Genomic DNA, 102,650 nt, shown 5'->3' with positions numbered 1-102,650 from the left:
AGCAAGCTCGCTCCCACATTTGATCGCGCTCCCCTGTGGGAGCGAGCTTGCTCGCGATGAGGCCAGTGCAGGCACCCGATGACCTACAGTTCGCCCATTACCCGCCCGGCAAACCCGAACACCCGGCGATGCCCGGCCAAATCCACCAGCTCCACCTCGCGGCTCTGGCCCGGTTCGAAGCGCACGGCGGTGCCGGCCGGGATGTTCAGGCGCATGCCGCGGCTGGCGGCGCGGTCGAAGGTCAGGGCGTCGTTGGTTTCGAAGAAGTGATAGTGCGAGCCAACCTGGATCGGCCGGTCGCCGCTGTTGGCCACGTTCAGCGTGAGGGTGCGGCGGCCGACATTGAGTTCGATGTCGCCGGGCTGGACCTGGTATTGGCCTGGAATCATTGCGGTTGCCCCAAAGTCTTGTAGTAAATGGCGGTCGGGGTGTAGGTCCCGTCCGGGCTCTGGCAGTAGTCGGGCAGTTCACCGACGCGGATGTAACCCATGGCGCGGTAGAACGCTTCGGCTTCGGAGCCCGCCTCGGTATCGAGGTACAGCAGGCCGCGCTTGTGCTGGCGAGCGCCGAGTTCCAACGCGCTCATCAATTGCTGGCCCAGCCCCCGGCGGCGCGCGTCGCCGCGCACCAGCAGTTTTTGCACTTCGGCGCGGTTGAGTCCGTTGGGCTTCTGGCACAGGGCAAGCTGCACGCTGGCCTGCACTTGCTCATCCTTGACCACCACCCACAGCAACAGGTTGCCCTGGTTGAGACTGGCCTGGACCTCGTCGAAATAGGTACGGGCCTGGGCCGCATCGAGGTCGGCCATGAAGCCTACGCTGGCGCCGTAGCCCACGGCATCGAGCAACAGATCGATCAGGCCCTGGCGATAATGCGCAAAGCTTTCAGCGGGGACTCGACGCAACTGGGCGGCGTTCATCGGTTATCACTCCTTGTCGACGGCAGGCGGTAGCGCCCCTGGGTTGAGGATCAACTGCATGAAAGTCAAATCCAGCCAGCGGCCGAATTTGGTGCCCACCTGAGGCATCTGCCCGGTGGTGATGAAACCGGCCCGCTCATGCAGGCGAATCGAGGCCGCGTTGGCGCTTTCAATGGCCGCGACCATGACGTGTTTGCCGCATGCCCTGGCGCGCTCGATCAGGGCCGTCATCAACAGTGAGCCCAGGCCGTTGCCGCATTGGTCGTTACGTACGTACACCGAATGCTCCACGGTGTGCCGGAAACCGTCGAAGGGTCGCCAGTCGCCGAACGAGGCATAGCCGAGCACGTTATCTTCGTCATCGACCACCACCAACACCGGATAGCCTTGCGATTGTCGGGCGCTGAACCAGGCCTGGCGATTGCCCAGGTCCACGGTCTGTTCGTTCCAGATCGCCGTGGTGCGCAGCACCGCGTCGTTGTAGATGTCACGGATCGCGGGCAAGTCGGCGTGCCGGGCGTCACGAATGTCATAGGTCATGGCGCAATCTCACGCGATCGGCTGGTGGACGGTGACCAGTTTGGTGCCGTCGGGAAATGTCGCCTCGACCTGTATCTCCGGAATCATTTCCGGGATGCCCTCCATCACCTGTTCACGGGTCAGCAGCGTGGTGCCGTAGTGCATCAGCTCGGCCACGGTCTGGCCGTCGCGGGCACCTTCGAGCAGGGCGGCGGAGATATAGGCCATCGCCTCCGGGTAGTTGAGCTTCAAGCCGCGAGCCAACCGCCGCTCGGCGACGAGGCCGGCGGTGAAAATCAGCAGCTTGTCTTTTTCGCGTGGGGTCAGGTCCATGTGCAATCCATAAGGGCAGATAAAAATTCGGGCTCAAAACAGGTTCCTGCGGGAACGAACCTGTGGGAGCAAAGCTTGCTCGCGATAGCAGCGCCTCGGTCGATCGGAGGGGCTGCGTTATCGTTCATCGCGAGCAAGCTTTGCTCCCACAGAAAAGTCATTGCTTGCACTCCATTGCTCCCACAGAAAAGCCAATTCAGGTACTCCAGATTCTCGGTGGTAGGGCTTCTCTTCCAAGCAATGCCGGCCTGAGCAAACGCCACAATTCAATCAACCAACCCCGCGCCAGCAGCGCCTCGCTCGCCAGGCACCGGGCCACGACCAGGCCGGGCAACTGGGTCAGATCACCGCGCACGTCATGGCCCAGTGATCGACACCGCTCCAGCAACGGGCTGTCAATCTCACCAGTCACCAGCAGCGTGGCGAACACCGGATCGCCGCCCAGCCCAATGGGCGAGTCGAGCAATCCGTCACCGCCCACAATGCGCTGGCGTTCATGCCAGAGCAACTGCCCGTCGCGGCGAATGTCCAGCCGTGACTGGAAGTGCCCCAGGTCAAATCGCTCACCGCTGGCCGGCCGACCGAGGGCCACCATGTCCCAGTAAAACAGGCGCCCGTCACCCTGCAGGTCGATGCGGGTGCTGAGCTCGGCCTGGGCGGCGCTGAAGACGATGGTTTCCTGGGGCAGCCATTCCAGGATCGCCCCCGCGGCCACGCTCAGGTTCAGTTGCTGATAAGCCGGGCCGGCGGCGCGATACCATTTGGCCGCGCCGGGACTGGTCAACTGCGCCCAGGCACCGGGGCCGACGTGGGCCGTGATGTCCAGCCGGTCACCGCCGGCAATGCCGCCGGGCGGGTGGACGATGATGTGCTGGCACACTTCGGGGCCTTCGGCGTATAGGTGCTTTTGCACCCGCAGCGGACCTTTGTGGCGGCGCTGCACCGGGCGCGAGCAGTCACCGAACCGGGCGTAACCCAGCTCCAGCTCGGCATGCCAGCTGGGGGTGAACAGGGCCGAAGGGGGCAGTGAGGAGACAGGTAGGTTCATGATTTCTGATTATCGTTAGAGCGCTACAGACTAGATCGTAACCAGGCCGCGCACACCCTCGGCTTCCATATTTTCTCCGCGCCCCTGCTGCACGATCTCGCCCCGGGACATCACCAGGTATTGATCGGCCAGCTCAGCAGCGAAGTCGTAGAACTGCTCCACCAGCAAAATCGCCATGTCGCCCCGGGCCGCCAGTTTCTTGATGACCACGCCGATCTCCTTGATCACCGACGGTTGAATGCCTTCGGTGGGCTCGTCAAGAATCAACAGGCGCGGGCGGCTGGCCAGGGCCCGGCCAATGGCGAGCTGCTGTTGCTGACCACCGGACAGGTCACCGCCACGGCGTTGTTTCATTTGCAGCAGCACCGGGAACAAGTCGTAAATGAACGCCGGCACTTCCTTGGCCTCGGCAGCGGAAAAACGCGACAGACCCATCAGCAGGTTCTCTTCCACCGTCAGCCGGCCGAAAATCTCCCGACCCTGGGGCACGTAGGCAATGCCGGCGTGTACCCGTTGGTGCGGCTTGAAGGTGGTGATGGGCTTGCCTTCCCAGTTCACCGCGCCTTCCTTGGCCGGCAACAGGCCCATCAGGCATTTGAGCAGGGTGGTCTTGCCCACGCCGTTGCGGCCCAGCAGGCACGTCACCTCGCCGACCTTCACGTCGAACGACAGGCCGCGCAGGATATGGCTACCGCCGTAGTATTGGTGCAGCTTGTCGACTTGCAGCATGTCTTAAGTCCCTCTCAAGTCCCCTGTGGGCGCAATAGCTTTCTGTGGGAGCAAAGCTTGCTCGCGACAGCAGCACCTCGGTCCATCAGAAGGACCGCGTTATCGTTCATCGCGAGCAAGCTTTGCTCCCACGGGCCCGCTCCCACAGGGGGAATGTATTTGCAGGCTACCGACCGAGATACACCTCGATCACCCGCTCATTGTCCTGCACCTGCGCCAGCGACCCTTCGGCCAGCACGCTGCCCTGGTGCAACACCGTGACGTGGTCGGCAATCGCGCCGACGAAGCCCATGTCGTGCTCCACCACCATCAGCGAGTGCTTGCCTGCCAGGGATTTGAACAGCTCGGCGGTGAACTCGGTTTCGGCGTCGGTCATGCCCGCCACCGGTTCATCGAGTAGCAAGAGTTGTGGGTCCTGCACCAGCAGCATACCGATCTCCAGGAACTGCTTCTGTCCGTGGGACAGCAGGCCGGCGGCGCGATTGACCGAGGTCGTCAGGCGGATGGTCTCCAGCACTTCGCTGATGCGGTCATTCTGCTCGCCGGTCAGTTTCGCCCGCAGGCTGGCCCATACCGACTTGTCGGTTTTGAGCGCCAATTCGAGGTTTTCGAATACGCTCAGAGCTTCGAACACCGTGGGTTTCTGAAACTTGCGGCCGATGCCGGCCTGGGCGATCTGCACTTCGCTCATGCTCGTCAGGTCCAGGGTTTCACCGAACCAGGCCTTGCCGTGGCTGGGCCGGGTCTTGCCGGTGATCACGTCCATCAAGGTGGTCTTGCCCGCGCCGTTGGGGCCGATGATGCAGCGCAGTTCACCGACGCCGATGTACAGGTTCAGAGCATTCAGAGCCTTGAAACCGTCGAAGCTGACGCTGATGTCTTCCAGGGTCAGGATGGTGCCGTGACGGGTGTTCAGGCCCTTGCCGGCGGCCTGACCGAGGCCGATGGCGTCGCGGCTGCTGCCTTGATCTTTGTTGGGGTCCAGTATGGGTTCGAGCATGAAATCGGCAGTTGGAGTGATTCTCATGATTCGCCCCTTTTCTTCAGTAACCCGATCACGCCTTTAGGCAGATACAGCGTCACGACGATGAACAGCGCGCCAAGGAAGAACAGCCAATACTCGGGAAACGCCACGGTGAACCAGCTCTTCATGCCGTTGACCACGCCGGCGCCCAGCAGCGGCCCGATCAGCGTGCCGCGCCCGCCAAGGGCCACCCACACGGCGGCCTCGATGGAGTTGGTCGGCGACATTTCGCTGGGGTTGATGATGCCCACCTGCGGCACGTACAGCGCTCCGGCCAGGCCGCACAAGACTGCGCTCAACACCCAGACGAACAGCTTGAAGCCACGGGGATCGTAGCCGCAGAACATCAGGCGGTTTTCCGCATCGCGCAGGGCGGTCAGCACTCGGCCGAACTTGCTGCGGGCCAGGCGCCAGCCAATGAACAGGCTCGCCACCAAAAGCAGCACCGTGGCCAGGAACAACACCGCCCGGGTGCCCGGTTCGGTGATGCCAAAGCCCAGGATCGAGCGGAAATTGGTGAAGCCATTGTTGCCGCCGAACCCGGTTTCATTGCGGAAAAACAGCAGCATCCCGGCAAACGTCAGGGCCTGGGTCATGATCGAGAAATACACGCCCTTGATCCGCGAGCGGAAGGCGAAGAAGCCGAACACCAGCGCCAGCAAACCCGGCGCCAGCACCACCAGGCACATGGCCCAGAGGAAGCTGTCGGTGCCGCTCCAGTACCAGGGCAGCTCGGTCCACGACAAAAAGGTCATGAACGCCGGCAAGCCGTCACCGGCGGCCTGGCGCATCAGGTACATGCCCATGGCATAGCCGCCCAGGGCGAAGAACAGGCCGTGGCCCAGGGACAACAGGCCGGCGTAACCCCAGACCAAGTCCAGCGCCAGGGCAACGATGGCGTAGCAGAGGATCTTGCCCACCAGGGTCAGGGTATAAGCCGAGACGTGCAGCGGGTTATCCACCGCCAACAGTGATAGCAGCGGCAGGCTCAACAGCGCTGCCAGGATCACCACGCCGACGGCGACGGTGACTTTGGGGCCGGCCTTTTGCGCGGCCGTGAGCATCAGGGGCTGGTTCATCAGTCGATTACCCGTCCTTTGAGCGCGAAGAGGCCTTGCGGACGCTTCTGGATGAACAGAATGATCAGCGCGAGGATCAGGATCTTGCCGAGCACGGCGCCGATCTGCGGTTCAAGAATCTTGTTGGCGATGCCCAGCCCGAACGCGGCGAACACACTGCCGGCCAACTGGCCGACGCCGCCGAGCACCACCACCAGGAACGAGTCGATGATGTAGCTCTGGCCCAGGTCCGGGCCGACGTTGCCGATCTGACTCAAGGCCACGCCACCGAGCCCGGCGATGCCCGAGCCGAGGCCGAACGCGAGCATGTCCACGCGGCCGGTGGGCACGCCGCAGCAGGCGGCCATGTTGCGGTTCTGGGTCACGGCACGCACGTTCAGGCCCAGGCGGGTCTTGTTCAGCAGCAGCCAGGTCAGCACTACCACGAACAGCGCGAAAACAATGATCACGATGCGGTTGTAGGGCAGCACCAGGTTTGGCAACACCTGGATGCCGCCGGACAGCCAGGCCGGGTTGGCGACTTCAACGTTCTGCGCGCCGAACACCAGGCGCACCAGTTGGATCAGCATCAGGCTGATGCCCCAGGTGGCGAGCAGGGTCTCCAAAGGGCGCCCATAGAGGTGCCGGATCACCGTGCGCTCCAGGACCATGCCAATGGCGGCGGTGATGAAAAACGCCACCGGCAGCGCGATCAGCGGGTAGAACTCGATGGCGTTTGGCGCGAAGCGCTGGAACAGCATCTGCACCACGTACGTGGAGTAGGCGCCGAGCATCAGCATCTCACCGTGGGCCATGTTGATCACACCCAGCAAGCCGAACGTGATCGCCAGCCCGAGCGCAGCCAGCAGCAGGATCGAGCCCAGGGACATGCCGCTGAAGGCCTGGCCCAGCAGTTCGCCGACCAACAGCTTGCGCTTGACCTGGCCGAGGCTGGTTTCGGCGGCGGTGCGCACCGTGGCGTCAGTTTCAACGCCGGGTTCGAGCAGGCCTTCGAGGCGGGTGCGGGCCAACGGATCGCCGGTTTCCCCCAGCAGCCGCACGGCAGCCAGACGAACCGACGGGTTGGGGTCCACCAGTTGCAGGTTCGCCAACGCCAGGCTCAGGGCCGCATGCACGTCTTCGTCCTGCTCGCCGGCCAACTGCCTGTCGAGAAATGCCAGTTGGGCCGGGCGGGCGCTTTTTTGCAGTTGCTGGGCGGCGCTCAAGCGCACGCTGGCGTCAGCGGCCAATAGTTGATGGCTGGCCAGGGCGGTTTCAATCAACCCTCGCAAGCGGTTGTTCAGACGCAGAGTCTTGGGCTGGCCGTCGACGGTCAACCGGCCTTGTTGCAGGGCATTGATCAGTTCGACACGCTCAGGTTCCGGTTGCGCGGCCCAGGCTTCCAGTAACCTGGCTTGCTGGGGCGGCTTGGCAGCGACGAAATCTTCGGCGTCACCGGCGTGGGCCTCCAGTGGCAACAGCAGCACCAGGGCGAGGATCAGGCGGTAAAGGGCGGTGGGCATATGCTTGGCCTTGCGCAGTGCTTTTTGTGGGAGCGGGCTTGCTCGCGAAGGCGGTGTGTCAGACGACTCAAATGTTGAATGTGAATCCGCATTCGCGAGCAAGCCCGCTCCCACAAGGGAGTTGTGTCGGTCCTGGGATCCAGGACCGACACCCATGGGCTCAGTTGCTCTTCACCGCATAGTCAGGCTTCTTGTCGTTACCTTCGATGAACGGGCTCCACGGCTGGGCGCGGATCGGGCCTTCGGTCTGCCAGACCACGTTGAACTGACCGTCGTCCTGGATCTCGCCGATCATCACCGGCTTGTGCAGGTGGTGGTTGGTCTTGTCCATGGTCAAGGTGTAGCCCGACGGCGCATCGAACGTCTGGCCGGCCAGGGCTTCGCGGACTTTGTCGACGTCGGTGGACTTGGCTTTTTCAACAGCTTGGGCCCACATGTGAATGCCGACGTAGGTGGCTTCCATCGGGTCGTTGGTCACCGCTTTGTCAGCGCCCGGGAGGTTCTTGGCCTTGGCGTAGGCCTTCCAGGCGTCGACGAACTTCTTGTTGGTCGGATTATCCACGGACTCGAAGTAGTTCCATGCCGCCAGGTTGCCCACCAGCGGCTTGGTGTCGATACCGCGCAGCTCCTCTTCGCCCACCGAGAACGCCACCACCGGTACGTCGGTGGCTTTCAGGCCCTGGTTCGCCAGTTCTTTATAGAACGGCACGTTGGAGTCGCCGTTGACCGTGGAGATGACCGCGGTCTTGCCACCGGCCGAGAATTTTTTGATGTTGGCCACGATGGTCTGGTAGTCGCTGTGGCCGAACGGGGTGTAGACCTCTTCGATGTCCTTGTCTGCCACACCTTTGGAATGCAGGAACGCACGCAGGATCTTGTTGGTGGTGCGCGGGTAGACGTAGTCGGTGCCCAGCAGGAAGTAGCGCTTGGCACTGCCGCCTTCTTCGCTCATCAGGTATTCCACCGCCGGAATCGCCTGCTGGTTCGGTGCCGCGCCGGTGTAGAACACGTTCGGCGACATCTCTTCGCCTTCGTATTGCACCGGGTAGAACAGCAGGCCATTGAGTTCTTCGAACACCGGCAACACGGATTTGCGCGACACCGATGTCCAGCAGCCGAACACCACCGCGACCTTGTCCTGGGTCAGCAACTGGCGGCCTTTTTCCGCGAACAGCGGCCAGTTCGATGCCGGGTCCACGACCACCGCTTCGAGCTGCTTGCCGTTGACCCCACCCTTGGCGTTGATCTCGTCGATGGTCATCAGCGCCATGTCCTTGAGGGACGTCTCGGAGATCGCCATGGTGCCGGACAATGAATGCAGGATGCCGACCTTGATGGTTTCGGCAGCCTGGACGGTCCAGGCCATGCCCATCGCGGCAATGCTTGCCGAGAGTGTAAAAGCCTTGATCAAGCTACGACGCTTCATTGTGCGATCTCCGTGCAATTATGAGTTTTTTTCGATGGCAGATGCGGACGCTGAAGGGGCTTTTGCAAGGGGTGTGCCCGGTTGGAGAAAGGCTTGGGAATGCGGGGTTGGGGCGGCGGAGTAAAAGTGCAGACGCACCATCAATGAACGCAGCAAGGGTGCTGGTGCGATCAGATGCGCCACATTGGGGCGCAGATACCACTGTCACCCGATATCAAATGTGGGAGCGGGCTTGCTCGCGAAGGCGGTGGGTCAGTCACAGGGATGTTAAATGTGCTGCCGTCTTCGCGAGCAAGCCCGCTCCCACAAGGGCTTAGCGCCGCCGCATCAACCCGATGAAAAACAGGCCGCCAATGGCCGCCGTGGCGACGCCAATGGGCAGGTCTTCCGGGGCGATCAGGGTTCGGGCCGCCACATCCACCCACACCAGGAACAGGCTGCCCAGCAGCACGCAGGCCGGCAGCAGCCGACGGTGCTCGGCGCCCACCAGGCGCCTGGCGATGTGCGGCACCATCAGCCCGACAAAACCGATCGAGCCGCTGATGGACACCAGCACGCCGGTCATCAGCGAGGCGATCAGGAAAATCCACAACCTCACCTTCGCCGCGTTCAAACCCAGGGTCACGGCGGTCTGTTCGCCTGCCATCAGTGCATTGAGCGGTCGGGCCATGCCCAGCAGCAATCCCAGCCCCAGCAACACACTGGCCGCCGGCACCGCCAGCAGTTCCCAGCGCGCCAGGCCCAGGCCGCCGAGCATCCAGAACATCACCGCGGAACTGGCGCGATGGTCACCCAAAAACAGCAAGAGGTTGGCCGCCGCCATCATCACGAATGACACCGCCACGCCGCACAGCAACAAGCGATCGCTTTCCAGACGGCCTTGGCGGCTGGCGATGGCCAGTACCAGCAGCATGCTCAACAACGCGCCGATGAACGCGGCCAGCGGCAGGGTCAACAGGCCGATGATCTCACCGACATGCAGCACCACAATGACCGCACCCAAGGTCGCGCCGGACGTGACGCCCAGCAGGTGCGGGTCGGCCAGGGGGTTGCGCGTCACCGCTTGCAGGACTGCACCGATCAACGCCAACCCCGCGCCCACCAGGGCGCCGAGCAATAGGCGCGGTACGCGGATCAGCCAAACGATATGCTCCTGGCCGGGCGTCCAATACACATCACCCACACCGAAAGCCTTGTTCAGCAGGATGTCCCAGACCACCGCCACCGGCACCCGCGCCGGCCCGAATCCCAGGGACACCACGCACGACACCAGCATCAGTGCACCGAGGCACACCAGCAGCGCGCCATAGCGACGATTGCTCATGGGCGGTGAAAACCCTTTGCCAGGGTTTGCACCGCCAATACGTTATCGATGCCCGGCGTGGCCTGGACGTAGGGGATCACGATGAAGCGCCGGTGCTTGATCGCATCCACCGATTGCAGGGCCGGGTTGTTCAGCAAAAACTGCTGCTTCTGCTCGGCGCTGACTTCGCCGTAATCGACAATCACGATCACTTCGGGATTGCGCTCGACCACGTTCTCCCAGCTCACCCGGGTCCAACTGGTCTCAACGTCATCGAGAACGTTGCGTCCACCCGCGGCATCGATCAGCGCTTGAGGCATGCCGAGACGGCCGGAGGTCATGGCGCGGTCTTCGCCGCTGTCATACAGGAACACCCGGGGCTGGCCGGGCGGTAAATGCTCGCGCACTGCGGCCACCTGGGCCTGCATCGAGGCGATCAAGGTATTGGCGCGGTCTTGTACGTCGAAAATTTTCCCCAGGTTGCGCAGGTCGTTGTAGGTGTCTTCCAGCGTCGCCGGCGGACGCTTCATCACGAACGCGCAGGATTCGGTCAGCTCATACACGTTGATGCCCAGCGGTTGCAGGGTTTGCGGCGTCAAGTCACCGCCCACCCGCATGCCGTAGTCCCAGCCGGCGAAGAAGAAGTCCACGTTGGCATTGAGCAGGGTTTCCACCGACGGGTATTTGGCGGCCAGCTCCGGCAGGCCATCGAGGATTTTCTCCATCTGCGGCGTCACCGATTTCCAGCCGCTGATGCCGCTGTAACCCACCATGCGCGGCTTGAGCCCGAGGGCGAGCATCATCTGGGTCATGTTGATGTCATGGCTGACGGCGTGTTTCGGCGCCTGGTCGAAGGTGACCTCGCGGTTGCAACTGTGGATCGTCAACGGGTAGCGGGTGGCTTCGGCCAAAGCATGTGCACTGCCGAGCAGCAGCGGCAGGAGCAGCAGGGAACGCAAGATCATGGTTGGGTTATCCAAGTGATTCGGGGGTGGGCGGCCAAGGGGTGTTCGTCAATCAGCGCCTGGACACCGAATACGTCGCGCAATAGCGTGACCGTCAGCACTTCCTTGGGTGTGCCGCTGGCGACGATGTGTCCGTGGTCGATGACGTAGAGCCGATCGCAGAACGCGGCGGCCAGGTTCAGGTCGTGGATGCTGGCGAGGGTACCGATGCCCAGGCGTTTGATCAGTTGCAGCAGTTGGAGTTGATAGCGCGGGTCGAGGTGATTGGTCGGCTCATCGAGGATCAGCACCTGCGGCTGCTGGGCCAGGGCGCGGGCCAGGATCACCCGCTGCTTTTCCCCGCCCGAGAGTGTGGCGAAAGCATGCTCGCCGAAGCCTTGCAGCCCCACCGATTCCAGTGACTGGCTGACCAGGCGCAGGTCCTGCTGATTGTCACCATCGAACAGGCCTTTGTGCGGCGTGCGCCCCATGGCAACCACTTCCTGGACCGTCAGGCCGAAGGCGTCGGGAAACTCTTGCAGTACCACGGCGATGCGTTGGGCGCACCAGCGTGAGGACTGTTTCCAGACGTTGTGATGGTCCAGTTTCACCTCGCCGGCTTCCGGCTGACTGAACCGATAGGCGCAGCGCAACAGACTGGTCTTGCCGCTGCCATTGGGCCCGATCAACCCGACAAATTCCCCGGCACCCACCTGTAACGTGGCGTCACGCAGTTGGAACTGGTGATGACAGTGGCCATGGCCCAGGGGTGTCCAGGCGAGGTGGGAGAGGGTTAGTGCAGTCATGCATTCACTCAAGTTATTGGGCTGAAACACAATCCCATTGTGGGAGCGGGCTTGCTCGCGAAAGCGGTGTATCTGTCACATCAATGTTGGATGTACCGACCTCTTCGCGAGCAAGCCCGCTCCCACATCTGGACGGTGTTCACAGTTTGGAAAGCGGGCGCGATTGTAGAGGTTTCGCGCCGCCTGTCGTTAACGCGCTGTCTTCAGCTTGAAGATGAAACCCCCTCAGGCTGGCGATTGAAATGGGTGACGAGCCGATCCAGCAACCACACCACCAGCAGCGAAGCCCCCACCAGCGGAAACACCACTGCCAGGGCCAGCATGATGAACACCCCGGTCTTCCAGGTCGGCAAGTCGTGACGCAGCGCCGGTACGCCGAACTTGCCCTGGGGCCGACGCTTCCACCAGATCACCACGCCGCTGACAGCGCTGAGCAGGATCATCAGGCAAATCAGCAGCACGATGATCTGGTTCAGCGGGCCGAACATCTTGCCTTCGTGCAGCATCACGCCGGTTTCGGTGGCGCGGGCGACGATGCCGTAATGTTCCCAGCGCACATCCGCCAGGACCTTGCCGCTGTACTGGTCCACGTGCAGGGTCGCGTCGTTGCGCGGGTCATCGGCGAAGACCGCGATGGTGAATACGCCCGTGGCGGTGGTCGGCAGGGTGATGCTGTAGCCAGGTTCCACTTTGCGATCGGTGGCGATGTCCTGCACCGCTTGCAGGCTGACGGTCGGCGCGGCGGGGCCTTCATGGGCGCCGCCGTGGGCCATGTGTTCGGCATGGTCGCCGGACATCGGCATCGGGGTATTTTCCACGGCCCAGGGTACGGTCTGGCGGTGTGCCTTGTTGAGGCTGCCGGCCGCGACGTCGGACTTGGGCATGTCGTTCCACATCGCCGCCGGGAAACGGTTCCACAGGTCGGCGTATTGCTTGCCCCAGAAGCCGGTCCAGGTCATGCCGCTGAGCAGCATCACCAGCAGAAAGGCCGCGCCCCAGAAGCCGACGACCCCATGCAGGTCGCGCCAGAACACGCGACCGCGAGCGCTCCAGCGTGGCCACAGCACCCCGGCCGACGACTGCCCGCGAGGCCACCACAGGTACAGGCCCGACACCACCAGGACCACGCCCCAGCCAGCGGCCATTTCCACCAGTCGGTCACCCACGGTGCCGATCATCAATTCACCGTGGATGGCCCGGGCAATGGCTTGCAGGTTGTCCTTGGCGTCCTGCTCACCGAGGACATCGCCATGGTACGGGTCGATGAACACGTTCAGTTCGCGGCCCTTGTCGATCACCACGAACTGCGCGCTGCGCTGGGCATTGATCGGTGGCAGGTACTGTTTGACCTGGCCTTCGGGGTAGGCGTGGCGGACCTGTTTGAGCAGGTCGTCCGCCGCCAGGGTGTGATGGCCCGCCGGCACGTTCAGCAGGCTGCCGTACATCAGAGGGTCGAGTTGCGGCTTGAACAGGTAAATGATGCCGGTCAGGGCCAGCATCACCATGAACGGCGCCACGAACAGCCCGGCATAGAAATGCCAGCGCCAGGCCAGGTGGTAGAAGTTGGGTTTCGGTTGGCTCATTTTAGAAGCGCTCCGCAGGGCAATGTGATCGTTATGTTTTTTGCGGTTGCTGCGCAACCGATCGCGGGCAAGTCTGGCTCCCACAGCCATGCAATCCTGTGGGAGCCAGGCTTGCCCGCGATGCGTTTAGAAACTCATATCCACCTTGGTCCAGAGCGTGCGCCCCGGTTCGTTGATGGCTTGCGGGTCGCTGGCCGGGTAGCCGAACCCGGCGTTGCCGGCCAGGTTCAGGTGTTCGGCGTAGGCTTTGCCGAACAGGTTGTCGACGCCGCTGCTGACCTTCCAGTGTTTATTGAGGCGGTAGGCGCCGTTGAGAGAGAACACCCCGAACCCGGAGCTCTTGCCGTAGTCTTTGCCCACCACGTTGCCCTTGTTCTGGTCGACACGATTTTGCGCGGCCACCAAGCGCCACAGGGCACCAGCGCTCCAGCGGTCTTCGCTGTAGGTCAGGCCCAGGCGGGCATCGAGCGGCGGCATCTGCGCCAGGGCGCTGCCGTCGCTGCTGTTTTTGCCCCAGGCGTAGGCCAGGGTGGTATCGGCTTTCCAGCGCTCGGTCAGCTTGTAGGCCGCGCCCAGCTCGCCGCCCATGATCCGTGCATCAATGTTTTCGGCGCGGGAGGTGGTGCCCATCATGCCGGGGGTGTAATCGAACAGGATGTAGTCGCGCACCTGCCCGACGTACCCCGACGCCCAGGCTTCTAGGGTGTCGGTCTTGTACTGCAGGCCGAAGTCGAGTTGGGTGGTTTTCTCCGGTTTGATCGAGTCGAAAGCATTTAGCGAACCGGCGGGGCCGGCGTTGGCCGAAAACAGCTCCCAGTAATCCGGGAAGCGTTGCGCGTGGCCTACGCCCGCATAGAGGGTGGTCGGGCTATCGGCCAGGTCATGCTCGTAACGTACAAAGCCGCTGGGCAGGGTGTCGGCGCGGGTTTTGTCCGCTGTGGGATTGGGCCGGGCGGACATGCCGGAGCCGATGCTTTGCCGATAATCCTTGGCCGAGGCGCGGTCGAGGCGGGCGCCGGTGACCAGCCTGTCTTGGTCGGCGGCGTACCAGGTCAACTCACTGAACACGCCGTAGTTATGAAAGTCGGCGTCCTTGGTGCGCGGCCGTTCCTTGTAGGTGTCGATGCCCATGCTGCTGCGTTGGCGATGTTCGTTGGTCTGGGCGTCCAGGCCACTGATCAGTTGCACGTCGGCCCAGCGCCAAGTGGCCTTGATGCGTGCGCCGAGCGTGCGGCGGTCGACGTTGGACGCCATGGGGCCGGCCATCATCCCGGTGCCGGATGGCGTGCGCAGGGTGTAGTTGTCCATCACATGGTCGGCGTAGTTGTAGTAGACCTGCGCCTCGATGGTATCGAGCACATCGCCAATGTTCGAACGCTCGAAACGCAAGCCCAGGCTTTCACGCGTGAACTGCGAGCCATCCATGCCACGCCCGGCGTAGCGCGCTTCACCGTCGCCCTTGCCAGCGGTCAGTTCCAGCAGGGTATCGGCATCCGGCGTCCAGCCCAGCGCCACGTCGCCGTTCCACTTGTCATAGCGCGACGGCACTGTGTCATTGTTGCCGTCACGGTAATCGTCCGAATGAGCGGTGTTGCCGATCACTCGCACGTAACCCTGCGGCCCGCCGGCCGCCGCATCCACGACCTTGTCGAAGCGCCCGTTGGAACCGGCCAATACGCTGGCGTTAACCCGGGTGCCCAGTTCACCGAACTGCTCCGGCTCGCGCTCGAACAGGACGGTCCCGGCCGATGCGCCAGGGCCCCAGAGCACGGTTTGCGGGCCCTTGATCACGGTGAGCTTGTCGTAGGTTTCCGGCGAAATATAGGACGTCGGCGCGTCCATCCGACCCGGGCAGGCACCCAGCAGCATGCTGCCGTTGGTGAGGATGTTCAGCCGCGAGCCGAACATGCCCCGCAGTACCGGGTCGCCATTGGTGCCGCCGTTGCGCACCAGGGCGAAACCGGGAATGGTCTTGAGATAATCGCCGCCGTCGCTGGCCGGTACTGGTTGGCGCGGATCCTTGGGGTGGGTGACCACGGTCAGGGGTGAACTGGGGGCGACGGCGGTAATGACCGTCGGGCTCAGCTCTTCGAGCTTAGCTTCGTGGTGAGCATGCTCGTCGGCCAGCGCACAGGGCGTGAGCAGCAGGCCGCACAATGCGGTGGCGGTGTAGCGAAAACGAACCCGTGGCTCGTTCGGGGGGCAGCGAACCTGGGCTGCGCCCAATGCGATGCCGGCAGAAAACCTGGACATGATGATTCCATCGAACAGACGTAAACGACACGGTCGGGCAACCTGGGGGCTGTCTTTGCGACCGGGTGAGATTAAGTGTCGGGTCTATGCGACGAGGGGCGGTGCGCGGGTGCGAGCACCGGGGAAGAATGACGTCCGGGCATGGCCCAGGCGTGGGGAGGGGCTGGTGTAGGTGTGGGGTGGCGGTGTATCGAAGACGGCGAAGCCATGACCCCACGTCAGCGCAGGGCAGTTGAACAGCAGGCTGCAATAACCACACTTTTCCCACAGTACGTGATGCTCGCTCTGGGGCGGGCAATGTTCGGCTGTCGGTGCTTCATGCTCGGCGTGAACGCCCGCCGACATGTCCATTTCCATGTTCATGGTCATGGACGAAGACATGCGCTGATCCATCGGCATCGACTGAGAAATCAGTGGACCGATAAAGATCATCAGCATGGCGAACAGGCTGATCCAGCTGCCGCGTGTCAGGCTCATCAGCTGACGGCGGGGCATGACCGACCTGGCGCGGGGGCTACCCATGGGCAGGAGTGATCAGTGGGCGTGCATTTGGGCTTTGCCACTGTCGGGGGCTTTTTTCTGCACCGCGACATCGACCGTGACATCTCCCGCTTTTTCGAAATGCAGGGTCAGAGGGAAGCGTTTGCCGTCGCTGAGCAGGCTGCGATCCTCCAGCCCCAGCAGCATCACGTGATACGCCATGGGGGCGAAGGTGACGCTCGCGCCAGGAGCGATCTCCACGCCAGCCACTGGCTGCATTTTCATCAGGTCGCCTTGCATTACGTGTTCGTGGAGCTCGGCTTTGCCGGCAATCGGCGAGTCGACGCTGAGCAGTTTGTCGGCGGTTGTGCCCTTGTTGTGAATCACGAAATACGCGGCCACGGTCGGCGCATTGGGCGGCAATTCCTGGGACCACGGATGGGCGATTTCAAGCTCGCCCGCTTTGTACTGGTGGGCTTGGGCGAAGCCTGCGGGAAGCAGCAGGGCGGCCAGCAGGATAAGTCTGTTCAGCATGGGTCATTCTCCGGAACGATTCAGGACGCAGGGTCATGCGGGAAGAATCAGGCCAGAGGTGAGGCGCGGGGATTGAGGCTCGGCCATTGCTGGCGCGGTGTCGGGCTGTCGAGCAGTGGATGGGCAGGGCCGCGATGGGCCGGCTGAGCATCCAGATACAATTGCGGGACGTGGGCGGTGAGCGCCACCAAGGGCGGTGACCCCGCACAGCACCAGCAATGCTGCATTGTCGAGTGATCGTCGTTCTGCGGCGTGCTCTGCTCGAACTTGCCCAGGGAAATCGCCACCAGTTTCGTGCCGCTGGAAGAGCAGAAACTGCCCCACAGCAATTGCTCGGCGGGCGACTGGGCCTGTGCCATCGCGCCATTGCTGCCGGAAAGCGGCATGGCAAGCATGTTGAACAGCACTGCAAAGCAGGCGATCCAGGCAAATGCAAGCCGTTGTCGGGACATGGGGCAATCCGCTCGGTTGGACGATCAGGTGGCGGTATTTAGCCTGATCGGGGTTGATAAGTAAAAAGAGTGCGTGCGGTGTAGGGTCGCAGGGCTGGTATTAACAGTAGCAACAGATTTTGTAAGTGGAAGCTTTTGTGGCGAGGGCGCTTGCTCCCGCTCGGTTGTAGGCGCTGCCGAAGGCTCGGGCCGCGTTCGGACGATCTTTTGATCTTTTGATCTTTTGATCTTTCGCTTGAGACTCAAGCGTTTGGGGAAAGATCGCAGCCTCGTTGCACTCGACAGCTCCTACGGCCCAGCGGGAGCAAGTGCCCTCACCACGGAGATCGTTGTTGAACAGTCGATATCCGATCGTTCCCAGTCTAGCTTCGTGTAAGGGCGACTTTGTTACCTAAAATCTAAGGGTATGCGTAATTTTTTTGTGGCGAGGGGATTTATCCCCGCTGGGCGCGAAGCGGCCATGAGATTTGGCGTCGGGGTATATCAGGTGGATTGCTTTTACTTCTTTTGGGGCTGCTACGCAGCCCAGCGGGGATAAATCCCCTCGCCACAGGGTGGCGGCTGTGCGCAGGTTAGTCGACCGGGGAGTCCAGCATTACCGGCGCGCCCGAAGGCGCCCTGCGCACAACCACCATCAAGTGCAGGATGGATACCTGACTGGACGGAGCTCATGAACCTGCTGAAAACCAAGGGCGACTAAACCCGATCACTGATAGGCAGTGACGGGAATCAAGTTACCGATGGCCTCCAAGGCGCACAAGCCGGCGGATTCTGGCCCAGTTGTAGGCAGCGGCGCAAGGTGACGTAGCTTGCTGGCGTAGTTCCGACAGGACAGGCTTGTAGGACGGTGCAGGTTTCTGTCAGACCAAATGCCAAAGCCCCTGCAACACCTCATCCACCGTCCCAAACTCCCGATCCACCCCCGCCAACACCGGCCGCCGCAAAACCAACACCGGCACCCCACGCTCCCGCGCCACTTCCAGCTTCGGCTCGGTGGCCGTGCTGCCGCTGTTCTTGCTGACCAGCACATCGATCTGCCGCCGTTCGAACAGTTCGCGCTCAGCGTCAATATGAAACGGCCCACGGGCGCCAATGACTTCGCAGCGCTCATTACCGGGGTAAACGTCCAGGGCGCGCAGGGTCCAGAATTGCTCGGGCGGGATTTCGTGCAGGTGTTGCAGCGGCTCGCGGCCGAGGGTGAACAGGGGGCGGTGGAACGGTTGCAGGGCCTGGATCAGTTCGGCCCAGTCGGCCACTTCGCGCCAGTCATCCCCGACCTGGGGTTGCCATGCCGGACGGCGCAGGGCCCAGCAGGGAATGCCGCAAGCGCGGGCGGCGTGGGCGGCGTTATGGCTGATTTGCGCGGCGTAGGGGTGAGTCGCATCCAGCAGCAGGTCGATGCCTTGCTCGCGAATGAATTGCGTCAGCCCTTCGGCGCCGCCGTAACCGCCGACGCGCACCTGACAGGTCAGGTCGGAGGGAACGCGGCCGATGCCCGCCAGGCTGTAGAAGTGTGTTGGCCCCAGGGTCCGGGCGATGGCCAGGGCTTCGGTGACGCCGCCCAGCAGCAGGATGCGTTTCATTTGAACGCTCCGGCGTGACCGACCACTGCGCCCTGGCGGTCGATGGCGAAGACTTCGACCTGGACCTGGGCCGGTACGATGCTCCGGGCGAAGGCCAGGGCGTGTGCGCAAACTGCGTCGCCGAGCGCGATGCCGACGGCGCTGGCCATCGCCAGGGCTTGCTGGCTGGTGTTGGCCTCGCGAATGCCTTGCTGCAAGGTTTCATCGGCGCCGATGGCCGCTGCCCATTCGGCCAATTGTGGCAGGTCGATGCTCGAGTGACGGCTGTGCAGGTCCATGTGGCCCGCAGCGAGTTTGCTGATCTTGCCAAAGCCACCGCAGAGGCTGAGCTTTTCCACGGGCACCTTTCGCACATGCTTGAGCACCGCGCCGACGAAATCGCCCATTTCGATCAGGGCGATTTCCGGCAAGTTGTAGACCCGGCGCATGGTGTCTTCGCTGGCGTTGCCGGTGCAGGCCGCGATGTGCAGGTAACCGTTGGTTTTTGCCACGTCGATGCCTTGGTGGATCGAGGCAATGTAGGCCGCGCAGGAGAACGGTCGGACGATGCCGCTGGTGCCGAGAATCGATAGCCCGCCGAGAATCCCTAGCCGTGGATTCATGGTTTTCAGCGCCAGCGCTTCGCCGCCCTCCACGTTGACTGTGACCTCGAAGCCGCCGGCATAACCGACTTCCTCGGCCAGCCGTCCCAAGTGCTCGCCGATCATTTTGCGCGGCACCGGGTTGATCGCCGGCTCGCCGACGTCCAGCACCAGTCCCGGCCGTGTCACGGTACCCACGCCGCGTCCGGCAACGAAACGAACGCCTGGCCCGTCCGTCAGCCGCACCTGGGAAAATAGCAGCGCGCCGTGGGTCACGTCCGGGTCATCACCGGCATCCTTGATCGTTCCGGCTTCGGCGCCCTTCTCGGTCAGCCGGCAGAACTCCAGGCGCATCTGCACCTGCTTGCCCTTGGGCAGCACGATATCGACGGCATCGGCCTGGATGCCGCAAAGCAGCAACCGCGCAGCCGCCAGACTGGTGGCGGTGGCGCAGCTTCCGGTGGTCAGGCCACTGCGCAGGGGCGCGGGTTGTTCGGCGGTTTCGTCACGCATCGAAAGGTTTCGTCAGGTCCAGCAAGGTGATCGGCAATGCCTGGCGCCAGGTGTCGAAATCGCCCAATGGCTGGGCCTGGGCAATGTGGATACGGGTCAGTTCGCCGCCATGCAGTTCGCGCCAGTTCATCAGTGTCATCTCGCTTTGCAGCGTCACCGCATTGGCCACCAGCCGTCCGCCAGGCTTGAGCTGGGCCCAGCAAGCGTCGAGCACGCCCTCGCGGGTCACGCCGCCGCCGATGAATACCGCGTCCGGCGGCTCCAGTCCCTCCAGCGCTTGTGGTGCCCGCCCGCGAATCAGTTGCAGGCCGGGGACGCCGAGGGTGTCGCGGTTACGTTCGATCAACCCTTGGCGGCCTTCGTCGGCCTCGATGGCCAGGGCTCGGCAACTGGGGTGGGCGCGCATCCATTCGATACCGATGGAGCCGCTACCCGCCCCCACATCCCAGAGCAATTCACCGGGCATCGGAGCCAGGCGGGCGAGGGTAATGGCGCGCACGTCACGTTTGGTTAGTTGGCCGTCATGTTCAAACGCGGCGTCCGGCAAACCGGCCAGGCGCGACAGGCGCAACGCCGAGGGTTCGGCCCGGCATTCGACGGCGATCAGGTTCAGGTCCGCGACGGTGGGATCGGACCACTGTGCCGCACAGCTTTCGATCCGCCGTTCGGCCGTGCCGCCCAGGTGTTCGAGCACGGTCATGGGGCTGGGGCCGAAGCCGCGCTCGCGAAGCAGCGCCGCCACGGCGGCTGGACTGTGGCGGTCATTGCTCAGCAGCAACAACTGCACGCCTGTGGATAAATGCGCGCTGAGTGCTGCCAGAGGTCGCGCCACCAGCGACAGGGTGACCACGTCCTGTAACGGCCAACCCATGCGTGCCGCCGCCAGCGAACAGGACGAGGGTGCCGGGACGACCAGCATTTCATCGCCCCGCACATGTTTCGCCAGGCTGGCGCCCACGCCGTAGAACATCGGATCGCCGCTGGCCAGCACGCACACCGGTTCGCCGCGCCGCGTCAGCAGCGGTTCGAGGGAAAATGGACGGGGCCACAGCTCCCGTTCGCCGCGGATGCACAGCGGCAAGAGCGCCAGCTGGCGTTCGCTGCCCAGAATGCGCGACGCCCGCAGCAAAGCGTGGCGGGCCGTTCGGCCCAGGCCCTTGAAGCCGTCTTCACCGATGCCCACTACGGTCAGCCAGGGGGTCATCTCTGTTCCTCGAATGGATAGGGTTGATCGGCGGGCTGAAGGCACGCGCGAACCGGGCCGCCATCATACCGTGCGTCTTCGGTTATGGCGTGGGCCGTTGCGAGCCTGCCGGCGTGCGGCGCCGGCACATTCAACCCCACCCTCTCATGCAGGCAGCCGATCTATCGGTAAACGTATTTGAGGATATAGGCATACAGGTCGTTGTAGACCGATTCGGGTACGTGTTCAGCATGGGCCTGGGTCTTGAGCAGTGTCAGGTGGCACTCCTTCACCATTTCTTCGCGATCGCCAATGAGGTGGAGGCGGTTGTTGGTGATGATCTCGAAGGCATTTGCATAAACCACCTTCGGTCCCGCGATGAGCAAAGTCCCGTCCGGATCGAGGGTATAGGTGTTTTGAGTGCGCAGGATCCGTTCCTTCAAAGGGCCTAACCCGCGCTCGTACAAGAATATCTGCGATCCGCTGACTGCTTTGGCGGCCGTCTCGATAGCCAGCAGGGTCGGCTGGGCGTTGCCCAGGCTGGCATTGAGCGCCGATAGCGTGACGAACCTTTCCAGCTCCTGTTTTTCCAGGCTTCTGAGGGCTCTTTTGATACTCGATAGATGAGCGAACTCTTTCTTGCAGGCAATGATGTGGGTTTCGAGCTGATAGCCCGCTGCCGTGGCCATCGGCGGGAAGGCCGCGAAATCGATGCCGTCGAACGCGCATTCCATGATGATGTTGTATTTGTTCCTGAAGGCTTCTGCGAAGATTTTCGAGCAAACCTCTCGAACAAAGGCCTCGGTATGCTCATAAGCATGCAGCACACCGCGTTGGATCATCTGGGCGTAGTGAGGGTGTTTTCCCCGGTACTCGGGCAGGTACAGGCGAACATAGTTGTCGTAGCGCCCGGAGGGCAGGAGGCTTTTTTCCAGCAGATAGGTTTTACCCGATCCCTGCGATCCGGCGACGATCAGCATTTTGGGGACGGACTCGGCCGTGATGCCATTGAACAGCGTGTCGGTGATTTCGGTGAACGCGGTCGTGACCTGTTCCGGGGTGTAGGCGTAATTCGATGTGTGTGGCATATCCTGATGTCCTTATCAAAGATTCCCATGAGGTGAAGTGAGTGGTTGCTCTTATTAATAAAGCGGGGTTTTACGGCGTGTTCAAATGAGCGTGTGTTCCAAGGTATGTACCTGTTTTTTAAGGTAAAAATCCCTACAGGGAAGGCGCCGGCAACTTACGCCAGCGTGCCTGGCACAGAACCCCATTGGCGGGCTTGTTCGCGAAGGCCTTGGCACATTCAACATCACCCTTTCAGGTGGACCGCTATCGCGAAAGGTTCGGTCCTTCCGTTTTGTGGCTGTGATCGGCTTCCTGGCGCAGCGCAATGCTCGCAATCCGACCAGCAAGCTTTTCATGCCCCCCGGCAAAGCAGGCATAATGGCGGGCCTTCGCCATTGCGGCGTGCCTTATCTACCGGTTTGCCCTTGAACGAACGTCCATCATCCAGCGTCATACGCCCCTCGGGTTGTCCGGGGTTGCTGCGTGTCGCCCAGGCGCTGGACGGTGGGATCTGCCGGATCAAGCTTGACGGTGGTTCCATTCAGGCCGATCAGGCCGACGCCGTGGCGTGGGCGGCCGAGCGGTTTGCCGGTGGCGTGATCGAGGCGACCAACCGCGCCAACCTGCAAATCCGTGGGATTGGGCCCCGGCACGATGCGTTGATCGAGCCCTTGCTGAACGCCGGACTGGGCCCCCGCAAACCGGCCGGCGATGACGTGCGTAACCTGATGCTCAGTCCCACGGCCGGGATCGACCGGCAAATGCTGCTTGATACTCGCCCGCTGACCGCGCGGATTCTTCTCACCCTGCAAACCCATGAACGCTTCCATGAGCTGTCGGCCAAGTTCGCCGTGCAATTGGACGGCGGGGAAGGGTTGGCGATGCTTGAACATCACCATGACCTGTGGCTCTCGGCGCTGGTGCGCGACGGCGAGCTGTGGCTGGCCTTCGGGCTGGCGGGCTGCCCGCTGGATAAACCGGACGGCGCTGTGCCCCTGGCCCAGGGACATGATTTGGTGGTGGCGGTGCTGGAGTTGTTTCTCGACCTGGCCCGCCCTGACCAGACCCGCATGCGTCACTTGCTGGCCGAAATCCCGAGGGATGAGTGCCTCGTCCAGTTGGCCCGCCGCGTGGCGTTGCAGCCCTGTGCGGATTGGCGGCGGGACGAGTCCGTCGACGGATTGCACATCGGCATCCATTCCCAGCACGACGACCGGGTCTACGTTGGCGCGGCGGCACCTCTGGGCCGGCTCGACCCCGTCATGCTGCGCGCAGCGGCGCAACTGGCGCGGGACAAGGGCGACGCCAGCCTGCGTTTCACCCCCTGGCAAAGCCTGTTGCTGCCCAACGTGCGCCGCGAGGAGGCGGACGACGTGCTGGCGCGGCTCGACGCGCTGGGGCTGTTGTGCGCAGTCGATCAACCTTTGGCGCAACTCATCGCTTGCAGCGGCTCCAGTGGCTGCGGTAAAGCCCTGGCCGACACCAAGGCCGATGCTCGTCAGTTGGCCGAGCTGCTGCAACGACAGGGCTGCAGCCTGAAGGTCCATTTGTCGGGCTGCTCGCGTTCCTGCGCAGCGGCCCATGTCGCGCCTGCCACCTTGCTGGCGGTCGCCCCCGGTCGTTACGACCTGTATTTTCGCGATGCGACGCTGCCGGGTTTCGGCGCGTTGCAGGCGCATGATCTAACTATTGAAGCGCTCGGCCGCTGGCTCGACGCTCGCCCCCGGAGCCCCCTTGATGCTTGATTACATCCGCGACGGTCAGGAGATCTATCGCAACTCCTTCGCGATCATTCGCGCCGAAGCCAACCTGGCGCGCATTCCGGCCGACCTGGAAAAACTCGCGGTGCGGGTGATTCACGCCTGCGGCATGGTCGAGGCTGTCGATGGCCTGCAGTTTTCCGAGGGTGCCGGCACGGCGGGACGCCAGGCACTGGCCGCCGGTGCGCCGATCCTGTGCGATGCGCGGATGGTTTCCGAGGGCGTGACCCGGGCTCGCCTGCCCGCGAACAATCCGGTGATCTGTACCCTGCGCGACGAGAGCGTGCCGGCGTTGGCCCTTGAATTAGGCAATACCCGCTCGGCGGCCGCCCTGGAGCTTTGGCGTCCGCACCTGGAAGGCAGCGTCGTGGTGATCGGCAATGCGCCGACCGCCCTGTTCTACCTGTTGGAAATGCTCGATGCCGGCGCGCCGAAACCGGCGCTGATTCTCGGCTTTCCGGTAGGTTTCGTCGGCGCTGCTGAGTCCAAGGCGATGCTGGCGGCCAACAGCCGTGGCGTGCCGTTCGTGATCATGCAAGGCCGGCTCGGCGGCAGCGCCATGGCCGCCGCCGCCGTCAACGCCCTCGCTACGGAGATTGAATGATGCAGCAGCCTGGACGTCTGATTGGCCTCGGCGTTGGCCCCGGTGACCCGGAATTGATTACGGTCAAGGCCCTGCGCCTGCTGCGCGAATCGCCGGTGGTGGCGTACTTCGTCGCCAAGGGCAAGAAGGGCAACGCCTTCGGCATCATCGAGGCGCATCTGCAGGAGGCACAAACGTTGTTGCCACTGGTCTATCCGGTGACCACCGAAGCGTTGCCGGCACCGCTGTCCTATGAACAGGTCATCGCCGACTTCTACGACACCGCTGCCCAACAGTTGGCCGTGCATCTGGATGCCGGTCGCGACGTGGCGGTGATCTGCGAGGGCGATCCGTTCTTCTACGGCTCCTACATGTACTTGCACGATCGCCTGGCCGAGCGCTATGACGCCGAAGTGATTCCTGGCGTGTGCTCGATGCTCGGCGGCGCCTCGGTGCTGGGTGCGCCGCTGGTCTATCGCAACCAGAGTCTGTCGGTGCTCTCCGGCGTATTGCCCTTCGAGGAGCTCAAGCGCCGCCTGGCCGATGCCGATGCGGCGGTCATCATGAAGCTGGGACGCAATTTCCCCAAGGTCCGTCAGGTACTCCAGGAACTGGGTCTGGACGATCGGGCGTTGTACGTCGAGCGGGCAACCATGGCCAACCAGAAGATCGTGCCGCTGGATGAAGTCGAGCCCATGTCCTCGCCGTACTTCTCGCTGATCATCGTGCCGGGCGAACGGTGGCAAGGTTGATGACGTCCAGGGCGCCGGCCATCGTCATTCTCGGCCCCGGCAGCCTCGCAACGGCCCGGCGGATCCAGCAGCGCTACCCTGATGCCTTGATCCACGGCCTGGCCGGACGGGTTGAGGGTGCGGACAGCCAATACCACGAGTTCGGCGCGACGCTGCGCGAGCTCTACCAACAGGACACGCCGATCATCGCCCTGTGCGCGGCCGGCATCGTTATCCGCACGCTGGCGCCGCTGCTGCTGGAAAAAGGCGTCGAACCGCCAGTGCTGGCAGTGGCCGAGGATGGCAGCGCCGTGGTGCCGCTGCTTGGCGGGCTGGGCGGGGTCAATGTCATGGCCCGTGAGATCGCGGCAGCGTTGCAAGTCGCTCCAGCAATCACCACCAGCGGCGAATTGCGTTTCGGCACCTGCCTGCTCAATCCGCCGAGCGGTTACCGTCTTGACGACCTGGAGCAGGGCAAACGCTTTGTGTCCGATCTGCTGGCCGGTGAGTCGGTGCGTATTGAGGGGGCTGCGCCATGGCTGGAGCAGGCGCAACTGCCCCAGGATGAACAGGCGCGTCTGGCCATTCGTGTCGACTGCGCAGCGGCTGCGCCCGCGCCGGATGAATTGCGGATTTATCCGCGCACTGTGGTGGTGGCGGTGCCCGCGGGTGCGCCGGTGTCCGTTGACGAAGTTTTGCGTGAAACCGGTCTGGCGGTGCAATCGCTGGCGTGTCTGTTGGCGGCGGACAGCGACATGGCGCGTCCGGATCTACAGGCAGCCGCATCGGCATTGAACGTGCCGCTACGGTTCGCAGTGGCCAGTGCTGACGTTACCCAATGGTTGAGCGATGCCCTTGAGCAACCGGCATCGGTGCGTAGGGTGGGCGATTGTGCGATCGCCGTGGCCGAGCAGCCCCTCGACCCCGAACAGATCGGTCGCCGACGCGGGCGTCTTGCCGTGATCGGTCTTGGCCCGGGCGCTGCCGAATTGATGGTGCCGGCCGTGCGCGCCGAACTCGACCGCGCCACCGATGTGCTGGGCTACGAAACCTACGTGCGCATGGCCGGTCCCTTTCGGTCCGATCAGGTGCAGCACTGCACCGACAACCGCGAGGAAATGCAGCGTGCCCGGCATGCCTTCGAGCTGGCGGCCCAGGGGCGCTCCGTGGTGGTGGTGTCGTCCGGCGATCCAGGCGTGTTCGCCATGGCCGCCGCGGTGCTCGAAGCGCTGCACGAGTCGACGGATGCCCACTGGCACAACGTCGACCTGCAAATTCTCCCTGGCGTCTCGGCCTCCCTGGCCACCGCCGCCCAGGCCGGTGCGCCGCTGGGTCATGATTTTTGTGTGATGTCGTTGTCGGACAACCTCAAACCATGGTCGATCATTGAGAAACGCCTGGATCTGGCGGCTGAAGCAGACCTGGCCCTGGCGTTCTACAACCCGATCTCCCGTTCCCGACCATGGCAGCTGGGGCGAGCGCTGGAAATCGTTGCGCAACATCGTACCGCCGAGACGCCGGTGGTCTTGGGGCGTGATATCGGCCGCCCGGGCCAGACGCTGCGCGTCACCACGCTGGGGCAGTTGACCCCGGATCAGGTGGACATGCGGACCATGGTGCTGATCGGCTCCTCCACGACGTGCGTCTTCCCTCGCGCTGACGGAGGCGAATGGGTGTACACGCCGCGTTGGTACGGCGATAAGCCGCGCTGATGGAACTTGGCGGTCCGTTCGGGCCGCCGAATGCCTGCACCTCGAACTGTTCAATTATTTGAAGGGACAGAGATTTTCCAGTGGCTATTAAGTTGTAAGTAGTCAGCAGCGCTTCGCCTCATGTAACGCGGCGTGTGGTTTTATTTGGAAAATCATTGTGCTTGGCCGTTAGTTGAACAGCGTCGAGCGGCTGGGGTATGTTCGTTCTAATTATTTAGACCTGTTGGCGAACTTAACGTCCGCGTATCTGCTGTGCTCGCAAGTTTATTGTCGGGCCGGTGTTTTTATTTGCATGCAATAAATGGAAGTATTGTAAATGAGTGAATACAAGTTTTTGTCGAGGGACAGTCACGTCGATTTTTTGAGTGTGTTAAAACTCAAGGATCTTGAACAGGCATTGATATCGCACAAAGGCACCGATCAATATGACGCGGTGCTGCGTTATTACTTCGGTTGTGTCGCCTTGCTGGACACGCCGCAGATGCTCGAGCCGTTGGGGTTGCTCAAGCAGGCGTTAGGGGTTATGCAGGGCGCAACGCCGTCCAGCCCCGACGACCTTGGACCTGGGCAGCTCTTCAGGAAAATCGAGCATTTCGAAGCACGCCTGCAAAACAGTTTCCAACAGTGGGAAAGACCGGCGACCGAGGTGCCGAAAAAGCTGCATTTTGTTTGGCTCGGCGGTGGCGTTGGGGCGATCCAGCGCGACTACATCAATGTCTGGAAACGGGTGCTGGCCCCCGAGGGTTATCAGCTCAATCTCTGGTATGACAGTGACGCGCTGCTGGCCTATGAAACCAACCGGATTATTGTCGAAGCCGCCAAGGCGGATGCCATGCTCAAAGGTGGGGAGAACAGCGCCAATGCATCTGAGTTGGGTGATCGTTATGAAGAGCGTGTCATCGTTCTCAAACAACAGATGCATGCACATATCAGGAAAACGGTGGAAAACGGCGGCAGTGCCGATGACGCGAGAGTGGACTTGCTGGTTCGGGCCTATGGTCAGGACAAGGCGCGGCTCGATACCCTGAAGGCCGATAACCGACGCAGTCTCCAGGCAATGGTCGAAGGGAATCTGGTATTGCGTGATCTGGCCCGGGGTGAAGCGCTTCAACTGAAGGATATCTACCAGCGCGAGATCAGCCTGCGTGGCAATTTTGCCTCAGCCTCCGATTTGGTGCGCGCCGAAGTGTTGTTCACGGAAGGCGGCGGTTATGCCGACATCGACTGTCTGCCACCCTTGCTGGAAAAACTGGGCCCAGTCGACATTCGCGGTTTCAAGTCCGACGCGCTCCTGGGCACGCTGCAGTTGCTGCTTGATCGTAATCCCGAATGGATGCCGGGTCGCCGAGCCTTGCGCAACAAGTACATGGACTATCTGGAGCAGATTCCATTGGAAAGTCGTGAGGCACTCAAGGGCTTCGCGAACAGCAAACCCGAGTTGAACCACGTTTTTCGCACGCCGGTGGAACGCTTGGCTCGTCCCTACGAGCTGCGTGCCCTTGCAGTACGGACCTCGTTGAGCAATGCATTTCTGATGGCACATCCGGGGGCGGCGATGCTCAAGGCTGTGCTCGATCGTTTCAGGCTCAACTATGAAATCGTCGATGCCACCGCTCGCCTGGCCGATGAACAGAATATTGCTCTTATCGATGTCGAAGCCATGGTCAATGTTGCAAAGCAGGCGGCGACCCAGGTGTTTGGTGCTTTGCATGAGCTGCCAACAGAAGTGGAAATGACCACGTCTTTGTTGGTTCAGGCCGCCGCCACCTACTACAGCGATGGAATCCGCCCCCAGAACCAAGTGACGATCTACCTGACCGGACCTGGCGCCATGCTTGAGGGCATGGCGGCTTATCTGAGGACGCATTTCACGCCTCGAACGGCTGCGCGGTGGCGAGCGGAAGCCGCCATCCCGGCGGTAACCAGCGTTAACCTGGCCACCGAGGAAGAGCAAGACCACTCCTGGATGGAGAACGAGAGTGACACCCGGCAATGGCTTGAAAACGAAAAGAAGCGCTGGCAAGCGGGCCGCTTCAAGGCTCGTTACGCGGGCGACATGGCCGAGTTGCTGAAGTACCGCACGCTCCAGTTTGATGAAGGCTGGCCGGTGATCGAAGGGCGCCACCTGTTGTCCACCGGGCTGTTGCAGCATCTGGCCGATGAGCTGGGCAAGCCGTTCATGCAGATGATGAATCGCGGCCACAACGGTGTGGCGACCTTCGACAAGGCCATCCCCCTGAGTTTCGATCAGCGCCAGTCGATCCTTGGCCAAAGCATCAAGACGTTGCCGCCGGCCTCCTTGAGCGACGCGCAGACGCAACGGTTGTCCGTCGCTGAACTTTTGCAGCGACTGGCCAAAGGCAGTTTCGACGTCGCTCGGTTGAGTCCCTGGCAGCGTCTGTCATTGGGCGCCTTGACCGGCGCCAGGACGCTGGACAATCGCGGTTTCGACGCGGTTCGCCCGCAGCTGGATAACCTCGCCAACAGCCTCGGCGAACAGGGCACTGCCGGCAGCTACGCGGTGATCGAACATGCGTTGTACCAACAGCAGGCGCCGGCGTTCCTGGCCGGGCTCGCCAGCGCAGTCGATCATCCGCCGAGGCATTCCGAAACCGCCCTGGCGCTGAAGAAAGCCGCGTTGGAGCAGCCTCTGACGTTACGCCAGTGGGGCCGCCAGGTGGCCCGGATCCAGCAGGTGGCGAAGCTTGAATACCGCGTCCGGATCGTTGAGCGCGTCGGGACTGTCCTGGACGATTTTCAAGCCGATACGATCAAGCTTGTCCCGCAGGATTTGCTGCTTCAGGGCGAGGGCGACCGAGTGGGGGGGCGTTGTTATCCACTGGCCCTGGCCATGGCGGCAGCCTTGTCGGAAGGGAAGGCTGCGGTCAACACCTTGCGCGAGCGCTTCTATCTGGGGGTTATCGAGCCAGGGGCAAACGATTCAATGACCTTCCTGGGCAGCATGGAGGCGTTGCGCGATGTGCAGTTGGGCGACGTCGGTCGTGGGCTGGCACGCTCGGACTTGAAAGCGGTGGTGGACATTCTGCAAGCCAGGAGCACTACCAGTACGCTGATGCTCAACTCCGACAATCACGCCATGCTGGTGGCCAAAACCGTTGAGGGCGAGCGCAGCACGTATCACTTCTATGATCCGAATTTCGGCGTATTCGAATTCGAGCAGGCGACGGCGTTCAGGCGGGCACTGGAGAAGTTTTTCGTCAAGCAGGCAATGGCCGGCTATTACGCAGCCTATGGCGATGCGGCGCGTCCGACCTTCGACCTGATAGAGCTGGAAGGCGTGCGGCTGTCGAATATGCAATTGTCGAATGCGATCCGCGTCTCGCAACTGTTGCAACCCGGCGCGTTGCCTGGACAGCCGCAACGACCTGTCAGACAGCGGCTGGCAAGTGCCCGTGGGCAATCGCTGAGCAGTCATCCCCGACTGGGCAGTTGTTTGCTGGCCCTGGATGGCCACTGGTGGGCGCAACAGATCGGGCAAGTGACGACCCAACTGCGGCAGCAGAATCAGCTGGCGCCACACCTCGTACCGTTGTTCGACACCCTGGAGGTCCAGCAGAACGGTTCGTATCGGATGAGCCTGATCGATCCGGCGAATCCTGAGCAACTGGTACGGATCGTCACTGACGATCATCGACTCCTGCGGATAAAAAGCTACCTCTCGGAACGCTTTTCAGCCTTGGCCAACAAGCCCACCGTGCCAGGCGATCCGACCGAAGTGGGGAGTGTCCATACCCTGAACGCGGGCTTTTCCATCCAGGCGCTGATGAGCGCATTGAGGGGGCAGGAAGGACCTGACCGACCTTTGACCCTGGCGGTCCGGTTGCATGCCTATGTCAATTACGCGCAACTGGTGCATGGCAACGTGGTCGACGTCGCGGCGCTGGTCGGGCTGGTGCGCCAGGCTCTGGCGCAAGAGAAACTGATCGCCCAGACCGTCGCGCCAGTGGTCAAGGCTGCGGTGGGAGGCAGTGTGAGCGAAGCGACAGGGGGGTTACTGCAACTGGCGAATGTCGGGTTCGACATCTACCAGCTGTCGACTGCGCAGAACCCGGTCGAACGCGCTCAGTTCGGTACGCAATTGGCGTTCGACTCGGTCAGCCTGGTGTTGGCGACGGGCGCCTACGTCGCCGGCGCCACCACCGCAGGGGCGCTTCTGGGTGGCGCTGCTGTGATGCTGGGCGGTCTGGCGGTGGGGGTGGCGGCCTTGGCCCAGGGGTTCGCCAGCATTGCCGAAGAGGCCAGGCAAGTCGGTCTGTTTTTTGATGAAGTGGCCAAGGCTCACCTTCAACCCTATCGGCTCAACGCCCGTGGCGGTACATGGCTGCCGCGCCCTTCGCTGATCGTCCAGACACTGGATCTGAGCCGCGGCGAGCTGGTGCTGGACAGCCCCAGGCTGTATCCGTTGCGTGATCATTTCGGGGTGCCGACGTTCGATGTTGAGTACGATCGGGCGATTGATATTCGTCGGGAGCTGGACCTGCCAGATCGAGTCAACATCACGCTGACCCCTGGCCAGGCGATCATGCTGCCCTGCACGCCGCAAACCTGTTATCGCTACGAGTACAAGGCGCTGCCATTCGCCAGCTTGCACCATGACACGGGGTTCGACACGGCACGGCGTCTGGAGAAAAGGAAAACGGATGGCGGATGGCTGTTTCTGTTTTCCTTCTATTCGTTTCCGAGTGACTACATCCTCTATCGCCTGTTTGATCCTGACTATCGGCCAACGGTGATCAACGTGTTGCTCGATGCCGTTGATCGCTCATTGGTGGTGCCCGTGCTTGCGCCGGCCTGGCACGGAAAAATCGCCTATCAGGTTCGGGGCGCTGGCAAACGGTGCGCAGTGGTGCTCAATCCCGGCGTGAGCCTGAGCCTTCAGTCGAGGCGTTCGCAGAAGTCGAGTTGGGTTCTGGACGCCTCTTGGGCCCACGAAAGCGATATCCGGTTCGAGGATGGCGGGAAACTGTTCGTCGGTGACGTGCAGTTGAGGTTCATTGGGCCGGGTTCCCATGAGATTTTGCTCCGAGTCACCGACAATCAAGTGTTCCAGGTTGCGTTAAGTGAACGCCAACTCACCCTTGTCGAGCAGGATGTACCCGCGGGCATGGATCGGCAGGTGTTGCAAGGACACCTCAGGACCCTGGCTCAACAGCACCGCCTGGTGATGCCCTATACACCCGTTCACCGTTATCTGATTCCGTTCGAGAAGCCAGACGAGCCCCGGTACACCTCGGCCTGGTACGACGCGAAAGCGGACCGTTTCCTCTACATCCGTGACGAGATACCGGACGCCGACGCCGCGTTGCTGGGCGCGGTGGCCGGCAGCCATGCGTATTTTTACGACCCGCAAAACGTCATCATCTGGCAGGTCGACGTGGTCACCGGGCTGTTGACCCATCGCTATTGGTTGTGGGCCTCAAGAGACGTGACGACCATCAAGCGTGTCGAGGCGCACGCCCAAGGCGTGATTCAAGTCGTCCAGGAAATTACCCGGGCCGATATGTCACGCGAGGTACTGGTCTATATGATCCACGACGGACAACTGCTGCTCAGTTCCATCACACGCGACCTGGACCCGGTGTTGGAGTCGGTCTTGAGCGCCAGCGAGACACTGGCCGACTGGTCAAAGGTGCTCGGCAGCGGTTACCCCTTCACGCCGTCTGCTGGTGAAAAAGACACCTTTGTCACCGTCAACTGGCAGCCGGCGCCCTTTGTTACTGTCTGTTGGCAAAGTGAGCCGCAGGTACGGGACATGGCTTGGGTCCGTCGTAGCGACCACTTGATTATCCGTCCCTCACCGGCACGTAACCATGCCCGTGGCTGGTCCGATTCCATCAGCAACATGACTGACCTGACGCTGCTCACACCGGCGGACGGTGGCGATACATTTGTCATCTACGACAGGCTCTCCCAGACACTTTGCCGTAAGCAACGCACCCTCGTGGCGGGCAAAAGCGAGTGGTCGGTGAAGTGGCGGCGACCGCAGAACCTGGAAAATGTCATCCTGGTCGAAAAGGGGTATGTGGCGCTGACGTCTGATGGTTTGTTTTTCAATCTGACGAACCGGGGTTACCTGGTGCTTGGGGGCGTGGGCGAAAAGTGGTTCAAGGACCGGACGCATTGGTGGTCTGCGCTGGAGCCGCTGGCCCGCCAATACGCCACCGAACGCTTTGCCCTGATCGGTTTGACGAATGCCAGCGGCGACGCGAAGTTGTGCGCCTGGTACGTCGGCGACCGAGTATTGTTGGCGGAAATGGGGCGCGGAAAAGAGGTGCGTCTGCTGGGTCTGACCCCGGATAACGAGGCCGCGTGGTTATTCGATGTTTCAAGTGGCGACGTCTATCGCCAGGCGTTTATCGATCCGCAGAAACTGGAGGTCGCTTTTGGCCAGGGCTCACGATTGCTGCAAGCCGATGTGCTACCCGCAGCAACGCGTGAATGGGCACCCTGGCAGTTTGTCGAACTGACAGTCGAAGGGGCAGGGTTGCGTGGCGTTACATCCGAAGGTGTGGTGGTCGTGTTGCAAGACCGGGAGCCGGCGATGATCAGTGGTGTCACCCATGAGTGGGTCATCCATCAAGCGGGCCGCGAGATCGAGGGGCTCAAGCGGCTGGCGTCTTACCCACTGCGTAGCGCACTGCTGTCGGTGGAGGATCCCGCCAGTCTGAAGTGGTTCGTAGCCGAGACCGACCGAATGATTCAGGTTCCAAAGGCCGCGATTCCGACGTCTTTCGAGTTATTGGGAACCCAGCAGCAGACCAACGTATTACTGCATGAAAGCACGGCCGGAACGTTGCTGACCTACCCGTCCATGGGGCAGGCCGGACCACTCAGTTATGTCCGGCGTGATGCCGAAGTGCTGGTGGTTGAGGGCAAGATGAAGATCGATGATCTGCTGCCGCTGATGCCAGATGATGTCACGACCCTGATCCTGCGCATGGGACAAGGCATGGTGAGTTACCGGCTGTCCAAAGCCGCCTGGCTTAGGGTCGATTCGGTCATTCTCGACTGCCGACGTTCGTCGGGCAGCGGCAGCGCGCCGACCATCCCCGGCAAGTTGATCTGGGAGCTGGATGACCCGGACAAGTTGTTGCTGAGCCACGTCCACGAGCATCTGGTGATCATTGACCCTGACAGCGGGCGCAGCGTGATTTTTCGTGAAGTGTACGCAACGGACGTCAACTTTCGTGGCGAAGTCCTGCTGAGCTTCGGCGGGCATCGGCAGTACGCCGCTTCGACATTGATCGAACGGTTGGGCACCCTGCAGAACAGCGTCACGCTGAAAGCGTTATCCAGCGAATCGTATGCGGTGGAAAACAACCTGGCGGATTGATTGCCGGCATTGGTCCAAACCGTGGGGTAGATCGAAAAAAGGGTTGCCAGTTGTACCTGCAACCCTTTTCCTGCTGGGGCCGGCCGCCGGTGTAGCGAGCCATTTATGACTTCACGAGGCGTTTTTCCTTAAGGTGAATCGCCTCATGAGGTGCTCATCCAGTTTCTTTTTGATCAACGCCCTTTTGCGGTCGAGTTCGCTTCTGTTTAATTTCAGGAACGCTTTGCGCTGGATAATTTTGGCTGATCGCTTCTCCCAGTCCCAGAACAGAAAGCTGTGCTTTTTCATGTCGACGTTCAGTTCGAGTTTATGCAGGGCGATCGTCAGGTTGCCGTGTGAGTCGTACCTGGCCGGGATGATTTGAAAGGTCTCGCCTTGGCGGGTTTCCCCGTCGAAGGACAGCATAGCCGTGTGATCGTTTTTCAATGTGTCGAGCGTGTCGATCATCGCGTTTGCCTGCCGCCAATCATTCATGGCATGGGCGCTCTGTACCAGAAAGTCTGCCACCGAACCCGAGACAATATGTTGGGTACGGGTATAAATGGCGTCGCCGTAGAGCGACCAACCCAGAAATGCCAATGTTCGTGCATATTCTTCAAACCAGCCTTGCGGGTCGATATAGCGGTGATGGCCGAGGTCGGCCGAGCGAGTGGCGATGTTGTTGCAGTCGGCGATGTCGTTGTGGTCTTGCAGGGAAGGTGTCTCGATGTATGAACACAGAGTCGGTCCTGTGACCAGGCCGGTTAATTGTGGGGGGTTCATAAATACTTCTCCATGTGCGATAAGTGTGTAAATAGCTGTGCCATTGGGTTTTATAAATACAACTATGCATGGAGAACTCAAGTGTGCGAATGCTTAATTGAAGTCTAAATATGTTTGGCAGGCGATCAAAGTAGGGGGTGAAAATATACATATGTTGTAATTGCTCAGGGTTGTTGTTTTTGTAGGGAGTCAATTAGATTGTCAGTGTCCGCAGGAGTGGACAATTAAATAACCAAGGAGGTTTTATGGAAAACTTTGAAAGTGGAATTTGCGTAGAACAAAGTGTCGAGTTGATTCAGGCACGCATTAACAGGCGCAAAGTGTTGGCCTCTGCCAGCCGACGGGTACGCAGGTCCGTTGAGTTGCCGCCTGGCAGCCCGACCAAGGATCTGGATGCGCTCATGTTGGGTGATGCGCTCGTGGGTTATGGCAATAACATGTCGCTGAGCAACATGGCGATCATGGAAAACCTGATGACCATGGCAATCATGGAGGCCAACTATGAAGTCCCCGGCGGCAAGAACACTTTGGCCTGGTACGACGCCTTTATCCGATGCCTGCATGATCTCGGGTGTTTTGTTGCCGATGACGGCTATACCCGTTATTCCGAGAGTTCCCAACGGGTGGACATGGATTACGTAATCAGCGATATCGTCAAGGGGATCATTGATGGCGTGAAAGCCAGTGTCCCGGCGGCGTCGGTGCTCGGTGCCGTGGTAGGCACCACGATTGACGGTTTGAAGAACGATAAGCAAACCATCAATCTGTTCAACAGCCAGGTCAAGACACCCGAAGGCGCGCGTTTATCCGTCATTCCCTGCGAGCAGTTGGCCAACGGCATTCTGATCGCATCGTCCGCATCGATCAGGCAGATGGGCACGTCGAATAACGGTGGTGTGCTTTTCGTGAACTGGCAATCTTCCGCACGGGAGATCTTTCGCGGTAAGTCGTTCGTGACCTTCAATCCTGCCCGTTATGAGGAGTTCAGGCAGGACATCGAAGAATACCTGGGCGAGCACCGCAAAGAGGTGCTGAAACAACGGTTCAGCCGTCGTAAGCGAGCCTGAATCGACAACCGTTGCTACGGCACCAGATAGCCTCGGACCCCGGTAAAGATAATCTGCGCGGCTAACGCGCAGACAAACAGCCCCATCAGGCGGCTGACGATCTGTAAGCCCTGGTCACCCAGAATCCGCTCGATGCGGCTGGACAGGTAAAGCACTACGCCGACGGTGAAGCTGGCCAGGGCGATGCTGATGATGGCCATGAGTTTGTCGTCCCAGTGCGGCTGGCTCACGCCCATCACCAGCAAGGCGCCAATGGTGCCGGGGCCGACCGTCAACGGAATGGTCAGCGGGACAATGGTCACGTCCTGCTGAACATTATCCGTCTGTACGGCTGACTTGCCTTGGGCCATGCCCAGCGCCGAAATGAACAGCACGCTGCCGGCGCCGATGCGGAACGCATCCACGGTGATGCCGAACACGCTGAAAATCACCCGCCCGAACAAGTACAGCAATACGCTGGACACCAGCGTCGCGATCGCGACCTTCCAGGCCAGGCGCCGTTGTTCCTTGCGCGAGTAGCCGCGAGTCAGACTGATGAAACACGACAGCACGAAGAAGGGGCTGTAGAGCACCAGCATCTTCAGGTAAACGCTGAACAACACATGAAGCATGGTCGAGGCTCAAGGCGGAGAAAGACGTCGGGGAGTCTATCAGGCGTTTTGGTGTCTGTCGGCTCAGGACGTCTGCGCGGTACGATTCTGCTGGTCGCGCTGGGCCACCCAGTGTTCGATCAGCTCGCGCAGTTGCGACAGTTCCACCGGTTTGGCCATATGGCCGTCCATCCCGGCCTGACGGGCACGTTCCTTATGTTCGGCCAGGATGTGCGCGGTGAGCGCGACCACGGGCGTTCGCGTCCGCTGGTTACCCATTTCCCAGGCGCGCAGTTGCTGGGTGGCGGAAAAGCCGTCGAGGATCGGCATTTCGCAGTCCATCAAGACCAGGTCGTAGCGTTGCTCCTTCATGGCCTTGAGGGCTTCCTCGCCGTTGCTGGCGGTGTCGGGTTGCAGGTTGAGCTTGCCGAGCATGCCGCGGATGACCTTGGTGGAAATGCTGTTGTCTTCGGCCACCAGGATGCGGAAGTCGCTGGGCACTTTTACCGGGACGACGGGGCCGGCGCTCATCGGGATATTCTGCGTCTGGCCTTTGTTGCGCTGGTTCAGCTCGTCCGCCAGGGTGGTCTTGAGGGTATAACCGGCCACCGGTTTGGCGAGGATGCGCTTGACTCCGCTGTTGCGCGCCACGATCTTGCTCGGCGCGTTGCTGATGCCGGTGAGCATGATCAACAGAATGTCGTGATTCAGGCTTGGGTCTTCCTTGATCTTGGCCGCCAGTTGCATGCCGGTCATGCCGGGCATGTTCTGGTCCAGCAGCACCACGTCGAAATAGTCCCTAAGGTGTGCCTTGGTGCGCAGCAGCGCCAGGGCTTCCTTGCCCGAGGGTACGGCGCTGACGTTCAGGCCCCAGGCGCTGCATTGCTGTACGAGCACTTTGCGGCAGGTGTCATTGTCGTCGACGATCAACACCCGCGCCCCTTGCAGTGGACCATCGAGGTCGGAGGTCGGATGTTCGAGGCGATCCGGGTCCAGGGGCAAGGTGAGCCATAAGGTGCTGCCCTGGTTACTGCCGCTTTTGATACCGAACTCTCCGTGCATCAGCATGATCAGTTGACGGGCGATGACCAGGCCCAGATTACCGCCCAGGCGGGTGGCCGAGAGGAAGTTCTTGCTATGCAATTCGGCGTGCATCAGCGTGTCGCGCTCTTCGGCGTCCATGGGTGTTCCACTGTCCTGCACCGCGATGCGCAGGCGCGGCTGATTGCTGCGCTCGTCCAGCGCCACGACGATCAACACTTCGCCTTCGTCGGTTTTTTTCAGGGCGTTTTCCAGCAGGCTCAGCAGCGCCTGGCGCAACCGTGTCGGGTCACCGCTGATCACGCGCGGCACCTGGGGCTGGATAAAGCTGATCAATTCGACATTCTGCTGTTCGGCCTTGGCGCGGAAGATGCTCAGGCAGTCCTCGATCAGCGCGTTGAGGTCGAACTGAACGTCGTCCAGTTCGATCTGCCCGGACTCCAATCGGGAAATGTCGAGGATCTCGTTGATCAGGGTCAGCAGTTCGTTACCGGCGCTGTGGATCGTCTGCACGTAATCGCGCTGCTTGACCGACAGTGGTGTGCCCAGCAGCAGCTCGGTCATGCCCAGTACGCCGTTCATCGGCGTACGGATCTCGTGGCTGATCTTGGCCAGGAACTCGGCCTTGGCATTGATCTCGGCGTTACTCGCCGCCAGGTCACGGCTGATGCTGAAACGGCTCTCGTTGATTGAGCGCTGACGCTCGCCCAAGGCGACACTCATCAGCAGTCCGCTGACGCAGATGAACCCCAGCAGTGTGATGATCAGGCCCTGTGGGGCGACTTCTGTCAGCCCTTGCAGAGCTGGAAGGGTGATCAGCGTGCCCAGGTTGAAAACCACCATGGCGGCGACAAACAGCCGTGCCGGGCGATAGCCCTTTTGCCAGTGCCAGGCGCTGACGAACAGCATGCTCAGGCCGGCCAGCGCGACCAGGGCATAGGTCATGATATTGAGTGGCAGTGTGTTCACGAACAACAGCAGCAGGCTGCAGAGCGTGATGAACACGATGTCTCCCAGCAGCAGCCGGTTCAACGGATGCGGGCCCAGGGGCGCGAAGAAGCGGTAGGCGAACATCAGGCCGCAGGGCGCGGTCAGCAGCAGGGCCAGATAGGCCCCCGGCGTCTGAATGGCCGGCCAGTCGGGCAGCCAGGCTCCAGCCAGGTTCAACAGCAGCACCAGGCTGAGCATCAACAGCCCTTCACAGGCCGCCAGCCACAGGCAACTGCGTGAACGGGTATAGGCGTAGCGGGTGAGGTTGTGCAGGATCAGCATCGCGATGCAGCCGAACAGCAACCCATAGATCAGCGTCTGGTTCTGATTGGCTGCTGCCTGTATCGCCGGCTCCAGAGTGACATAGGGCCGCAGTTCGTGCCGGGACGCCAGTCGCAGGTAGACGTCCAGTTGCTTGTCGCTGCGAGGCAGGGCCAGCATGTAATCGCTGCTGGGTACCGGGTGTTCGATACGTGGCAGGGCGTCACCACCGACTTGTTGGTCCACCAGGGTATCGCCGTCCAGCACATAGAGGTTCAGGCGAGACAGGTCGGGTGCAAAGATACGCAGTATTTGTTCATGTGGGTCGGGGGCCAGCCGGAACCGCAGCCACAATGCCCCGCCCGGCTCGGCGGCCTTTAGGCCGTCCAGGTCGATGGGGCTGAATTGGTTGGTGTAGCGGGCAGAACGGATGTCGCTCAGCTTCAGGTCGCCCTGTTCGTCGAGCAATACCGCCCAGCCACTGCCTGACGCGGCCTGGGCCGGGAGCGTGCAGAGCAGCGTCAGCAGGGTGACGGTTAAACCTATGGCAATCCTGAGCCAGCGCACGGCGAAATCCCTTCGTAGGTTGATGCCAGATTATAACTATGCGCGGCGCCGGAGCAGACAGGCAAGGGCCATGGGCGCTTGCCGGTCTGAATGGCCGGGTTATTCCAGATTTTCGCCACGCTCGCGGGCAATGGCCCGGTAGCCAATGTCCTTGCGGTAGAAACAGCCTTCCCAATCGATCTCGGCGGCAAGCTTGTAGGCCTGCTCCTGAGCCGCGCCGACGCTGGACCCCATGGCGGTGGCGCAAAGCACGCGACCGCCGGCGGTGACCACCTGGCCATCCTTCAGCGCGGTTCCCGCATGGAAAACCTTGCCTTCCAGCCCGGCTGCCGTCTCCAGCCCTTGTATTGCATTGCCTTTAGCGTAGTCGCCCGGGTAACCCCCGGCAGCCAGTACCACGCCGACGCTTGGACGCGGATCCCATTGGGCTTCGACCTTGTCCAGTGCCTGGGCCAGGGCTGCTTCCACCAGCAGCACCAGGCTCGATTGCAGGCGCAGCATCACCGGCTGGGTCTCAGGATCGCCGAAACGGCAGTTGAATTCGATGACTTTTGGGTTACCAGCCTTGTCGATCATCAGGCCGGCATACAGGAAGCCGGTGTAGACATTGCCTTCATCGGCCATGCCGCGCACGGTCGGCCAGATGACCTGGTCCATGACCCGCTGATGAACCTGGGCGGTGACCACCGGGGCAGGGGAGTAGGCACCCATGCCGCCGGTGTTCGGGCCGCTGTCGCCATCGCCAACACGTTTGTGGTCCTGGCTGGTGGCCATTGGCAGGACGTTCTTGCCATCGACCATGACGATGAAGCTGGCTTCTTCGCCGTCGAGGAATTCTTCGATCACCACCCGGGAACCGGCATCCCCGAAGGTATTGCCGGCCAGCATGTCGCGCACGGCGTCTTCGGCTTCAGCCAGGGTCATGGCGACGATTACGCCTTTACCGGCGGCCAGACCGTCGGCCTTGATCACGATCGGTGCGCCTTTTTCGCGCAGGTAAGCCAGGGCCGGATCGATCTCGGTAAAGTTCTGGTAGTCGGCGGTCGGAATCTTGTGGCGTGCCAGGAAATCTTTCGTGAACGCTTTCGAGCCTTCCAACTGCGCGGCGCCGGACGTCGGGCCGAAGCAGTCCAGGCCACGGGCGCGGAACAGATCGACCACGCCGGCGACCAGCGGCACTTCCGGGCCAACGATGGTCAGCGAGACGTTCTTCTCGGCGAAATCGGCCAGTTGTTCCAGGGCGAGTACGTCGATGGCGACGTTTTCGCATTTGGCTTCGATGGCGGTGCCGGCATTGCCCGGTGCCACGAAAACCTTCTGCACACGCGGATCCTGAGCCACTTTCCAGGCCAGGGCGTGTTCACGGCCACCGCTGCCAATGATCAAAACATTCATTTCAAAAACCTCGGATGACGCTGATTCTGTATACAGCGCTGAAGCTGCTCTTCTGTGGGAGCGGGCTTGCTCGCGAAAGCGGCGTGTCAGTCACGGGCAACGTCACTGGCAGATTGCATTCGCGAGCAAGCCCGCTCCCACAGTTCATCGGTGTATCAGTGACGGAAGTGGCGCATGCCGGTGAATACCATGGCGATGCCGGCTTCGTCGGCAGCGGCAATCACTTCATTGTCACGCATCGAGCCACCCGGCTGGATCACCGCAGTGATGCCGACCTTGGCCGCGTTGTCGATGCCGTCGCGGAACGGGAAGAACGCATCGGAGGCCATGACCGCGCCCTGTACCTGCAAACCGGCGTGTTCAGCCTTGATCGCGGCGATGCGGGCCGAGTTCACGCGGCTCATCTGGCCGGCGCCGACGCCGATGGTCTGGCGGTTCTTGGCGTAGACAATGGCGTTGGACTTGACGTACTTGGCCACTTTCCAGGCGAAGATCAAGTCGTTGATTTCCTGCTCGCTTGGGGCGCGCTGGGTCACCACTTTCAAATCTTCGCTGCCGATCATGCCGATGTCGCGACTTTGTACCAGCAGACCGCCGTTGACACGCTTGTAGTCCCAGGCCGGCGCGCGGTCGGCCGACCATTGACCACAGGCCAGCAGGCGCACATTGGCCTTGGCAGCGACGATGGCACGGGCTTCTTCGCTGACCGAAGGGGCGATGATCACTTCGACGAACTGACGCTCGACGATGGCCTTGGCGGTCTCGGCGTCCAGTTCACGGTTGAAGGCGATGATGCCGCCGAATGCCGATTCGGTGTCGGTGGCGTAGGCCAGTTCGTAGGCCTGGCGGATGCCGCCCTCGGCGTCGGGGCTCACGGCCACGCCGCACGGGTTGGCGTGCTTGACGATCACGCAGGCTGGCTTGACGAAGCTCTTGACGCATTCCAGCGCCGCATCGGTGTCGGCCACGTTGTTGAACGACAGTTCCTTGCCTTGCAGTTGGGTGGCGGTGGCGATACCGACTTCGGCCGGCTTGGCTTCCACGTAGAACGCCGCGCTCTGGTGCGGGTTCTCGCCGTAGCGCATTTCCTGGGCCTTGACGAACTGGGTGTTGAAGGTGCGTGGGAATTCGCTGCGGCCTTCGGTCGAAAGGGTTTCGGCTGCCTGGTTCACGGTGCCCATGTAGTTGGCGATCATGCCGTCGTAGGCGGCGGTGTGTTCGAAGGCCTTGAGCATCAGGTCGAAACGCTGGGCGTAGGTCAGGCCACCGGCCTTGAGGTTTTCCAGCACGCTGGCGTAGTCACTGGCGTTGACCACGATGGCCACGTCCTTGTGGTTCTTGGCCGCCGAGCGGACCATGGTCGGGCCGCCGATGTCGATGTTTTCAATGGCGGTCGGCAGGTCGCAACCTGGCTTGTTGATGGTGGCTTCGAACGGGTAGAGGTTGACGGCCACCAGGTCGATCGGCTGGATGCCATGTTCGTTCATGATGGCGTCGTCGATGCCGCGACGACCCAGGATCCCGCCATGGATTTTCGGGTGCAGGGTCTTGACCCGACCGTCCATCATTTCCGCAAAACCGGTGTAGTCCGCGACTTCCACTGCGGCGACGCCGTTGTCCTGCAGCAGCTTGAAGGTCCCGCCGGTGGAGAGGATCTCGACGCCCAGCTGTTGCAGTTCGCGGGCGAATTCGAGGATCCCGGTCTTGTCGGAGACGCTGATCAAGGCGCGGCGGATCGGCAGGCGGGTGGTCTGGTCGGTCATTTCAATTTCCATCAAAAGCAAGGGAAGTCAGCAAAAAAGGCGACCGTTTTTTACGCGGGCGCCTTTCTGGTTTGATTGAATGCTTACAGCAGATCGTACTGCTTGAGTTTCTTGCGCAGGGTGCCGCGGTTCAGGCCCAGCAGCTCACTGGCCTTGGTCTGGTTGCCCTTGACGTAGTTCATCACGCTCTCGAGCAGAGGTGCCTCGACTTCCGAAAGCACCAGGTTGTACACATCCGTGACGGCAGCGCCCTCAAGGTGGGCGAAATAATTGTGCAGCGCCTTCTCGACACTCCCGCGAAGGGTCTGACCTTCTTCGCTGGGCGTATTGAGGTGCTGTTTCAAATTTACGTTGTCGCTCACGGGTGTTATTCCACTCACTAAAGTCTCGGTCATCATCGTCATGCGGCCACCCCTTCGTCCCCTGTCAGGCTCTTGTAACGCTCAGCGAAGAACGCCTGAACGTCGGCGCATTGTGCTTGCGTACCATCCAAACGATTGAAACGGGCGCGAAACTCCCTGGCGCCCGGCAGGGTTGCGAGATACCAGCCCACATGCTTGCGAGCGATGCGTACGCCCATGACTTCTCCGTAGAAGGCATGCAGCGCGGCCAGATGCTCTAGCAGAATACGTTCCACCTCGGACAGTTGCGGCGCAGCGAGCTTTTCGCCGGTGCGCAGGAAGTGTTCGATTTCACGAAAAATCCATGGCCGCCCCTGGGCAGCCCGACCGATCAACAACCCGTCGGCACCCGTCGCGTCCAGCACGTACCGGGCCTTTTCGGGCGAGTCGATATCGCCGTTGGCAAAGACCGGAATCGACACCGCCTGCTTGATCGCGGCAATGGTGTCGTACTCGGCCTCGCCGGTGTACAGGTCGGCACGGGTGCGGCCATGCACCGCCAGCGCCGTGATGCCTGCCTGTTCGGCGATCTTCGCCACCGTCAGGCCGTTCTTGTTCTCCCGGTCCCACCCGGTGCGGATCTTCAGGGTCACCGGCACATCGACCGCGGCGACGACCGTCTGCAGGATCTCGGTGACCAGCGCTTCATCCTTCAACAGTGCCGAGCCTGCAGCCTTGTTGCAGACCTTCTTCGCCGGGCAGCCCATGTTGATGTCGATGATCTGTGCGCCCAGCTCGACATTGGCCCGGGCCGCCTGCGCCAGCATCTGGGCATCGCCACCGGCGATCTGCACCGAGCGGGGCTCGGGATCGCCTTCGTGGATCATGCGCAGACGCGATTTGCGGGTGTTCCACAAACTCATGTCGCTGCTGACCATTTCCGAGACTACAAGGCCGGCGCCCAGTCGCTTGCACAGCTGACGAAAGGGCTGGTCGGTGACGCCCGCCATAGGGGCGAGAACCAGGCCGTTCTGTAATGTATATGGGCCGATGCGTACCGCCGACATAGGACTTCCCTGAAGTGGGGCCGGATCATGAGACTTCGAAAAAGGGTTGGCATGATACCCGCTCTCGATGACTGGATAAAGGTCGAATTGGATAAAATCTGAACAGCTATTTTGTTATCGCCAGCGGTTTGGTTCGGGTGCGCTGAGTCAGAAAGCTGCCGCCAATCGCCCGGCCCGGGTGTGCATCACTCTGGTGAATGAAAGCTCAGGCTGTAGTTCACCGCTTTCGGTCCCGGGTCCAGGATATCCAGGGCAATATGAATGGGCGTCTGTGGCGGCATTTCCCCGAGGCCTTCGACATCGCCACCCAGATATTCACCGGGTTTGAAGCGGCGACTGGCGATCAGGTGTCCGTTGAGGTCGGCGAAACGCAACTCCAGCAGCGGAAAAGGCTGGGAGAACGGCGCACGGTTGTAGATGATCGCGTCTACCACCAGGGCGCCGCTGAATTCCGGATGGCTGCGCACCACCAGGTTACTGCTTTTGATTTTGGCGATGTCGACCTTGGACGGTACGTCGCAGCCGATGGTCGGGCAAATCTGCAGGAACCAGGGGCGATACTGGTCCTGACGGGCCAGTTCTTCGAAGTGGTAGGCGATGTACTGGCCAGCCAGGGCCGCGGCGGCAAGCAGTATCAACAGGCTCCACAGCAAGCGTCGCCCCCAGGGCGAGCGGCGTTTGCGCCAGTCCAGTTGCAGTGGGTCGTCATCCAGGTCCTGAAGGGCCTCGGCGCGTATGCCGGGTTCGTGGCGTTCGCGGGCCTTACGGGTCGGCACCGGTTGCAGCGGTGCTTCGTCGTGATCGTCGCTGGCAGACAAGCTTTCCAGGTGCTCGTGGGGCTCGTCATCCGGCTCCAGGCGCAGTGGAGTGACCGGCTCGTCGTCCGGTTCCAGCGGCTCCAGCGTCAGGGACAAGGACGGTTCGGTGCGCGGCGGCCGGGCCGGTTCATGGGGGGCGAACGGTTCGACCGGGGTCTGGAGGGCTGTTTCGTCGCGCTCGCTGGGAGATTCGCTGTACAGGCTGTCGGACCAAGGCTCCTGATCGTTCGGGAGGTGGTCACGTTGCGCGTTCAGATTGTCTTCACGACGCCGGCCGAAAGTATCCGGGGCCCTGTTGTCACGCCGTTCCAGACGAGCCAGTTCCTTGTCCAGGTCATCGAGGTCCAGCTCGGCGGCAGTCCATTGCTTTTGGCTGATCGCTCGGGGCGGGGATTCGGCGGCGGGTGTCTTGATCGGCGGCGCCAGGGGCGTGACGGTTTCCTTGGCCGCATGCTGTTCGAGCAATTGCCGTGCGGCATTGAATACTTGCAGGCACGAGCCGCAACGAACCACCCCGCGAGCCACGCTCAATTGAGTGTGGCTGACGCGAAAACTGGTGTGGCAATGCGGGCACTGGGTGACGAAACTGTCAGTCATGCGGCAATCCGGTGGATACAGGCGCCCATTCTAGCGCCGACGTCCGGTGATGCGCACCCAGCCATCGCGATTGGCGATCGGGTCCAGATCAAAGTCTGCGGCATACGCGGCGGCGACTTCTTCGCCCTGTTCGGTCAGGATGCCCGACAGCGCCAGGCGCCCGCCCGGCTTGACCAGGCTCGACAGTTGTGGCGCCAGGGACACCAGCGGACCCGCCAGGATGTTGGCCACCAATACATCGGCCTGGACGGGTGGCAGGTCTTGCGGCAAGTACAGGGGGAACAGCGCTGGGGCAATGTTGTTGCGCCCGGCGTTGTCGCGGGAGGCTTCCAGGGCCTGGACGTCGATGTCGGTGCCGACCGCTTCCCTGGCGCCCAACAGCAGCGCGGCAATGGCCAGGATCCCCGAGCCGCAGCCGAAGTCGAGCACATTGCAGTCTTTGAGGTCCTGGCCGTCGAGCCATTCCAGGCACAACGCGGTGGTCGGGTGCGTGCCAGTGCCGAACGCCAGGCCCGGGTCCAGCAGTAGGTTCACCGCATCCGGCTGCGGCGCGGCATGCCAGCTCGGCACGATCCACAGGCGCTGACCGAAGCGCATCGGCTGGAAGTTATCCATCCAGCTGCGCTCCCAATCCTGGTCTTCAATCACTTCGCTGTGATGCTCGGGCAACGGGCTGCCGGTCAGCAGCTCCAGATGTGCCAGCACACTGGCCGGCTCGGTGCCGCCTTCAAAAAGAGCCAGCAGGTGAGTGTGGGACCATAGCGGCGTGGTATTGAGTTCCGGCTCGAAGATCGGTTGGTCTTCGGCGTCCATGAAGGTTACCGATACGGCGCCGACTTCAAGAAAGGCGTCTTCGTAGGTTTCGGCTTGTTCCGGGCTGATGGCCAGACGTACTTGCAGCCAAGGCATGGCGGGCACCTTTGGAAAAATCTACAGGGGGGCAGCGCAGGGCTGCAAAGGCGCGCAGTGTACGCCAGGTCGCGGTCAAAGTGGATAAGCGAGTCTTGGGCCGGCAGGTTGGTGTTTCCATATATATATGTATGACATTGACGTGTTGCCGGGCGGATAAGGTGCGGGTCCACACAACAGGGAGGGAATGTGATGGACAACACTGCCGAGCAGCAAAGCAACGTGAACGGTACGGGGCCGGTGGCTACCCCGCAGTTAACTGCACAGGCCATCCTGGGGAAACTGATTCGTTGGCAGGCTGCCATCGACACTCGGTTGCAAACCCAGATGTCTTTGCTGCAAGTGCTGGAAGAATATCTGCTGGTGGAGCTGCGCACTCACCATTACGAAGGCAACATCGATCCATACTTCATCGCCACCCTGCTCGACACGGTGCTGCAACGAATGATCGACAAGGCGCCCTTGGTTTTCGATGAAGAGCAGGACGCGCCTTATCGCTGGTCGGAGGGGGCGGTTGACCCGGGTTTTCCGGTGGAGCGCCAGGAAGTCGTTATCCAGGCGGTGGACGGGACAGCCGCGGCCATCATCGATCATTACAAGGATTATCTGCGGCGTCATTGGCGAATGGCCGGGCACGACGCCTCGCTCGAAGCGATGATCGGCGCAAAGCTCGAGGCTCACATGGCCGCCATCGAGGCCATTTTCCAACCCGCGCAACGGGTCGACCTGAGCATCGATGAACTACGGGAAAAACTCGAGACACTTCAGGACGCCTGGCGTCGGACCGGTGAATTGACCCGCCTGGCTACCCCTCGGGAGCGCGAGATCCTCGACGCGGTGGCGCGCTTGCAATTGCCTTATTGGCTCAAGACGCTCAGCGAGCCTGACCGTTTGCTGATGCAGGCATTCGAGGAACAGACCACGCAAGCGCAAGCATCGCTGGACGAACTGCTCGACGGCCTGGGGTCGCTGCAAGCGTTCGCCAGGTCCCTGGCCAGGGACTATGTAAGGCATGAATTGGACATGGAGGTCGAGCCGGACACTGTTCGTGTGCAGTTGCAGTGGCGAGCTGTCATGGGCCATCCGACGCGGACCTACACCCTGAGCGAGCTGCTTGCGGCTGGTCCTGTCAGGCCCGATGCCGTGTCGGTGTTCCTGGTGGAAAATGGCGCGATGTTGCGTAACCAGCCCCTTTCGCCGGTATTCATCGGCCAGTTGTTGGCGGAGGTGGACGCCCCGGCCGGGTACTTGCAAGCACTTTCCAGCCTGTATAGTCGCGCGGATCTGAAGGACGCCATGGGCGATTGGTTCATGGCGCGACTGCAGCAAAGCGCATTTATCGCCCGTTGCACCGGTCATCTGGCGCCGACTCGCTACGAGGCGTTGAAAGCCCTGTGGGAGCACCAGGCGTCGTCCAATCTGCGTGTGGCTAACGTGGCCCTGCCAAACGCGTTGAAGTGTGCCGATCTCCTGTTGTTCTACCGCGAAGATCGGCCGGGCGAGGTCAGCGACCTGGTGCTGTACGCCCCCGGCAAACCGGACGGCCAGGAATGGATCGAGTTGCCCTCACTCCGCGCCGTGAACGCGGAGACCGGTGGTTGGATCACCAGCGATGCGGGGCGGGAGTACCTGTTGCAGAAACTTTCTCCAAGCGATCAAGGCCGGGCTCGGGAGTACTTTGTCGGCGTGTCGGACAAGCCGGCGGCATGGAATCTGAACCAAGACCCCCGGGGCACGGTGACCGGCTTGCGAGCCTGCCTCGAGGATTCTGTTGCGATGGGCCTGGCCAACAACCTGGCGCGGGTTGAACTGAACGAGTCGCCTCGCTGGTACAGCGCCATGCCGCTGGAATTGCGGCGAACCCTCAGCAGTCTGAGCCAGGAGCTTCTGGTCCACCAGCAGGTGTTTCATGAGCAGATGTCCGGCTATGAAGTTTTTGCCGACTTCGCCAAGCGTACCGTCACGCAGGCGATTACCCCTTACCTGCGCAGCAGGGGCGTGCTGGAGCCGGTCGACCCCGCCACGGTGCTCATCGATTACCGCCCGGGGGCGGGTGGCGAGACGAAGGTCGCCAGTCTGCTGGATCTTGCCATATATGGGTATGACGACAATTGGGGGATCGATCACCCGAGAAAAGGTGTGCGTTCTTCCGTCGGGCAGGACCTGGGACAGATCGGCAGCGCCGACCTGGCGCTCTATATCCGTCGGGCTTACTTGGGCGAGCACTATGCGACGCAGGTTCGCGCCAGGTTCCTGGATTCCAGCAACCCGGATTACCTGAAACGCCGCCGTGCGTACCGCAGCATGCTGCTGACCAGGATGGACCGTGACCTGCGCATAGCCAAGGGCATGGCCTTGCTCAGTGACCATGAGTTCTGGTGCCTCACCCGACAAGTCACCCTTCTGAGTGAGCCAATGCCGGCGACCCGACAGGGGTATCCGCAGAGCGTCGTGCAGCGCGATGGCCTGATCCGCTTCACCGTCGGCGGTCATATTGTCCTGGGGGTTTACGTTTTCACCTTTTTCGATCCGAAGGGTGCCTATTGGTTGTACACGCCCGATGCTCCGGACGGTGTCATGTTTCGCCGGTATCAGGATTTTTCCGGGGCCATCGCCGCACGATTGCATGACTACGTGTTGGAGCGGGTAGCACTGCAGGCGCGTACCGCCGTAAAGCGCGCATTGCTGGCGCTGGCGGCCGGAACGCTTCGTGTCGATACATTGCGCGAGTTCAGCCGGGTGGTCGATATCCAGGCAGAGTTCGATGCCAGCATCGAGCGGGCTGTCGCCAATGTGGAGGACGCCACCACGAGTCGCGCCGAGGTGATCAGGCATCAGGTCATCAAGGGGCTGCTATTCGCTTCTGCACCGGTGTGTATGGTTTACCCGCCTTTTGCCCTGCTGCTGGACATCGCCTTCGTCGCCGTCAGTGCAAAACAGGCGGTCGAGGCGCATGGGCAGGGCGACACGCAAGGCGCACTTGGCCAGTGGCTGCTGGCTTCCTGGGGGGTGTTGTTCGGCGTGCTTGGGGCAGGGAGTATCGTGCCGTTATTGGGGCCGTCGGCCAGCAGTCTGAAGCGTGCGATAAGGCTGATGTCGTTGTCCGACCAGCGCTTGCGCAGTGCAACGACCGTCGCGGCCAGAGAGGCCGGACCGACGGTCCAGCCCATACGCTTCAAGCCGAAACAGGCGGTCAGGAAAAACCCGGAGAATCTGCAACTGGTGACTGACGAGGGCATTTTCCAGGGCACTTATCTCAGCCCGTCCAGCGTATCGCAGCGGCGAAATGCCTATTACATACGCAGTAATGGCAGGTACTACCAGGTCAAGAGACATCCTTTCTTTGATGGCCTGTGCCTGGTGGATGCCCGTTATCCCGCGGCGATCTACAAGCTGCCCATACGCCGAATGGCCAATGGCAAATGGACGCGCAACCCGGTCGGTTTACGCGGAGGGGGCAATGAGCGGCTTTACCTGGGGCGGGTGAAGGATCTGCGAGAGGCGTTTGCCGGGCATGTCTTTCCGGATGTGACAAGAGGAGCGTTGCAGGGCGAGGCCCTGGTGGCGAGGTTCAGTGAGGCGGTAGCGGACAATTATCTGTTCTCGCTGAATGCGCAAACGTGCGTGATCGCGTCGTTGTACAACCCGACGACCAAGGCGGGGGCGGTGATTCATTTCGATCACAATATTCGTGCGCTTATCGAACGCAGTGTCCGCGACGTGACGCAGCGCCTGGGAGGATCTGTCCGGGATATCCGCGTCACGCTGGTGGGGGGGGATTGGCTGACGGGGGCCGACATTGGTGGGCGGGTCAGGTCGGTGATGAGGCGCCAAGGCCTGCAACCCACCTGGGATCACTGGTCCTACTCTTCCTGCCTGGGCAATACCTACGGCGTGGCGCTAGACCTGCGCAGTGGTGTCACTTCGATCTTCAAGACTTCACGCGGCCAGGTCGAGCGCTATTACATCCCGGTGCTGGCAAGGGCGAAGCAGAATTCCGATCCGGTGTCAGTGCGGGCCCGTGGGTTCATGAAGCGCTTGCGCAGCGACCCACTGATAGCCGGTTCCCAGGGGGCGGTTCACAACCCGCAGGGCAGGCCGGCGACGGCGGCGCAGATCGAAGCGCAGGCATTCTCAACGATAGCGCTGAGTTGATCGATCCGCGGGACTTGAAACCTGCGAAAAAAAAGACCCCGGCCATTGGACCGGGGTCTTTTACATCACCTGAACATCAATGCTGGTTGCCCAGTTTATGTTCCAGGTAATGGATGTTGACGCCGCCTTTGCAGAAGCCTTCGTCACGGACCAGGTCGCGGTGCAGCGGGATGTTGGTTTTGATCCCGTCTACCACGATTTCGTCCAGCGCATTGCGCATGCGCGCCATGGCTTCGTCACGGGTTGCGCCGTAGGTGATCAGCTTGCCGATCAACGAGTCGTAGTTCGGCGGAACCGCATACCCGCTGTACAGGTGCGAGTCGACGCGAACGCCATTGCCGCCCGGTGCATGGAAATGTTTGACCGTGCCTGGGCTTGGCATGAAGGTTTTCGGGTCTTCGGCGTTGATCCGGCATTCCAGCGAGTGGCCACGGATCACCACGTCATCCTGGGTGAACGACAGTTTGTTGCCGGCGGCGATGCTGAGCATCTCCTTGACGATGTCGATACCGGTGACCATTTCCGAAACCGGGTGCTCCACCTGAACACGAGTGTTCATTTCGATGAAGTAGAAACGACCGTTCTCGTAGAGGAACTCGAAGGTGCCAGCGCCGCGGTAGCCGATGTCGATGCAGGCCTTGACGCAGCGTGCCAGGACTTCCTGGCGAGCCGTCTCGTCGATGCCCGGTGCTGGCGCCTCTTCGAGAACCTTCTGGTGACGACGCTGCAGCGAGCAGTCGCGGTCGCCCAGGTGGATGGCCTGGCCCTGGCCGTCGGACAGCACCTGGACTTCGACGTGACGCGGGTTGGTCAGGAATTTTTCCAGGTAGACCATCGGGTTGCCGAATGCTGCACCCGCTTCGGAGCGGGTCAGTTTCGCCGAGGAAATCAGGTCTTCTTCCTTGTGTACTACACGCATGCCGCGACCACCGCCACCACCGGCGGCCTTGATGATCACCGGATAACCGACTTCGCGACCGATGCGCAGAGCGGTTTCTTCGTCTTCAGGCAGCGGGCCGTCGGAACCCGGAACGGTAGGAACGCCGGCGGCGATCATGGCGTGCTTGGCCGACACCTTGTCGCCCATCAGGCGGATGGTGTCGGCTTTCGGACCAATGAAGGCAAAACCGGAGTTTTCGACCTGTTCGGCGAAGTCGGCGTTTTCCGCCAGGAAACCGTAGCCAGGGTGAATGGCGGTGGCGCCGGTCACTTCAGCGGCGGCGATGATCGCCGGGATGTGCAGGTAGGAGTGCGCAGCCGACGCCGGACCGATGCAGACGGATTCGTCCGCCAGGCCCAGGTGCATCAGTTCCTTGTCGGCCTTGGAGTAAACGGCGACGGTCTTGATGCCCATCTCTTTGCAGGCACGCAGAATCCGCAGGGCAATTTCACCGCGGTTGGCGATCAGGACTTTTTCCAACTTCGCAGGTTTCAACATCGAAAGCTCTCCGCGGTTCAAACGATGGTGAACAGCGGTTGGTCGTACTCAACCGGCTGGCCGTCTTCAACGAGGATGGATTCGATCACACCGCTGGTTTCAGCTTCGATGTGGTTCATCATCTTCATGGCTTCGACGATGCACAGGGTGTCGCCTTTCTTCACGGTCTGGCCGACTTCAACGAAGGACGGCGAGGACGGGGAAGACTTGCGATAGAACGTGCCTACCATGGGCGAACGGGCAACGGTGCCGTTGAGCGTTGGCGCGGCAGGTGCTGCTGGAGCGGCGGCGGCAACGGGCGCTGCTGCCGGAGCAGGCGCGGCGGCTGGAGCCTGCATCGGTGCCGGCGCGTAGAACTGCTGGGCCGGGGTCTTGCTGTGACGGCTGATGCGTACGGACTCTTCGCCTTCCTTGATCTCGAGCTCGTCGATGCCGGACTCTTCCAGCAATTCGATCAGTTTCTTAACTTTACGGATATCCATGAATCATCAACTCCCAAGGGTCGGTCAGGGGCGCTTAACGCTTGTTGTTCAAGCTGTTGCCTGTTTTTCAAGCTGTTCCAGGGCGGCCTCCAGGGCCAGTCGGTAACCGCTGGCGCCAAGGCCGCAGATCACTCCCACCGCTACATCGGAGAAGTAGGAGTGATGGCGGAAAGGTTCGCGTTTGTGCACGTTGGACAAATGCACTTCGATGAATGGGATGCTCACCGCCAGCAGCGCGTCACGTAATGCGACGCTTGTGTGCGTAAAAGCTGCGGGATTGATCAAAATGAAGTCCACGCCTTCGCCACGCGCGGCATGGATGCGATCGATCAATTCATATTCGGCGTTGCTTTGCAGGTAGAGCAAATGATGGCCGGCGGCGCGGGCCCGCTGTTCCAGATCCTGGTTGATCTGAGCCAGTGTCACGGCTCCGTAGACGCCCGGTTCACGGGTGCCCAGCAGGTTCAGGTTGGGTCCGTGCAGGACCAATAGGGTCGCCATCTGCTGTTCCTTGTTATCTGTGAGCAGGTGTCAGAACCCGGCGACTATGCCGCAAAGCCTTTATGACTGTCCAGTTCTCTGCAATAGCCAGCACGATGACCGATGTTTGCGCGAAATTTGTGACCATGCTCCTTGATCCGGTCACCCGCGTTCGGAAAGCCTGCACGGGACCTTGTGGGAGCTTGTGGGAGCAAGGCTTGCCCGCGATGACATCGCCTTGGTCTATCAGTTACACCGAGGTGTCTGCATCGCGGGCAAGCCTTGCTCCCACAATGGATTTGTGGCGCTAAACCCGGAACGCCTGCACGGCGGTGTGCAACCGTCCCCCGAGCACCAGCAGATTGTCGCCCTGTTCCCGCCCCTGGCCGATGCGCATCAGGTTGTCCCCGCCCAATTGGTGAATCCGCTCACTGTGATCGCGGATTTCGCTGACGGCGCCGCTTTGTTGGGCGGTGACGTCGGCGATGCGCACTGCGGTTTCGGAAATGGTCTGGATGGCCCCGACGATTTTATCCAGTGCGCCGTCGGCCGCTTGTGCCTGGTTGGCGGTGGCTTCGGCGTGTTCGACCTGAGCGCGCATGCCGTCCACCGACTGACGCGCGGCCAGTTGCAAGCGGGCGATCAGTGTCTGGATCTCGGCCGTGGCGCCTGCCGTGCGTTGGGCCAGGGAGCGCACTTCTTCGGCCACCACCGCGAAGCCCCGGCCCATTTCCCCGGCGCGAGCGGCTTCGATGGCGGCGTTGAGGGCCAGCAGGTTGGTCTGATCGGCAATCGAGCGAATCACCGTCAGCACGCCGCCGATGGTGGCCGATTCCTCGGCCAGTTGTTCGATCATTTGTGCGTTGCCTTGCACCTCGCCCACCAGCGCATGCAGGCCGGTGAGGCTCAGGCCGATGACCTTCTGGCCCTGTTCCACGGCATGGCCAGCGCTGCGGCTGGCGTCGGCGGCCTGGCTGGCGTCACCCGCCACCTGCTGAATGGTCGCTTCCAGCTCGCTGAGGGAGTCACGGATCAGCGCCGTGTCACCGGCCTGGTGTTCGGCACCGCTGTGCAGTTCGCCGCTCAGTTCGGCCAGTGCCCGGCTGCTGCCGGCGACCTGTTCGGCGTTCAGGCGAATGGTGCCCACCAGGTCCACCAGATAAGCGCGCAGGCGATTAAGCGACGCTTCGATGTCTTTCAATTCACGGTTGCTGGCGCCCACGTGGACGTCACGGCTGAAATCCCCTTCGGCCCAGGTCGACAGGGCTGGCGCCAGATGCGTCAAGGTTCGGGCCAGACGCCGTTGCAAGGTGTCGATGAGCAGGGCGATCAGCAGAATCAGGCCGATCATCACACCCTGGATCAAACGGACTTCTCCCTGGATTTGTCCATGCTGGGCTCGTACCGCGGGCTCCATGGCATCGATCGCCTGATGCACATCGGCGATTTTCAAGTGCGTGGCGCTGCTCAGTTCGGTGCGTTTCTGGATCAGTTCGCGGGTGCGTCCCAGCTCTGCGGGGTAACGGCCGACCAGGCTGTTGAGTTCGCGTTTGAGGGCGATGCCGGCATCCTCGGCGACGGTTTTCTCCTCGGTTTGCAAGCCCATCAGCGCAGCGAAATCATCGCCGCCGGATTCGTTGCTGGCTGTCACACCCAGCAATGGCAGACTGTCGAGGTGTTCGGCCTGGGTGCGGATGCTCTCCAGTTCCCGCTCGACATCGGCGGCCAATTCACTGCGTCCGCTGCTGACCAGCTTGTCCCGTGCCAGGGACAGCCGGCCCAGATGCTGGGATGCGGTGAACAAGGGGGGCAAATAAGCCGGGGCGCCATTGGCGTACTGGGCGAGTTGGTCCAGGCTCGCGCTCAATTCCCGTTCGGCCTGTAATAGCAAAGCCTGTGGATCGCCGGCCAGTTTGCCGGCGGCCAACAACTCGGTCTTACTGAAGCCATCGAGGTTCGACAGGCTTGGACTCAGGGCTTGGGTCAGTTCGGGGGGAAATTGATCGAGCTCTTTTTGCAGGGTCTCAAGTGCCTGGGTGGCTGCGCTGAGGCGCAAGGCGTCGCCGCTGGCCAGATAATCCTCGATGTTGCGTGCCACCTCACCCTGGAACTGTCGCGACAGGCCCAGGTAGCGCTCCATAAGTAGATAGGGGCGCTCCAGAGCGATCTGCGACCACCATAGCGTGGCACCCAGGGCCAGGCACACGGCAACTAAAAGAAGGGTATTGAGATTGGTCAGCAGCTTCAGGCGCATCAGGGGTCTACCAAGGGCAGAATCGTAAGTGCCTGAAGTTATTGCGTTTGAGTTACAGGTTTATGACTGAATCGGTCGATTCCGATGAAAAGGTGGCACTTTGCTTTGATTGCCGCGCGCTTTGTACCCGATTGCGCCCTGCGTGCTTGGCGCGGTACAGCGCTTCGTCCGCCTGGCTGGCCATCATCAGGCTGTCGGACTCATCGCTCATCTGCACCACGCCGGCGCTGAAGGTGCACCACAGGTCCTGGGGCTGCGCCGGGTAGTGAATTTCGGCAAAGCGTTGACGGATCTCATCCAATACCTTGTAGGCCGCTTCGATGTCCGTGTCCGGCATGACGATGGCGAACTCTTCACCGCCATAACGGCCGATGAAGTCGGTCTTGCGCAGCCGCTGCTTGAGAAACAGCGCCAAACTCTTGATCACCCGGTCGCCCATGGGGTGGCCATGGCTGTCGTTGACTCGTTTGAAATGGTCGATGTCCAGCATGGCAAAGCTCAGCGGTTTGCTCTCACGGCGAGCGCGGAAGCAGCAGTCTTCGAGCAATTGCAGGATATGGGTGTGGTTGTAAAGTCCGGTGAGGCTGTCGCGGACCATCCGTGCCTTGAGGTTGCGGGCCCGGGCCGCGCGGTTGCGCACGGTGGTGATCAGGTGCCGGGGTTTGATCGGTTTGGTCAGGAAGTCGTCGCCGCCTTCGCTCATGGCGTCGAGCTGCTTGTCCAGGTCGTCTTCGGCGGACAGGTAAATGATCGGCACGCTGACATAGCGGTCATTGTGGCGGATCACCTTCGCCAGCTCCGTGCCGGTGCAGGCGGGCATGTACATGTCGAGGATGATCAGATCGGGCTGGAAATCCGCCAACTCGGCCATGGCCTGGATCGGCTCGATCAGCGTGCGGGTGACGATACCGGCGCTGTTGAGCAGGCGCTCGGTGTGCAAGGCCTGGGCACGGGAGTCATCAATGATCAGCACTTTGTAGGGTTCGTACTGGGCAACGCAGGTCAGCACTTCGATCTTTTCCAGCAGGCTCGAGGCTTCCAGGGTGCCGGTGAGGAACTCCTGCCCTCCGGCGCGCACGGCGGCCAGGCGTGTCGGCGTGTCGGTTTCCAGCAGGCTGAAGAACAGCAGAGGCAGCGGTTGCTCCAGGCCTTCCTGGGCTTCGGCGGCCAGTTTCAGGCCGATGCCGGGGCCGCTGAAGTCCACATCCATGACAATCGCGGCCGGCAAGCGCTCGACCATCGAGGCCCGGAACGCCGCCACGCTGTCGAGCGCCTGGGCGCTGAGGCCGAAGAACTCCAACTGCTTGGCCAGCCGCTCGGCACGGTCATGGTCCTGCAACATCACATAGATGGGTTTGCGTAGCGGCGGCAGAAAGGTTTGTTCGAGTTGGTCGCCATGGCGCAGGCCGGTGCGGGAGAGGCGCTGCATCAGTCGGTTGATTTCAGTGATCAGGTGGCTGCTTAGGCGTCCGCGATTGGCTTCCACCGCTTGCAGCGATTGACTGATGCCCTGGGCCAGATGGGCATGCTCCGGTTGCTCGAAGCGCTCGGCAAAGCGCAGCAGGCGCAGGTTGGCTTCGCTGAGCTCCGACAGGTCGACGCCTGACCATTCACTGCGTTGCAGGCGCTGCCAAATCTCCAGGATCTGGCGAGCCTGGTGAATTACCCGCTGGGCAAAGTGGTGCTTGAGGCGCTCACGGCTGGGGTCTTCTGGCTCGGTCATATCCTGACTACTAGTTAGGGTGCATGCTGAGATCGACTGGTGGCTCTATGCTAGCACCTCTTTTCATTGGCATGAGTGTCATACGTCAATATTCTGTCTTGGGAAGGCATTCAGTTTATGACCGGTCAGTCTCGTAGGCTGGTGGCAGCGGTTCCTTTATAGTGGCCGTTCGATTGCCCTGTCGTGGTCGGCATGGTTTGCGCCGCATTATCGCGTTTCAAATCAGGCACGATGGCGTAGGGTTGTGGTCGAACCGTGAACTCAAGTGATTGAAGGGACATCGCCATGCTGGACTGGAAAAACCGCGCGGGTAGCGCGCCTGAACGTGCCGCCGAGCCGAAATCGGCCACCCGCAGCTACCTGGGCGGGATGTTTTTCAGCCGGGCGCTGGCCACGCTGGTCGGTCTGTACCTGCTGGTGACCATTGCCGTCGGCTGGTACTGGAGCCAGGAGCCCGCCCTGTTTCCCGTGCAGCAAAACGCCCAGGCGGCCGCCGAGAAGGATGGCAGGCAAATGGTGCTCGGCTACACCACCGTCGAGACCCTCAAGACCGTGGCCGAGACCCTGCTGACCAAGCCGGGCGGCTACATTTCCAATGATCGTTTCCCGCCGGGCCTGTGGATGGACAACATGCCGAGCTGGGAATACGGCGTGCTGGTGCAGGTTCGCGACCTGAGTCGCGCGCTGCGCAAAGACTTCGCCCGATCCCAGTCCCAGTCCGCCGAGGACGCCGACCTGGCCAAGGCTGAACCGCGTTTCAACTTCGATAACCGCAGCTGGGTGCTGCCTTCCAGCGAGTCGGAATATCAGGAAGGTATCGCTCTGCTGAGCCGCTATCAGGCGCGCTTGTCCGACCCGAACCAGAAAAGCGCGCTGTTCTACGCTCGCGCCGATAACCTGAACAACTGGCTGGGCGATGTCGGCACTCGTCTGGGTTCGCTGTCCCAGCGCCTGTCGGCCAGTGTGGGTCGGGTCAAGCTCAACACTTCGCTGAAAACCGAAGTCCCGGCGCCGGGCCAGGTACCGCAAGTGGACGAGGAGGTGGTCGAAACCCCCTGGATGCAAATCGACAATGTGTTCTACGAAGCTCGCGGCCAGGCCTGGGCGCTGTCGCACTTGCTGCGCGCCATCGAAGTGGATTTCGCCGATGTGCTCGCCAAGAAAAACGCCACGGTCAGCGTGCGACAGATCATTCGTGAGCTGGAGGCTTCTCAGGAGCCGGTCTGGAGCCCGATGATCCTCAATGGCAGCGGCTTCGGTGTATTGGCGAACCACTCGCTGGTGATGGCCAACTACATTTCACGCGCCAATGCGGCGGTGATCGATTTGCGGCAATTGCTGAACCAGGGCTGATCAGATGGACGAAAGCCTCCGGGAGGTCGCTCATCGAGCGGCCTCGGATGCCGAGCTTATTGCCTGGGTCGATGAAGACGACAATCTGCTGGGCAGCCTGGTGCGTTCGGACCTGCGCGAGCGCGGCCTGATCGGCCGCGGCTCCTACATCATGTTGTTCAACTCGGCCGGTGAACTGTGCGTTCATCGGCGGACCCTGAGCAAGGCGATCTATCCCGGTTTCTGGGACGTGGCGGCGGGCGGGATGGTGCAGGCCAACGAGACCTACGCCGAGTCGGCTGCCCGAGAGCTGGCCGAAGAGTTGGGCGTGAGCGGTGTCGAACTGTCGGCCCATGATCATTTTTATTTCGAAGACAGCGGCAGTCGCCTATGGTGCTCGGCATTCTCGGCGGTGTGGGACGGGCCGTTGATCCTGCAACCTGAAGAGGTGCTCGAGGCGCGTTTCCTGCCTGTCGATCAGGTGCTTGATGAAATCCAGCGCAAGCCATACTGCCCGGACTCTCTGGCGGCGCTCGAACGCTATTTGCGAGCCCATGGTGGTGATGTCGCAAAGAAGCGCTAAATTGGCGCCGATTGGCCCTTAGCAAGTCGGCTTTTTGCCGTTACACTGCGCGACTTTTCAAGCTGAACCGCTGTCTGCGGTCCAGTAGCGCTGCCCCTGCCTGAGTGGGGCTTCGCGGTCGGGGCACTTACCTTTGCCCGGCCAGTCTTTGTCCTCCCAAGAGGATTGCCGGTGGCCAAAAAAGCCGCATCCTTCGCCGCCTTGGGCGGCCTGGTATTTTCTACCGACGCCGGTCGTCATTGTCCTGATTGCCGCCAGCCGGTGGATGCCTGCATCTGCAAACAGACCGCCATCCCTGCCGGTGACGGTATCGCTCGCGTGCGCCGTGAAAGCAAAGGCCGTGGCGGCAAGACGGTGACCACGATCACTGGCGTGCCGTTGGCCGAGGACGCGCTCAAGGAACTGGCCACCACGTTGAAGAAGCGCTGTGGCACCGGTGGCGCGTTGAAAGACGGCATCATCGAGATCCAGGGCGATCACGTCGAGCTGCTGCTGGCGGAACTGAGCAAACACGGCTTCAAGGCGAAAAAGTCCGGCGGCTAGCAGCCTCTGTGAAAACCACCCTCGGCTTGATTCGAACCCCTTCTGCACAGCACGGTTCGACGTCGCCCACATGGTTTTCACAGAGCCTGTTCTGAACGGGTTTCTAAACTCAGCGCTGTGAGCAGGGTCTACCTTGCTTACAGGCAAATCGTCATTTCCATTCTCTAGACTGCGCCAGCCTCCTACCGGATGGTGCATTTTGACTTCTTTATAGGGGACTTCGATGTCCGTACGACGCACACGCAAAGACGATGGCAGCCAATGGACAGTTGCGGACAGCCGCAGTGTTTACGGGATCCGCCATTGGGGGGCCGGGTATTTCGCGATCAATGACGCCGGTCGCGTCGAAGTCCGTCCGAACGGTCCAGGCAGTTCGCCCATCGACCTGTTCGAGCAAGTCGACCAGTTGCGCCAGAGCGGCCTGTCGCTGCCCTTGCTGGTGCGCTTCCCCGACATCCTGCAAGACCGCGTGCGCCAGCTCACCGGTGCGTTCGACAGCAACATCGCGCGCCTGGAGTACCAGAGCCAGTACACCGCGCTGTATCCGATCAAGGTCAACCAGCAGGAAGCGGTGATCGAAAACATCATCGCCACCCAGAACGTTTCCATCGGTCTTGAGGCCGGCTCCAAGCCCGAGCTGCTGGCGGTGCTGGCCCTGGCGCCGAAGGGCGGGACCATCGTCTGCAACGGTTACAAGGACCGTGAATTCATTCGCTTGGCGCTAATGGGCCAGAAACTGGGCCACAACGTCTTCATCGTGATCGAGAAAGAATCCGAAGTCGGGCTGGTGATCGAAGAAGCCGCATCGCTCAAGGTCAAGCCACAGGTCGGCCTGCGGGTGCGCCTGTCGTCCCTGGCGTCGAGCAAGTGGGCCGACACCGGTGGCGAAAAGTCCAAGTTCGGTTTGTCTGCCGCGCAACTGTTGTCGGTGGTCGAGCGCTTCCGCGCCGCTGGCCTGGATCAGGGCATCCGCCTGCTGCACTTCCATATGGGTTCGCAGATCGCCAACCTGGCGGACTACCAGCATGGCTTCAAGGAAGCGATCCGCTACTACGGTGAGCTGCGCAACCTCGGCCTGCCGGTGGATCACATCGATGTCGGTGGTGGCCTGGGCGTGGACTACGACGGTACGCACTCGCGCAACGCCAGTTCGATCAACTACGACATGGACGATTACGCCGGTGTCGTGGTCGGCATGCTCAAGGAGTTCTGCGATGCCCAGAGCCTGCCGCATCCGCACATCTTCTCGGAAAGTGGCCGCTCCTTGACCGCCCACCACGCGATGCTGGTGGTGCAGGTGACCGACGTCGAGAAACACCACGACGACGTGCCGGTGATCGAAAACAAGGAAAGCCTGCCGGAAACCGTGCAATGGCTGGTTGACCTGCTGGGCCCGACCGATATCGAGATGGTCACCGAAACCTACTGGCGCGCCACCCATTACATGAGCGACGTGGCCGCCCAGTACGCCGACGGCAAGTTGACCCTGGCGGAAAAGGCCCTGGCCGAGCAGTGCTACTTCGCCGTGTGCCGTCGCCTGCATAACTCGTTGAAGGCCCGCCAGCGTTCCCATCGTCAGGTGCTCGATGAACTCAACGACAAGCTCGCCGACAAGTACATCTGCAACTTCTCGGTGTTCCAGAGCCTGCCGGACACCTGGGCCATCGGGCAGGTGCTGCCGATCCTGCCGTTGCATCGCCTTGATGAAGAGCCGCTACGCCGCGCCGTGCTGCAAGACCTGACCTGCGACTCCGACGGCAAGATCAAGCAGTACGTCGACGAGCAGAGCATCGAAACCAGCCTGCCGGTGCATTCCCTCAATCCGGGCGAAGATTACCTGTTGGGCATCTTCCTGGTGGGGGCCTACCAGGAAATCCTTGGCGACATGCACAACCTGTTCGGTGACACCGACTCGGTGAACATCTACCAGAATGCCGACGGCAGCGTGTACCACGCCGGTATCGAAACCCACGACACCATCGAAGACATGCTGCGCTACGTGCACCTGTCGCCGGAGGAGTTGATGACCCACTACCGCGACAAGTGCGCCAGCGCCCGTATCAGTGCCGCCGAGCGCACCCAGTTCCTCGATGCTCTGCGCCTGGGGCTGACGCGTTCGTCCTATCTGTCTTCCTGATGGGGGCCTGAACGCCCTCCGGGACTGTCAGAAAATACACCGTGTGCTGCGGGGTTTTTCGGAGAGTCCCGGAGGGCGTTTTTATTTGTGCTGGCTGTTATTTCCTCATGTCGGTTCATTTAACCGGTGCAGTCCTCATTTCGTGTAGTCCCTTTCCTAACTTGTACTTGGGCTCTCTACTCGGCCATGGCTCTCAGCGAGAATCCTCAGCCGCCCCTCCTGTAGAGAAACGCCGATGTCCGATCCAGCCAGCGAGCCGTCATTTCGTCTGGAGATAGCCGGTCTGCCCGAATCCTTTGTTGTCGTGGCCTTCACGGGCAGCGAAGCGATCAGCGAACCCTTCGTCTTTGAAGTGGACCTGTTGATCGGTGACACTCCCCTGGACTTGGCGAGCCTGCTGTACCGCAGCGTCTGGTTGAGTTTCGGGGCTTGCGGGCGGGGTATCCACGGGCAGCTTCACGAGCTGGTCCAGCGTCGTCATGGCGCCGGCTGCCGGGTGCGCATCGGGCCGAAGCTGGCTTGCCTGGCGCAGCGCTTCACTCAACGGGTATTCAGTGCCCGCTCGGTGCCGCAGATCATTCGCCAGGTACTCCAGGCCCATGGCATTGCCGGGCGCCATGTGTGCCTGGACTTGAGCGGTGATTATCCGCCGCAGGATTTCTGTACTCAGTATCGGGAATCGGACCTGCAGTTTCTCCAGCGGGTGTGCTTTCAGGCGGGTATCCACTTTCATTTCGAACAGGCTCGGGACGGGCATTGCCTGGTTTTCGCCGACAGTGCGGGCAGTTTTCCGTCCATAGGCAAGGCTGCGTACGAGGCTGAAGGGCTGGCTCCGGCGGTGCGGGCGTTCAGCGTTCAAGTCGATGCCTCGGGGGAGCAGGTCGCCCGGGGGCGTAGCGATCTGAGGCACTTGCATTGTGGCCGGATACTGTCGCTGACGGCCCATCCTTTTGACGGCTGGAACCAGCGCTGGCTGTTGACGAAGGTCGAGCATCGCGGTCAGGCCGGCGTTTATGACAATCACTTTCATGCCCTTTCTTGGGGGCTGCCGTTCGTGGCGACCGGGGTCCCTGCAAAGCCGCGCATGGTGAGCCGGCAGCGGGGCTGGGTGGTGGCGGTGGAAGAGCCGGCGGTGCAGGTAACCGGGCGGGTGGCGGTGCAGTTCGACTGGACCTATCAAGGGGAAGGAGCCAACCCCAGTTACTGTTGGCTGCCGTTGGCGCCGGAGCTGGCAGCCTGCGGGCCTGGAGTCATTCGTGATGGCACCGAGGTGTTGGTGAGTTTTATCGAAGGCGATCCGGACAGACCGTTGATCAGCGCATTCCTCGACACGCCTGAATTGGCAGAGAGATCGCAAGAGCCTTCCCTAAGCGAAACGCTCCGGCTGGGAGCCGACCCGGTCTTGTTGGCGGCGATCCAGAGTGCCGAGCCGCTGGTCTTGCTATGCCTGTTGCCCGGAGGTGGCAGCTTCAGCCCCTGCCCCCAGCCGGTGTGTACCTGTCGCATGCTTACGCAGCTCGGCGTGGGCGCTGCGTTATGAGTGCCGCCGACATGTCTGGATCAGCGCCTCAATGGCTGCTGCTCGACGTGCCGGGCGCACCGGCGGCCGCGCGGCGTCTGCAGGAGCAGTTCGCAGAGGCCCGGAGCTTTGCCTTGTTCGAGGGCACCGAGTTGCACGGGCTGAGGGAGCATGGTCCGCTGCTGGTGGATCTGCAGCATTCGCCAGCGCTGACCAGTCTGTGTCATCTGGATGTCAGCGCGTGGCCGGGGCTGCTGTTGGTGACTGCATCACCGGCCGCGCAATTGCTGGTGCATCTGCGACGCATGTTGACGGTGACGTTGGGCCTGCATCACAAAGCCTTGTTGAACTACTACAATCCGCACACTGCCAGCTATTTTTTCGACGGTTGCGACCCGGGGGAGCTCAGTTGCTGGCTGGGTCCAATCAGCCTGTTGCGCTGGTTCGGCGGCACTTGGGCCGACCGGGCGATTGGCAGCCAGGGCTGGCAGCAACTGTCCAACCCAGGGCTGGTGGTGGCGCCGCTGGAAAACGAGCACAGCCTCAGCGATCGGCAGCAACGTCAGTTACAGCAATGCCTGCTGGAACGTCACGTCTGGCAATGGTCCCGCTCCATCGGGCGTGATTACCGTCTGCTATGGAGCGACTTGCAGCAGGGGTTGAAGCTGGGGTTTACCGAGCGGCCGGTGCTCGACGACTGGTTATGGCTGCGGCTGCAATATCCCAACGCCCGGCCTGTTCCAGAGCTGATAGGCGCCTCGCAGCGCGAGCGGCTCAATCACCTGCGACAAATGTGGCAAAACAGTCAAGGTTGAAGTGTTCTCAGGCGCGGACGCCGAGCCAGCCGTCACGCTGCTGCAAGCGCCAGGCAAAAGCGCCGAGGGTCAGGCTGCGCAATGCCATGAACAGCAGGAAAGTCATCCACAACCCGTGGTTGCCCAGCGCTTGCAGCACCCAGGCGAACGGCAACACCAGCAACAGGGTCAGGAGCATGCCGTTGCGCATCTCCCGGGCGCGGGTGGCGCCGATGAACAGACCATCGAGCAAATAACTCCAGACCGCAATCAACGGCAGCGCCGCCAGGTAAGGCAGGTAGCGGTAAGCGGTGTCGCGCACGTCGGGGATATCGGTCTGCATATCGATGAACAGGTGCCCGGCGAGCAGAAACAGCAGGGCAAAACCCACACTTGCAATCAGTGACCAACCGCAGGCCACTACCAACGAGCGGCGCAGGGCCAGGCGGTCGCGGGCGCCGATGGCGTGACCGCACAGCGCTTCGACGGCATGGGCCAGACCGTCCAGGGCATGGGCCGTCAGCAGCAGGCCGTTAAGTAGCAGGGCGTTGGCTGCTACGGTCGCATCCCCCAGGCGCGCGCCTTGCACCGTGATCAGGAAAAACACCGCTTGCAGCGCCAGGCTGCGAATGAAAATGTCCCGGTTGACCGCCAGCAGCGGGCGCCAGCTTTGCCACATCCCCAGGGCCGCCCAGGCGATCTGCCCCGGCCAGGCCCGCAGCGTGTTGCGCGCTAGGACCAGACCGACCAAGGCACCGGTCCATTCGGCAATCACCGACGCCCGGGCCGAACCTGCCACGCCCCAGTCCAGGCCGATCACGAACCACAGGTTCAGGGCGATGTTCACCAGATTGGTCACCAGCAGGATCGCCAACGGGGCCCGGGCATTCTGTGTGCCTAGAAACCAACCCACCAGCGCATAACTGGCCAGCGCCGCCGGCAAGCCAAACAGGCGGGTGTGGAAAAAGTCTCGGGTCAACTGTTCAAGCTCGGCGGACGGCTGCATGACATGCAACGCCACCCCACTCAACGGTACGCCGATCGCCCCCAGCACCAGCGCCAATCCCATCGCCAGCAGCAGACCTTGTACCAGCACCTGCCGCAACGCCGCGCCATCACCACGCCCGGCCGCCTGGGCAGCGAACCCGGTTGAGCCCATGCGCAAGAAACCCATGGCCCAGGCCAGCACCGTATACAAGCTCGCCCCGACCGCCACCGCGCCTAACTGATGGGCATGGGGCAAGTGGCCGATGACCGTGCTGTCCACCAGCGCCACCAGCGGGACGGAAATGTTCGAAAGAATCATCGGCGCGGCCAGCGCCCATACCCGGCGGTGGGTCAGGCGGTCGCGCCAGTCGGTGATCAGGTTGGACATGAGGGCTCCTTGACGGAGCGCGATTGTAGCGGGTTATCGCAGTATTCCCACGCAGAAAGGGGGCACGCTTATCAGCAGAAAACGAGTGGATCGCTGAGTGCAATGCCATGATCATCCTGCTCTTGTGGTGAGGGAGCTTGCTCCCGCTCGGCGGCGAAGCCGTCGTAAAACCGGCTGACGTTGTCTGTCTGGAAAACCGCGTCAGGCCAATTCGGGACTGCTGCGCAGTCCAGCGGGAGCAAGCTCCCTCGCCGCAGGTGCCGCGTCTGGCGCGGGCTCTGTGATGGGGAGCGATCTTGGTGCTAGTGAATGATCCAGCTCAACAGCCACAACCCCAGCACCAACCAGATAATGCCCAGGATGATCGATGCCCGCATGAATGCGCGGATTGCCGAGTACAGCAGCATCAGTCCGAGGATCAGCGCAAGGATGCTGATGATCGAGGCGTCCATGCCCAGTGTGCGCGACAGGCCATCGACGAAGTTGCCACCGGCATTGGCCAGGGTGTTGAACAGGCCGCTGAGCAGGTCGACGATAAACCGGATCACCGAACCGAGCGCCTGGCCGAGCCATTCGAAAAAACTTTCTACCTGCATGTGTACGTCCTGATGAGAGGGATCGGAATCGAGCCTTGGGCTCCTGGTTGTAAGAGCGACGCAAGGCCAAGATCGTTCGATTATGGGGCAAAACGCCGCTTCGTACCGAGACGCTTGCCTTCCCCCGTCATCCCCCCGAAGCTATGCGCATTCAGGAGACCTCGATGAACCTTGTTGAACTGACCGAACGCCTGCACGCCATTCGTGACCGTAACGATTGGCGGCAATTTCACAGCCCGAAAAACCTCGCCATGGCCGCCAGCGTGGAAATGGCCGAACTGGTGGAGATTTTCCAGTGGTTGACCGAGGACCAGTCGCGCCAGTTGCCGGCGGACAAACTGGCCCATGCCGGGCAGGAAGTCGGTGACATCGTGTTGTACCTGTTGCTGCTGTGCAGCGAACTGGGGTTGGATATGGAGGCTGTGGTACGCAGCAAACTGGCTGACAGCGAGCGGCGGTTCGGCCAATGAGCGACCGTCATTTCGATCAGCTCGCCACGCGCTTCGCCGAAAAAATCTACGGTGGGGCCAAAGGTGCGATCCGTCTGGCGGTACTGCAGGCCGATCTGCTTGAAGCCTTGCCTGAGCGTCCGTTACGTGTGTTGGACATTGGCGCCGGCCTGGGCCACATGTCGTTGTGGTTGGCCGAGCGCGGCCATCAGGTGACCCTGGCCGAGCCGGCCGGGCCGATGCTCGAGGGGGCTCGCCAGCGGTTTGCCGATGCGGGGCAGAGGGCCACGTTCATCCAGGCGCCGTGGCAAGACCTGCTCGGCCAGCTCACTGAGCCTTACGACCTGGTGCTGTGCCACGCGGTGCTGGAATGGCTGGCCGAACCCCACGCGATCCTGCCGGTGCTGCATCAACTCACGGCCCCGGGCGGTTGGTTGTCCCTGGCGTTCTACAACCGCGACGCGCTGGTCTATCGCAACTTGCTCAAGGGGCATTTTCGCAAGTTGCGCAAAAACGACATGGCCGGTGAAAAACAAAGCCTGACCCCGCAACAACCCCTTGATCCGCGGGAATTGGCGGCGCAACTTGAGGGCTTGTGGCAGGTCGAAACTCAAAGTGGCGTGCGGGTTTTCCATGACTACATGCCGGTGGAGTTCCAGGGCCGCGTGGAGCTTGCGCAGTTGCTGGAGATGGAGCTGGCCCACCGCCGCCATCCGGCGTTTGCCGGGTTGGGGCGTTATCTGCACTGGGTCTGCCGTCCCCTCTGATCTGAAAGAGCAATCGGAGCGCGAAATGAAAGGTCGTTCAGGGTTGTTGGTGTTGTGCCTGGGACTGGCTGCCTGCCAGGGCAGCAACCCGTATGTCGCCACGTCTAAGCCACTGCCACCGGCGCCACCGGAGGCCGCCACGGTGTTTGACCGCAGCGCTTACCCCGCGCCACCCCGTGACTACGGGCGTTATCGCAGTTGGGCCTGGCTCAACGGGCGATTGCCACCGGGCACCGCTTGGGCGGACTCGGCCCAGGTGGCTGAAGCGGTGAGCAATGCGCTGGATCAGCGCGGTCTGCGTCCGTTGCATGACAATCGCCCGGCCGACCTGTTCGTCAGTGCCGACCTGCGCCTGGAAACGCGCGTGCGTCAGGTTCGGGACGACTATGATTCCGGTTACTACGGCGGCTACAACCGTTATGACCGCTACGGGCCTGGCTATGGCATGTACCACTCGGTGCCGGTGGTGCGCACTTATCGGGAGCAGGTCGTGGTGGTACGAGTGGACCTGTTCGATGCCCGTAATGGACAGCCGGTGTGGAGCGCCAGCGCCGAGACCAGCCAGCGCGGCAGTCAGGGCGCGCGCACCGATGCCATTCGCGAAGCGGTGGAAAAAGCCCTGTCGGCTTATCCTCCAAGTTGATTACGCAACGGAGAAAAACCATGTGTCGCCGTCTCGCTCTACTGGCTTTTACCCTGTTGCTCAGTGCCTGTGCGGGTCACCCGGTCAACCACGACTTTGACACCAGCCGGGATTTCTCGGCGTATCGCAGTTGGAGCTGGAAAGAGCCGGCGCTGCAATATCGCCCCGACGATCCGCGCATCAAGAGCGACCTGACCGAACAGCGGATCCGTCAGGCGGTTGCCGATCAACTCGACCAGCGCGGTTTGCGCCCGGCCCAGGCGGGCGGGCGAGGGGATGTGATGGTCCAGGCTTACCTGATCGTCGAGGATCGCCAGCAACAGATCACGACCAACTACGGCGGAGGTTGGGGCAGCCCGTGGAATGGCTATTGGGGCGGGCCGATGTACAACGAAACCCGCAACATCAGCTACAAGGTCGCCACGGTGCAGATCGATCTGCTCGATGGCAAGGATGGCAAGCTGGTGTGGCGGGGCAGCGATGAACGAATGCTCAGCAACTCGCCCAATCCTACGGATCGCAGCACCGCCGTGCGTGAGACGGTTGCGCGGATTCTGGCGAACTATCCGCCGCGGTAGGCGGATTCAGTTTTGATGCAAGCTGACCCACTGCTATCGCGAGCAAGCTCGCTCCCACAGGGGATTTGTGTCGGACTCAGGACTCATGAACACCCGAGAACCAAGGTGGGAGCGAGCTTGCTCGCGATAGCGGCATCACATTCAACAAAGATGCCGGTCCTCAGCCCGCCGGCCGCCAGCTCCCCACCATATGCTCCAGGTCCCCGGCTCCGATCAATCGCAAGTCCCCGCTGGACCCCGCCGCACTCGCCAGCAGTGTCACTTCGCTGGGCAGGCGCACCGGTTTTTTAAAGGTGACATCGATCTCGACGTTGGCATCGGGCAAGTGTTCATCCAGCGCCGCCAGCGTCCTGGCCTTGTTCCACAGCCCGTGGGCGATGGCGGTAGGGAAACCGAACAGCCGGGCACTGAGGCCGCTCAGGTGGATCGGGTTGTAATCGCCGGACACCTTGGCGTATTGCCGGCCAATGTCAGCCGGCGCGGTCCAGTGCGCCACTTCAGTCAGCGCCTGGAACTCTTGCAACGGCTCTTCCACCAACGCGCCGTCAAGCTGGACGCCCTTGCAGAGCATCTGACTCTCGGCTTCCCATAACGGCCCCAGTTGATCATCGATGCGAGTCACCAGGTCGAACACCGCGCCCTTGGGGTGGGCCTGCAGATTCTGCACGTTGACGCGGGCCTGCACTTGGCTGACCCCGCCCATGGGCCGCAGTACGCGGATGCGATTGCTCAAATGGATCAGCCCCAGCAACGGGAACGGAAAATCCCGGGCGGTGAGCAGTTGCATCTGCAGGGCAAACGCCAGTACGTGGGGGTAGGTCGGCGGCAGCAGTCCGTTTTCGGCAAAACCGCAGACCTTGCGATAGGCCGCCAGGCGTTGCGGATCGACCTGTATCACTTGGCGCAATCCGTCCTGGGGCAAGGTTTTTCCAGTGACCTTGCGCCGTGTCGCGGCTTTCATGTACAGCTCGGACATACCGGGTGCGGCGTTTACTTCATGCCATTGAATCGTCATGGTCATGCTCCCAGGAGGCTTTGCCCGCACACCCGCAGCGTCTGGCCGGTAACGGCGCCCGTACCCGGCTGGGCGAGCCAGGCGACGGCTTCGGCGACGTCCTGTGGCAGGCCGCCCTGGCCCAGGGAACTCATGCGCCGCCCCGCTTCGCGCAGGGTGAAAGGGATCTCGGCGGTCATGCGGGTTTCAATGAAACCCGGCGCCACGGCATTGATGCTGATCCCCCGAGGTTGCAGAACCGGCGCCCAAGCCTGGGCCAGACCGATCAGCCCGGCCTTGCTCGCTGCGTAGTTGGTTTGGCCGCGATTGCCGGCGATGCCGCTGATGGACGCCAGCAGAATCACTCGGCCATTGTCCCGCAGAGTGCCACTGTCGAGCAGGGCCTTGGTCAGCACCTGCGGCGCGTTGAGGTTGACCGCCAGCACCGCGTCCCAGAATTCCGGGGTCATGTTGGCGAGCGTCTTGTCCCGGGTGATGCCCGCGTTGTGCACCACGATGTCGACGCCGTCGGGCAACAGTTCAGTCAACTGTGTGGCGGCATCGTCAGCACAGATGTCCAGCGTTATGCTGCGCCCGCTGAGGCGCGCAGCCAGGGCTTCGAGATCGGCCTTGGCCTGCGGAACATCCAGCAGGATCACGTCGGCGCCATCGCGGGACAGGGTTTCGGCGATGGCGGCGCCGATCCCGCGGGCCGCGCCGGTGACCAGGGCTTTGAGCCCCGTGAGCGGTCGGGTCCAGTCCTGGACTTGAATGTTGCAAGCGTTGAGACGAATGACCTGCCCGGAAACATAAGCGCTCTTGGGCGACAGGAAAAACCGCAGCGCACCTTCCAGTTGGGCCTCGGCGCCGTCACCCACATACAGCAATTGCAGCGTCCCGCCATGACGCAACTCTTTGGCCAGGGAACGGCTGAAGCCCTCCAAGGCCCGCTGCGTGCTGGCAGCAAACGGATCGGCGAGACTCTCCGGGGCGCGGCCGAGGATAACGACATGGGCGTTGTGGTCGAGGTTCTTCAGCAGGGGTTGGAAAAACTCGCGCAGTTGCTTGAGCTGATCGGCTTGCGCCAGATGGCTGGCGTCGTACACCACGGCCTTGATTTTCGGACCGTGACCGGGGATCCACTCGGTGGCCAGTGTCGGTTCGCCCCCGTAGATGAAGATCGCGTCGGTCAGGCGCTTGGCAAATGCGCCGATCTGTTCGGTCAACGGCCCGCCGCCCAACAGCAACGCCCCTTCGATCGGCCGCAGCCGCCCGGCCTGCCAGCGCTCCAGGCGTGCCGGCGATGGCAGGCCCAGCGCACCGACCAGACGCAGGCCAAAGGGCGAATTGGCGAAGTCGATATAACGGTCTGACATGGAACACACTCCGGCTGATGAGGTTCAAAGTGTGGACCATGATTGGCGATCAGTCGTTCGATCAGCCAGATAAAGCCTAAGCTTGTACGGAAGCCGGGTTCCCGCAGGCCCCTTGGCGCATCCGGATATCACAGGGAGTTCTTCATGACACAGCTACGCCGCGTCGCGATCATTGGTGGTAACCGTATTCCTTTCGCCCGCTCCAACGGCCCCTATGCCACCGCCAGCAACCAGGCGATGCTGACCGCCGCGCTCGAGGGGCTGATTGAACGCTACAACCTGCATGGCCAGCACATCGGTGAAGTGGCCGCCGGCGCGGTGCTCAAGCATTCCCGGGATCTGAACCTGACCCGCGAATGCGTGCTCGGTTCGCGGCTATCGCCCACCACCCCGGCCTACGACCTGCAACAGGCTTGCGGGACGGGGTTGGAGACCGTGCTGTTGACGGCCAATAAAATTGCCCTCGGGCAGATCGACAGTGCCATCGCCGGCGGCGTCGACACCACCTCGGATGCGCCGATTGGCGTCAACGAAGGTCTGCGCCGGATCCTGCTGCAAGCCAATCGCGCCAAAACCACCGCCGAGAAAATCAAGACCTTCCTGCAACTGCGTCCCCAGCACCTCGTTCCCGAATTGCCGCGCAATGGCGAGCCGCGAACCGGCCTGTCCATGGGGCAGCACTGCGAACTGATGGCCCAGACCTGGCAGATTCCCAGGGAGGCGCAGGACCAACTGGCTCTGGAAAGTCATCAGAAAATGGCCGCGTCCTACGCCGAAGGCTGGCAGAACGACTTGATGACGCCGTTTCTCGGCCTGACGCGGGACAACAACCTGCGCCCGGACCTGACCCTGGAAAAACTCACCGCCCTCAAGCCGGCCTTCGAAAAAAGCGCCAAGGGCACGATGACAGCGGGCAACTCCACGCCACTGACCGATGGCGCCTCATTGGTGTTGCTGGGCAGCGAAGCGTGGGCCAAGTCCCGGGGGTTGCCGATCCTGGCATATGTGCGCGACGGCGAAACGGCAGCGGTGGATTTCGTCAACGGGGCAGAAGGGTTGCTGATGGCGCCGGTCTACGCCGTGCCTCGGTTACTGGCGCGCAACGGCCTGACGTTGCAGGACTTTGATTACTATGAGATCCACGAAGCATTTGCCGCTCAAGTGTTATGCACGCTCAAAGCCTGGGAAGACCCGGATTATTGCAAGACGCGCCTGGGCCTCGACGCTCCGTTGGGCGGCATAGATCGTAGCCGGCTGAACGTGAAGGGCAGCTCCCTAGCCGCCGGGCACCCATTTGCCGCCACGGGTGGGCGAATTGTCGCCAACCTCGCCAAATTGCTGGATGCGGCGGGGAAGGGCCGTGGTCTGATTTCCATCTGCGCGGCCGGTGGTCAGGGTGTGACGGCGATTATCGAGCGTTGAGGGGCGCCTCGCGTTGTTGATGGATCAGTTCCCGCTGGCGGTTGGCGTAGCGTTCGGCCAGGATCGAACAGACGATCAGCTGCAACGGGTGATAAATCATGATGGGCAACAGGATCAGCCCCAGGCCGGGGTTGTTGCCGAAAATCAATGCGGCCATCGGCACCCCGGCGGCCAGGGATTTTTTGCTGGCGCAGAACACTGCCGCAATTTCATCGGCGTTGCTGAACCGCAGGGCCCGGGCGGTGCGGGTGGTCATCCATAAAATGATTGCCAGCAATACCGCACTGCCAAGCAATGCACTGAGCAGCACGGCGTTGCCTTGTTGTTGCCAGATTCCGGAGACCATCGAATTGCAGAACGCCGCGTAGACCAGCAGCAGGATCACCAGTTTGTCGATGATGCTGGTGTAGCGTTTATACCGCCCGAAAAATCCGCCCAGCCAGCGCCGCAGCAACTGTCCGAGCACCAGCGGCAGCAGCAACATCAGGCAAAGGTCGAGCAAAGTCGCCCCCAGGTCGATGCCCCCGGCGCCGCTGCCGACCACGAAACTGACCAGCAGCGGCGTCAGGAGAATCCCCAGCACACTGGACAGGCTTGCGTTGAGAATCGCCGCCGGTACGTTGCCGCCGGCGCTGCCGGTCAGCGCCACCGAGGACGAAATGGTCGACGGCAGGACGCACAGGTAAAAGAACCCCAGCATCAGCAGGGGCGGCACATGGCGGCCCAGAAGCAAATCGCTGACCAGCCAGATCAAGGGGAACACGCCGAAGGTAAAACCCTGCACCATCAAGTGCAGCCGGATGTTTTTCAGACCGTGGCGGATCTGCTCGCCGGACAGGTTTATCCCGTGCAGGAAGAACACCACAAAGATGCCGATATTGACCACCCACTCGGCATGCATGGCGCCACCCGTGGCGCCAAAGCTGGGAAACAGATACGCCAGCAAGGTGGCGAGCAGCATGCCGCACAGAAACCAGTCGGTTACCAGGCGTTTGAGGTGTCTGAAAATGTGCATACCGCACCGCAAGTTGTAAGAAAAGTCGACTTAGCCTAACGTCGACACTTGTAGCCGTCTTGCGACATAAGGCCAATCCATGCCGACTAACGGACATCAGCAACTCGAAAGACGTATTCCTGACCTGACGGAGTTGCCCAGACCGCTTTATGCCCGTGTCGAAAGCTTGAGCGCCGGTTCGTGGACCCAGGCCCATCGTCATGATTGGGTGCAGTTTTCTTACGCCATCAGTGGCGTGCTCGGTGTGCACACCGCCGAAGGCAGCTTTTTTGCTCCGCCTCAATGGGGCATCTGGATCCCTGCCGACCTGGAGCATCATGTGGTGACCTCCACCCGGGCGGAAATGCGCAGCCTTTATGTCCATCGCGACGCCTGCCCGTGGGCCGATGAGCGCTGCCGGGTGCTGGAGGTCACGCCGCTGGCGCGGGAGCTGATCAAGGCTTTTTGTCAGTTGCCGGCCGATTACGCTCAGGGCGATACCCAGCAAGCGCGACTGGTGCAAGTGTTGCTGGACCAGTTGGCAACACTGCCGGAGGTGGGCTTTTGCCTGCCACTTCCCCGCCATGGGCGTCTGCTGGCGTTGTGCAACGAATTGATCGAACAGCCCGACCAGAACGTGACTTTGCAGGTGTGGGCCGAGCGCCTGGGCACATCGGAAAAAACCCTGATGCGTCTGTTCCAGCGCGAAACCGGCCTGAGCTTTCGCGCCTGGCGCCAGCGCACGCGGTTGTTGTCGTCCCTGGGGGCGTTGGAAAAAGGCGATAGCGTGACCGGCGCGGCGTTGTCCTGTGGCTATGACTCCACATCCGCTTTTATCGTGGCGTTCAAGGCAATGTTTGGATTTACACCGGGGGAGCTGTTTAAACATTGAATCAGCTGCACCTGGCGTGGCTATCAGTTCTTGTTGCCAATACCTGCGCATTCAGTTGCCAACGCCATGCGCTGTCTCGGCTATGATTCGGCTCGGTCGATTTAATCCGGCACATTGTGTGCATCGCTAGGGTTCATAAGTCGGTAACCCCTCCCCGTGGAGTGAGGATTGCCGTATAACGACTGTCATTCGCGTGTTCGGTAATAAAGGACCCCCAATAAAAGCTGATGAAGACTCCAAAACGCATTGAACCCCTGATCGAGGACGGTCTGGTCGACGAGGTGCTGCGCCCACTCATGAGTGGTAAAGAAGCAGCTGTTTATGTGGTGCGCTGCGGCAACGAGCTACGTTGCGCCAAAGTCTACAAGGAGGCGAATAAGCGAAGTTTTCGTCAGGCGGCCGAATACCAGGAAGGCCGCAAGGTGCGTAATAGCCGCCAGGCCCGTGCCATGGCCAAGGGCTCCAAGTTCGGGCGCAAGGAAACTGAAGACGCCTGGCAGAATGCCGAAGTGGCGGCGCTGTTCCGGTTGGCCGGGGCGGGGGTGCGAGTCCCCAAGCCGTACGACTTCCTCGAAGGTGTGCTGCTGATGGAGTTGGTGGCCGACGAGTATGGCGACGCGGCGCCGCGTCTGAACGACGTGGTGCTGGAGCCGGATCAGGCCCGGGAGTATCACGCGTTCCTGATTTCCCAGATCGTGCTGATGCTGTGTACCGGGCTGGTGCACGGTGACCTGTCGGAGTTCAACGTGCTGCTGACGCCGACGGGCCCGGTGATCATCGATCTGCCGCAGGCGGTGGACGCCGCTGGCAACAATCACGCCTTCAGCATGCTGGAGCGGGATGTGGGCAACATGGCGTCCTACTTCGGCCGGTTTGCCCCGGAGCTCAAGCGCACCCGGTACGCCAAGGAAATGTGGGCGTTGTATGAGGCCGGCACCTTGCACCCGGCCAGCGTGCTGACTGGCGAGTTCGACGAGCCCGAAGAACTGGCGGATGTCGGTGGGATCATGCGTGAAATCGAGGCTGCGCGCCTGGATGAGGAGCGTCGTCAGGCAGTACGTGCTGCTGACGATGCTCCTCCTGGTAAAACTGAAGAACCGCCTCCGCCCTGGATGCAGTGACCGCTTGACTGGAAACCCGGCTCAGGCCGGGTTTTTTGTGGCCGGCAAAAGCGCCCTACCCACCGTCAGTCCCTTGTGGGAGCGGGCTTGCTCGCGAAAGCGGTGGGTCAGCTTGCATGGATGTTGGACGTGCCGCCGTCATCGCCAGCAGGCTGGCTCTCACCTTCGCTCAGGTACGCACTGCCTTTTCGCAACACCCCGACGCCAGTTCCTTGAGAATCGGGCAGTCTGGGCGATGGTCGCCCTGGCAGTGTTCCACCAGGTCCTGGAGGGTGTCGCGTAGTTCGGCCAGTTCGCGGATTTTCTGGTTCAGTTCGTCGATGTGTTGCCGGGCCAGGGCCTTGACGTCGGCGCTGGCTCGTTGGCGGTCCTGCCAGAGGGTCAGCAATTTCCCGACCTCTTCCAATGAAAACCCCAGGTCTCGTGAGCGTTTGATAAAGGCCAGTGTGTGCAGGTCATCGGCGCCGTAGATCCGGTAGCCGCTGTCGGTGCGATGAGCCGCCTTGAGCAGGCCGATGGATTCGTAGTACCGGATCATCTTCGCACTCAGGCCGCTCTGGCGGGCCGCTTGGCCGATGTTCATGGCTTGTCCTCCAGGTGCTCGGGTGTCCAGAGTTTCAACAGTAACGCATTGCTCACCACGCTGACGCTGGAAAGCGCCATGGCCGCGCCGGCCAGCACCGGGTTGAGGAAGCCGAACGCTGCCAGCGGAATGCCGATCAAGTTATAGACGAACGCCCAGAACAGGTTCTGACGGATCTTGGCGTAGGTCTTGCGGCTGATGTCCAGCGCCGCCGGCACCAGCCGAGGATCGCCGCGCATGAGGGTAATACCGGCGGCGTGCATCGCCACATCAGTGCCGCCGCCCATGGCAATGCCAATGTCCGCCGCCGCGAGGGCCGGGGCGTCGTTGATGCCGTCGCCCACCATGGCCACCACGGCATTTTTCTTCAACTGCTGGACGATGGCGGACTTATCGGCCGGTAGTACTTCGGCATGAACGTTGGTGATGCCCAATGCCTCGGCGACCACCCGGGCACTGCCGCGATTGTCGCCGGTCAGCAGATGGCTGCCGATGTGGCGTTCATTCAGGGCTTGTACCGCCGCCAGTGCGCCGGGCTTGAGTGTGTCCCCGAAGGCGAACAGGCCCAGCACCCGTGGCGTTGTGTTGTGTTCGATCAGCCAGGACAGGGTTCGGCCCTCGGTCTCCCAAGCCTGGGCCGACTCGCTCAGCGAACCGGGGGCCAGGCCCAGTTCGTCGAGCATGCGTCGGTTGCCCAGAGCCAGGCGCTGCCCGTCGAGGCTGCCGGCAATGCCCCGTCCGGTCAGCGACTGGCTGTCATTGATGGCCGGGACATCCAGGCCGCGCTCGGCACAGGCGTCCAGCACCGCCTTGGCAAGGGGATGTTCGCTGCCGCGTTGCAGGGCGCCGGCCATTTGCAGCAGCCTGTCTTCGTCACCGTCCAGGGCGCTCAAATGGGCGATGCGCGGTGTGCCGGAAGTCAAGGTCCCGGTCTTGTCGAACACCACGGTGTCGACGTCATGGGCGCGCTCCAGGGCCTCGGCATCCTTGATCAGGATTCCGTGGCGGGCGGCGACACCGGTGCCGGCCATGATTGCCGTGGGTGTCGCCAGTCCGAGGGCGCACGGGCAGGCGATCACCAGCACGGCAACGGCGTTGATCAGCGCCGTTTCCAGTGGTGCGCCGTACAACCACCAGCCGATCAACGTCGCCAAGGCCAATACCAGCACGACCGGCACGAAGACCTGGCTGACTTTATCCACCAGTTTTTGAATGGGGGCCTTGGCCGCCTGGGCATCCTCCACCAGGCGGATGATGCGCGCCAGGACGGTTTCGGCGCCCAGGGCCTGAGTGCGCACCAGCAGGCGGCCTTCGCCGTTGATGGCCCCGCCGGTCACCTTGTCGCCGGGCTGTTTGGGTACCGGCAGGCTTTCGCCACTGATCAAGGCCTCGTCGGCGTGACTCTGGCCTTCCAGCACTTCACCGTCCACCGGGAAGCGCTCGCCGGGCTTGACCAGCACTTGATCATTCAAGCGCAGGGCGCTGATGGCAACTTCCCGTTCCTGACCCTCAATGACCTGAATCGCCCGCTCGGGTCGCAAGGCTTCAAGGGCACGAATGGCACTGGCGGTCTGGCGCTTGGCGCGGCTTTCCAGATATTTGCCCAGCAACACCAGCGCAATCACTACGGCCGAGGCCTCGAAGTACAGGTGCGGCATGCTGCCGGGGCGGGCGATGGCCCATTCATAAATGCTCAAGCCGTAACCCGCGCTGGTGCCCAGGGCGACCAGCAGATCCATGTTCCCCGCCCCGGCACGCACAGCCTTGTAGGCCGCGATATAAAAACGCGCGCCGAAAATGAACTGCACCGGCGTCGCCAGCGCGAATTGAACCCAGGCCGGCAACATCCAATGCACGCCGAACGGTTGCAAGAGCATTGGCAGGACCAAGGGTACGGACAGCAAAATCGCCAGCACCAGGGCCATGCGCTCGCGATTCAGGCGATTGCTTTGCGCGTCATGGGGTTGCTCGGCCTGCCAGACACTGGCGTCATAACCGGCACCTTTGACTGCATCGATCAGGGTTTGCGGGTCGACCCGGCCAAGCAAGTCGAGGTGGGCCCGTTCGTTGGCGAGGTTGACGCTGACACGGTTCACCCCGGCGACTTTGCCCAGGGCGCGCTCGACCCGGCCAACGCAGGAGGCACACGTCATTCCCTCGATGGACAGTTCCAGCGTCTGCACCGGGACGCTGTAGCCGGCCTGCTCGACGGCCTGCATTAAGGCGGGCAGGCTGCCCCCGGGCGCCTGGACCCGCGCCTGTTCGGTCGCCAGGTTCACGCTCACGGCGCTGGCCCCTGTGACGTTGCTCAAGGCCCGCTCGACCCGGCCGGCGCAGCTGGCACAGGTCATCCCGGCAATCGGCAGATCGAAAGTGGTGGATTCAGGCATCGGAAAGGCTCCCTGTAGTGAATGACTACAGGATCAACCTTGCCATGCCGGGAAGGTCAAGCGCTAATCCGAAAGCTTGTACACACACCTTGTGGGAGCGAGCAAGCCCGCTCCCACTTTTTATCTAAGGGGTCAGTAACCCAGCCCAGTCGGTTTGAGATACATCCCTTCCTGGGTCATGGCAATGCGGAACTTCAGTATGTCGCCCGCCTTGAGCGTGACATCCTGCGACCCTGGCGCAAGCATGCCTGGGCTACAGCCCGGCGTCTGGCCCGGCAGCAGCTTCAAGCGCAAGGAGAATTTTCCGGGTGGCAAGTTGAAGGAGGTGCTCTGTTCCTGGAACAAACGTCCCGAGAGCTGATCGCCGATATAGATGCCAATCTCGCAGGAAGTCGGCACTTCCAGGCGCTCGCGGGAAATGATCAGCACGCCGTAGTCTTCGCCGACGGCCGATGCCTGGGGGCTCACCGCTGACAAACCGAGCATGCAAAACAGGCTGAACGCTGACCAGCGCATGGCTGAACCTCCGGTGTGAAATCCTTGATGTGTGCAGCTTGGCCGAGCTTGACGCCGATTGCCAGCCCGGCAGTTTTCGTCAGAACTTGACCTTTCCATGATGGCAAGCTTGAAACTGCCGGCAACCTCAATCCCAAGGAGTTATTTCATGCAAACATTCAATGTTCAGGGAATGTCCTGCGGTCACTGCGTCAAGGCCATCACCCAGGCTGTACAGGCCAAGGACCCGGCGGCGGATGTACAGATCGATCTGAGCGCCAGGACTGTTCAGGTCCAGAGTTCTTTGTCGGTCGATGCCGTGATCCAAGCCATTAAAGAGGAGGGGTACGAAGCCCGAATCGCCTGAGGTATTTAATAGTTAGCGACCTATCGGAATGTTCAAGAGCGCCCGGCACGGCTAGACTGTCGGGCTGCTGACTGACGCCTGAACTGGACGCCCGATGAACTTCCGTACCATTCTGATTCTTGGCGCCTTGAGCGCCTTCGGTCCCTTGGCGATCGATTTCTATTTGCCGGCTTTCCCGGCCATGGCGACTGCCTTCGGCACCGACGAAAATCACATCCAGCTGACCCTGGCGGCTTATTTTCTGGGATTGTCCATTGGGCAACTGGCCTATGGACCGGTGGCGGATCGCTTCGGACGGCGTATTCCATTGCTGACAGGCGTCGGCCTGTTCACCCTGGCGTCTCTGGCCTGTGCCTACGCGCCTAATCTCGAATGGCTGATCGGTGCCCGCTTCGTTCAGGCCCTGGGGGGATGCGCCGGTATGGTGATTTCCCGAGCGGTGGTCAGTGACAAATGCGACGCGGTGGGCTCGGCCAAGGTGTTCTCGCAACTGATGCTGGTGATGGGGCTGGCGCCGATTCTCGCGCCAATGCTGGGCGGACTGTTGGTGAACCTGCATGGTTGGCAATCGATCTTCATTGCCCTGACGGTCTTCAGCGCACTGGCGGCGACGGCTGTGGCAATGTGGCTGCCGGAAAGTCTGCCGGCCCATGTCCCTCGTCAACCCTTGTCCGGGGCGTTGCGCCAATATGGTCGACTGTTGAGCGACTCGGTCTTCCTGGGGCACGCCTTGACGGGTGGCATCGCTATCGCCGGGATGTTTGCCTATATAGCCGGTTCGCCTTTCGTCTTTATCAAGCTCTACGGCGTACCGGCCGAACACTTCGGCTGGCTGTTTGGCACCAACGCCGCGGGTTTTATCCTGGTGGCTCAGGTCAACGCTCGGTTGTTGTCCAAACGTGGCCCGGCATTCCTGCTGTCGCGGGCGGTGTGGGTCTATCTCGCCGCCGGCCTGAGTTTGTTGGCAGTCAGTTCCTTGCACACTGAGCGGTTGTGGCCGTTATTGATTCCGCTGTTCATCTGCATCGCCAGCCTGGGTTGCATCCTGCCCAATGCCTCGGCTTGCGCCATGAGCGGGCAGGGCGCTCGCGCCGGTAGCGCGTCGGCGATGCTGGGATGCCTGCAGTTTTCCGTGGCCGCCGGTGCCGCCGCATTGGTGGCGGCGCTGCACGATGGCACTGCCGTGCCGATGGCGATGGTCATCAGCCTTTGCGGGCTATTGGTGGTGGGTGCAGCGATGCTGACCCGCCGCCTGCAACAGGCCCGGACACTGGCACAAGCCAGTGGCCAGGACTGATTCAGCCGGCCGCTCGCTGCTGCTGTTCGGGGTAGCGGTGAGGGGCGTGAATACGCGCTTGCAGGGTGGTGGCGAAAGCCTGGGCCTCGGCCTCGGTGCGGAAGGTCACGACGTGTTGGTCAAGACGCACCTGCCACTGGGATTTTGCCACTTCTTTTATCAGGATCTTCATTGCTGACCTCCTCACGTAAAAGATTGCGCTGCAAAGGCCTCGAGTGTAGACCTGAATGCGATCGCAATTGTGACAACGGTCAATTCTCAGACTGACGGTGCAGGTTTTTTTTGCGGGAGCAAAGCTTGCTCGCGATACGCGACGACTTGGCCTGACGGGAACCGCGCTACCTTCATCGCGAGCAAGCTTTGCCTCCACAGAAACCGCCCCCTTATCGGCGGTCAGAAACCTTCAAGCACAATCTTGCCCTTGGATTTTCCGCTTTCCAGCAGGGCATGGGCCCGGCGCAGGTTCTCGGCGTTGATGGTGCCAAAGTGCTCGCCCACGGTGGTCTGCAATGTGCCTGCGTCGATCAGCGTGGCGACGCGGTTGAGCAGTTTGTGCTGTTCAATCATGTCCGCGGTTTCGAACAGCGAGCGGGTGTACATGAACTCCCAATGCAACGACAGGCTCTTGCGCTTGAGCTTGCTCACATCCAGCGCCTTGGGATCATCGATCAGCGCCAGTTTGCCCTGGGGCGTCAGGGCCTCCACCAATTGATCCAGATGCAGGTCGGTGTGGGTGAGGCTGGCGACATGGGTCACTTGAGCCTGGCCTGCTTCCTTTAATACATCGCTCAGCGGTTGGCTGTGGTCCACCACCAGGTCGGCACCCAGGCCTCGTACCCAATCCTGTGTCTGCGGCCGGGAAGCGCTGCCAATCACTTTCAGTGCGGTGAGCTGGCTGGCCAGTTGCGTCAGTATCGAGCCTACACCTCCCGCAGCGCCGACGATCAACAGGCTCTGGCCCTGTTCGTCCTGGCCTTCCTGGATTTGCAGGCGCTCGAACAGCAACTCCCACGCGGTAATGGCCGTCAGCGGCAGGGCAGCGGCTTCGGCGAAACCGAGCGTCTTGGGCATGTGGCCGACGATGCGTTCATCCACCACATGCAACTCGCTGTTGCCGCCGGCGCGGGCAATGGAGCCGGCGTAGAACACCTTGTCACCGGCCTTGAACAGCGTGACTTCGTTGCCCACCGCCTTGACCACGCCGGCCACGTCCCAGCCCAGCACTTTGGCTGCGCCGCCCTCGGGCTGGACGTTCTGGCGAATTTTCGTGTCGACCGGGTTGACCGAAATGGCTTTGACTTCCACCAGCAAGTCCCGAGGACCGGCAGTGGGTTCCGGCAGTTCAATGTCTTGCAGCGATTGCGGGTCGGTGATCGGTAACGAATGGTAGTAGGCGACGGCTTTCATTGAGTGGCTCCTTGAAGTGAGTTCGATGACGGCAATGGTTAGCTATTTATCCGCGGGATAAAACCGGCTAAAACAACAGGCTCTTTCAATGTTTTTTTGATAATGAGGCCGTCATGCTTCGATTCGACGACTTGCAATTGTTCGTCCGGGCCGCAGACCTGGGCAGCCTTTCTGCCGCAGCCAGGGCCATGGACCTCTCGGCGGCGGTGGCCAGCGCCGCATTGAAGCGCATAGAACAGCACCTGGGCGCCCGGCTGTTAGCGCGTTCTACCCGCAGTTTGCGCCTCACGGCCGAAGGCGAAGGTTTTCTTGAGTATGCCCGCGCCGCGCTGAGCAGCCTTGACGAAGGGCGCAGGTTATTGACCAGCGGCCAGGATCAGGTCAGCGGGGTGTTGCAGTTGTCCGCCCCCTCGGACTTGGGACGCAACCTGCTGCTGCCCTGGCTGGACGCGTTCCAGGAGGAGCATCCGGGGCTGACGGTGCGACTGTTGCTGGGTGATCGCATCGCTGACCTGTTCAAACAGCCGGTGGACGTCGCATTGCGTTATGGCGAGCCGGAAGATTCGAGCCTGGTGGCCCTGCCTGTCGCGCCGGATAATCGCCGGGTGTTGTGTGCATCGCCCGGTTACCTGGCTCGGCATGGCGAGCCAGGTCAGTTGGAACACCTGGCCCAGCACAATTGCCTGTTGTACATGCTCGGCACGCGGGTTCACGACCGTTGGTGCTTTCATGACGGTAAACGGGAAATGAGCCTGACCGTCAGCGGCGACCGTTTTAGCGACGATGCCGATGTGGTGCGTCGCTGGGCGGTGGCTGGCGCGGGGATCGCTTATAAGTCCTGGCTGGACGTTTCAACCGATGTGTTGGCCGGACGTTTGAAAATCCTTCTGCCGCATCTGCAATGCGAACGCGCCCCGCTCAATCTGCTGTGTGCTCACCGAGCGCAACTGAGCAAGCCCATCAATCTGCTGCGAGAAATGCTCCAGCTCCGTTGCGGCCGGTTGACGGCACAATTTGCACGCTCGACAGGGGACGACCATTAGTCGCGCGTAAATAGAGACTTTTCCCTCACGAACAATCGCCTCCAAAGGTTTCCGGAGGACAGGAAACCTTGACCTGCACGCTTATACTAGCGGCCGCCTGAAGTGACGCGCGTTTTGCGGCGGTCGAGCCGCTTTGGGCGGCCCCATTGCTGGTCGCTATGCGCCAGAGCAGTAGACGAATGATTCAACAGGGAGTGAATACATGGAACATGCACCTTGCATCAGCCAGATCGCCACGCTGCTGGCCGACCCAAAACGCAGCGCAATGATGTGGGCCTTGATGGACGGCACGGCGCGGCAGGCTGAAGAGCTGGCGTTGCTGGCTGGGCTGTCGCCGTCTTCGGCCAGCGCTCATCTGGGCCGTCTGGCCGCCGGTGGCCTGTTGAAAGTCGAAGCCCGTGGCCGCAAACGTTTTTTCCGCCTGGCGGCACCCGAAATCGGCGCGGCCGTCGAAGCGCTGGCCAGTGCGACCCTGGCCAGTACGCCGCGGCAGCTTCCGGATGTCTTCAAGCGCGGGGTCATGCCGGCCAAGGCCCCGTCGGCTCCCGCTTCGTTGATGCGGGCCAGGCTTTGCGAGGACCATCTGGGCGGCACCCTGGCGGCGGACCTGTATCAGCGCCTGCTGGACGCCGGATGGATCGAGCAGGGCGACCAGCGGGTGATCGTGACTCACAAAGGCGCCAATGAGTTGGCCGGGCGCGGCCTGTTCATCCAGGCGCTGGCCCACCGCAACGCCCGCACCGCTTGTGCCTGCCCGGACTGGAGCGAGCGGCGTCCACACTTGGGTGGCGCCTTGGGGGCGGCGTTGCTGCAGCTGTTCATGCAGTCCGGCTGGCTCAGCCTGCCCAACGACTCCAGGGCGTTGCAGGTGACGGTGCTTGGCCAGCAGGAAATTCATCGGTTCGCCACGCAGGACGCTGTGGAAATGGCGTTCTAGGGCTGCCGACAGGTCGTATTCAGCAATAGCCTCCAGCACGGTTCGCGCACACTCGATCCTGGGATTTTTTTGGATTGGGGGGGAAACAGCATGGATATTCACGGCTACAGCGCGGCGGAACGTCTGGAGCGACTGCCCATCAGCGGTTACCACCGGATTATTTTCATCATCATCGCCTTGGCATTTTTTTTCGACTCCATGGACCTGGCCATGATGACGTTCCTGCTGGGCTCAATTAAAGCCGAGTTTGGTTTAAGCACCGCCCAGGCGGGTTTGCTCGCCAGCTCCAGTTTTTTTGGCATGGTCCTGGGAGCGTCGCTGTCGGGCATGCTGGCCGATCGGTTCGGGCGCAAGCCGGTGTTCCAGTGGAGCATCGTGTTGTGGGGCGTCGCCAGTTATTTGTGCTCCACCGCCCAGAGCGTTGATTCACTGATGCTGTTTCGCGTCCTGCTGGGGATCGGCATGGGCATGGAGTTTCCAATCGCTCAGTCGATGCTCTCGGAACTGATTCCGGCCAAACGCCGGGGCCGCTATATCGCGTTGATGGACGGTTTCTGGCCGTTGGGTTTCGTGGCGGCGGGCGTGCTGTCGTATTTTCTGTTGCCGGTGATCGGCTGGCGCGACATCTTCCTGGTGTTGGCGGTGCCAGCGGTGTTCGTCCTGGTCATTCGCTTCTTCATTCCGGAGTCGCCGCGCTGGCTGGAACAGGCCGGGCGGGTTGAGGCAGCGGATGACGTGCTCAGGCGCATCGAAGACAAGGTTCGCGCCTCGTTGGGCCGTCGGGAGCTGCCGGAGCCTATTCGCCTGCCGAGGGGCGAGAGCACGCCGGGCAATTTCTTTTCGGCCCTGGCGCAGATCTGGTCACCGCAGTATCGCCAGCGCACGATGATGATCTGGAGCGTCTGGTTCTTCGCCTTGCTCGGTTTTTATGGCCTGACGTCCTGGCTCAGTGCGTTGTTGCAGCAGTCGGGGTTCGCCGTGACCCAGTCGGTGTATTACACCGTGCTGATTTCCTTGGGCGGGATCCCCGGCTTCCTCATGGCGGCGTGGTTGGTGGAGCGTTGGGGACGTAAACCGGTGTGCGTGGTCACGCTGCTGGGGGGTGGGGTGATGGCGTTTCTTTATGGCCAGAGTGCGGTGTTTGGCGGCAACGTGGGCCTGCTGATTGGCACCGGGCTTTTGATGCAGTTTTTCCTGTTCGGCATGTGGGCGGTGCTCTACACCTACACGCCGGAGTTGTACCCCACCTCGGCCCGGGCCACGGGTTCGGGTTTTGCCTCGGCTGTCGGTCGTATTGGTTCGCTGCTTGGGCCGTTGGTCACCGGGTTGGTGTTTCCCATTACCGGGCAGGGCGGTGTGTTCGCCCTGGGCGCGCTGTGCTTCGCCGTAGCGGCGGGGGTGGTCTGGCTGTTCGGAATGGAGACGCGGGGCAAGACGCTGGAGGAGTTGAGCGAGGGTACGGTGGCCGGCTAAACGCAATCACCTGATGTGGGAGCGAGCTTGCTCGCGAAGGCGGTGTATCAGTCGATCAGAAGGTCACTGACACACCGCCTTCGCGAGCAAGCCCGTTCCCACAGGGGGGGCTAAGTCTCAGGGTTTTACCAGTCGCGCATCCAGACTGTTCTGCGCCAGGCGCGTGGCTTGGTCCTGGGTCATCCCCAGGTGGGTGTGCAGCGCGTGGAAGTTCTCGGTGACGTAGCCGCCGAAGTACGCCGGGTCATCGGAGTTGACCGTTACCTTCACACCGCGTTCGAGCATGTCGAGGATGTTGTGTTGCGCCATGTCGTCGAACACGCACAGCTTGGTGTTGGACAACGGACAGACCGTCAGCGGGATCTGCTCGTCGATGATCCGCTGCATCAGTCGCTCATCTTCAATGGCCCGCACGCCGTGGTCGATGCGCTGGATCTTCAGCAGGTCCAGGGCTTGCCAGATGTATTCGGGCGGGCCTTCTTCACCGGCGTGGGCAACGGTCAGGAAGCCCTCGTTGCGCGCACGGTCGAATACCCGCTGGAACTTGCTCGGCGGGTGGCCCATTTCCGAACTGTCCAGGCCCACGGCCACGAACGCATCGCGGAACGGCAGTGCCTGGTCGAGGGTTTTTTCCGCCTCTTCTTCACTCAGGTGGCGCAGGAAACTCAGGATCAGGCCGCTGCTGATGCCCAGTTGCTGTTCACCGTCCTTGAGGGCAGCGGCGATGCCATTGAGCACCACTTCGAATGGGATACCGCGGTCGGTGTGGGTTTGCGGGTCGAAGAACGGTTCGGTGTGAATCACGTTCTGTGCCTTGCAGCGCAACAGGTAGGCCCAGGTCAGGTCGTAGAAATCCTGGGAGGTGCGCAACACGTCGGCGCCCTGGTAATACAGGTCGAGGAATTCCTGCAGATTGTTGAAGGCGTAGGCCTTGCGCAGGGTGTCCACGTCGCTCCACGGCAAGGCAATCTTGTTGCGTTCAGCCAGGGCGAACAGCAGCTCGGGCTCCAGCGAGCCTTCCAGATGCAGGTGCAGTTCAGCCTTGGGCAAGGCGTTCAGCCAGTCGTACATGTTCTTTTCTCATCAGCGAATCGATGGCAGGCATTCTACAGGGGCTGGCCGCAATGTCTGGTAAAACCTGACCGGCTGATCCACTACACCGCCTGGTGTTCCCGCCGGTAAGCATAGGTGTCAGCGAAGCGCGACAGCAGGAATTCGGCGCAGGTGGTGGTCGGATACTTCGGTGGATGGGCGTCATCCTGGCAACCGGGTAGGCATTGGATCAGCGTGTCGGGGTGCGGCTCGGCAAAGAACGGCATCGAATAACGGTCCACCCCCAGCGGGCTGATCACTCGATGGGGGGTGGACAGGTAACGGTCGTTGCTCCAGCGCGCCATCATATCGCCGAGGTTGACCACGAACGTGCCGTCGATGGGCGGTGCATCGATCCATTGGCCGTTGACGTTGCGCACTTGCAGGCCACCGGCGGCGTCCTGATAGAGCAGGGTGATGCAACCGTAATCGGTATGGGCGCCGGCACCTTGCTGCTCGGTAGAGCTGGCGGTGTGACGCGGCGGATAGTGAATCAGGCGCAGCACGCTCACTGGCTCGTTGAATCGCGTGTCGAAGAAGTCTCGCTCGATGCCCAGGGCCAGGGTCATGGCGCGCAGCAGGGTTTGGGCAAGTGCCTGCATGTCACGGTAATGCTGCTCCATCAGGGGTTCCCAGCCCGCCAGGTCCGGGTGGCGGTTCGGGCCGCGTAGCGGCTTATGCGCCAGTACGTCGGGATGATCGGCCGGCAAATGCAGGCCCATGTCGAAGGTTTCTTTCAGGTCGCTGGGTTTGGCCGGGTCCAGTTGTTCGGTGGCGACGGCGCCGTAGCCGCGATGATGGCGGGTCTGGGTGATGTCGATCTTGAGTTTTTCTTCTGCCGGCAGCCTGAAGAAGCGTTGGGCATGGCCCAGGACTTCGGTGATGCGCGCCGGGCTGATGGGGTGACCCTTGATGTAGAAAAAGCCCCATTGGCGGCAGGCCTGGTCGATCTGGTTGGCGACCGATTGCCAGGCGCTGGGGACATCGCCGTAGAGCGGGCTGATGTCGATGATGGGAAGGCTGTTCATGCGGCTTTCCTGAATTTGAAATAGGGCCCCATGTGGGAGCGGGCTTGCTCGCGAAGGCGGTGTGTCCGGCAACTTCTATCGTGAATGTGCTGCCGCTTTCGCGAGCAAGCCCGCTCCCACATGGGTGATGTGTTGGGGCTGGGATTATTTGGGAATCTCAGCCTTCATGCCTTCGACGTAATAATTCATCGACGCCAGTTCCGCATTGGTAGCGATCACGCCTGCCGGGATTTTCTCGACGCCGGCCTGGTCCTTGATCGGCCCGGTGAACGGATGGAAAGCGCCGCTCTCGATGTCGGCGATGATCTGCTCGGCTTCGCCTTTGACCGCCGCGGGCACCAGGTCGCTGATCGGCAGCTTTACCGTGCCTTCCTTCAGGCCGCCCCAGTAGTCCTGGGATTTCCAGCTGTGGTCGAGCACGCTTTGGGTCGCCTGGATGTAGTGCGGGCCCCAGTCGTTGACAATCGAGGTCAGCACCGCCTTGGGACCGAAGTGGGCCATGTCCGAAGCGTAGCCGACGGCGTAGACGCCGCGCCGCTCGGCGGCCTGGATCGGCGCCGGGCTGTCGGTGTGCTGGAACACCACGTCCACGCCCTGATCGATCAAGGCGTTGGCGGCATCGGCTTCCTTGCCTGGATCGAACCAGGAGTTGACCCACACCACTTTGATTTCGGTGCCGGGGTTGTACTTGTTCAGCGCCAGTTGGATAGCGTTGATATCGCGGATCACTTCTGGAATCGGAAAGGAGGCGACGTAGCCGATTTTTTTGCTTTTGGTCATCTTTGCCGCGATGAAGCCACCGACGTAGCGACCCTCATAGGTGCGTGCCAGATAAGTGCCCAGGTTCTTGTCCTGCTTGTAGCCGGTGGCGTGTTCGAAGGTCACCTTGGGGAATTGCTTGGCGACCTTCAGTGTCGGGTTCATGTAGCCGAAAGACGTGGTGAAGATCAGGTCGTATTTGTCCTTGGCCATGTTGCGGATCACCCGCTCGGCGTCAGCGCCTTCGGGCACGTTCTCCACGTAGTTGGTGGTGATCCGGTCGCCGAGTTTCGCCACCAGTTCCTTGCGTCCCTGTTCATGCTGGTAGGTCCAACCGTGGTCACCGATGGGGCCGATATATACGAAACCGACCTTCAGCGGGTCGGCGGCGCTGGCATTCAGGCCGGCACTCAGACCGACAGTTGCAGCGACGGCGCAAAGCAACATCTTCAAGGGACGCTTGTGCATGAACTCGAACTCCATTTTGTTGTGAGGTTGGCTGAACAGCGTTAATGCAAAATGCTGACCAACAAGACAACAAATATTCGACAGCTTGATGCAGTCATCGCGGGCAAGCCTTGCTCCCACAAGCGCAAGGCCAAACCATGTTGCATCAGGCTTGCTCTAACAATTGCGCTGCAATACCTGTGGGAGCAAGGCTTGCCCGCGATGAGGCCCCTGAGAACAATAAAGGTGCACCGGCTTCTCACGCGCCACCCCCTGGTGCGCCACACCGAACGAAACGTTCGCGTCCCCCCATAGTCAGTAGCTCAAGACCCCGCTCACGTTGATAGGCCCGCGATGCTGACTTTGATCAAGCAAGAAAAACTGTTGCTGCTGGCCTTGCTCGCCGCCTGTGTCGCCTACCCGCTGGAACACTGGCTGCTGGGCAGTGGCCAGGTCGTGGCGTTGCTCGGCGGTTTGGTCCTGATCAGCTTTATCGTCGCGGCGTCCATGCGTGTGGCCCATCACGCCGAGTTGCTGGCAGAGAAGGTCGGCGATCCCTACGGCACGATGATCCTGACCCTGTCCGCGGTGCTGGTTGAGGTGGTGATCCTGGCGATCATGATGAGCAACGAAGCCTCGCCGACGCTGGTGCGCGACACCATTTATTCAGCGGTGATGCTCGACATCAATGGCATTCTTGGCCTTGCCGCGCTGATGGGTGGAATCAAGCATGGCGAGCAGGCTTACAACGATGATTCGGCGCGCACCTACAGCGTGATGATTCTCACCGCCATGGGCGTGTCGATGGTGGTGCCGGAGTTCATTCCCCAGGAGAGCTGGAAGCTCTATTCGGCATTCACCATCGGCGCGATGATCGTGCTGTACACCCTGTTCCTGCGCATGCAGGTAGGGCCGCACAGTTACTTTTTCAGCTACAGCTACCCGGAAAAACGCCGCCGCAAAGAGCCGGTGGAAAACCAGCCGAAACCCATCAGCCTGACGCTCTCCATCGCGGCGCTGGTGTTTGGCGTCGTGGTGATCGGCGCGTTGGCCGAAGTCATGTCCAAAGCCATCGACCTGGGGCTGGAAGGTTCCGGGGCGCCGCCAGTGATGACGGCGATTCTGGTGGCCGCCATTTCCGCGGCACCGGAAATCCTCACCGCTCTGCGCGCAGCGTTGGCCAACCGCATGCAGTCGGTGGTGAATATCGCCTTGGGGGCTTCGCTGTCCACCGTGATCCTCACGGTGCCGGTGATGGAGGCGATGGCGCTCTACACCGGCCAGCCGTTCCAGATGGCAATGACTCCGGTGCAGACGGTGATGATCTTCATCACCTTGATCGTCTGCGCCATCAACCTCAACGATGGGGAAACCAATGCCATTGAAGGCATGACCCATTTTGTGTTGTTCGCGACGTTTATCATGTTGTCGTTGCTCGGGCTTTAGGTCGGCGCAAAAGCAATGTGGGAGCGGGCTTTCTCGCGAAGGCGGTGTGTCTGGCCACCACTACATTGAATGTGCCACCGCTTTCGCGAGCAAACCCGCTCCCACAGGATATTTCAAGGTGGCTCAGGCGCCGGCGATCAACTCCCGCGCCGCCTGGCTGTGATCAGCAATCAACCCCTTCAAGTCCAACCCCTCGATCTGCCCGTCGATGACCCGCCACTGCCCACCGACCATCACCCGGTCTGCCCGGTCCGCGCCGCACAGCAGCAGGGCCGAGACTGGATCGTGACTGCCGGAGAAGCGCAGTTCGTCGAGCTTGAACAGCGCCAGGTCAGCCTGCTTGCCCACGGCCAGCTCACCGATGTCGCTGCGCCCCAGCAACTGCGCCGAACCGCGGGTCGCCCAGCCCAACACGCGTTGCGGGGTGATCGCCTGCGCGCCATAACGCAGGCGCTGGATGTACAACGCCTGGCGGGTTTCCAGGATCATGTTCGACGCATCGTTGGACGCCGAGCCGTCTACGCCCAGGCCCACCGGAGCGCCGGCGGCGTTGAGTTCCAGGGTCGGGCAGATGCCCGAGGCCAGGCGCATGTTGGAGCTCGGGCAATGACAGATGCCGGTGCCAGCGGCGCCGAGACGAGCGATTTCATCCGGGTTGAAATGAATGCCGTGGGCCAGCCAGGTGCGTGGGCCGAGCCAGCCGACGCTGTCCAGGTAATCCACGGTGCGCAGGCCGAAGCGTTGCAGGCAGAAGTCCTCTTCGTCGAGGGTTTCGGCCAGGTGAGTGTGCAGGCGTACGTCGAGTTTCTCCGCCAGCTCGGCGCTGGCGCGCATGATTTCGGGCGTGACCGAAAACGGTGAACAAGGCGCCAGGGCAATCTGGATTTGCGCACCGTCGCCGCGCTCATGATATTGGCTGATCAACCGCTGGCTGTCCTCGAGGATCACTTGACCTTGCTGCACAGTCTGTTGCGGCGGCAAGCCTCCGTCGGCCTCGCCCAGGCTCATGGAGCCGCGGGTCAGCATCGCGCGCATGCCCAGCTCACGGACACTTTGCACCTGCACATCGATGGCATTTTCCAGGCCCTCGGGAAACAGATAGTGGTGATCGGCCGCAGTGGTGCAGCCTGAAAGCAACAATTCGGCCAGCGCCACTTTGCTCGCCAGGGCGAGCTTTTCCGGCGTCAACCGCGCCCATACCGGGTAGAGGGTTTTCAGCCACGGGAACAGGGGCTGGTTCACCACCGGCGCCCAGGCGCGAGTCAGGGTCTGGTAGAAATGATGATGGGTGTTGATCAGCCCCGGCAGGATCACATGTTCGCGGGCGTCGAAGACTGTGTCACAGGCCTGGGTGGGGTGTTGGCCGGCGCTCAGCAACTCGACGATCACGCCGTTTTGCAGGACGAGACCACCCCGGGCATCGAGGTCGTTGGCCGTGAAGATGGCGAGGGGATTTTTTAACCAGGTACGGGTCGCAGGCATGGTGGCCGGCTCCTCTGAAAGTGGGTTCAGGTTAGCCAGCTCAGTGATGCCCTGTCTGCTGATCCAGGGTCGCCCGTTGGGTAGGGCGAGGTGCTGAGTTTACTCAGGTTGCCTGGCACATTTCCAGAGTTCGCTGAGGCTCAAATGTGGGAGCGAGCCTGCTCGCGATAGCGGTGTGTCAGTCGACATCATGGTGAATGTTAGACCGCAATCGCGAGCAGGCTCGCTCCCACAGGGGGAAGGCTTGGGTTACCAGGGAATCGTCTCGCCCTTGTAGTTGACGAAATGATGCCCACCCTTGCCGGCAAAGGCATTGACCTGATCAATCAGACCTCGGGTGCTGGTCTGGACATCGATGTCCGCCCCTTCGCCACCCATGTCCGTCTTCACCCAGCCCGGGTGCAGCGACAGAACCGTCAATGTCTGCTCGCCCAGTTGGCTGACGAAGCTGTTGGTCATGGAGTTGAGCGCCGCCTTGCTGGCCTTGTACAGCGCCAGTTCCGGGGCGTCAGGCATGGTCACGCTGCCCAGCACCGAGCTCATGAACGCCAGTACGCCACTGCCGTTACGGATCTGGCCGACGAAACGCTGAGCCAGGTTGATCGGCGCCACGGCGTTGGTGAAGAACAACTGGCCGACCTCGGCCAGCGTCGCGCCGCCGGGGCTCTGGTTGTCCGGGCCTTTGACACCGGCATTGACGAACAACAGGTCGAAGGTTTCGCCCTTGAGCTGCTGGCTCAGGGCGATGACGGCCTGCTGGTCGTCCATGTCGAGTTTTTCGATCCGCACCGGCCCAAGCGCCTTCAACGCCTCGGCGTTCTGCGGGTTGCGCACGGTGGCGGTCACATTCCAGCCATCGCTCAGCAGCGTCTTCACCAGACCGAGGCCCAGGCCCCGGGAGGCGCCAATGATCAATGCGGTTTTTGCCGAATTCATGAGGAGCATCCTTGATGAAAAAAGGTCACGGATTTAATGGACAACGTTGCCCGAGCCGTAGTTTCAGCTCATGACGCAGCGCGTCGAGTTCGGTCATGCGGGTTTCGATCAGGTTCAGTTTGTCTTGCAGCAATTGCGTCACGGCGCGGTCCGGGTCCGGTGTGTGCCACAGGGCGGCGACGCTGTTACCGATCTCGCCGAGGGTAAAGCCCAGGCGCTGAGCGGTCTTGATGTAGAGCACCAGTTGCACCACGTCGGCGGGGTAGTCGCGATAGCCATTGGCACTGCGCGTTGCCGCGATCAGGCCCCGCTGTTCATAGAAACGCAGGGTGTCTCGACTGACGGCGCAGGCTTGGGCTAATTCACCGATACGCATGGACGACTCCGGAGGGGCTTGACCCTGGAGCATACCCCAGGCTTTAGGCTTTTCGCTCCCCCAATTATCTGGAGCAAAGTGTATGTGGACTTCGATGCAATATCGCCAGGTGGTGCGCGGCAGCGCCTGGTACGACCTTATCGTGTCGGCCGTGCTGGCCACGCCGTGGAGCTTTGCGGCGTTGCATGGTGTGTTGATGAGCCTGACTCAGCTATTTGACCTGCCTGGAGAACTGCCGCCGTTTGCACCGGCGCATGTGCTGATGGCGAATCTGCTGGGCTCGATTGTTTGCGTGTGGTCGGTGCTGCGGATTCGGGATCCGCAGCCGCTGTATGGGCGTTATGACGCGGCGGGGCGGTTTTTGTTTGCAGCCTGGATGCTGTATGCATTGCTTCATGGGGCCAGTGCGGTGTTGTGGGTTTTCCTGTTTCTGGAGGTGGTGTGGGGTGTCATGCAGGCACTGCCCATCCGTGGCGAGGGAGCTTGCTCCCGCTGGAGGGCGCAGCACTCCTCATAGGAAAGCGCCTGCTGCGCAGTCGAGCGGGAGCAAGCTCCCTCGCCACAGGTGCCCTCAATGCCCCGCCTGCCAAGGCTGCCCCAGTGACACCGGCGCATACAACCGGGTGCGCACGGCATCCCGGGACAGCAACACCAGCACCACGATGGTCGCGGCATACGGCAGCATCGCCAGCAAGCTCGACGGAATCGCCAGCCCCAAGCCCTGGGCCACCAGATGCAGGATGCTGGCGAGGCCAAACAGATAGGCACCCAGCAGCAGGCGCCAGACTCGCCAACTGGCAAACACCACCAGCGCCAGGGCGATCCAGCCGCGCCCGGCGCTCATGTTCTCGGCCCACATCGGCGTGTAGGCCAGTGATAGATAGGCACCCGCCAGCCCGGCCATGGCGCCGCCGAACAGCACCGCCAGGGTCCGCACCCGTAACACCGGCAGGCCCATGGCACTGGCGGCATCGGGGTTTTCCCCCACCGCCTGGATGATCAGCCCGACGCGACTTTTCACAATCACCCAAGCCACCAGGGCGAACAGTGCAAAAGACAGGTACACCAGCAGATCCTGGGCAAACAGCATCCGCCCGATCAACGGGATGTCACTCAAGTAGGGAATCGCCAGCGGCTCGAACCCCGCCAGCGGCTTGCCGACCCAGGCTGCTCCGACAAAACTCGACAGCCCCACGCCGAAAATCGTCAGCGCCAACCCGGTGGCTACCTGATTGGCGTTGAACGCCAGCGCTACCAACGCGAACAGCGCCGACAACAGCATCCCGGCGGCCATTGCCAGCAGCACGCCCAGCCACAGGTTGCCGCTGTTGAACGCGACGATAAAGCCGATCACCGCGCCGAACAGCATCATGCCTTCCTGGCCCAGGTTCAAAACACCACTTTTCTCGCAGATCAGCTCACCCAGGGCCACCAGCAGCAACGGTGTGCCGCAACGGATCATGGCGTAGAAAATATTGCTCAACAGGTCGATATCCATCACAGCGCTCCTGCCTGTACGGCGGTGGTCCGGGTGCGCCGGGCCCAGCGCAGGTTAAGGCGCGGCCGATACAGGATCAGTACGTCGCAGGCCAACAGGAAAAACAGCATCATGCCCTGGAACAACTGGGTGATCGCCTGGGGAAGGTTCAGCGACATCTGCGCGCTTTCGCCGCCGATGTACAACAGGGCCATCAACAGACTGGCGAACAGAATGCCGATGGGATTGAGACGGCCCAGGAACGCCACGGTAATTGCTGCGTAGCCGTAGCCCGGCGACACCTGGGGCACCAGTTGGCCGATTGGCCCGGTCACTTCGCAGACGCCAGCGAGCCCGGCCAGTGCGCCGCTGATCAACAGCGCCAGCCACACCAGCGGCTTCTGGCGAAAACCGGCGAAACCGGCGGCCCTAGCGTCCAGGCCCAACACTTTGATTTGAAACCCGACAAAACTTTTCTGCAGCAACACCCAGACCGCCACCAGTGCCAGCAGGGCGAAATACAACCCGGCATGAAGCCGTCCGTCTTCCACCAGCAACGGCAGGCGACTGGCATCGCCGAACATCGCCGACTCGGGAAAATTAAACCCGGCGGGGTCTTTCAGTGGCCCGTGGACGCAGAACAGCAGCAGGTTCAGCGCGATGTAATTGAGCATGATGCTGGTCAGGATTTCATTGGCATTGAAGCGCGTGCGTAGCCACGCCGTGAGCCCGGCCCAGGCGGCACCGGCGAGGGTGCCGGTCAGCAGAATCAGCACCAATGCCCAACGGCTTTGCATGTCGATGATGTTCACCGCGACAGCGCTGCCGGCCAAGGCGCCCAAGAGCAATTGTCCCTCGGCGCCAATGTTCCAGATTCGTGCCTGATAGGCCACCGCCAGGCCAAGGGCACAGAGCAGGATCGGCAAGGCTTTGACCAGCCATTCGGACACGCCATACAGATCGCTGATCGGTGCGATCAACAAGGTATACAAGGTTTGCAATGGATCGTGTCCCAAGGCGGTGAACAGCAGTGAGCCACAGCCCAGGGTCAAGACGGCAGCCAGCAGCGGCGAGCACCAAAGCATCAGGCGCGATTGTTGGCCGCGGGGTTCAAGAGACAGCAGCATAAAAAACTCCGTTAGACCGTCGCGGGGTCGAGGGATTGGGGGGCGTCGAACTGGCCGGCCATCCAGCCGCCGACGTCGCTTAGCCGGGTTTGGACCGTGGGTCTCAAGGCGGACAAGCGCCCGCCACATAAAGCGCCGAGACGGTCACTAATCTGGAACAGTTCGTCGAGGTCTTCAGAGATCACCAGGATGGCGGCACCCGCATCGCGCAAGGCAATCAGGGCTCTGTGGATGGTCGCCGCCGCGCCGACGTCTACGCCCCAGGTCGGATGCGCCGCCACCAGCAGCCTGGGCTGTTGGAGGATTTCCCGCCCGAGGATGAATTTCTGCAGGTTGCCCCCCGAGAGGCTGCGCGCCGGGGTTCGGGTGTCGGGCGTCTTCACCCCAAAACGACGGATAATCGCCTCGGCCAGATGCTCAACCTTGCGCCGTTGAATCAGGCCGCAACTGATCAATCCTTGCTGGAAGGCGCTGAGCAGGGTGTTATCCGCCAGGCTCATTTGAGGCACGGCGCCGTGGCCCAGGCGTTCGGCGGGAACAAATGCCAGCCCGAGGCGGCGACGGGCGTCGGGACGCAGATGCGCCACGGGTTGGCCGTCGAACCGTATCGTCTCGCCTTTATGACGGGGCAGTTGTGTTTCACCGCTGAGCAATGCCAGCCACTCGTCCTGCCCATTCCCCGCGACTCCGGCGATACCGACGATTTCGCCGCTGCGTACCTCAAGGTCTATATCCCGTAGCGAGCAGCCGAACGGGTCCGGGTTTGGCCATGACAGTTTGTGAATTTCAAGGAACGCTTTGTCTGCGCTGACCTTGGGATAGTCCGCGATCAGCCCGGCCGCTTCGCCGACCATCAACTGCGCCAGTTCCCGGTCCGAGCACTGCGCCGGTGTGCAATGCCCTGACACCCGGCCGCCGCGCAGCACCGTCGCGCTGTGGCACAACGCGCGGACCTCGCCCAACTTGTGGCTGATGAACAAAATGCTGCAGCCCTCGCTCGCCAGGCGCCGCAGGGTCACGAACAGCTCTTCGGCTTCCTGGGGTGTCAGCACCGAGGTGGGTTCATCGAGAATCAGCAGACGGATGTCCTGCATCAAGCAGCGAATGATCTCCACCCGTTGGCGCTCGCCAATCGACAGGCTGTGGACCAGCCGCTGTGGCTCCAGGGCCATGCCGTAGCGCCGGGAAACTTCGCGGATTCGCGGTTCAAGTTGCGCCGGTGTGCCGGCTGCCGCGCCCATGGCCAGGGCGATGTTCTGCGCCACGGTGAGGGTTTCAAACAGCGAGAAATGCTGGAACACCATACCGATGCCCAGGCTGCGGGCCTGGGCCGGGTTGCGCAGGTCGACCCGTTGGCCTTGCCAGATCACCTCGCCCGAATCGGCTTGGGTAACGCCGTAGATAATCTTCATCAGGGTGCTTTTGCCCGCGCCGTTTTCGCCGAGCAGCGCGTGGATCTCACCGGGTTGGATACTCAGGTCGATGGCGTCATTGGCCAGGCAACCAGGGTAGCGTTTGCTGATATTGCGCAATTGCAGGCGCGCGATGGAGTCGGGCTCGGACATGGACAGGCTCGGATCAATGAAAATGAATACCTGTGGATAAAGCAATTTCCTGGCCAGTAGGTCAGGAAATGTCAGCGAGCCGCGGGTTTTGCCTGTTGGCTTGGTACGCACGCCGGGACTACCGTTGTCGATAGGCACCGCAATGGGGCGAGGGGGGGGGGCGGGGGCTGTTTGTGCCCTGAAACGGGTGGTTAAAAAATGATCAGTTGGCTGCGAGCCATGCCTTTCATGGGACGGCGTCAGCCATGAACGGGTTATCCACAGGATGTTCCACAGTTATTGTGCGCAAGCCTGAAGGTCAGGCATAACCAGCGCCCGGCTTTCTCCTAAAGGTGATAAAACGCCGCAAGCATTTGTTTTTCTGACGAATTCGTACAAAAAACAGTCCTTTGATCAAAAAACAAACAGCGGTCGCAAAGCCGCATGACAGAAGGGTTACAGCGGGATGTGCTCAGGTTATCCACAGTCGGGTGCACAGTGGATGTGGGCAAGTCGCACGATGGGCGTTGCCCCGAAAAGTCGCAGTACCCTTCGCTTTCAACGTGCCAGCAGAATCCGTCCACGGCTCAGGTCGGCCAATTGCTTCTGCAATGTTTCGATCTGCCCTTGCCCCACGGCCACCTGCAAGTCCACACCATTGGCTGTAAAGCTTTCTGTGTTCACCAGCCCGCCGCACTCGGCGACCCGCAGCTTCACCAGGGCCAGTTCCGCGAAACCGCAGGTGCAGCGCAGCGCCACACGGCTGATCAACTCAACCTTCTCGGCGTTTTGCAGGCATTTGTTCGCGCCCCCGCCATAGGCCCGGGCCAATCCTCCGGTACCTAACTGAATTCCGCCGTACCAACGGATCACCAGCACCACGACCTGATCGCATGCCTGGGCTTCGATGGCCGCCAGGATCGGCCGCCCGGCGGTGCCACCCGGTTCGCCGTCGTCGTTGCTGCGGTATTGGTCGCCGAGTTTCCAGGCCCAGCAGTTGTGCGTGGCGTTCAGATCGCTGTGCTGCTCTATAAAGGCCATGGCGTCGGCGGGACTGGTGATGGGGGCGGCGAGGGTAATGAAGCGGCTTTTGCGAATCTCTTCGCGGTATTCGCAAAAGCCGGTGAGGGTAAAAGGCATGAGAATCTTAAAAGGTTGGTTTCAGGCCGCAGCCCTTGAGAATGATGCGGATCAGGTTGTCGCCGGCATCGATCATGTCCTGCTTGGTCAACTTGCTGCGACCGGTCACGCGGCAGATCTGGGTGGCGAAGTCCGCGTAATGCTGAGTACTTCCCCACAACAGAAAGATCAGGTGCACGGGGTCAATCGGGTCCATCTTGCCGGCATCGATCCAGGCCTGGAACACCGCCGCGCGGCCGTTGAACCAGGTGCGATAATCCTGGTTGAAATATTCAGTGAGGCATTCGCCGCCGCTGATCACTTCCATGGCGAAAAGCCGGGACGCTTGGGGGTGGCGGCGGGAAAACTCCATTTTGGCGCGGATGTAGCGGGTCAGGGCTTCGCCCGGATCATCCTCGGCGGTGAGGGTATTAAAGGTGCTGTCCCACAACTCGATGATGTTGCTCAGCACCGCCACATACAACCCAAGCTTGTTGGTGAAGTAATAATGCAGGTTCGCCTTGGGCAGCCCGGCTTTCAAGGCAATGGCATTCATGCTGGTGCCTTTGAACCCGTGGCGGGCGAACTCATCTTCGGCGGCCTTGAGGATGGTCTCTTCGTTCTTTTGACGAATGCGGCTGGTGGGCTTGCCACCGTGGGCAGGGACTTCAAAGGTCATGGGCGTTTCCGGGCTGGGTCTGTGGGGCAAGCAAATGCGTTGATAGCGCACCGGCAGCGATCCGACAAGTGCCTCTGCTATATAAAGCCTGACTAAACACCTGTGGGCGCGGGCTTGCTCGCGAAAGCGGACAGTCATTCAACATTGATGCTGACAGAGACATCGCCTTCGCGAGCAAGCCCGCTCCCACAAAGAGATCAGGCGTTAGCGGGTGGCCGCCAGGCTCTGGAGAAAACTCTCCAGCACCAGATGAGGTCGACGCCCCTTGCGCGTAACTGACGCCAGGCTCAAATCATAGAAACGGGCCGTGGGCTTCAGGGCGCGCAGCCGTCCCTGCTGGACCCACAGGCTGGCGTAATGATCCGGCAGGTAACCGATGTAGCGCCCGGTCAGAATCAGGAACGCCATGCCTTCGCGGTCCGATGCACTGGCGGTGCAATTGAGTGCCTGGTAGTGGGCCTGGATCTCGGCGGGTAAGCGGAAAGTCGGTGCGATGGCATCCTGGCTGTTGAGGCGAGCGTCGTCCAGTTGTTGGTCATCCACATAAAACAACGGATGCCCGACCGCGCAATACAACAGCGAGCGTTCGCTGTAGAGCGGTTGATATTCCAGCCCGGAAAGAGCACTGGCCTGGGGCACGACTCCGACATGCAGCCGACCGTCGAGTACGCCTTGTTCGACCTCGTTGGGAGCGATCATGCGAATCTGTATCTGCACGTCAGGTCCGCGTTCCTTTAATTGGGCCAGGGCATGGGTGATGCGCATATGGGGCAGGGTGACGAGATTGTCGGTCAGACCGATGATCAATTCACCGCGCAAGTGCTGATGCAGGCCGTTGACTTCGGTGCGAAAACTTTCCAGGGCACTTAACAGTTGCAGCGCCGACTGATACACCTCGCGGCCTTCCTCCGTCAGGGAAAAGCCCGCCCGCCCGCGCTGACACAGCCGTAGGCCAAGGCGCTGTTCAAGGTCGCTCATCTGTTGGCTGATGGCGGAGCGGCCGATTCCAAGCACCGTCTCTGCTGCGGAGAATCCACCGCACTCCACCACGCTGCGAAAGATGCGCAACAGACGAATATCAAAGTCGCTGACCTGGGCCAGCGGATCGGGACGACGCGCGCTCATAGTTTAGTGATCCGCTGACTGAAGGTTAGAAAAGTTGGATTTCATCGACTTTATCGCCGTGGCAAGTTAGCTGCAAGAACGCCTTTCGATCCTTGTCGCTTCTCTCCTGCGAGGTTTTGTCGATGAACATGCCCGAACATGCTGCCGGTTCCCTGGCCAGCCAGCTCAAGCTGGACGCCCACTGGATGCCTTACACCGCCAACCGCAACTTCCAGCGCGATCCTCGTCTGATCGTCGCCGCTGAAGGCAGTTGGCTGGTGGATGACAAAGGGCGCAAGGTGTACGACTCGTTGTCGGGCCTGTGGACGTGCGGCGCCGGGCACACCCGTAAGGAAATCCAGGAAGCGGTCGCCAAACAGTTGGGCACCCTCGACTACTCGCCAGGCTTCCAGTACGGCCATCCGCTGTCGTTCCTGTTGGCGGAAAAAATCACCAGCCTCACACCGGGCAACCTCAACCATGTGTTCTTCACCGACTCCGGCTCCGAGTGCGCCGATACGGCGGTGAAGATGGTCCGCGCCTACTGGCGTCTCAAGGGCCAGGCGACCAAGACCAAGATGATCGGCCGTGCGCGTGGCTACCATGGCGTCAACATCGCCGGTACCAGCCTTGGCGGCGTCAGCGGTAACCGCAAGTTGTTCGGCCAGGCGATGATGGACGTCGATCACTTGCCCCACACTTTGCTGGCGAGCAATGCCTATTCCCGTGGCATGCCGAAAGAGGGCGGCATCGCCTTGGCCGATGAGCTGTTGAAGCTGATCGAACTGCACGATGCGTCCAATATCGCCGCGGTGTTTGTCGAGCCGATGGCCGGTTCCGCCGGTGTGCTGGTGCCGCCTGAGGGTTATCTCAAGCGCCTGCGGGAAATCTGCGACCAGCACAGCATTCTGTTGGTGTTCGACGAGGTCATCACCGGCTTCGGTCGTACCGGTTCGATGTTCGGTGCCGATAGTTTCGGCGTGACCCCGGATCTTATGTGCATTGCCAAACAGGTCACCAATGGCGCGATCCCCATGGGCGCGGTGATCGCCAGTTCCGAGATATACCAGACGTTCATGAACCAGCCGACGCCGGAGTACGCGGTGGAATTTCCCCATGGCTACACCTATTCGGCGCACCCGGTGGCGTGCGCGGCGGGCCTGGCGGCGCTGGATCTGCTGCAAAAGGAAAACCTGGTGCAGAGCGTCGCCGAGGTCGCACCGCATTTCGAGAATGCCTTGCATGGCCTGAAGGGCGCGAAGAACATCATCGACATCCGCAACTATGGCCTGGCTGGGGCAATCCAGATTGCGCCCCGCGATGGCGACGCGATCGTACGCCCGTTCGAGGCGGGCATGGCGTTGTGGAAAGCCGGGTTCTATGTGCGTTTCGGCGGCGACACTCTGCAGTTCGGGCCGACGTTCAACAGCAAGGCGCAGGATCTGGATCGCCTGTTTGATGCCGTCGGTGAAGTGCTGAACAAGCTCGACTGACGCGTCCTTCTACATAGCTTTCAATACGGGCGTCCGGCAGCGGGCGCCTGTGGATAACATTCTGGAGTCCCCATGAGCCTCATTGCGCATTTGATCAATGGCGAACTGTTGAGCGACAGCGCTCGTACCGCCGACGTGTTCAACCCTTCCACCGGCCAGGCGATTCATAAGGTGCCACTGGCTGATCGCGCGACGATCCAGCAGGCTATCGACGCCGCCAAGGCGGCTTTCCCTGCCTGGCGCAACACACCGGCGGCCAAACGAGCGCAGGTCATGTTTCGGTTCAAGCAGTTGCTGGAGCAGAACGAGTCGCGTATCGCCCAGTTGATCAGCGAAGAACACGGCAAGACGCTGGAAGACGCGGCTGGAGAGCTTAAGCGCGGCATCGAGAACGTCGAATTCGCCTGTGCGGCACCGGAGATTCTGAAGGGCGAATACAGCCGCAACGTAGGACCGAACATCGATGCGTGGTCAGACTTCCAGCCCTTGGGCGTGGTGGCGGGCATCACGCCATTCAACTTCCCGGCGATGGTGCCGCTGTGGATGTACCCGCTGGCAATCGTTTGTGGCAATTGCTTCATCCTCAAGCCGTCCGAGCGTGACCCGAGTTCGACGTTGCTGATCGCTCAATTGCTTCTGGAAGCCGGTTTGCCCAAAGGCGTGTTGAGCGTGGTGCATGGCGACAAAGTCGCCGTGGATGCGCTGATCGAAGCGCCGGAGGTGAAGGCGCTGAGTTTTGTCGGTTCGACGCCGATTGCCGAATACATCTATGCCGAGGGCACCCGGCGCGGCAAACGCGTCCAGGCACTGGGTGGTGCTAAGAACCACGCGGTCTTGATGCCGGATGCAGATCTGGATAACGCCGTCAGTGCGCTGATGGGGGCGGCCTACGGTTCGTGTGGCGAACGCTGCATGGCAATCTCGGTGGCGGTGTGTGTCGGCGATCAGGTGGCGGATGCGCTGGTGGCCAAGCTGGTGCCGCAGATCCAGTCGCTGAAAATCGGCGCGGGTACATCGTGCGGACTGGACATGGGGCCGTTGGTGACCGGTCAGCATCGCGATAAGGTCAGCGGCTATATAGAAGATGGCGTATCGGCGGGTGCGTCGTTGGTTGTCGATGGTCGCGGTTTGAGCGTGGCCGGGCATGAGGAGGGGTTCTTCCTGGGCGGCTGCCTGTTTGATCGCGTGACGCCTGAGATGCGCATCTATAAAGAAGAGATTTTCGGGCCGGTGCTGTGCATCGTCCGGGTCAACAGCCTGGAAGAGGCGATGCAACTGATCAACGATCATGAGTATGGCAACGGCACATGCATCTTTACCCGTGACGGTGAGGCGGCGCGGTTGTTCTGCGATGAAATCGAAGTCGGCATGGTGGGCGTAAACGTACCGCTGCCCGTGCCTGTGGCCTATCACAGCTTTGGTGGTTGGAAGCGTTCGCTGTTCGGCGACCTGCATGCCTATGGTCCGGACGGGGTGCGCTTCTATACCCGCCGCAAGGCCATTACCCAGCGCTGGCCACAGCGTGCCAGCCACGAGGCGTCGCAGTTTGCTTTCCCGAGTTTGTAAGCGATAGATGAAGAGGCCGGTGTCTTTGGACGCCGGCCTCTGTTTTTGTGGGGGCTTTTGACTGTTGTGACAGAAATATGAAAATAGGTGTTGACGGCAAATTCTGGAAGTCTATAATTCGCCCCACTTCCGGCGCAGTCGAAACGGAAAACTCCTTGAGTTTCAA

The 102,650-nt window shown here is 61.6% G+C and carries 87 protein-coding genes; 29 read left to right on the top strand and 58 right to left on the bottom strand.

Annotated features, from left to right (window positions below; genetic code table 11):
* Positions 1-83: 83 nt before the first annotated feature.
* From AAIS01_RS24065 to AAIS01_RS23960, 22 genes are all read right to left on the bottom strand, one after another.
* Positions 84-389, bottom strand: a complete 306-nt coding sequence (locus AAIS01_RS24065) for an urease subunit beta (protein ID WP_343471015.1) — start codon at positions 387-389, stop codon at positions 84-86.
* Positions 386-919: a GNAT family N-acetyltransferase gene (locus tag AAIS01_RS24060; protein ID WP_343471014.1), complete on the bottom strand. Its 534-nt coding sequence runs from the start codon at positions 917-919 to the stop codon at positions 386-388. The genes AAIS01_RS24065 and AAIS01_RS24060 overlap by 4 nt, the downstream gene beginning before the upstream one ends.
* 6 nt (positions 920-925) lie before the next feature.
* Positions 926-1,459, bottom strand: a complete 534-nt coding sequence (locus AAIS01_RS24055) for a GNAT family N-acetyltransferase (protein ID WP_092395838.1) — start codon at positions 1,457-1,459, stop codon at positions 926-928.
* Positions 1,460-1,468: 9 nt separating this feature from the next.
* Positions 1,469-1,771, bottom strand: a complete 303-nt coding sequence (gene ureA / locus AAIS01_RS24050) for an urease subunit gamma (protein ID WP_047227360.1) — start codon at positions 1,769-1,771, stop codon at positions 1,469-1,471.
* A 196-nt stretch (positions 1,772-1,967) separates the two neighbouring features.
* On the bottom strand, positions 1,968-2,819 hold the full coding sequence (locus AAIS01_RS24045) for an urease accessory protein UreD (RefSeq protein ID WP_343471013.1): 852 nt from the start codon (positions 2,817-2,819) through the stop codon (positions 1,968-1,970).
* A gap of 30 nt (positions 2,820-2,849) precedes the next feature.
* Positions 2,850-3,548, bottom strand: coding sequence for an urea ABC transporter ATP-binding subunit UrtE (gene urtE, locus AAIS01_RS24040; protein WP_343471012.1), 699 nt, complete (start codon positions 3,546-3,548; stop codon positions 2,850-2,852).
* Positions 3,549-3,714: 166 nt separating this feature from the next.
* Positions 3,715-4,575, bottom strand: coding sequence for an urea ABC transporter ATP-binding protein UrtD (gene urtD / locus AAIS01_RS24035; protein WP_343471011.1), 861 nt, complete (start codon positions 4,573-4,575; stop codon positions 3,715-3,717).
* The gene (gene urtC / locus AAIS01_RS24030) at positions 4,572-5,651 is read right to left on the bottom strand and encodes an urea ABC transporter permease subunit UrtC (protein WP_343471010.1); all 1,080 of its coding nucleotides are present in this window, start codon (positions 5,649-5,651) and stop codon (positions 4,572-4,574) included. The genes urtD and urtC overlap by 4 nt, the downstream gene beginning before the upstream one ends.
* Positions 5,651-7,153: an urea ABC transporter permease subunit UrtB gene (urtB, locus tag AAIS01_RS24025; protein WP_343471009.1), complete on the bottom strand. Its 1,503-nt coding sequence runs from the start codon at positions 7,151-7,153 to the stop codon at positions 5,651-5,653. The genes urtC and urtB overlap by 1 nt, the downstream gene beginning before the upstream one ends.
* Positions 7,154-7,313: 160 nt before the next feature.
* Positions 7,314-8,579 carry an urea ABC transporter substrate-binding protein gene (gene urtA, locus AAIS01_RS24020; protein ID WP_343471008.1) on the bottom strand — a complete coding sequence of 422 codons (1,266 nt, stop codon included), beginning with the start codon at positions 8,577-8,579 and terminating at the stop codon, positions 7,314-7,316.
* 313 nt (positions 8,580-8,892) lie between these two features.
* On the bottom strand, positions 8,893-9,903 hold the full coding sequence (locus AAIS01_RS24015) for a FecCD family ABC transporter permease (protein WP_343471007.1): 1,011 nt from the start codon (positions 9,901-9,903) through the stop codon (positions 8,893-8,895).
* A complete protein-coding gene (locus AAIS01_RS24010; protein WP_343471006.1) occupies positions 9,900-10,847 on the bottom strand; it encodes an ABC transporter substrate-binding protein in 948 nt (315 codons plus the stop codon). Before AAIS01_RS24010 ends, AAIS01_RS24015 begins: the two co-directional genes overlap by 4 nt.
* Complete coding sequence (locus tag AAIS01_RS24005) at positions 10,844-11,632, bottom strand: ABC transporter ATP-binding protein (protein WP_343471005.1); 789 nt, start codon at positions 11,630-11,632, stop codon at positions 10,844-10,846. Before AAIS01_RS24005 ends, AAIS01_RS24010 begins: the two co-directional genes overlap by 4 nt.
* Before the next feature lie 203 nt (positions 11,633-11,835).
* Complete coding sequence (locus AAIS01_RS24000; protein WP_343471004.1) at positions 11,836-13,215, bottom strand: PepSY-associated TM helix domain-containing protein; 1,380 nt, start codon at positions 13,213-13,215, stop codon at positions 11,836-11,838.
* A gap of 126 nt (positions 13,216-13,341) precedes the next feature.
* Positions 13,342-15,468: a TonB-dependent copper receptor gene (locus AAIS01_RS23995; RefSeq protein ID WP_343471003.1), complete on the bottom strand. Its 2,127-nt coding sequence runs from the start codon at positions 15,466-15,468 to the stop codon at positions 13,342-13,344.
* An 84-nt stretch (positions 15,469-15,552) separates the two neighbouring features.
* The gene (locus tag AAIS01_RS23990; RefSeq protein ID WP_343471016.1) at positions 15,553-15,945 is read right to left on the bottom strand and encodes a DUF2946 domain-containing protein; all 393 of its coding nucleotides are present in this window, start codon (positions 15,943-15,945) and stop codon (positions 15,553-15,555) included.
* Positions 15,946-16,002: 57 nt separating this feature from the next.
* Positions 16,003-16,482 carry a copper chaperone PCu(A)C gene (locus AAIS01_RS23985; protein ID WP_343471002.1) on the bottom strand — a complete coding sequence of 160 codons (480 nt, stop codon included), beginning with the start codon at positions 16,480-16,482 and terminating at the stop codon, positions 16,003-16,005.
* 47 nt (positions 16,483-16,529) lie between these two features.
* Positions 16,530-16,934: a DUF2946 domain-containing protein gene (locus tag AAIS01_RS23980; protein WP_343471001.1), complete on the bottom strand. Its 405-nt coding sequence runs from the start codon at positions 16,932-16,934 to the stop codon at positions 16,530-16,532.
* Between the two features lie 860 nt (positions 16,935-17,794).
* Positions 17,795-18,517 carry a cobalt-precorrin-6A reductase gene (locus tag AAIS01_RS23975; RefSeq protein ID WP_343471000.1) on the bottom strand — a complete coding sequence of 241 codons (723 nt, stop codon included), beginning with the start codon at positions 18,515-18,517 and terminating at the stop codon, positions 17,795-17,797.
* Positions 18,514-19,611: a cobalt-precorrin-5B (C(1))-methyltransferase gene (locus tag AAIS01_RS23970; protein WP_343470999.1), complete on the bottom strand. Its 1,098-nt coding sequence runs from the start codon at positions 19,609-19,611 to the stop codon at positions 18,514-18,516. The genes AAIS01_RS23975 and AAIS01_RS23970 overlap by 4 nt, the downstream gene beginning before the upstream one ends.
* Positions 19,604-20,815, bottom strand: a complete 1,212-nt coding sequence (gene cbiE / locus AAIS01_RS23965) for a precorrin-6y C5,15-methyltransferase (decarboxylating) subunit CbiE (RefSeq protein ID WP_343470998.1) — start codon at positions 20,813-20,815, stop codon at positions 19,604-19,606. The genes AAIS01_RS23970 and cbiE overlap by 8 nt, the downstream gene beginning before the upstream one ends.
* Before the next feature lie 161 nt (positions 20,816-20,976).
* Positions 20,977-21,882 carry a zeta toxin family protein gene (locus tag AAIS01_RS23960; protein ID WP_343470997.1) on the bottom strand — a complete coding sequence of 302 codons (906 nt, stop codon included), beginning with the start codon at positions 21,880-21,882 and terminating at the stop codon, positions 20,977-20,979.
* A 405-nt stretch (positions 21,883-22,287) separates the two neighbouring features.
* Here AAIS01_RS23960 and cobG point away from each other — a divergent pair, with 405 nt between their 5' ends.
* The 5 genes from cobG to AAIS01_RS23935 all read left to right on the top strand — a co-directional run bounded on the left by cobG (position 22,288) and on the right by AAIS01_RS23935 (position 34,002).
* Positions 22,288-23,607, top strand: a complete 1,320-nt coding sequence (cobG, locus tag AAIS01_RS23955; RefSeq protein ID WP_343470996.1) for a precorrin-3B synthase — start codon at positions 22,288-22,290, stop codon at positions 23,605-23,607.
* Complete coding sequence (locus AAIS01_RS23950; RefSeq protein ID WP_047227378.1) at positions 23,600-24,226, top strand: precorrin-8X methylmutase; 627 nt, start codon at positions 23,600-23,602, stop codon at positions 24,224-24,226. Before cobG ends, AAIS01_RS23950 begins: the two co-directional genes overlap by 8 nt.
* Complete coding sequence (locus AAIS01_RS23945) at positions 24,223-24,957, top strand: precorrin-2 C(20)-methyltransferase (protein WP_186654707.1); 735 nt, start codon at positions 24,223-24,225, stop codon at positions 24,955-24,957. The genes AAIS01_RS23950 and AAIS01_RS23945 overlap by 4 nt, the downstream gene beginning before the upstream one ends.
* On the top strand, positions 24,957-26,648 hold the full coding sequence (cobJ, locus tag AAIS01_RS23940; RefSeq protein WP_343470995.1) for a precorrin-3B C(17)-methyltransferase: 1,692 nt from the start codon (positions 24,957-24,959) through the stop codon (positions 26,646-26,648). Before AAIS01_RS23945 ends, cobJ begins: the two co-directional genes overlap by 1 nt.
* Positions 26,649-26,964: 316 nt before the next feature.
* Positions 26,965-34,002: a TcdA/TcdB pore-forming domain-containing protein gene (locus AAIS01_RS23935; protein ID WP_343470994.1), complete on the top strand. Its 7,038-nt coding sequence runs from the start codon at positions 26,965-26,967 to the stop codon at positions 34,000-34,002.
* Positions 34,003-34,113: 111 nt separating this feature from the next.
* On the opposite strand, the gene AAIS01_RS23930 is transcribed toward AAIS01_RS23935, so the two are convergent.
* Positions 34,114-34,764 (bottom strand): hypothetical protein, encoded by a 651-nt coding sequence (locus AAIS01_RS23930; protein WP_343470993.1) that lies wholly within the window; start codon positions 34,762-34,764, stop codon positions 34,114-34,116.
* 245 nt (positions 34,765-35,009) lie between these two features.
* On the opposite strand from AAIS01_RS23930, the gene AAIS01_RS23925 reads away from it, so the two are divergent.
* Positions 35,010-35,831 (top strand): hypothetical protein, encoded by an 822-nt coding sequence (locus AAIS01_RS23925; RefSeq protein ID WP_343470992.1) that lies wholly within the window; start codon positions 35,010-35,012, stop codon positions 35,829-35,831.
* 14 nt (positions 35,832-35,845) lie between these two features.
* Here the strand turns inward: AAIS01_RS23925 and AAIS01_RS23920 are convergent, their stop codons facing one another.
* From AAIS01_RS23920 to prmA, 8 genes are all read right to left on the bottom strand, one after another.
* Positions 35,846-36,442 (bottom strand): MarC family protein, encoded by a 597-nt coding sequence (locus AAIS01_RS23920; RefSeq protein WP_076382842.1) that lies wholly within the window; start codon positions 36,440-36,442, stop codon positions 35,846-35,848.
* Positions 36,443-36,505: 63 nt separating this feature from the next.
* The gene (locus AAIS01_RS23915) at positions 36,506-39,280 is read right to left on the bottom strand and encodes a hybrid sensor histidine kinase/response regulator (RefSeq protein ID WP_343470991.1); all 2,775 of its coding nucleotides are present in this window, start codon (positions 39,278-39,280) and stop codon (positions 36,506-36,508) included.
* A 99-nt stretch (positions 39,281-39,379) separates the two neighbouring features.
* On the bottom strand, positions 39,380-40,675 hold the full coding sequence (gene purD, locus AAIS01_RS23910) for a phosphoribosylamine--glycine ligase (RefSeq protein WP_343470990.1): 1,296 nt from the start codon (positions 40,673-40,675) through the stop codon (positions 39,380-39,382).
* Between the two features lie 155 nt (positions 40,676-40,830).
* Entirely contained in the window at positions 40,831-42,438 is a 1,608-nt protein-coding gene (gene purH / locus AAIS01_RS23905; RefSeq protein WP_343470989.1) for a bifunctional phosphoribosylaminoimidazolecarboxamide formyltransferase/IMP cyclohydrolase, read from the bottom strand.
* A gap of 83 nt (positions 42,439-42,521) precedes the next feature.
* On the bottom strand, positions 42,522-42,842 hold the full coding sequence (gene fis, locus AAIS01_RS23900; protein ID WP_025211617.1) for a DNA-binding transcriptional regulator Fis: 321 nt from the start codon (positions 42,840-42,842) through the stop codon (positions 42,522-42,524).
* Entirely contained in the window at positions 42,839-43,846 is a 1,008-nt protein-coding gene (gene dusB / locus AAIS01_RS23895) for a tRNA dihydrouridine synthase DusB (protein WP_343470988.1), read from the bottom strand. The genes fis and dusB overlap by 4 nt, the downstream gene beginning before the upstream one ends.
* A gap of 185 nt (positions 43,847-44,031) precedes the next feature.
* On the bottom strand, positions 44,032-45,261 hold the full coding sequence (locus AAIS01_RS23890) for a DUF3426 domain-containing protein (RefSeq protein WP_343470987.1): 1,230 nt from the start codon (positions 45,259-45,261) through the stop codon (positions 44,032-44,034).
* Between the two features lie 30 nt (positions 45,262-45,291).
* Positions 45,292-46,170 (bottom strand): 50S ribosomal protein L11 methyltransferase, encoded by an 879-nt coding sequence (gene prmA / locus AAIS01_RS23885; protein WP_343470986.1) that lies wholly within the window; start codon positions 46,168-46,170, stop codon positions 45,292-45,294.
* A 192-nt stretch (positions 46,171-46,362) separates the two neighbouring features.
* Here prmA and AAIS01_RS23880 point away from each other — a divergent pair, with 192 nt between their 5' ends.
* On the top strand, positions 46,363-50,325 hold the full coding sequence (locus tag AAIS01_RS23880) for a dermonecrotic toxin domain-containing protein (RefSeq protein WP_343470985.1): 3,963 nt from the start codon (positions 46,363-46,365) through the stop codon (positions 50,323-50,325).
* Positions 50,326-50,401: 76 nt separating this feature from the next.
* Here AAIS01_RS23880 and accC read toward each other — a convergent pair whose 3' ends face one another.
* The 5 genes from accC to AAIS01_RS23855 form a co-directional block, all read right to left on the bottom strand.
* Complete coding sequence (accC, locus tag AAIS01_RS23875; protein ID WP_092452197.1) at positions 50,402-51,763, bottom strand: acetyl-CoA carboxylase biotin carboxylase subunit; 1,362 nt, start codon at positions 51,761-51,763, stop codon at positions 50,402-50,404.
* A 17-nt stretch (positions 51,764-51,780) separates the two neighbouring features.
* Positions 51,781-52,245: an acetyl-CoA carboxylase biotin carboxyl carrier protein gene (gene accB / locus AAIS01_RS23870; RefSeq protein ID WP_053118072.1), complete on the bottom strand. Its 465-nt coding sequence runs from the start codon at positions 52,243-52,245 to the stop codon at positions 51,781-51,783.
* 48 nt (positions 52,246-52,293) lie between these two features.
* Entirely contained in the window at positions 52,294-52,746 is a 453-nt protein-coding gene (aroQ, locus tag AAIS01_RS23865; protein ID WP_024781400.1) for a type II 3-dehydroquinate dehydratase, read from the bottom strand.
* A 286-nt stretch (positions 52,747-53,032) separates the two neighbouring features.
* Positions 53,033-54,979, bottom strand: coding sequence for a methyl-accepting chemotaxis protein (locus AAIS01_RS23860; RefSeq protein WP_343470984.1), 1,947 nt, complete (start codon positions 54,977-54,979; stop codon positions 53,033-53,035).
* A gap of 52 nt (positions 54,980-55,031) precedes the next feature.
* Positions 55,032-56,702: a diguanylate cyclase gene (locus AAIS01_RS23855; protein WP_343470983.1), complete on the bottom strand. Its 1,671-nt coding sequence runs from the start codon at positions 56,700-56,702 to the stop codon at positions 55,032-55,034.
* 285 nt (positions 56,703-56,987) lie between these two features.
* Between AAIS01_RS23855 and AAIS01_RS23850 the strand changes: the two genes are divergently transcribed.
* The 6 genes from AAIS01_RS23850 to AAIS01_RS23825 all read left to right on the top strand — a co-directional run bounded on the left by AAIS01_RS23850 (position 56,988) and on the right by AAIS01_RS23825 (position 63,631).
* Complete coding sequence (locus AAIS01_RS23850; RefSeq protein ID WP_343470982.1) at positions 56,988-58,055, top strand: DUF2333 family protein; 1,068 nt, start codon at positions 56,988-56,990, stop codon at positions 58,053-58,055.
* Positions 58,056-58,059: 4 nt separating this feature from the next.
* Positions 58,060-58,617: an NUDIX hydrolase gene (locus AAIS01_RS23845; RefSeq protein WP_343470981.1), complete on the top strand. Its 558-nt coding sequence runs from the start codon at positions 58,060-58,062 to the stop codon at positions 58,615-58,617.
* Positions 58,618-58,788: 171 nt separating this feature from the next.
* Positions 58,789-59,160 (top strand): translation initiation factor Sui1, encoded by a 372-nt coding sequence (locus AAIS01_RS23840; protein WP_214913519.1) that lies wholly within the window; start codon positions 58,789-58,791, stop codon positions 59,158-59,160.
* A gap of 223 nt (positions 59,161-59,383) precedes the next feature.
* Positions 59,384-61,297 carry an arginine decarboxylase gene (gene speA / locus AAIS01_RS23835; protein ID WP_047227397.1) on the top strand — a complete coding sequence of 638 codons (1,914 nt, stop codon included), beginning with the start codon at positions 59,384-59,386 and terminating at the stop codon, positions 61,295-61,297.
* A 235-nt stretch (positions 61,298-61,532) separates the two neighbouring features.
* Positions 61,533-62,837: a type VI secretion system Vgr family protein gene (locus AAIS01_RS23830; RefSeq protein ID WP_343470980.1), complete on the top strand. Its 1,305-nt coding sequence runs from the start codon at positions 61,533-61,535 to the stop codon at positions 62,835-62,837.
* Positions 62,834-63,631: a DUF4123 domain-containing protein gene (locus tag AAIS01_RS23825; RefSeq protein ID WP_343470979.1), complete on the top strand. Its 798-nt coding sequence runs from the start codon at positions 62,834-62,836 to the stop codon at positions 63,629-63,631. The genes AAIS01_RS23830 and AAIS01_RS23825 overlap by 4 nt, the downstream gene beginning before the upstream one ends.
* 7 nt (positions 63,632-63,638) lie before the next feature.
* Here AAIS01_RS23825 and AAIS01_RS23820 read toward each other — a convergent pair whose 3' ends face one another.
* Together AAIS01_RS23820 and AAIS01_RS23815 are read right to left on the bottom strand one after the other, a co-directional pair.
* Positions 63,639-64,985 carry an MATE family efflux transporter gene (locus AAIS01_RS23820; RefSeq protein WP_343470978.1) on the bottom strand — a complete coding sequence of 449 codons (1,347 nt, stop codon included), beginning with the start codon at positions 64,983-64,985 and terminating at the stop codon, positions 63,639-63,641.
* A gap of 302 nt (positions 64,986-65,287) precedes the next feature.
* Entirely contained in the window at positions 65,288-65,581 is a 294-nt protein-coding gene (locus tag AAIS01_RS23815) for a hypothetical protein (RefSeq protein ID WP_343470977.1), read from the bottom strand.
* Positions 65,582-65,745: 164 nt separating this feature from the next.
* Here AAIS01_RS23815 and AAIS01_RS23810 point away from each other — a divergent pair, with 164 nt between their 5' ends.
* Genes AAIS01_RS23810 through AAIS01_RS23795 form a run of 4 tightly spaced genes read left to right on the top strand, consistent with a single transcriptional unit; the run spans position 65,746 to position 68,018 of the window.
* Positions 65,746-66,051: a MazG-like family protein gene (locus AAIS01_RS23810; protein WP_092395915.1), complete on the top strand. Its 306-nt coding sequence runs from the start codon at positions 65,746-65,748 to the stop codon at positions 66,049-66,051.
* Positions 66,048-66,797 carry a methyltransferase gene (locus AAIS01_RS23805; RefSeq protein WP_343470976.1) on the top strand — a complete coding sequence of 250 codons (750 nt, stop codon included), beginning with the start codon at positions 66,048-66,050 and terminating at the stop codon, positions 66,795-66,797. The genes AAIS01_RS23810 and AAIS01_RS23805 overlap by 4 nt, the downstream gene beginning before the upstream one ends.
* Positions 66,798-66,822: 25 nt before the next feature.
* Positions 66,823-67,440 (top strand): DUF4136 domain-containing protein, encoded by a 618-nt coding sequence (locus tag AAIS01_RS23800; protein WP_343470975.1) that lies wholly within the window; start codon positions 66,823-66,825, stop codon positions 67,438-67,440.
* Between the two features lie 20 nt (positions 67,441-67,460).
* A complete protein-coding gene (locus AAIS01_RS23795) occupies positions 67,461-68,018 on the top strand; it encodes a DUF4136 domain-containing protein (RefSeq protein WP_343470974.1) in 558 nt (185 codons plus the stop codon).
* 160 nt (positions 68,019-68,178) lie between these two features.
* Here the strand turns inward: AAIS01_RS23795 and AAIS01_RS23790 are convergent, their stop codons facing one another.
* Complete coding sequence (locus AAIS01_RS23790; RefSeq protein ID WP_343470973.1) at positions 68,179-69,033, bottom strand: MaoC family dehydratase; 855 nt, start codon at positions 69,031-69,033, stop codon at positions 68,179-68,181.
* Positions 69,034-69,035: 2 nt separating this feature from the next.
* Complete coding sequence (locus tag AAIS01_RS23785; RefSeq protein ID WP_343470972.1) at positions 69,036-70,388, bottom strand: 3-oxoacyl-ACP reductase; 1,353 nt, start codon at positions 70,386-70,388, stop codon at positions 69,036-69,038.
* Between the two features lie 144 nt (positions 70,389-70,532).
* Here AAIS01_RS23785 and AAIS01_RS23780 point away from each other — a divergent pair, with 144 nt between their 5' ends.
* Entirely contained in the window at positions 70,533-71,810 is a 1,278-nt protein-coding gene (locus AAIS01_RS23780; protein ID WP_343470971.1) for an acetyl-CoA C-acetyltransferase, read from the top strand.
* On the opposite strand, the gene AAIS01_RS23775 is transcribed toward AAIS01_RS23780, so the two are convergent.
* Complete coding sequence (locus AAIS01_RS23775) at positions 71,797-72,825, bottom strand: bile acid:sodium symporter family protein (protein ID WP_343470970.1); 1,029 nt, start codon at positions 72,823-72,825, stop codon at positions 71,797-71,799. The two genes, AAIS01_RS23780 and AAIS01_RS23775, sit on opposite strands and share 14 nt — an antisense overlap.
* Positions 72,826-72,904: 79 nt before the next feature.
* On the opposite strand from AAIS01_RS23775, the gene AAIS01_RS23770 reads away from it, so the two are divergent.
* Both AAIS01_RS23770 and AAIS01_RS23765 read left to right on the top strand, forming a co-directional pair.
* On the top strand, positions 72,905-73,696 hold the full coding sequence (locus tag AAIS01_RS23770; protein WP_343470969.1) for an AraC family transcriptional regulator: 792 nt from the start codon (positions 72,905-72,907) through the stop codon (positions 73,694-73,696).
* Positions 73,697-73,923: 227 nt separating this feature from the next.
* Entirely contained in the window at positions 73,924-74,817 is an 894-nt protein-coding gene (locus AAIS01_RS23765) for a PA4780 family RIO1-like protein kinase (RefSeq protein WP_047227411.1), read from the top strand.
* Between the two features lie 169 nt (positions 74,818-74,986).
* On the opposite strand, the gene cueR is transcribed toward AAIS01_RS23765, so the two are convergent.
* The 3 genes from cueR to AAIS01_RS23750 form a co-directional block, all read right to left on the bottom strand.
* The gene (gene cueR / locus AAIS01_RS23760; protein ID WP_343470968.1) at positions 74,987-75,400 is read right to left on the bottom strand and encodes a Cu(I)-responsive transcriptional regulator; all 414 of its coding nucleotides are present in this window, start codon (positions 75,398-75,400) and stop codon (positions 74,987-74,989) included.
* On the bottom strand, positions 75,397-77,790 hold the full coding sequence (locus AAIS01_RS23755; protein ID WP_343470967.1) for a heavy metal translocating P-type ATPase: 2,394 nt from the start codon (positions 77,788-77,790) through the stop codon (positions 75,397-75,399). Before AAIS01_RS23755 ends, cueR begins: the two co-directional genes overlap by 4 nt.
* A 132-nt stretch (positions 77,791-77,922) precedes the next feature.
* Complete coding sequence (locus AAIS01_RS23750; RefSeq protein ID WP_343470966.1) at positions 77,923-78,306, bottom strand: hypothetical protein; 384 nt, start codon at positions 78,304-78,306, stop codon at positions 77,923-77,925.
* Between the two features lie 148 nt (positions 78,307-78,454).
* On the opposite strand from AAIS01_RS23750, the gene AAIS01_RS23745 reads away from it, so the two are divergent.
* A complete protein-coding gene (locus AAIS01_RS23745) occupies positions 78,455-78,652 on the top strand; it encodes a heavy-metal-associated domain-containing protein (protein ID WP_343470965.1) in 198 nt (65 codons plus the stop codon).
* 94 nt (positions 78,653-78,746) lie between these two features.
* A complete protein-coding gene (locus tag AAIS01_RS23740; protein WP_343470964.1) occupies positions 78,747-79,949 on the top strand; it encodes a multidrug effflux MFS transporter in 1,203 nt (400 codons plus the stop codon).
* Position 79,950: 1 nt separating this feature from the next.
* Here AAIS01_RS23740 and AAIS01_RS23735 read toward each other — a convergent pair whose 3' ends face one another.
* Together AAIS01_RS23735 and AAIS01_RS23730 are read right to left on the bottom strand one after the other, a co-directional pair.
* Positions 79,951-80,121 (bottom strand): hypothetical protein, encoded by a 171-nt coding sequence (locus AAIS01_RS23735; RefSeq protein WP_171061426.1) that lies wholly within the window; start codon positions 80,119-80,121, stop codon positions 79,951-79,953.
* A gap of 221 nt (positions 80,122-80,342) precedes the next feature.
* On the bottom strand, positions 80,343-81,356 hold the full coding sequence (locus AAIS01_RS23730; protein WP_343470963.1) for a zinc-binding alcohol dehydrogenase family protein: 1,014 nt from the start codon (positions 81,354-81,356) through the stop codon (positions 80,343-80,345).
* 113 nt (positions 81,357-81,469) lie between these two features.
* Here AAIS01_RS23730 and AAIS01_RS23725 point away from each other — a divergent pair, with 113 nt between their 5' ends.
* From AAIS01_RS23725 to AAIS01_RS23715, 3 genes are all read left to right on the top strand, one after another.
* Positions 81,470-82,399, top strand: a complete 930-nt coding sequence (locus AAIS01_RS23725) for a LysR family transcriptional regulator (protein WP_343470962.1) — start codon at positions 81,470-81,472, stop codon at positions 82,397-82,399.
* A 202-nt stretch (positions 82,400-82,601) separates the two neighbouring features.
* The gene (locus tag AAIS01_RS23720; RefSeq protein ID WP_343470961.1) at positions 82,602-83,336 is read left to right on the top strand and encodes an ArsR/SmtB family transcription factor; all 735 of its coding nucleotides are present in this window, start codon (positions 82,602-82,604) and stop codon (positions 83,334-83,336) included.
* 90 nt (positions 83,337-83,426) lie between these two features.
* Complete coding sequence (locus AAIS01_RS23715) at positions 83,427-84,809, top strand: MFS transporter (RefSeq protein WP_343470960.1); 1,383 nt, start codon at positions 83,427-83,429, stop codon at positions 84,807-84,809.
* A gap of 117 nt (positions 84,810-84,926) precedes the next feature.
* Here the strand turns inward: AAIS01_RS23715 and AAIS01_RS23710 are convergent, their stop codons facing one another.
* From AAIS01_RS23710 to AAIS01_RS23700, 3 genes are all read right to left on the bottom strand, one after another.
* A complete protein-coding gene (locus tag AAIS01_RS23710) occupies positions 84,927-85,880 on the bottom strand; it encodes an adenosine deaminase (protein ID WP_343470959.1) in 954 nt (317 codons plus the stop codon).
* A gap of 83 nt (positions 85,881-85,963) precedes the next feature.
* Positions 85,964-86,929, bottom strand: a complete 966-nt coding sequence (locus tag AAIS01_RS23705; RefSeq protein WP_343470958.1) for a 2-oxoglutarate and iron-dependent oxygenase domain-containing protein — start codon at positions 86,927-86,929, stop codon at positions 85,964-85,966.
* A gap of 144 nt (positions 86,930-87,073) precedes the next feature.
* Entirely contained in the window at positions 87,074-88,156 is a 1,083-nt protein-coding gene (locus AAIS01_RS23700) for a BMP family ABC transporter substrate-binding protein (protein WP_343470957.1), read from the bottom strand.
* A gap of 333 nt (positions 88,157-88,489) precedes the next feature.
* On the opposite strand from AAIS01_RS23700, the gene AAIS01_RS23695 reads away from it, so the two are divergent.
* Positions 88,490-89,581: a calcium:cation antiporter gene (locus AAIS01_RS23695; protein WP_343470956.1), complete on the top strand. Its 1,092-nt coding sequence runs from the start codon at positions 88,490-88,492 to the stop codon at positions 89,579-89,581.
* Positions 89,582-89,704: 123 nt separating this feature from the next.
* On the opposite strand, the gene AAIS01_RS23690 is transcribed toward AAIS01_RS23695, so the two are convergent.
* From AAIS01_RS23690 to AAIS01_RS23680, 3 genes are all read right to left on the bottom strand, one after another.
* Positions 89,705-91,063, bottom strand: a complete 1,359-nt coding sequence (locus tag AAIS01_RS23690; RefSeq protein WP_343470955.1) for an 8-oxoguanine deaminase — start codon at positions 91,061-91,063, stop codon at positions 89,705-89,707.
* Positions 91,064-91,312: 249 nt separating this feature from the next.
* Positions 91,313-91,999 carry an SDR family oxidoreductase gene (locus tag AAIS01_RS23685; protein WP_343470954.1) on the bottom strand — a complete coding sequence of 229 codons (687 nt, stop codon included), beginning with the start codon at positions 91,997-91,999 and terminating at the stop codon, positions 91,313-91,315.
* Between the two features lie 25 nt (positions 92,000-92,024).
* Positions 92,025-92,375 carry a MerR family transcriptional regulator gene (locus AAIS01_RS23680; RefSeq protein WP_343470953.1) on the bottom strand — a complete coding sequence of 117 codons (351 nt, stop codon included), beginning with the start codon at positions 92,373-92,375 and terminating at the stop codon, positions 92,025-92,027.
* 82 nt (positions 92,376-92,457) lie between these two features.
* On the opposite strand from AAIS01_RS23680, the gene AAIS01_RS23675 reads away from it, so the two are divergent.
* Entirely contained in the window at positions 92,458-92,892 is a 435-nt protein-coding gene (locus tag AAIS01_RS23675; protein ID WP_343470952.1) for a hypothetical protein, read from the top strand.
* A 54-nt stretch (positions 92,893-92,946) separates the two neighbouring features.
* Here AAIS01_RS23675 and AAIS01_RS23670 read toward each other — a convergent pair whose 3' ends face one another.
* The 6 genes from AAIS01_RS23670 to AAIS01_RS23645 all read right to left on the bottom strand — a co-directional run bounded on the left by AAIS01_RS23670 (position 92,947) and on the right by AAIS01_RS23645 (position 99,446).
* Positions 92,947-93,873, bottom strand: a complete 927-nt coding sequence (locus tag AAIS01_RS23670; RefSeq protein WP_343470951.1) for an ABC transporter permease — start codon at positions 93,871-93,873, stop codon at positions 92,947-92,949.
* The gene (locus AAIS01_RS23665) at positions 93,873-94,979 is read right to left on the bottom strand and encodes an ABC transporter permease (RefSeq protein ID WP_343470950.1); all 1,107 of its coding nucleotides are present in this window, start codon (positions 94,977-94,979) and stop codon (positions 93,873-93,875) included. The genes AAIS01_RS23670 and AAIS01_RS23665 overlap by 1 nt, the downstream gene beginning before the upstream one ends.
* Positions 94,980-94,990: 11 nt before the next feature.
* Entirely contained in the window at positions 94,991-96,544 is a 1,554-nt protein-coding gene (locus AAIS01_RS23660) for an ABC transporter ATP-binding protein (protein ID WP_343470949.1), read from the bottom strand.
* Between the two features lie 537 nt (positions 96,545-97,081).
* A complete protein-coding gene (locus AAIS01_RS23655) occupies positions 97,082-97,663 on the bottom strand; it encodes an IMPACT family protein (protein WP_343470948.1) in 582 nt (193 codons plus the stop codon).
* A gap of 7 nt (positions 97,664-97,670) precedes the next feature.
* Complete coding sequence (locus AAIS01_RS23650) at positions 97,671-98,321, bottom strand: TetR/AcrR family transcriptional regulator (RefSeq protein ID WP_092395974.1); 651 nt, start codon at positions 98,319-98,321, stop codon at positions 97,671-97,673.
* Positions 98,322-98,525: 204 nt separating this feature from the next.
* Positions 98,526-99,446, bottom strand: coding sequence for a LysR family transcriptional regulator (locus tag AAIS01_RS23645; RefSeq protein ID WP_047227434.1), 921 nt, complete (start codon positions 99,444-99,446; stop codon positions 98,526-98,528).
* Between the two features lie 122 nt (positions 99,447-99,568).
* On the opposite strand from AAIS01_RS23645, the gene aptA reads away from it, so the two are divergent.
* Both aptA and AAIS01_RS23635 read left to right on the top strand, forming a co-directional pair.
* Positions 99,569-100,918 carry an omega-aminotransferase AptA gene (gene aptA, locus AAIS01_RS23640; RefSeq protein ID WP_343470947.1) on the top strand — a complete coding sequence of 450 codons (1,350 nt, stop codon included), beginning with the start codon at positions 99,569-99,571 and terminating at the stop codon, positions 100,916-100,918.
* A 72-nt stretch (positions 100,919-100,990) separates the two neighbouring features.
* Positions 100,991-102,484 (top strand): CoA-acylating methylmalonate-semialdehyde dehydrogenase, encoded by a 1,494-nt coding sequence (locus AAIS01_RS23635; RefSeq protein WP_343470946.1) that lies wholly within the window; start codon positions 100,991-100,993, stop codon positions 102,482-102,484.
* The last annotated feature ends 166 nt before the right edge of the window (positions 102,485-102,650 follow it).

The sequence above is a fragment of the Pseudomonas halotolerans genome, assembly GCF_039581215.1.
GTDB lineage: Bacteria > Pseudomonadota > Gammaproteobacteria > Pseudomonadales > Pseudomonadaceae > Aquipseudomonas > Aquipseudomonas tehranensis.
The sequence above is the reverse complement of the archived record's forward strand: the minus strand, read 5'-3'. Positions and strand labels throughout refer to the sequence as shown.

Bases quoted from the DNA above. Each gene is read 5' to 3' on its own strand.
- AAIS01_RS24000 (WP_343471004.1), bottom strand. From the start codon at position 13,215: ATGAGCCAACCGAAACCCAACTTCTACCACCTGGCCTGGCGCTGGCAT.
- AAIS01_RS23790 (WP_343470973.1), bottom strand. From the start codon at position 69,033: ATGACGATTCAATGGCATGAAGTAAACGCCGCACCCGGTATGTCCGAG.
- AAIS01_RS23745 (WP_343470965.1), top strand. From the start codon at position 78,455: ATGCAAACATTCAATGTTCAGGGAATGTCCTGCGGTCACTGCGTCAAG.
- AAIS01_RS23750 (WP_343470966.1), bottom strand. From the start codon at position 78,306: ATGCGCTGGTCAGCGTTCAGCCTGTTTTGCATGCTCGGTTTGTCAGCG.
- AAIS01_RS23650 (WP_092395974.1), bottom strand. From the start codon at position 98,321: ATGACCTTTGAAGTCCCTGCCCACGGTGGCAAGCCCACCAGCCGCATT.
- AAIS01_RS23655 (WP_343470948.1), bottom strand. From the start codon at position 97,663: ATGCCTTTTACCCTCACCGGCTTTTGCGAATACCGCGAAGAGATTCGC.
- AAIS01_RS23990 (WP_343471016.1), bottom strand. From the start codon at position 15,945: ATGAGCCTGACACGCGGCAGCTGGATCAGCCTGTTCGCCATGCTGATG.
- AAIS01_RS23765 (WP_047227411.1), top strand. From the start codon at position 73,924: ATGAAGACTCCAAAACGCATTGAACCCCTGATCGAGGACGGTCTGGTC.
- AAIS01_RS23945 (WP_186654707.1), top strand. From the start codon at position 24,223: ATGATGCAGCAGCCTGGACGTCTGATTGGCCTCGGCGTTGGCCCCGGT.
- AAIS01_RS24005 (WP_343471005.1), bottom strand. From the start codon at position 11,632: ATGACTGCACTAACCCTCTCCCACCTCGCCTGGACACCCCTGGGCCAT.
- purD (WP_343470990.1), bottom strand. From the start codon at position 40,675: ATGAATGTTTTGATCATTGGCAGCGGTGGCCGTGAACACGCCCTGGCC.
- AAIS01_RS23715 (WP_343470960.1), top strand. From the start codon at position 83,427: ATGGATATTCACGGCTACAGCGCGGCGGAACGTCTGGAGCGACTGCCC.
- AAIS01_RS24065 (WP_343471015.1), bottom strand. From the start codon at position 389: ATGATTCCAGGCCAATACCAGGTCCAGCCCGGCGACATCGAACTCAAT.
- AAIS01_RS23710 (WP_343470959.1), bottom strand. From the start codon at position 85,880: ATGTACGACTGGCTGAACGCCTTGCCCAAGGCTGAACTGCACCTGCAT.
- AAIS01_RS23830 (WP_343470980.1), top strand. From the start codon at position 61,533: ATGTCCGATCCAGCCAGCGAGCCGTCATTTCGTCTGGAGATAGCCGGT.
- AAIS01_RS23825 (WP_343470979.1), top strand. From the start codon at position 62,834: ATGAGTGCCGCCGACATGTCTGGATCAGCGCCTCAATGGCTGCTGCTC.
- aptA (WP_343470947.1), top strand. From the start codon at position 99,569: ATGAACATGCCCGAACATGCTGCCGGTTCCCTGGCCAGCCAGCTCAAG.
- AAIS01_RS23725 (WP_343470962.1), top strand. From the start codon at position 81,470: ATGCTTCGATTCGACGACTTGCAATTGTTCGTCCGGGCCGCAGACCTG.
- AAIS01_RS23855 (WP_343470983.1), bottom strand. From the start codon at position 56,702: ATGACCGAGCCAGAAGACCCCAGCCGTGAGCGCCTCAAGCACCACTTT.
- speA (WP_047227397.1), top strand. From the start codon at position 59,384: ATGTCCGTACGACGCACACGCAAAGACGATGGCAGCCAATGGACAGTT.
- urtE (WP_343471012.1), bottom strand. From the start codon at position 3,548: ATGCTGCAAGTCGACAAGCTGCACCAATACTACGGCGGTAGCCATATC.
- AAIS01_RS23975 (WP_343471000.1), bottom strand. From the start codon at position 18,517: ATGAAACGCATCCTGCTGCTGGGCGGCGTCACCGAAGCCCTGGCCATC.
- AAIS01_RS23665 (WP_343470950.1), bottom strand. From the start codon at position 94,979: ATGCTGCTGTCTCTTGAACCCCGCGGCCAACAATCGCGCCTGATGCTT.
- cobJ (WP_343470995.1), top strand. From the start codon at position 24,957: ATGACGTCCAGGGCGCCGGCCATCGTCATTCTCGGCCCCGGCAGCCTC.
- AAIS01_RS23860 (WP_343470984.1), bottom strand. From the start codon at position 54,979: ATGCGCCTGAAGCTGCTGACCAATCTCAATACCCTTCTTTTAGTTGCC.
- AAIS01_RS23950 (WP_047227378.1), top strand. From the start codon at position 23,600: ATGCTTGATTACATCCGCGACGGTCAGGAGATCTATCGCAACTCCTTC.
- prmA (WP_343470986.1), bottom strand. From the start codon at position 46,170: ATGCCTTGGCTGCAAGTACGTCTGGCCATCAGCCCGGAACAAGCCGAA.
- accB (WP_053118072.1), bottom strand. From the start codon at position 52,245: ATGGATATCCGTAAAGTTAAGAAACTGATCGAATTGCTGGAAGAGTCC.
- dusB (WP_343470988.1), bottom strand. From the start codon at position 43,846: ATGTCGGCGGTACGCATCGGCCCATATACATTACAGAACGGCCTGGTT.
- AAIS01_RS24055 (WP_092395838.1), bottom strand. From the start codon at position 1,459: ATGACCTATGACATTCGTGACGCCCGGCACGCCGACTTGCCCGCGATC.
- AAIS01_RS24015 (WP_343471007.1), bottom strand. From the start codon at position 9,903: ATGAGCAATCGTCGCTATGGCGCGCTGCTGGTGTGCCTCGGTGCACTG.
- purH (WP_343470989.1), bottom strand. From the start codon at position 42,438: ATGACCGACCAGACCACCCGCCTGCCGATCCGCCGCGCCTTGATCAGC.
- aroQ (WP_024781400.1), bottom strand. From the start codon at position 52,746: ATGGCGACCCTATTGGTCCTGCACGGACCCAACCTGAACCTGCTGGGC.
- AAIS01_RS23660 (WP_343470949.1), bottom strand. From the start codon at position 96,544: ATGTCCGAGCCCGACTCCATCGCGCGCCTGCAATTGCGCAATATCAGC.
- AAIS01_RS23775 (WP_343470970.1), bottom strand. From the start codon at position 72,825: ATGCACATTTTCAGACACCTCAAACGCCTGGTAACCGACTGGTTTCTG.
- AAIS01_RS23890 (WP_343470987.1), bottom strand. From the start codon at position 45,261: ATGACTGACAGTTTCGTCACCCAGTGCCCGCATTGCCACACCAGTTTT.
- AAIS01_RS23700 (WP_343470957.1), bottom strand. From the start codon at position 88,156: ATGCACAAGCGTCCCTTGAAGATGTTGCTTTGCGCCGTCGCTGCAACT.
- AAIS01_RS23845 (WP_343470981.1), top strand. From the start codon at position 58,060: ATGGACGAAAGCCTCCGGGAGGTCGCTCATCGAGCGGCCTCGGATGCC.
- AAIS01_RS24045 (WP_343471013.1), bottom strand. From the start codon at position 2,819: ATGAACCTACCTGTCTCCTCACTGCCCCCTTCGGCCCTGTTCACCCCC.
- AAIS01_RS23880 (WP_343470985.1), top strand. From the start codon at position 46,363: ATGGACAACACTGCCGAGCAGCAAAGCAACGTGAACGGTACGGGGCCG.
- AAIS01_RS23785 (WP_343470972.1), bottom strand. From the start codon at position 70,388: ATGTCAGACCGTTATATCGACTTCGCCAATTCGCCCTTTGGCCTGCGT.
- AAIS01_RS23635 (WP_343470946.1), top strand. From the start codon at position 100,991: ATGAGCCTCATTGCGCATTTGATCAATGGCGAACTGTTGAGCGACAGC.
- AAIS01_RS23850 (WP_343470982.1), top strand. From the start codon at position 56,988: ATGCTGGACTGGAAAAACCGCGCGGGTAGCGCGCCTGAACGTGCCGCC.
- AAIS01_RS23995 (WP_343471003.1), bottom strand. From the start codon at position 15,468: ATGTCCAGGTTTTCTGCCGGCATCGCATTGGGCGCAGCCCAGGTTCGC.
- urtB (WP_343471009.1), bottom strand. From the start codon at position 7,153: ATGCCCACCGCCCTTTACCGCCTGATCCTCGCCCTGGTGCTGCTGTTG.
- AAIS01_RS23800 (WP_343470975.1), top strand. From the start codon at position 66,823: ATGAAAGGTCGTTCAGGGTTGTTGGTGTTGTGCCTGGGACTGGCTGCC.
- fis (WP_025211617.1), bottom strand. From the start codon at position 42,842: ATGACGATGATGACCGAGACTTTAGTGAGTGGAATAACACCCGTGAGC.
- AAIS01_RS23805 (WP_343470976.1), top strand. From the start codon at position 66,048: ATGAGCGACCGTCATTTCGATCAGCTCGCCACGCGCTTCGCCGAAAAA.
- AAIS01_RS23680 (WP_343470953.1), bottom strand. From the start codon at position 92,375: ATGCGTATCGGTGAATTAGCCCAAGCCTGCGCCGTCAGTCGAGACACC.
- urtA (WP_343471008.1), bottom strand. From the start codon at position 8,579: ATGAAGCGTCGTAGCTTGATCAAGGCTTTTACACTCTCGGCAAGCATT.
- AAIS01_RS23815 (WP_343470977.1), bottom strand. From the start codon at position 65,581: ATGCAGGTAGAAAGTTTTTTCGAATGGCTCGGCCAGGCGCTCGGTTCG.
- AAIS01_RS23980 (WP_343471001.1), bottom strand. From the start codon at position 16,934: ATGTCCCGACAACGGCTTGCATTTGCCTGGATCGCCTGCTTTGCAGTG.
- AAIS01_RS24010 (WP_343471006.1), bottom strand. From the start codon at position 10,847: ATGATCTTGCGTTCCCTGCTGCTCCTGCCGCTGCTGCTCGGCAGTGCA.
- AAIS01_RS23675 (WP_343470952.1), top strand. From the start codon at position 92,458: ATGTGGACTTCGATGCAATATCGCCAGGTGGTGCGCGGCAGCGCCTGG.
- AAIS01_RS23695 (WP_343470956.1), top strand. From the start codon at position 88,490: ATGCTGACTTTGATCAAGCAAGAAAAACTGTTGCTGCTGGCCTTGCTC.
- cueR (WP_343470968.1), bottom strand. From the start codon at position 75,400: ATGAACATCGGCCAAGCGGCCCGCCAGAGCGGCCTGAGTGCGAAGATG.
- urtC (WP_343471010.1), bottom strand. From the start codon at position 5,651: ATGAACCAGCCCCTGATGCTCACGGCCGCGCAAAAGGCCGGCCCCAAA.
- AAIS01_RS23960 (WP_343470997.1), bottom strand. From the start codon at position 21,882: ATGCCACACACATCGAATTACGCCTACACCCCGGAACAGGTCACGACC.
- AAIS01_RS23795 (WP_343470974.1), top strand. From the start codon at position 67,461: ATGTGTCGCCGTCTCGCTCTACTGGCTTTTACCCTGTTGCTCAGTGCC.
- AAIS01_RS23930 (WP_343470993.1), bottom strand. From the start codon at position 34,764: ATGAACCCCCCACAATTAACCGGCCTGGTCACAGGACCGACTCTGTGT.
- ureA (WP_047227360.1), bottom strand. From the start codon at position 1,771: ATGGACCTGACCCCACGCGAAAAAGACAAGCTGCTGATTTTCACCGCC.
- AAIS01_RS23645 (WP_047227434.1), bottom strand. From the start codon at position 99,446: ATGAGCGCGCGTCGTCCCGATCCGCTGGCCCAGGTCAGCGACTTTGAT.
- AAIS01_RS23925 (WP_343470992.1), top strand. From the start codon at position 35,010: ATGGAAAACTTTGAAAGTGGAATTTGCGTAGAACAAAGTGTCGAGTTG.
- AAIS01_RS23730 (WP_343470963.1), bottom strand. From the start codon at position 81,356: ATGAAAGCCGTCGCCTACTACCATTCGTTACCGATCACCGACCCGCAA.
- AAIS01_RS23740 (WP_343470964.1), top strand. From the start codon at position 78,747: ATGAACTTCCGTACCATTCTGATTCTTGGCGCCTTGAGCGCCTTCGGT.
- urtD (WP_343471011.1), bottom strand. From the start codon at position 4,575: ATGAGAATCACTCCAACTGCCGATTTCATGCTCGAACCCATACTGGAC.
- AAIS01_RS23705 (WP_343470958.1), bottom strand. From the start codon at position 86,929: ATGAACAGCCTTCCCATCATCGACATCAGCCCGCTCTACGGCGATGTC.
- AAIS01_RS23780 (WP_343470971.1), top strand. From the start codon at position 70,533: ATGACACAGCTACGCCGCGTCGCGATCATTGGTGGTAACCGTATTCCT.
- AAIS01_RS24060 (WP_343471014.1), bottom strand. From the start codon at position 919: ATGAACGCCGCCCAGTTGCGTCGAGTCCCCGCTGAAAGCTTTGCGCAT.
- AAIS01_RS23770 (WP_343470969.1), top strand. From the start codon at position 72,905: ATGCCGACTAACGGACATCAGCAACTCGAAAGACGTATTCCTGACCTG.
- AAIS01_RS23720 (WP_343470961.1), top strand. From the start codon at position 82,602: ATGGAACATGCACCTTGCATCAGCCAGATCGCCACGCTGCTGGCCGAC.
- AAIS01_RS23690 (WP_343470955.1), bottom strand. From the start codon at position 91,063: ATGCCTGCGACCCGTACCTGGTTAAAAAATCCCCTCGCCATCTTCACG.
- cbiE (WP_343470998.1), bottom strand. From the start codon at position 20,815: ATGACCCCCTGGCTGACCGTAGTGGGCATCGGTGAAGACGGCTTCAAG.
- AAIS01_RS23735 (WP_171061426.1), bottom strand. From the start codon at position 80,121: ATGAAGATCCTGATAAAAGAAGTGGCAAAATCCCAGTGGCAGGTGCGT.
- AAIS01_RS23970 (WP_343470999.1), bottom strand. From the start codon at position 19,611: ATGCGTGACGAAACCGCCGAACAACCCGCGCCCCTGCGCAGTGGCCTG.
- AAIS01_RS23685 (WP_343470954.1), bottom strand. From the start codon at position 91,999: ATGAATTCGGCAAAAACCGCATTGATCATTGGCGCCTCCCGGGGCCTG.
- AAIS01_RS23935 (WP_343470994.1), top strand. From the start codon at position 26,965: ATGAGTGAATACAAGTTTTTGTCGAGGGACAGTCACGTCGATTTTTTG.
- accC (WP_092452197.1), bottom strand. From the start codon at position 51,763: ATGTTGAAACCTGCGAAGTTGGAAAAAGTCCTGATCGCCAACCGCGGT.
- AAIS01_RS23985 (WP_343471002.1), bottom strand. From the start codon at position 16,482: ATGCTGAACAGACTTATCCTGCTGGCCGCCCTGCTGCTTCCCGCAGGC.
- AAIS01_RS23755 (WP_343470967.1), bottom strand. From the start codon at position 77,790: ATGCCTGAATCCACCACTTTCGATCTGCCGATTGCCGGGATGACCTGT.
- AAIS01_RS23920 (WP_076382842.1), bottom strand. From the start codon at position 36,442: ATGCTTCATGTGTTGTTCAGCGTTTACCTGAAGATGCTGGTGCTCTAC.
- AAIS01_RS23670 (WP_343470951.1), bottom strand. From the start codon at position 93,873: ATGGATATCGACCTGTTGAGCAATATTTTCTACGCCATGATCCGTTGC.
- AAIS01_RS23820 (WP_343470978.1), bottom strand. From the start codon at position 64,985: ATGTCCAACCTGATCACCGACTGGCGCGACCGCCTGACCCACCGCCGG.
- AAIS01_RS23810 (WP_092395915.1), top strand. From the start codon at position 65,746: ATGAACCTTGTTGAACTGACCGAACGCCTGCACGCCATTCGTGACCGT.